General features: G+C 38.7%; 94 protein-coding genes and 1 tRNA gene (1 of these 95 running past the window's edge). 56 read left to right on the forward strand and 39 right to left on the reverse strand.

The window, feature by feature from the left end; genetic code table 11:
- From ACNQO6_RS12325 to ACNQO6_RS12335, 3 genes are all read left to right on the forward strand, one after another.
- On the forward strand, positions 1-6,377 hold a 6,377-nt coding region (locus ACNQO6_RS12325; RefSeq protein WP_440209139.1), incomplete at its 5' end, for a BapA/Bap/LapF family large adhesin.
- Between the two features lie 116 nt (positions 6,378-6,493).
- Entirely contained in the window at positions 6,494-8,158 is a 1,665-nt protein-coding gene (locus ACNQO6_RS12330) for a poly alpha-glucosyltransferase (protein WP_440209140.1), read from the forward strand.
- A gap of 19 nt (positions 8,159-8,177) precedes the next feature.
- Complete coding sequence (locus ACNQO6_RS12335) at positions 8,178-9,905, forward strand: CapA family protein (RefSeq protein WP_440209141.1); 1,728 nt, start codon at positions 8,178-8,180, stop codon at positions 9,903-9,905.
- On the opposite strand, the gene ACNQO6_RS12340 is transcribed toward ACNQO6_RS12335, so the two are convergent.
- Positions 9,902-10,630 carry a metalloprotease gene (locus ACNQO6_RS12340; protein ID WP_440209142.1) on the reverse strand — a complete coding sequence of 243 codons (729 nt, stop codon included), beginning with the start codon at positions 10,628-10,630 and terminating at the stop codon, positions 9,902-9,904. The genes ACNQO6_RS12335 and ACNQO6_RS12340 overlap by 4 nt on opposite strands.
- A 91-nt stretch (positions 10,631-10,721) precedes the next feature.
- On the opposite strand from ACNQO6_RS12340, the gene ACNQO6_RS12345 reads away from it, so the two are divergent.
- Entirely contained in the window at positions 10,722-11,039 is a 318-nt protein-coding gene (locus ACNQO6_RS12345; RefSeq protein ID WP_312050351.1) for an MGMT family protein, read from the forward strand.
- Positions 11,040-11,137: 98 nt separating this feature from the next.
- Entirely contained in the window at positions 11,138-11,650 is a 513-nt protein-coding gene (locus tag ACNQO6_RS12350) for a hypothetical protein (protein WP_440209143.1), read from the forward strand.
- Between the two features lie 66 nt (positions 11,651-11,716).
- Here the strand turns inward: ACNQO6_RS12350 and ACNQO6_RS12355 are convergent, their stop codons facing one another.
- The 6 genes from ACNQO6_RS12355 to carA all read right to left on the reverse strand — a co-directional run bounded on the left by ACNQO6_RS12355 (position 11,717) and on the right by carA (position 18,342).
- Positions 11,717-12,154 (reverse strand): universal stress protein, encoded by a 438-nt coding sequence (locus ACNQO6_RS12355; protein ID WP_005231901.1) that lies wholly within the window; start codon positions 12,152-12,154, stop codon positions 11,717-11,719.
- A 233-nt stretch (positions 12,155-12,387) separates the two neighbouring features.
- Entirely contained in the window at positions 12,388-13,008 is a 621-nt protein-coding gene (locus ACNQO6_RS12360) for a CatB-related O-acetyltransferase (protein ID WP_312050349.1), read from the reverse strand.
- Positions 13,009-13,073: 65 nt separating this feature from the next.
- The gene (locus tag ACNQO6_RS12365) at positions 13,074-13,289 is read right to left on the reverse strand and encodes a hypothetical protein (protein WP_343579953.1); all 216 of its coding nucleotides are present in this window, start codon (positions 13,287-13,289) and stop codon (positions 13,074-13,076) included.
- A gap of 97 nt (positions 13,290-13,386) precedes the next feature.
- Positions 13,387-13,863, reverse strand: a complete 477-nt coding sequence (greA, locus tag ACNQO6_RS12370; protein ID WP_312050347.1) for a transcription elongation factor GreA — start codon at positions 13,861-13,863, stop codon at positions 13,387-13,389.
- 91 nt (positions 13,864-13,954) lie between these two features.
- On the reverse strand, positions 13,955-17,188 hold the full coding sequence (gene carB / locus ACNQO6_RS12375) for a carbamoyl-phosphate synthase large subunit (protein WP_440209144.1): 3,234 nt from the start codon (positions 17,186-17,188) through the stop codon (positions 13,955-13,957).
- A gap of 14 nt (positions 17,189-17,202) precedes the next feature.
- Complete coding sequence (gene carA / locus ACNQO6_RS12380) at positions 17,203-18,342, reverse strand: glutamine-hydrolyzing carbamoyl-phosphate synthase small subunit (RefSeq protein WP_005231896.1); 1,140 nt, start codon at positions 18,340-18,342, stop codon at positions 17,203-17,205.
- Between the two features lie 359 nt (positions 18,343-18,701).
- Between carA and ACNQO6_RS12385 the strand changes: the two genes are divergently transcribed.
- Positions 18,702-19,280, forward strand: coding sequence for a hypothetical protein (locus tag ACNQO6_RS12385; protein WP_343579949.1), 579 nt, complete (start codon positions 18,702-18,704; stop codon positions 19,278-19,280).
- A gap of 57 nt (positions 19,281-19,337) precedes the next feature.
- Here the strand turns inward: ACNQO6_RS12385 and ACNQO6_RS12390 are convergent, their stop codons facing one another.
- Together ACNQO6_RS12390 and yhbY are read right to left on the reverse strand one after the other, a co-directional pair.
- Complete coding sequence (locus ACNQO6_RS12390) at positions 19,338-19,874, reverse strand: DOMON-like domain-containing protein (RefSeq protein ID WP_343579948.1); 537 nt, start codon at positions 19,872-19,874, stop codon at positions 19,338-19,340.
- 5 nt (positions 19,875-19,879) lie between these two features.
- Complete coding sequence (gene yhbY, locus ACNQO6_RS12395) at positions 19,880-20,206, reverse strand: ribosome assembly RNA-binding protein YhbY (RefSeq protein WP_004774823.1); 327 nt, start codon at positions 20,204-20,206, stop codon at positions 19,880-19,882.
- 229 nt (positions 20,207-20,435) lie between these two features.
- On the opposite strand from yhbY, the gene rlmE reads away from it, so the two are divergent.
- The 6 genes from rlmE (at position 20,436) to ACNQO6_RS12425 (ending at position 27,156) form a co-directional block, all read left to right on the forward strand.
- Complete coding sequence (rlmE, locus tag ACNQO6_RS12400; protein WP_005231890.1) at positions 20,436-21,086, forward strand: 23S rRNA (uridine(2552)-2'-O)-methyltransferase RlmE; 651 nt, start codon at positions 20,436-20,438, stop codon at positions 21,084-21,086.
- Positions 21,087-21,222: 136 nt separating this feature from the next.
- Entirely contained in the window at positions 21,223-23,118 is a 1,896-nt protein-coding gene (ftsH, locus tag ACNQO6_RS12405) for an ATP-dependent zinc metalloprotease FtsH (RefSeq protein ID WP_199949850.1), read from the forward strand.
- A 136-nt stretch (positions 23,119-23,254) separates the two neighbouring features.
- Positions 23,255-24,103 carry a dihydropteroate synthase gene (gene folP / locus ACNQO6_RS12410; protein WP_343579947.1) on the forward strand — a complete coding sequence of 283 codons (849 nt, stop codon included), beginning with the start codon at positions 23,255-23,257 and terminating at the stop codon, positions 24,101-24,103.
- A gap of 97 nt (positions 24,104-24,200) precedes the next feature.
- Positions 24,201-24,959: an SIMPL domain-containing protein gene (locus ACNQO6_RS12415; protein WP_199949852.1), complete on the forward strand. Its 759-nt coding sequence runs from the start codon at positions 24,201-24,203 to the stop codon at positions 24,957-24,959.
- 133 nt (positions 24,960-25,092) lie between these two features.
- The gene (locus ACNQO6_RS12420) at positions 25,093-26,733 is read left to right on the forward strand and encodes a vWA domain-containing protein (RefSeq protein WP_440209145.1); all 1,641 of its coding nucleotides are present in this window, start codon (positions 25,093-25,095) and stop codon (positions 26,731-26,733) included.
- 108 nt (positions 26,734-26,841) lie between these two features.
- Positions 26,842-27,156 (forward strand): DUF5713 family protein, encoded by a 315-nt coding sequence (locus ACNQO6_RS12425; RefSeq protein ID WP_440209146.1) that lies wholly within the window; start codon positions 26,842-26,844, stop codon positions 27,154-27,156.
- A gap of 35 nt (positions 27,157-27,191) precedes the next feature.
- Here the strand turns inward: ACNQO6_RS12425 and ACNQO6_RS12430 are convergent, their stop codons facing one another.
- The gene (locus ACNQO6_RS12430; protein ID WP_440209147.1) at positions 27,192-28,790 is read right to left on the reverse strand and encodes an alpha/beta hydrolase family protein; all 1,599 of its coding nucleotides are present in this window, start codon (positions 28,788-28,790) and stop codon (positions 27,192-27,194) included.
- 134 nt (positions 28,791-28,924) lie between these two features.
- On the reverse strand, positions 28,925-29,863 hold the full coding sequence (locus ACNQO6_RS12435; RefSeq protein ID WP_440209148.1) for a DMT family transporter: 939 nt from the start codon (positions 29,861-29,863) through the stop codon (positions 28,925-28,927).
- A gap of 352 nt (positions 29,864-30,215) precedes the next feature.
- Here ACNQO6_RS12435 and pnuC point away from each other — a divergent pair, with 352 nt between their 5' ends.
- Positions 30,216-30,821, forward strand: coding sequence for a nicotinamide riboside transporter PnuC (gene pnuC / locus ACNQO6_RS12440; RefSeq protein ID WP_440209149.1), 606 nt, complete (start codon positions 30,216-30,218; stop codon positions 30,819-30,821).
- A 40-nt stretch (positions 30,822-30,861) separates the two neighbouring features.
- Here pnuC and ACNQO6_RS12445 read toward each other — a convergent pair whose 3' ends face one another.
- Both ACNQO6_RS12445 and ACNQO6_RS12450 read right to left on the reverse strand, forming a co-directional pair.
- Positions 30,862-32,004, reverse strand: coding sequence for a glycerophosphodiester phosphodiesterase (locus ACNQO6_RS12445; protein WP_440209150.1), 1,143 nt, complete (start codon positions 32,002-32,004; stop codon positions 30,862-30,864).
- 171 nt (positions 32,005-32,175) lie between these two features.
- Positions 32,176-33,789 carry a phosphoethanolamine transferase gene (locus ACNQO6_RS12450; protein WP_440209151.1) on the reverse strand — a complete coding sequence of 538 codons (1,614 nt, stop codon included), beginning with the start codon at positions 33,787-33,789 and terminating at the stop codon, positions 32,176-32,178.
- Between the two features lie 369 nt (positions 33,790-34,158).
- On the opposite strand from ACNQO6_RS12450, the gene ACNQO6_RS12455 reads away from it, so the two are divergent.
- The 3 genes from ACNQO6_RS12455 to ACNQO6_RS12465 all read left to right on the forward strand — a co-directional run bounded on the left by ACNQO6_RS12455 (position 34,159) and on the right by ACNQO6_RS12465 (position 39,566).
- Positions 34,159-37,263, forward strand: a complete 3,105-nt coding sequence (locus ACNQO6_RS12455; protein ID WP_440209152.1) for an efflux RND transporter permease subunit — start codon at positions 34,159-34,161, stop codon at positions 37,261-37,263.
- A gap of 293 nt (positions 37,264-37,556) precedes the next feature.
- On the forward strand, positions 37,557-38,894 hold the full coding sequence (gene mgtE, locus ACNQO6_RS12460; RefSeq protein WP_440209153.1) for a magnesium transporter: 1,338 nt from the start codon (positions 37,557-37,559) through the stop codon (positions 38,892-38,894).
- A 78-nt stretch (positions 38,895-38,972) separates the two neighbouring features.
- Entirely contained in the window at positions 38,973-39,566 is a 594-nt protein-coding gene (locus ACNQO6_RS12465; protein WP_440209154.1) for a DUF4112 domain-containing protein, read from the forward strand.
- A gap of 58 nt (positions 39,567-39,624) precedes the next feature.
- Here ACNQO6_RS12465 and htpX read toward each other — a convergent pair whose 3' ends face one another.
- Both htpX and ACNQO6_RS12475 read right to left on the reverse strand, forming a co-directional pair.
- Positions 39,625-40,530: a protease HtpX gene (gene htpX / locus ACNQO6_RS12470; RefSeq protein WP_005231873.1), complete on the reverse strand. Its 906-nt coding sequence runs from the start codon at positions 40,528-40,530 to the stop codon at positions 39,625-39,627.
- Between the two features lie 217 nt (positions 40,531-40,747).
- Positions 40,748-41,617, reverse strand: coding sequence for a lytic transglycosylase domain-containing protein (locus ACNQO6_RS12475; protein WP_440209155.1), 870 nt, complete (start codon positions 41,615-41,617; stop codon positions 40,748-40,750).
- A 497-nt stretch (positions 41,618-42,114) separates the two neighbouring features.
- On the opposite strand from ACNQO6_RS12475, the gene ttcA reads away from it, so the two are divergent.
- Both ttcA and ACNQO6_RS12485 read left to right on the forward strand, forming a co-directional pair.
- On the forward strand, positions 42,115-43,020 hold the full coding sequence (ttcA, locus tag ACNQO6_RS12480) for a tRNA 2-thiocytidine(32) synthetase TtcA (protein ID WP_343579932.1): 906 nt from the start codon (positions 42,115-42,117) through the stop codon (positions 43,018-43,020).
- Between the two features lie 196 nt (positions 43,021-43,216).
- Positions 43,217-43,600 carry an SCP2 sterol-binding domain-containing protein gene (locus ACNQO6_RS12485; protein ID WP_004651955.1) on the forward strand — a complete coding sequence of 128 codons (384 nt, stop codon included), beginning with the start codon at positions 43,217-43,219 and terminating at the stop codon, positions 43,598-43,600.
- A 55-nt stretch (positions 43,601-43,655) separates the two neighbouring features.
- Here ACNQO6_RS12485 and ACNQO6_RS12490 read toward each other — a convergent pair whose 3' ends face one another.
- On the reverse strand, positions 43,656-44,765 hold the full coding sequence (locus ACNQO6_RS12490) for a transglycosylase SLT domain-containing protein (RefSeq protein WP_440209156.1): 1,110 nt from the start codon (positions 44,763-44,765) through the stop codon (positions 43,656-43,658).
- Between the two features lie 375 nt (positions 44,766-45,140).
- On the opposite strand from ACNQO6_RS12490, the gene greB reads away from it, so the two are divergent.
- Positions 45,141-45,629 (forward strand): transcription elongation factor GreB, encoded by a 489-nt coding sequence (gene greB, locus ACNQO6_RS12495; RefSeq protein ID WP_343581797.1) that lies wholly within the window; start codon positions 45,141-45,143, stop codon positions 45,627-45,629.
- Between the two features lie 96 nt (positions 45,630-45,725).
- Positions 45,726-45,815 (forward strand) — tRNA-Ser (locus ACNQO6_RS12500).
- A gap of 234 nt (positions 45,816-46,049) precedes the next feature.
- Here the strand turns inward: ACNQO6_RS12500 and ACNQO6_RS12505 are convergent.
- The 3 genes from ACNQO6_RS12505 to ACNQO6_RS12515 all read right to left on the reverse strand — a co-directional run bounded on the left by ACNQO6_RS12505 (position 46,050) and on the right by ACNQO6_RS12515 (position 48,754).
- Positions 46,050-47,039 carry a hypothetical protein gene (locus tag ACNQO6_RS12505; RefSeq protein ID WP_440209157.1) on the reverse strand — a complete coding sequence of 330 codons (990 nt, stop codon included), beginning with the start codon at positions 47,037-47,039 and terminating at the stop codon, positions 46,050-46,052.
- Entirely contained in the window at positions 47,036-48,199 is a 1,164-nt protein-coding gene (locus tag ACNQO6_RS12510) for a YagK/YfjJ domain-containing protein (protein ID WP_440209158.1), read from the reverse strand. Before ACNQO6_RS12510 ends, ACNQO6_RS12505 begins: the two co-directional genes overlap by 4 nt.
- A gap of 327 nt (positions 48,200-48,526) precedes the next feature.
- Positions 48,527-48,754 (reverse strand): helix-turn-helix transcriptional regulator, encoded by a 228-nt coding sequence (locus tag ACNQO6_RS12515; RefSeq protein ID WP_440209159.1) that lies wholly within the window; start codon positions 48,752-48,754, stop codon positions 48,527-48,529.
- 165 nt (positions 48,755-48,919) lie between these two features.
- Between ACNQO6_RS12515 and ACNQO6_RS12520 the strand changes: the two genes are divergently transcribed.
- Both ACNQO6_RS12520 and ACNQO6_RS12525 read left to right on the forward strand, forming a co-directional pair.
- A complete protein-coding gene (locus tag ACNQO6_RS12520; RefSeq protein WP_440209160.1) occupies positions 48,920-50,269 on the forward strand; it encodes a hypothetical protein in 1,350 nt (449 codons plus the stop codon).
- Positions 50,270-50,989: 720 nt separating this feature from the next.
- Positions 50,990-52,300 (forward strand): hypothetical protein, encoded by a 1,311-nt coding sequence (locus ACNQO6_RS12525; protein ID WP_440209161.1) that lies wholly within the window; start codon positions 50,990-50,992, stop codon positions 52,298-52,300.
- Between the two features lie 101 nt (positions 52,301-52,401).
- Here ACNQO6_RS12525 and ACNQO6_RS12530 read toward each other — a convergent pair whose 3' ends face one another.
- The 3 genes from ACNQO6_RS12530 to ACNQO6_RS12540 all read right to left on the reverse strand — a co-directional run bounded on the left by ACNQO6_RS12530 (position 52,402) and on the right by ACNQO6_RS12540 (position 54,090).
- Positions 52,402-52,926, reverse strand: coding sequence for a hypothetical protein (locus tag ACNQO6_RS12530; protein ID WP_440209162.1), 525 nt, complete (start codon positions 52,924-52,926; stop codon positions 52,402-52,404).
- A gap of 128 nt (positions 52,927-53,054) precedes the next feature.
- Positions 53,055-53,624 (reverse strand): hypothetical protein, encoded by a 570-nt coding sequence (locus ACNQO6_RS12535; protein ID WP_440209163.1) that lies wholly within the window; start codon positions 53,622-53,624, stop codon positions 53,055-53,057.
- Between the two features lie 49 nt (positions 53,625-53,673).
- Positions 53,674-54,090, reverse strand: coding sequence for a hypothetical protein (locus ACNQO6_RS12540; RefSeq protein WP_440209164.1), 417 nt, complete (start codon positions 54,088-54,090; stop codon positions 53,674-53,676).
- 688 nt (positions 54,091-54,778) lie between these two features.
- On the opposite strand from ACNQO6_RS12540, the gene ACNQO6_RS12545 reads away from it, so the two are divergent.
- The 4 genes from ACNQO6_RS12545 to ACNQO6_RS12560 all read left to right on the forward strand — a co-directional run bounded on the left by ACNQO6_RS12545 (position 54,779) and on the right by ACNQO6_RS12560 (position 58,499).
- A complete protein-coding gene (locus ACNQO6_RS12545) occupies positions 54,779-55,012 on the forward strand; it encodes a hypothetical protein (RefSeq protein WP_440209165.1) in 234 nt (77 codons plus the stop codon).
- A 39-nt stretch (positions 55,013-55,051) separates the two neighbouring features.
- Complete coding sequence (locus ACNQO6_RS12550; protein ID WP_440209166.1) at positions 55,052-56,101, forward strand: DUF932 domain-containing protein; 1,050 nt, start codon at positions 55,052-55,054, stop codon at positions 56,099-56,101.
- A gap of 165 nt (positions 56,102-56,266) precedes the next feature.
- Entirely contained in the window at positions 56,267-57,379 is a 1,113-nt protein-coding gene (locus ACNQO6_RS12555; protein ID WP_440209167.1) for a YqaJ viral recombinase family protein, read from the forward strand.
- A 226-nt stretch (positions 57,380-57,605) separates the two neighbouring features.
- Positions 57,606-58,499: a recombination directionality factor gene (locus ACNQO6_RS12560; RefSeq protein WP_440209168.1), complete on the forward strand. Its 894-nt coding sequence runs from the start codon at positions 57,606-57,608 to the stop codon at positions 58,497-58,499.
- A gap of 150 nt (positions 58,500-58,649) precedes the next feature.
- On the opposite strand, the gene ACNQO6_RS12565 is transcribed toward ACNQO6_RS12560, so the two are convergent.
- Both ACNQO6_RS12565 and ACNQO6_RS12570 read right to left on the reverse strand, forming a co-directional pair.
- Positions 58,650-60,017, reverse strand: coding sequence for an FAD-dependent oxidoreductase (locus ACNQO6_RS12565; protein ID WP_440209169.1), 1,368 nt, complete (start codon positions 60,015-60,017; stop codon positions 58,650-58,652).
- An 87-nt stretch (positions 60,018-60,104) separates the two neighbouring features.
- Complete coding sequence (locus ACNQO6_RS12570) at positions 60,105-60,857, reverse strand: hypothetical protein (RefSeq protein WP_440209170.1); 753 nt, start codon at positions 60,855-60,857, stop codon at positions 60,105-60,107.
- An 81-nt stretch (positions 60,858-60,938) separates the two neighbouring features.
- On the opposite strand from ACNQO6_RS12570, the gene ACNQO6_RS12575 reads away from it, so the two are divergent.
- The 3 genes from ACNQO6_RS12575 (at position 60,939) to ACNQO6_RS12585 (ending at position 63,347) form a co-directional block, all read left to right on the forward strand.
- On the forward strand, positions 60,939-61,535 hold the full coding sequence (locus tag ACNQO6_RS12575; protein ID WP_440209171.1) for a TetR/AcrR family transcriptional regulator: 597 nt from the start codon (positions 60,939-60,941) through the stop codon (positions 61,533-61,535).
- Between the two features lie 344 nt (positions 61,536-61,879).
- Positions 61,880-62,752: a phytanoyl-CoA dioxygenase family protein gene (locus tag ACNQO6_RS12580; RefSeq protein ID WP_440209172.1), complete on the forward strand. Its 873-nt coding sequence runs from the start codon at positions 61,880-61,882 to the stop codon at positions 62,750-62,752.
- A gap of 193 nt (positions 62,753-62,945) precedes the next feature.
- A complete protein-coding gene (locus ACNQO6_RS12585; RefSeq protein WP_440209173.1) occupies positions 62,946-63,347 on the forward strand; it encodes a hypothetical protein in 402 nt (133 codons plus the stop codon).
- A gap of 82 nt (positions 63,348-63,429) precedes the next feature.
- Here the strand turns inward: ACNQO6_RS12585 and ACNQO6_RS12590 are convergent, their stop codons facing one another.
- The 4 genes from ACNQO6_RS12590 to ACNQO6_RS12605 all read right to left on the reverse strand — a co-directional run bounded on the left by ACNQO6_RS12590 (position 63,430) and on the right by ACNQO6_RS12605 (position 71,331).
- Complete coding sequence (locus ACNQO6_RS12590) at positions 63,430-65,421, reverse strand: esterase/lipase family protein (RefSeq protein ID WP_440209174.1); 1,992 nt, start codon at positions 65,419-65,421, stop codon at positions 63,430-63,432.
- Between the two features lie 153 nt (positions 65,422-65,574).
- Entirely contained in the window at positions 65,575-66,975 is a 1,401-nt protein-coding gene (gene adeC, locus ACNQO6_RS12595; protein ID WP_440209175.1) for an AdeC/AdeK/OprM family multidrug efflux complex outer membrane factor, read from the reverse strand.
- A 76-nt stretch (positions 66,976-67,051) separates the two neighbouring features.
- Positions 67,052-70,162 carry an AdeB/AdeJ family multidrug efflux RND transporter permease subunit gene (locus ACNQO6_RS12600; RefSeq protein ID WP_440209292.1) on the reverse strand — a complete coding sequence of 1,037 codons (3,111 nt, stop codon included), beginning with the start codon at positions 70,160-70,162 and terminating at the stop codon, positions 67,052-67,054.
- A gap of 2 nt (positions 70,163-70,164) precedes the next feature.
- A complete protein-coding gene (locus ACNQO6_RS12605; RefSeq protein WP_440209176.1) occupies positions 70,165-71,331 on the reverse strand; it encodes an efflux RND transporter periplasmic adaptor subunit in 1,167 nt (388 codons plus the stop codon).
- A gap of 138 nt (positions 71,332-71,469) precedes the next feature.
- Here ACNQO6_RS12605 and adeR point away from each other — a divergent pair, with 138 nt between their 5' ends.
- Positions 71,470-72,204, forward strand: coding sequence for an efflux system response regulator transcription factor AdeR (adeR, locus tag ACNQO6_RS12610; RefSeq protein WP_440209177.1), 735 nt, complete (start codon positions 71,470-71,472; stop codon positions 72,202-72,204).
- A complete protein-coding gene (gene adeS, locus ACNQO6_RS12615; protein WP_440209178.1) occupies positions 72,194-73,264 on the forward strand; it encodes a two-component sensor histidine kinase AdeS in 1,071 nt (356 codons plus the stop codon). The genes adeR and adeS overlap by 11 nt, the downstream gene beginning before the upstream one ends.
- A gap of 60 nt (positions 73,265-73,324) precedes the next feature.
- Here the strand turns inward: adeS and ACNQO6_RS12620 are convergent, their stop codons facing one another.
- Positions 73,325-73,882: a hypothetical protein gene (locus ACNQO6_RS12620; protein WP_440209179.1), complete on the reverse strand. Its 558-nt coding sequence runs from the start codon at positions 73,880-73,882 to the stop codon at positions 73,325-73,327.
- A gap of 139 nt (positions 73,883-74,021) precedes the next feature.
- A complete protein-coding gene (locus tag ACNQO6_RS12625) occupies positions 74,022-74,576 on the reverse strand; it encodes an NAD(P)-binding domain-containing protein (RefSeq protein ID WP_440209180.1) in 555 nt (184 codons plus the stop codon).
- Between the two features lie 368 nt (positions 74,577-74,944).
- Here ACNQO6_RS12625 and ACNQO6_RS12630 point away from each other — a divergent pair, with 368 nt between their 5' ends.
- Both ACNQO6_RS12630 and ACNQO6_RS12635 read left to right on the forward strand, forming a co-directional pair.
- The gene (locus ACNQO6_RS12630; protein WP_440209181.1) at positions 74,945-75,586 is read left to right on the forward strand and encodes a TetR/AcrR family transcriptional regulator; all 642 of its coding nucleotides are present in this window, start codon (positions 74,945-74,947) and stop codon (positions 75,584-75,586) included.
- A 601-nt stretch (positions 75,587-76,187) separates the two neighbouring features.
- Complete coding sequence (locus tag ACNQO6_RS12635; protein ID WP_440209182.1) at positions 76,188-77,045, forward strand: phytanoyl-CoA dioxygenase family protein; 858 nt, start codon at positions 76,188-76,190, stop codon at positions 77,043-77,045.
- Positions 77,046-77,304: 259 nt separating this feature from the next.
- Here ACNQO6_RS12635 and ACNQO6_RS12640 read toward each other — a convergent pair whose 3' ends face one another.
- Positions 77,305-78,225 carry an alpha/beta hydrolase gene (locus ACNQO6_RS12640; RefSeq protein WP_440209183.1) on the reverse strand — a complete coding sequence of 307 codons (921 nt, stop codon included), beginning with the start codon at positions 78,223-78,225 and terminating at the stop codon, positions 77,305-77,307.
- Positions 78,226-78,297: 72 nt separating this feature from the next.
- Entirely contained in the window at positions 78,298-79,830 is a 1,533-nt protein-coding gene (locus tag ACNQO6_RS12645; protein ID WP_440209184.1) for a flavin-containing monooxygenase, read from the reverse strand.
- A gap of 558 nt (positions 79,831-80,388) precedes the next feature.
- Here ACNQO6_RS12645 and ACNQO6_RS12650 point away from each other — a divergent pair.
- The 5 genes from ACNQO6_RS12650 (at position 80,389) to ACNQO6_RS12670 (ending at position 86,777) form a co-directional block, all read left to right on the forward strand.
- Positions 80,389-81,360, forward strand: a complete 972-nt coding sequence (locus tag ACNQO6_RS12650; protein ID WP_440209185.1) for an aminotransferase class IV — start codon at positions 80,389-80,391, stop codon at positions 81,358-81,360.
- A 125-nt stretch (positions 81,361-81,485) separates the two neighbouring features.
- Positions 81,486-82,835 carry an OmpP1/FadL family transporter gene (locus ACNQO6_RS12655; RefSeq protein ID WP_440209186.1) on the forward strand — a complete coding sequence of 450 codons (1,350 nt, stop codon included), beginning with the start codon at positions 81,486-81,488 and terminating at the stop codon, positions 82,833-82,835.
- Positions 82,836-83,022: 187 nt separating this feature from the next.
- On the forward strand, positions 83,023-83,793 hold the full coding sequence (locus tag ACNQO6_RS12660; protein ID WP_440209187.1) for a helix-turn-helix domain-containing protein: 771 nt from the start codon (positions 83,023-83,025) through the stop codon (positions 83,791-83,793).
- 299 nt (positions 83,794-84,092) lie between these two features.
- Positions 84,093-85,208 carry an NAD(P)-dependent alcohol dehydrogenase gene (locus ACNQO6_RS12665; protein ID WP_440209188.1) on the forward strand — a complete coding sequence of 372 codons (1,116 nt, stop codon included), beginning with the start codon at positions 84,093-84,095 and terminating at the stop codon, positions 85,206-85,208.
- Positions 85,209-85,352: 144 nt separating this feature from the next.
- Positions 85,353-86,777, forward strand: coding sequence for an aldehyde dehydrogenase family protein (locus ACNQO6_RS12670; RefSeq protein WP_440209189.1), 1,425 nt, complete (start codon positions 85,353-85,355; stop codon positions 86,775-86,777).
- 90 nt (positions 86,778-86,867) lie between these two features.
- Here ACNQO6_RS12670 and ACNQO6_RS12675 read toward each other — a convergent pair whose 3' ends face one another.
- The 3 genes from ACNQO6_RS12675 to ACNQO6_RS12685 form a co-directional block, all read right to left on the reverse strand.
- Positions 86,868-87,722: an acyl-CoA thioesterase gene (locus ACNQO6_RS12675; protein ID WP_440209190.1), complete on the reverse strand. Its 855-nt coding sequence runs from the start codon at positions 87,720-87,722 to the stop codon at positions 86,868-86,870.
- Positions 87,723-87,794: 72 nt separating this feature from the next.
- Positions 87,795-89,411 carry an AMP-binding protein gene (locus ACNQO6_RS12680; protein WP_440209191.1) on the reverse strand — a complete coding sequence of 539 codons (1,617 nt, stop codon included), beginning with the start codon at positions 89,409-89,411 and terminating at the stop codon, positions 87,795-87,797.
- Between the two features lie 107 nt (positions 89,412-89,518).
- Positions 89,519-90,469, reverse strand: a complete 951-nt coding sequence (locus ACNQO6_RS12685; protein WP_440209192.1) for a LysR family transcriptional regulator — start codon at positions 90,467-90,469, stop codon at positions 89,519-89,521.
- Between the two features lie 81 nt (positions 90,470-90,550).
- On the opposite strand from ACNQO6_RS12685, the gene ACNQO6_RS12690 reads away from it, so the two are divergent.
- The 8 genes from ACNQO6_RS12690 (at position 90,551) to ACNQO6_RS12725 (ending at position 99,262) form a co-directional block, all read left to right on the forward strand.
- On the forward strand, positions 90,551-91,813 hold the full coding sequence (locus tag ACNQO6_RS12690) for an acyl-CoA dehydrogenase family protein (RefSeq protein ID WP_440209193.1): 1,263 nt from the start codon (positions 90,551-90,553) through the stop codon (positions 91,811-91,813).
- A complete protein-coding gene (locus ACNQO6_RS12695) occupies positions 91,813-92,874 on the forward strand; it encodes a phosphotransferase family protein (RefSeq protein ID WP_440209194.1) in 1,062 nt (353 codons plus the stop codon). The genes ACNQO6_RS12690 and ACNQO6_RS12695 overlap by 1 nt, the downstream gene beginning before the upstream one ends.
- Before the next feature lie 15 nt (positions 92,875-92,889).
- Positions 92,890-93,582 carry a histidine phosphatase family protein gene (locus ACNQO6_RS12700; RefSeq protein WP_440209195.1) on the forward strand — a complete coding sequence of 231 codons (693 nt, stop codon included), beginning with the start codon at positions 92,890-92,892 and terminating at the stop codon, positions 93,580-93,582.
- A gap of 93 nt (positions 93,583-93,675) precedes the next feature.
- Positions 93,676-94,440 carry an SDR family oxidoreductase gene (locus ACNQO6_RS12705; RefSeq protein ID WP_440209196.1) on the forward strand — a complete coding sequence of 255 codons (765 nt, stop codon included), beginning with the start codon at positions 93,676-93,678 and terminating at the stop codon, positions 94,438-94,440.
- Between the two features lie 105 nt (positions 94,441-94,545).
- On the forward strand, positions 94,546-95,466 hold the full coding sequence (locus tag ACNQO6_RS12710; RefSeq protein ID WP_440209293.1) for an SDR family NAD(P)-dependent oxidoreductase: 921 nt from the start codon (positions 94,546-94,548) through the stop codon (positions 95,464-95,466).
- Positions 95,459-95,935, forward strand: a complete 477-nt coding sequence (locus ACNQO6_RS12715; RefSeq protein WP_440209197.1) for a MaoC family dehydratase — start codon at positions 95,459-95,461, stop codon at positions 95,933-95,935. The genes ACNQO6_RS12710 and ACNQO6_RS12715 overlap by 8 nt, the downstream gene beginning before the upstream one ends.
- 12 nt (positions 95,936-95,947) lie before the next feature.
- Positions 95,948-97,771 carry an acyl-CoA dehydrogenase gene (locus ACNQO6_RS12720; RefSeq protein WP_440209198.1) on the forward strand — a complete coding sequence of 608 codons (1,824 nt, stop codon included), beginning with the start codon at positions 95,948-95,950 and terminating at the stop codon, positions 97,769-97,771.
- 306 nt (positions 97,772-98,077) lie between these two features.
- Positions 98,078-99,262, forward strand: coding sequence for an acetyl-CoA C-acyltransferase (locus ACNQO6_RS12725; RefSeq protein ID WP_440209199.1), 1,185 nt, complete (start codon positions 98,078-98,080; stop codon positions 99,260-99,262).
- Positions 99,263-99,701: 439 nt separating this feature from the next.
- On the opposite strand, the gene ACNQO6_RS12730 is transcribed toward ACNQO6_RS12725, so the two are convergent.
- From ACNQO6_RS12730 to ACNQO6_RS12745, 4 genes are all read right to left on the reverse strand, one after another.
- Entirely contained in the window at positions 99,702-100,421 is a 720-nt protein-coding gene (locus ACNQO6_RS12730) for a TorF family putative porin (protein ID WP_440209200.1), read from the reverse strand.
- A 107-nt stretch (positions 100,422-100,528) separates the two neighbouring features.
- Complete coding sequence (locus tag ACNQO6_RS12735) at positions 100,529-101,911, reverse strand: MFS transporter (RefSeq protein WP_440209201.1); 1,383 nt, start codon at positions 101,909-101,911, stop codon at positions 100,529-100,531.
- 150 nt (positions 101,912-102,061) lie between these two features.
- Positions 102,062-102,469 (reverse strand): RidA family protein, encoded by a 408-nt coding sequence (locus ACNQO6_RS12740; RefSeq protein WP_440209202.1) that lies wholly within the window; start codon positions 102,467-102,469, stop codon positions 102,062-102,064.
- Between the two features lie 28 nt (positions 102,470-102,497).
- Entirely contained in the window at positions 102,498-103,340 is an 843-nt protein-coding gene (locus tag ACNQO6_RS12745) for a phytanoyl-CoA dioxygenase family protein (protein WP_440209203.1), read from the reverse strand.
- 367 nt (positions 103,341-103,707) lie between these two features.
- On the opposite strand from ACNQO6_RS12745, the gene ACNQO6_RS12750 reads away from it, so the two are divergent.
- The 10 genes from ACNQO6_RS12750 to actP form a co-directional block, all read left to right on the forward strand.
- Positions 103,708-105,510 carry an acyl-CoA dehydrogenase C-terminal domain-containing protein gene (locus ACNQO6_RS12750; RefSeq protein ID WP_440209204.1) on the forward strand — a complete coding sequence of 601 codons (1,803 nt, stop codon included), beginning with the start codon at positions 103,708-103,710 and terminating at the stop codon, positions 105,508-105,510.
- Positions 105,511-105,769: 259 nt separating this feature from the next.
- Positions 105,770-106,759 carry a phosphotransferase family protein gene (locus tag ACNQO6_RS12755; protein ID WP_440209205.1) on the forward strand — a complete coding sequence of 330 codons (990 nt, stop codon included), beginning with the start codon at positions 105,770-105,772 and terminating at the stop codon, positions 106,757-106,759.
- Positions 106,756-107,100, forward strand: coding sequence for a hypothetical protein (locus ACNQO6_RS12760; protein WP_440209206.1), 345 nt, complete (start codon positions 106,756-106,758; stop codon positions 107,098-107,100). The genes ACNQO6_RS12755 and ACNQO6_RS12760 overlap by 4 nt, the downstream gene beginning before the upstream one ends.
- On the forward strand, positions 107,093-107,821 hold the full coding sequence (locus ACNQO6_RS12765) for a histidine phosphatase family protein (RefSeq protein WP_440209207.1): 729 nt from the start codon (positions 107,093-107,095) through the stop codon (positions 107,819-107,821). Before ACNQO6_RS12760 ends, ACNQO6_RS12765 begins: the two co-directional genes overlap by 8 nt.
- Positions 107,818-108,978 (forward strand): acyl-CoA dehydrogenase family protein, encoded by a 1,161-nt coding sequence (locus ACNQO6_RS12770; protein ID WP_440209208.1) that lies wholly within the window; start codon positions 107,818-107,820, stop codon positions 108,976-108,978. Before ACNQO6_RS12765 ends, ACNQO6_RS12770 begins: the two co-directional genes overlap by 4 nt.
- An 18-nt stretch (positions 108,979-108,996) precedes the next feature.
- Positions 108,997-109,764, forward strand: coding sequence for an SDR family NAD(P)-dependent oxidoreductase (locus ACNQO6_RS12775; RefSeq protein WP_440209209.1), 768 nt, complete (start codon positions 108,997-108,999; stop codon positions 109,762-109,764).
- 23 nt (positions 109,765-109,787) lie between these two features.
- Positions 109,788-111,671 carry a sigma 54-interacting transcriptional regulator gene (locus tag ACNQO6_RS12780; protein WP_440209210.1) on the forward strand — a complete coding sequence of 628 codons (1,884 nt, stop codon included), beginning with the start codon at positions 109,788-109,790 and terminating at the stop codon, positions 111,669-111,671.
- Positions 111,672-111,815: 144 nt separating this feature from the next.
- The gene (locus ACNQO6_RS12785) at positions 111,816-113,447 is read left to right on the forward strand and encodes a long-chain-fatty-acid--CoA ligase (protein WP_440209211.1); all 1,632 of its coding nucleotides are present in this window, start codon (positions 111,816-111,818) and stop codon (positions 113,445-113,447) included.
- Positions 113,448-113,474: 27 nt separating this feature from the next.
- Positions 113,475-113,786 (forward strand): DUF485 domain-containing protein, encoded by a 312-nt coding sequence (locus tag ACNQO6_RS12790; protein WP_440209212.1) that lies wholly within the window; start codon positions 113,475-113,477, stop codon positions 113,784-113,786.
- On the forward strand, positions 113,779-115,343 hold the 5' portion of the coding sequence (gene actP, locus ACNQO6_RS12795; RefSeq protein ID WP_440209213.1) for a cation/acetate symporter ActP. 70 nt of this gene lie beyond the right edge of the window; only the first 1,565 of its 1,635 coding nucleotides appear in the window; the start codon lies at positions 113,779-113,781; its stop codon lies off the right edge, out of view. Before ACNQO6_RS12790 ends, actP begins: the two co-directional genes overlap by 8 nt.

The raw sequence follows: 115,343 nt of genomic DNA on the forward strand, positions 1-115,343 counted from the left end.
TCAATGGCGTGACTTACACTGCAACTGTAGATGCAGCGACAGGCAACTGGACAGCCGATGTGGCAGGTAGTGACCTGTTGGCCGATGGCGATAAAACCATTGATGCCACAGCGACCTTCACTGATGCAGCAGGCAACAGCAGCACAATCACTGATACGCAAGTGTATACAGTGGATGTGACTGCGCCGAATGCGCCAGAGATTGATCCGGTCAATGGTACCGATCCAATCACCGGTACGGCAGAACCAGGTTCAACCGTAACTGTGACCTTCCCGGATGGCAGCACCGTTGATGTGGTGACTGATCCGGTAACAGGCGAATGGACTGTACCAAACCCAGGCGGTCTGGTGGATGGTGATACCATCACTGCGATTGCCACCGACCCTGCAGGTAACCCGTCTGTACCAGGTACAGAAACAGTTGATCTCACTCCACCAAATCCAGCGGGTGCAACCCTTGCGATTGATGCGGTGACTGCGGACAACGTGTTGAATGCAGCAGAATCAACAACCACCATCACGGTAACAGGTACCTTAACTGGTATCCCTGCAGATGCAGCCACCACAGTGGTGACTTTAGTCATCAATGGCGTGACTTACACTGCAACTGTAGATGCAGCGACAGGCAACTGGACAGCCGATGTGGCAGGTAGTGACCTGTTGGCGGATATAGACAAGACCATTGCGGCTACAGCCACCTTCACTGATGCTGTAGGCAACAGTAGCAACATCATCGATACTCAAGTCTATACCGTGGATATTACTCCACCAGATAGTGCGACAACGACAGTCACGATTGATCCGATTACAGGTGACAATATTGTTGACTCAATTGAAGCAGGATTGAACCAGACCATCAGTGGTACGGTTACTGGAGAATTTACAGTTGGTGATGCGGTTATTGTCAATGTAAATGGTGTGGATATTAACACCACAGTTCAAGCGGGCGGTGTATGGAGTATCTCCGTAGCCGGTGCAGAGCTGGTTGCAGACGCTGATAAAGTGATTAATGTCACTGTGAAGGCGACAGATGCAGCAGGTAACGTCGGTAATGTCACTGGTGATGTCACTTATACGGTGAACACCGGCACCTTAATTGCTTATGACAACATTGGACATGCAGTACTTAGCCCACAACCGGCATTGGTACAAGATGATGTGAGCTTGGGTAGTACGTCATATCTATTGTTAACTTCATTGGCAGGTATTGATCTTCAACTTGGTGGTAATTCAATCGGCTTTAATGTACAGACTGGGCATGAGGGTACAGTGACCTTCCAATACAGTGGCTTAATTGATGCTGCATTGTTGTCAGACTATAAATTAGTGGTACAAAAATTTAATACCACAACCAATCAGTGGGAATCTATCCACGGCGATAGCGATGCTTCATTGCTTAGCTTGCACTTACTGGGTCTTGGCATCGGTAATGTTCCGGGTGTCGTACTTGAAGGTCTGGAAGCGGGTCAATACCGTGGCTTCCTGACTTACGACGGCTTATTAGGTGTAGGTGTCTTGGGTACCTTGTCTGCAACGATGGATGATTATGACCTATCGATCCCTGGCGGATACGAAGTCGGTAATGCTGAAGGTAACGTGATCCTTGATCCAGATCCAAACGGACAAGTCGATCAAATTACATCGACCACGATTGTCTCTGCTGTGAATGGTCATGCGATTGATGCCGATGGAGAAAGCTTCGATGGTCAATATGGAACGATTACCTTCCATCAAGATGGTAGTTATACCTATGTTCCGTTCGCGAATGGCTCGGGCGTAGGACATACTGATCAATTCACTTATACCTTAACCGACCCGGTCACAGGTGCGACCACACAAGCCAATCTGAATATTGTGTTTGATTCAATCCGTGCTGCGGACAACTTGGTAGAAGTTGAAATCAATCCACAATACCAATTGGTGGGCACAGAAACAGATTCAGCATTCTATGGTGTCTTGTTGAATGTCGGAAATCTGGTCGACTTGCAATTGCTGACTGTGGATACTGTTGATTTCAATGTCGCTGCTGGACAAGAAGGTGTTGCAACCTTTAGCTTCAACAGTCTGATTGGCGCATCGGCACTCGGTAACTACAATGTTGTATTGCAAAAATACAATGAAGTGACTGGTCAATGGGAAGCGGTGAATGGTACAGGTGACCGTTCATTATTGAATCTGACCTTATTAGGTAACACACCAACTGCGCAAATTGCGGGCTTGACCGAAGGCGAATATAGAGCATTCTTGTCCTTCAATGGTCTGGTCGGTGGTGCAGTCGGTGTTACCCTGAACGGTGAGGTTGATCTCTACAACCCTGCGGTGATCACTGGCTACGATGTTGTTGCAGCGCACGGTAACCTGATCTCTGATCCAAATACCAATGGTGCAATCGACATTGCTACACCAAACAGTGTCATCAGTGAAATTAACGGTGTTGCCATCACTGGCTCTCCAACCACGGTGCCAGGAGCTCACGGTACCTTGGTGATCTATCCAAATGGTGACTATACCTATACACCAAATCCTGACAGTGCTGGTTTAGGACAGGTCGATGAATTTACCTATACCTTACGCGATCCGGCATCAGGTACCACTTCACAAGCGACCTTCTATGTTCACCTCGATAGTAAAGTTGTCGATATGAACTGGAATCCAGCGGATCCATCAGAACCTGCAACCGTAACCATTATTGCAGCAGACGATGCCGTGAATGCTGGAATTAGTGCGCAACCGCATCTTATTGAAGATGATCGTGCACTGGGCAGCGCAACTTACCTTGCATTGCTATCGTTGGCAGGTATCAACCTCCAAGCACCTTTACCATTCGTGAACAGCACAGTGAACTTCAATGTGGCGGCGGGTGAGCAAGGTACGGCAACCTTCAAATACAGCAGTCTGATTAATGAAGGCGCATTGGGCGATTACCAACTTGTTGTACAGAAATTCAATACGGTCACAAACCGTTGGGAATCAATTACTGGTAGCAGCGAAGCATCTTTACTTAACCTCAGCGTGTTAGGTATCGGCTTGAATGCAACACCGGGTGTGGTGCTTGAAGGTCTGGAAGAAGGACAATACCGTGCCTTCATGACCTATAACGGTCTATATGGTAAGAGTATCCTAGGCACATTGACAGGTACCATGGATGTCTTTGATCCGACACAAGTGGATTACACTGGTGTTGCAGTAGAAGGCAACGTGATTACCGGTCTAGGTGTAGGTACCAATGCCGACTCAGTCACAGGTTATACCGTGGTTGGTTCTATAACCTTCAACGGGGTAACAACCACGGTCGATCTCACCAATGGTGCAACCATTGTCGGTCAATACGGAACACTGAAAATATTTGCAAATGGCGATTATATCTATACACCGAATAATACCAATGCAAATCTGGGTCTGGTGGATCACTTCACTTATACCTTGTCAGATCCTTTGGGTGGCAACACATCAAGTGCAAGTCTGGACTTCACCATTGGCAACAGTACACCAGTGATTGCTGTAGATGACCTTGCGGTTGCCGAGATTAATCCGGAATATCTGCAAATTGGCAACGATGTTGCGGTAGGCAGTTATTTATATCTGGCCTTAGTCAGCTTAACCGAGAATTTTGACTTCCAGTTGGGTGGACAAGGCGTCGGCTTTACCTTAACCGATAACACCTTAAATGATGTGACGTTCAATTACAGTGCATTAATCGACGCAAGCCTGCTTGCTGACTATGTACTCGTAGTGCAGAAATTTGATACTGCGACCAATCAATGGGTTGCTGTACATGGCACAGGCGAGGCCGATTTACTGAGCCTTGCAGCCTTTGGTGGTAATTCAATCACATTAGATGGTTTAGGTGCAGGTCAATACAGAGCCTTCATGACCTATGCCGGTAGTGGCGTCGGTGTCAGCTTGCTCGGTACGCTTTCTGTTCAGAAAGATGTATTTGATGCAACCAACATTACCGGTTACAGCGTAGAAGCTGCGGAAGGTAATGTGATTCATGACATTGGCCTCAATGGACATGCAGATACCGCATCTGGCTTCAGTAGCATCACCAGCGTTGAATTCAATGGTGTGGCTCATACGGTAAATGCAACAGGTGTCACAACCATTGTCGGTGACTACGGTACATTATCGATTTACGCCAATGGTAATTACAGCTATCAACCAAATGCCAATGCCAGTGGTGTAGGCCAAGTCGATCAGTTTACCTATACCTTGACTGATGGGGTGAATTCATCGCAAGCAACCTTGTACTTCCATATTGATAGTGATGCTGTCGATATGACCTGGAATCCGGCGGATCCGTCACAACCAGCCGATATCGTGACTACACCTGTAGATGCGATTGATGATGTGGTTTCTGCGGGTGTCGATGTTGTTCCACAAGGACAACTGGGTGTTGCGGTAGGTTCTGCGACCTATCTGGTACTGGTTGGCTTGACTGAAAATCTCAACGTTTCACTGTTGGGTACTCCAAGTGTGAAATTCAGCATTGCAGCTGGACATGGTGCGGACGTGACCTTCTCTTACGCACCAACAGTTTCACTGTCATTATTCAATGACTACAAGGTGGTACTGCAAGAAAAAGCAGCAGATGGAACCTGGCATAACATTGATGGTGGTTCAAGTACGGGCTTACTCAACATCGGTTTATTAGGTAGTGGTGGTATTGGTGTAACAGTGCCTGATCTAGGACAGGGCGAATACCGTGCCTTCATGGTCTACACCGGTGTGGGCGTCGGTATCTTGGGTACCATGAGTGTAGTGAAAGATGATTTCGACTATACCGTTGCACCGACCAATACTGCGATTGAGGCAGAAGGCAATGTGTTAACAGGTGATTCAATTACCTTGACCACACAGGTTTCAACAGTCACTTCAGAAGTTGCTGGCGCACCAACTGAAACGATTGGAACCAACACAACCATCGTTGGGGCTTACGGTACCTTGGTGATCTCTGCTAACGGTTCGTATACCTATACACCGAACACCACTGATTTGAGTGCGGTGGGTAAAGTCGATACCTTTACCTATACCATCCGTGATGTACTGACAGGTGCGACGGATACGGCACAATTGCATATTCAAGTCGGTTCACCTGATGCAACTGTGGTTTGGGATACTGCGAACCCAGGCAATGATGGTGTGGTTCAGTTCACTGCAAATGCAGATACTGCAACTGCAACAACTGAATTTAGCAATGCGAAAGATGCACCTGTGGATGTAGCAAGTCCTGATGTCACCATTGGTACAACACCACTGAATCTGACTCAGACAGTTACTTCAAACACCTTCACGGTAGCGAGTGGAACCTTTGCAAATGTTGATCTGGCAGCGGTTTATGCGGCTCAACCATTGGCAAGCCTGTTACCAACCATCAGCTATGTGATTCAACGTAGTACCGATGGCGGTGCAACATGGTCCAATACCATCTATACCGGATCGCAAACTGCCTTGGGTAGTGTTGCCACGATTCAGGCGGGTAGTGTAGCCTTCCAGGACAATGTCGATTATCTGGCAGCGGGTCTATATCGTGTTCAATACACCATGACAGGCTTGTCGGTTGGCGTGACAACGGTTGATACCAGTGTGACGACAACCACTGTACATCTGGATCAATACAGCTCTGACTGGATCAACGGTAACGTGTTATTCGGAGATGATATTGGTGGTGTTGCAGATACAGGCCTTCCAACGCAAGAGGGTTACAAACTTCAGGTGTGGGATAGTGTCGCTGGATCATATGTCGATGCTGTTGGACAAAGTATCAATACCGGTAACGGTATCTTGATCATGCAAGCCAATGGTGCGTATGAATACCGTCCAAACGATACAACTACGACAACTGGCTTATCGACCATTGATAGCATCGATTACAAAGTGATTTCGGCAACTGGCGCTGAGTCGATATCTACACTCGATATCAATTTGACCCATACGGATTACAACCTTGTATTCACCAGTACAGCTGCAAACGATACCTTCACGACAGGTACAGGATCAGATACATTGATCTACCAAATCTTGAACGGTAGTGATGCTGCGACTGGTAATGGTGCAAATACTGGTGGTAACACGACAGGTGCTGCGGGTGGAGATCACTGGACTGACTTTGTAGTGGGTAGTACAGATACAAGTGCAGCAAACTACAATGATCAGGCTGACAAGATCGATGTTCAGCGCTTACTGGATGGTGATCAAAATGCACTGAATATCGGCGATTATCTACGTGTAACCCAAAGTGGTAGTAATACTATTATTGCGATTGACCGTAACGGTACCGGTTTGTTTGGAGCTCATAACTATACGGATCTGGTGACATTAGAGGGCGTCAATACGACATTGAATGAATTGATCAATAACCATCAAATCATTTACTAATCCTCAATCCTTTCTATAAAAAGAGAACCTTCGGGTTCTCTTTTTTCATTTTGAGAAGATCATAAAAAATTGTGCTATCTTGTTTAAAACGCTTAAAAATTCTAACAACTGCATCTATGACGATTACGACGATTTCAGCACTTGAACAACTCAAACATCAACTCAGTGCTTACTTTGAAAAGATTCAGCAACATCTGGGTTTCACCCACACCGTTATTTTCTTGTCCTATGGGGCAAGAACCCAACGTTGCCAGGTCTGGAATACTGCATTGACCGAATTGCAATATGCGCAACAGGCGCTGTTTACTTTTCTGGATACACAATTCAACCAGCAGGGTCAACTGGCAGAATTGTTAAAATTTGATCTGGCCTATAACATCCGAGCAGCATCCTGGCAGCAAATCGAGCAAGACATAAAATGCCAGTTTCATAATAATCACTATCGCAAAGGCATCAGTTTTGATCAGCACTTCCAGACCTGTTTTTTGGAACAGGAACTGTATGGCAAGGCCATCATTCGTGGCTTGAGCTATGACACGCCCAACTTTTTTGATGAAGATAACCTGAATACCAGTATTTCAAAGAAATATCCGCATCAAGAGAGTCCGCTCAAGCTCAGTGAAATCCAGCAGGTCTGGAGCTTTGATAGTCATGCCATATTTTATGAACATGGCCAACTCTTTCCTTTACACAGCCAATTTACTGAACATGGAATTCGCTATTTAACAGATGACAAAAAACAGCATTTCATGCAGATGATTGAGGCCAACGCCCAATTTCTTGAACAGCAGATTCAGACGGATGGACGTTTTATCTATGGTTTTTTTCCAGCCTATGACCGTGACATCCGTAGCTATAACACGGTGCGGCATTGTACTTCGACCTATGCCTTGATTGAGACATTGTCACTTTTCCCACAACAGCACAGAATCGCAAAAATCCAGACAGCCATTGAATATGCCTTAAAACATTTTTATATCGAAAAGCAAAGTGGTCTGGCTTATATGTTAGATGGTGCAGATCTCAGCCAACTGAATGAAATCAAGCTGGGTGCCAATGCCGCTGCAATTCTGATGTTGAGTAAATATCAGGAAATGACAGGGGATGATCATTATCTGAAGTTTGCCCAAGCCTTGGCCAATGGTATTTTGTCGATGGTCAATGCTGCAGGCGAAACCGTACATGTCCTGCATTACCCAGACTATAGCGTGAAAGAAAAGTTCCGCATTATTTATTATGACGGTGAAGCGGCCTTGGCTTTATTACGACTTTATCAGCTACAGGCTGATGAAAAGCTGCTAAGCACGGTCAAGCGCATGTTTGAACGCTTTATCGAACAAAAATATGATCGTTATCATGACCATTGGTTAAGTTACTGTAGTAATGAGCTCACCAAAATTTGTCCAGAAGAAAAATATTTTCAATTTGGGATCAACAATTATCGCAAGCATCTGGTGTTTATCCGCAATCGTAAAACTGCCTATGCCACTTTGCTGGAAATGATGATGGCGGCTTATCAAATGCTGTGCCGGATTCGGGATTTGGGTTTGAATGAGTTGTTTGCAAAAGCACAGTTTGAGGATTTAAAAAAGCTGATTGAGTTTCGTAGCGATTTTCAACGTACCGGATTTTTTTATCCCGAAGTGGCCATGTATATGGCCTGTCCTGAAAAGTGTCTGAATGCCTTTTATGTCCGGCATGACCGCTTCCGTGTCCGTATTGATGATCAGGAACATAATCTTTCCGGTTATGTGGCCTATGTTCAGCATTTTGAAAACTGAATCATGGAGGATGAAACCCATGCGCTCTCCTCAAGAAATCAAGATCATCAGTCGAATCGGCAATGAAAATTTTCAGCATCCGCTTTGGCAGACTGAAATCGCAGGTGATTGTGGTGACTGGATTTTAGTTTATCTGGCTTTGCAAGCTATTGTTGCAGGTCAGATGCAACTTGAGCAGAAGATAGTAATCGAGCAGCCGTTTGAACAGCAGCATCAACAGGGACAGTTACTGAAACAGGGGGCTTCTGTTTTGGTGCTATTACAATATTGGAGTTTTACCCAAAGGCTTGAGCACAAGCAGGCACTTGGCTGTGCTTTGTTTAGCGATTGGCAGCAGGCCCAAATCCAGATGGTGCAGAGTGCCCAGCAGTTTGGATTGCAACTGCCTGATCCAGACCGTCATGTACAGAATACCCTGCAAAATTTATCAGGTCTTGCCCAAGCCATCTTTAACATGCCTGTATCCTTATTGCATACGGTATTTGTCAAAACATTCAAGCTCGCAGGGCAGCAGATTGCACCATTTAGCGCTGTATTGAGCTGTCACCAGCTCGATGCTGTCCTGATTCTCTCAGATCAGCAGCAACATTATTACTTTTCGTATCGCCATGAAAATCAGAGCCTCGGCATTTTTCATCTCTTGGATGATTTGCATCGGATTGACTATCTGCTGCCGTATTATCACTATTTTGAACCCGCTTTATTGCCTGCCAAACAGATTCAGGCAAAAAGTGAATGGATCAATATGATAGGCGATACCTATTTCGGTGAGTTTTATACCCATAAAAGAAAAAACAAGGGCATAGACGATGCGCTACAACGTTATGGCTATGCGCACTCTTTTGAAAAGATCAAACCGTTTTTCCATGAAGATGAGATCAATATTGCCAATTTTGAAGCCGTGTTTAATATTGATCAAGATTCACCATTAACAGATAAAAAAGCCTTTATTCTGGGAGCACAGTCTGAACCGACTCTGGCCGAGTTTAAGTGTGTGCATGTGAATACGCTATGTCTCGCCAATAATCATTTAAAAGACTATGGTACTCCAAGCCTTGTACATACTTTGGCGTTGCTAAATCAAGCTGAGATTAATTTTATCGGGGCGGGGGCTAATCAACAGCAGGCGCATCAGTGCCTGCAAATTCAGGGTGAACAGCAAACAGTTGCCATTTTTAATGGCTATTGGCATCGGCAGACGGCTTATCAAGCGTATGATTTTTATGCATTGGGGCAGAGTGCAGGTGTAGCAAGTCTTAATGCCATTCTATTTGAACAAATCATGCAGTATCGACAGCAATATCCACAGCATAAGATTATTGTGATTTGTCATTGGGGTGTGGATTTTAAAAGTACGCATCCTGAACAGGAACAGCTTGCACAGGTGTTAACCCAGATCGGTGCTGATCTGGTGATTGGTCATGGGGCGCATACCATCCAGCCTATTCAATATATTCAGCATAAACCCGTCATATTCGGAATTGGCAATGGCGTATTTAATAGCAATGGCGAGTTTGAAAAATATCAGGCTTTGCCGTACGGACTGGTGGTTCGAATCAATTTAAAGGCGCAAAGTGTACAGCTTTATCCAATCTTCACGGATAATTTACACAGCTTTTGGCAGCCTTATCCTGTAAATGAAGCACAATTCAAGCAAGCACAGGCTTTTTTAACCGGTCAACTCAATTCGGCAGATTACAGGTTGGGACAAGATCATTTGGGTCGTTATATCCAGCTGAAATTTTAAGGATAACGTTTGTAATTCTCGAGCATGATACTGAGCTGTTCTTGGGTGAAGCCGAGATTACGTAAGCCACCGCTACCGAGTTTACAGTCATAACTGGTCATAATATTGGTTGGTGTGGCTTTGGTCGCTTTCGGAGCACAGACATGGCTTAAGCCAAAAGCATGGCCCATCTCGTGTACACTGGCGGCCTGAATCTGGTAATTTAGGCGTTCCCAGTCAATTAAAATAAAAGGCTGACCCTGGTTTCTAAAGCCCCAACTGGTCACATCGGCATATTTGAGTTTATCGCCGTAGGAATCATAAATAAAAAACAGCACTTCCTTGCTTTTGCGATGGGGAAAACAGGTTTTTACTGCACCAGGAATATTATCGGCAATCAATCCTTTGGGCTGGTTAAGGTGATTGGCAAGATCACATTTTCGTTTACTAAAGTCTTGATAAGAATAGTAGCGATGGAATTTGAACTTAAAGATTTTTTGATTATTTTCATCGACAAAATACTGGTTCAGGATGCCCAGCTCTTTATACATTTGCTTTTTGCTATCAAAGGCTTGGGCTTCAGGACGATTGGTGGTAAAAATAAAACTGACATTGACTACAGGCAAGTCATCTGAAGCACCTGCGTGATATTTATAAGGTGTGATTTTTACAGGTGATTTTTGTGTGGTACAGGATGCACTAAAGACCAGACAGCATACTGTCAGTGCTGTGAGTTTTAACCGCATTGTTGTTCTCTCAAGTCGTAGCATTTTAATTATTGTGTCTAGCGTTTTCGCATGATTTTTATCATCTTAGCAGATTTTTATAGGTTGTATTGTGCAAGATACCAATGAACTACATCGACAAATCTTGGAAGTGATTGCGCTGATTCCATATGGCAAAGTGGCAAGTTATGGACAAATTGCCAAGTTGGCGGGCTTGCCTAAACATGCGCGTTTAGTCGGTTATGTGCTCAAGCATTTAGACAAGCAAAGTGAAATCCCGTGGTATCGTGTTATTAATTCTCAAGGAAAAATCAGTGTAACTCGCATCAATGAGCGCGGTGAAAATGTTCAGCAGATATTATTAGAACAAGAGGGAATCTATTTATTAAATGGTAAGGTCAGTTTAAAAATCTTTGGCTGGCAGCCTTAAAATAATCACCGCTTAGACCCCAATGAATATCTTGAAATTGTTTTACAGTTTATTTACACTTCGATACATAAAATTACATTAGTGTTTTTGGTATTTAAATGAAAAAAATTTCTCTACTTTGTGGGGCTGTTGTTCTCAGTTTATCTGGTTGTGCCAGCATCATTTCGGGTAAAACCCAAACCATGACATTTCAAAGCACACCTGAGTTAAGTGATATTACAATTTTAAATCGTGATGGGAAAAAAATTCATGTGGGTAAAGCGCCAGTTACGGTCAGCTTAAATCGTGGTGCTGGTTTCTTTGTTCCTGAAAGATATACGGTTATTTTTGAAAAAGAAGGTTATGAAAAGAAAGAAATCAAAGTTACTTCGAGTATGAATGGCTGGTATATCGGGAATATTTTATTTGGGGGGATAATTGGCTTGTTAATTATCGATCCTGCGACTGGGGCGATGTATAGCCTAAATACAAAAGAGAGCAATGTTGTTTTAAATGACTTAAAGAAAGAAAATCTTCAAACAAATGCTCAATCATTAACAATTGTTTCCACGAATGTGCTTTCTAAAGAAGTTTTAGAAAAAGCTAAACCTATTGAATTAAAAACTCAATAATTAAAAAATAAAAAAACATGGTGAACCTTTACCATGTTTTTTATTCATCCGGTTATGTTTATATTTCTAGCGAACAATCAAGACTGGAATATGGCTTTCAGCCAAAACTTTCTGTGCCACACTACCCAATACAAACTGTTTAAAGCCTGTACGACCATGTGAGCCCATCACGATCAGGTCTGCACCTAGATTTTGCGCTGCGCCAATAATTTCCTGATGGACGGCAAAGCCTTCTAAGATTTGTGTAGCTACCGTCAGGCCATGCTCTTCAAATTTTTGCTCGGCTTTCGTTAAATTATCCTGAACATAACCACGAACACGTTCAATCAAATCATTGCTTTGACCCATACGGATATAAGCATCTGCCAGATAGGGATCAAGTGCCATGACTTCAACCACAGTCACTTCACTGTCCAAGGCCTTCGCCAGTTGAGCTGCTTCACGAATGACATTCGCAGCAATTTCGGAGTCATCGATCGCCACTAAGATTTTTTGATAAGCCATGTTGTTACTCCTTATACTTATGATTTTGCATTGAATTGAGTCAATAAAATTTGCTTAATATATGAGCTACGGTTCTATTCTAGACCTATTGCGATGAGAATAAAACCTAGCATTTTTATAGGGATAGTTATTATTTATAGCAGTATGGTTAAGCTTGGATATATTTAAGAATAGATGAAATTTCCATAAAAATAAAAGGGGACTATCATCATGATTTATCTATAAAAGCTGGCTTAATTGCACTCAAAGAATTGAATCAGCGCATCCACATCATCCGTCTGCAATTGTTCACGCATGTTTAAAATCTGCTTTTCATCTAAGTCATAAAGCTTTAGAGAAAGTAATTTTTCAATGTCTTGTTCAGAAAAGCGATACTTAATGACTTTGGCTGGGACACCGCCAACAATTGCATAGGGTGGAACATCCTGAGTAACTACAGCACCTGTTGCCACCACAGCACCTTCACCCAGTTTTACCCCTTGCATGATCATGGCACGACTACCAATCCAGCAACCATCTGCAATGACTGTGTCACCTGCAGGCAGAAAGCTACGTGTATCAAAGGGGAAGGTCGAGATCCAGTCAGGACGGTGTAGTTGATTACCACCCATCATAATTACGCATTCCGCGCCGAAGCAGACAAAATTACCAATATAAAGTTGATCAATCGGTTTCTCTGGTGTGGAAGCCTTATCATGGAGATAGCGCACCACACAACGTTCAAAGCCCTGATCCCAATACGCAGAATAATAAGAATAATTGCCCTTGATATGAATGTTGGGGTTTTTCACCGTCTTAGAAATAAACTCGAACTCACACCAGTGTTTAACAGGAGAGTTGATTAATTGATCCATATCTTAACAATAACAAAGAGAAGAAAGCCCAGCTATTATAACGACTAAAGTGAGTACGGTTTTTTTTAATTAGAGAAAAATTTCCACACCCATGTAAACAGGCGTTGAATATGATGAGGAAATAGAAAACCAATAAATGCACAGAGCAAGGTAATTTTTAGAATGATTGCAACGGGACGGGTATTGATATCAAAATAAGGAGCCCACGCTACAGTAATTAAAAGACCCAAAAAAATTCCGGCAAGGCCATATATAAAGGCACTGATCAACCGATCCTGCATTGTGCGATCTCATTTTTATTTTATTCAGAAACAGCATGCCTGAAACAAAAGAACTCTTCAATAAATGAAGAGTTCTTTAGAGACTTAATCGAGAGCGTTAAATATATTCAACACTTACGATTTCGTATTCAACTTCACCTTGCGGTGTTTGAATTTTTACTTCATCGCCTTCATTTTTACCTAAAAGACCACGAGCAATCGGGGAGTTTACTGAGATTTTATTGATTTTAAAATCTGCTTCGTCATCGCCTACAATTTTATAAGTCTTACGTTCTTCAGTATCCAGGTTTTCAATGGTAACAGTTACACCAAATACAACACGACCATTTTGCTCGAGTGTTTTGACATCAATTTCTTGAACTGCACCGAGTTTACCTTCGATATCCTGAATACGGCCTTCACAGAAACCTTGCTGTTCACGCGCAGCATGATATTCAGCATTTTCCTTTAAATCACCGTGCTCACGTGCTTCAGCAATCGCCTGGATAATACGTGGGCGTTCAACTGTCTTGAGCTGTTGTAATTCTTTCTCTAAGGCAACCTTGCCTTCGGGAGTCATAGGATAACGTTGCATTTCAGTCCCTCTAAATTGGTTGGGAAAATACAGGATTAAAAAAAGAAAAAGCCCGCCACCGATAAGGTGACGGGACTTTATCGGTAGAGAATTAACCTACAGTTTGTAAATCTTGCAAGCGGTATACATCCATTGGCAATTTCACAGCAAATGCTTGGCAAACTGCTTCAGCGCCGTTAATTGTCGTGGTGTAGTACACCTTGCCTTGCAGGGCAGCACGACGAATCATGGCAGAATCATACTGAGCTTGTTTGCCTTCAGTTGTGTTGACAATAAGATGAATTTCACCATTTTTCAAGCGGTCAACAATATGTGGGCGACCTTCGGTCACTTTATTGACAGCTTCACATTCAATACCAGCTTCTTTCAATACACGATGTGTACCATTGGTCGCAACAAGTTTGAAACCATAGTCAATTAACTGTTGAGCGATTTTGGCAATGTATTTCTTGTCTGATTCACGAACCGACAAGAAGGCATGCTTCACTTCGCCTTCAGTTGGCAAGCCTGGTAAACGTTCGTTTGAACCCAGTACTGCCTTGTAGAATGCTTCACCAAATGTTTTACCGACACCCATGACTTCGCCTGTCGATTTCATCTCAGGGCCAAGCATTGGATCTACGCCAGGGAATTTAGCGAATGGGAACACCGCTTCTTTCACTGCGAAATGAGTCGGGATGATTTCTGTAGTGAAACCTTGAGATTCAAGGGATTGGCCCGCCATACAACGTGCAGCCACTTTCGCCAGAGAGTCACCGATACATTTCGATACGAATGGAACCGTACGTGATGCACGTGGGTTCACTTCAAGCACGTAAACATCGTCGCCTTTGACTGCGAACTGAACGTTCATCAAGCCGACAACGCCAAGTTCTTTTGCCATCGCAACAGTTTGACGACGCATTTCATCCTGAATTTCTTTTGATAAAGAATAAGGAGGAATCGAACATGCAGAGTCACCAGAGTGAATACCGGCCTGTTCAATATGCTGCATGATACCGCCGATCACCACATCTTTACCGTCAGATACACAGTCAACGTCGACTTCAGTTGCATCATCAAGGAAATGGTCAAGCAGGACAGGTGCTTCATTTGAGGCTTGTACAGCTTCACGCAGGTAACGTTTCAGTTCTTCTTCGTTGTACACGATTTCCATTGCACGGCCACCCAATACATAAGATGGACGAACAACTAACGGATAACCTACTTTAGCCGCTTCAGAAATACCTTCTTCAGCAGATTTTACGATGCTGTTGTTCGGTTGACGAAGCTGTAAACGCTGGATCATTTGCTGGAAACGTTCACGGTCTTCAGCGCGGTCAATCGCGTCTGGAGATGTACCGATAATTGGTGTACCGGCTTCTTCTAAAGCACGCGCCAATTTTAATGGTGTTTGACCACCGTACTGTACGATCACGCCCTTCGGCTTCTCGGTACGTACGATTTCAAGTACATCTTCAAGTGTTACAGGTTCGAAGTATAGACGGTCAGATGTGTCATAGTCGGTAGAAACGGTTTCAGGGTTACAGTTCACCATGATGGTTTCATAACCGTCTTCACGCATAGCTAAAGCAGCGTGTACACAGCAGTAGTCAAACTCGATCCCTTGACCAATACGGTTAGGACCACCACCAATCACCATGATCTTGTCACGGTTTGATGGATTCGCTTCACATTCTTCATCGTAAGTTGAATACATGTAAGCAGTGCCAGATTCAAACTCTGCTGCACAAGTATCAACACGTTTGTAAACTGGATATACACCCAGATTCCAACGGTGTTTACGGAATTGTTTTTGTGAAATGCCCATCAAGTCCGCAATACGCAGGTCAGATAAGCCTTTGCGTTTGAACGAGCGAACATTGTCAGCATTTAAATCACCAAAGCCTAAAGTTTTCACTTGAGCTTCAGTTTTAATGATGTCTTCGATCTGGATCAGGAACCAGCGGTCGATTTTGGTTGCTTCAAATACGTCATCTAAAGAGAAACCGTGACGGAATGCATCCGCAACATACCAGATACGCTCTGGACCCGGGACTTTAAGCTCTTTTAGGATGATGTCTTTGGCATTGGCTGTACCCGCTTCGATTTTTTCATCAAAGCCACTGACGCCAACTTCAAGACCACGAAGTGCTTTTTGTACAGATTCCTGGAAGTTACGACCAATCGCCATCACTTCGCCCACAGATTTCATCTGAGTGGTTAATACAGGCTCAGCTTGTGGGAATTTCTCGAAGTTGAAACGTGGAATCTTGGTCACAACATAGTCAATCGATGGTTCGAAAGATGCTGGAGTTACGCCGCCAGTGATGTCATTTTTCAATTCATCAAGGGTGTAACCCACTGCAAGTTTCGCCGCGATTTTTGCAATCGGGAAACCTGTTGCTTTAGAGGCAAGTGCAGATGAACGTGATACACGTGGGTTCATCTCGATCACAACCATACGGCCGTCTTTCGGATTAATACCGAACTGAACGTTCGAACCACCTGTTTCAACACCAATTTCACGAAGCACTGCAACCGACGCATTACGCATCAATTGATATTCTTTGTCTGTCAATGTTTGCGCAGGCGCAACCGTGATGGAGTCACCGGTGTGAACACCCATTGGATCAAAGTTTTCGATCGCACAGACGATGATACAGTTGTCGTTTTTGTCACGAACAACTTCCATCTCGTATTCTTTCCAGCCAATCAAAGATTCATCAATCAATAATTGATGGGTAGGAGAGAGGTCGAAACCACGTTCACAGATTTCAAGGAATTCTTCGCGGTTATAAGCGATACCACCGCCAGAACCACCCATCGTGAATGATGGACGAATGATGACAGGGAAACCGAAACCGGCTTGAATTGCTAAAGCTTCTTCCATTGTTTCAGCAATGGCAGCTTTTGGACATTCCAGACCAATTTTACGCATCGCGATGTCAAACAGTTTACGATCTTCTGCTTTTTCAATCGCGTCTTTTGATGCGCCAATCAGTTCAACATTATATTTTTCAAGAACGCCGTGCTCATCGAGTGCAAGGGCACAGTTCAATGCAGTTTGACCGCCCATGGTTGGAAGGACTGCATCTGGACGTTCTTTTTCAATGATTTGTGCAACAGTTTGCCAAGTGATTGGCTCAATATACGTTGCATCTGCCATTGAAGGGTCAGTCATAATGGTCGCTGGATTCGAGTTGACCAGAATAACGCGATAACCTTCTTCACGAAGCGCTTTACATGCTTGCGCTCCTGAATAGTCAAACTCACACGCCTGACCAATGACAATAGGACCAGCACCAATAATTAAGATGCTTTTAATATCCGTACGTTTAGGCATTATTCGCTCCTTAATTACTTCTTAGCGGCTTCGATAAGTTCGATGAAATGATCGAACAACGGCGCACAATCATGTGGACCAGGGCTGGCTTCAGGGTGACCCTGGAAGCTGAATGCTGGTTTGTCAGTACGATGAATACCTTGGTTTGTACCATCAAACAGTGAGCGATGTGTCACTTTCAAGTTTGCTGGTAAAGTACTCTCATCGACAGCAAAGCCGTGGTTTTGAGAAGTAATCATCACTGTACCGTTCTCAAGGTTCTGTACAGGATGGTTCGCGCCGTGGTGACCGTGATTCATTTTCATGGTCTTCGCACCTGAAGCAAGCGCTAAAATCTGATGACCTAAACAAATACCGAATACTGGTAGTGTTGTGGTTTCAACAATAGTTTTCACAGCTTCAATCGCATAGTCACATGCTGCCGGGTCACCAGGACCATTTGACAAGAACACGCCATCCGGATTTAAAGCGAGCACTTTTTCAGCAGGTGTTTGTGCAGGAACCACTGTCAATTTACAGCCACGGTCTGCAAGCATACGTAAGATGTTGGTTTTGACACCATAATCGTATGCAACCACATGATATTTTAATTCTGGTTGAGTGAAACCCTGACCTAAAGTCCAAGAACCTTCAGTCCATTCAAAACCCGTCGGATCACAGCATTCTTTCGCAAGATCGAGACCGTTTAAACCGCCGAATTCACGTGCTTTCGCAATAGCTTGTTCTTCTGTAATATTTTCGCCAGCAAGGATACAACCGTTTTGTGCACCTTTGTCACGAAGAATACGTGTCAATTTGCGGGTATCGATATCTGCGATGGCAACCACATTATGTTGCTCTAGGTATTCACTGAGTGATTGTTCAGAACGGAAGTTGCTGTGCAATAAAGGAAGATCGCGGATAATCAAACCATTCGCCCATACCTTATGGATGCGACCTGATTCAACGTCTTCACTATTACAGCCAGTATTTCCAATATGAGGATAAGTCAACGTCACAATTTGTTGTGCGTAGCTTGGGTCGGTCAAAATTTCTTGATAACCAGTCATGGCAGTGTTAAAAACGACTTCACCAGTCGTACTACCCGATGCACCGATAGACGTTCCTTTAAAGATCGTTCCATCTGCGAGGGCTAAAATGGCGGGGGTGCTCAAACCAAAGCTCCTGAACTAAGACCACAAAAATAAGGCTGTAAAAAAGCGAGAAGACATAAAAAAAGGCAGGCTGTCTTAAAAAAACATGCCCCTCCTTCCAGTCTGCTCGCTTGTAACTTAACAGCGCATTATACGCATGAGTGCGTGAAAAGTCTATGTGTTTTTATTTATTAAAATCAGGAATTACACGATTTCTTCTTTAAGACTGTCAGATCGCTGTCTATTGCCAAATCTATCATGTTGATATGATTATCATGAGATATTATGCAAATTGTCTAACAATTTTTTTAGTGTTTAAGAAGTGAGCGTTTTATTCTATACACAGCCAAAATTAACAATCAATAAAGAGGGGAATCCAGATGGCTGAGAATCAAACGACACCGGTTACGGCTGAAGAAGTGAAAGAAGCGATCGTTGAGAAAACAACGAAGGCAAAAGAAGTTGCTGCTGAAAAAACGGCTGAAGTAAAGAGCACTGTGGCTGAGAAAACTGCGAAAGCGAAAGAAGCGGTCGCAGAAAAAACGGCGAAGGCAAAAGAAGTGATTGCTGAAACCCAAGAACAGGCGAAAGAAGTCATCGCTGAAACTCAAGGTCAAGTCAAAGAAGCTTTGGCAGAAACTCAGGAAAAAATTGAGACTGAAGCAAAAGAGTTAAATCAAAATGTTCAAAACCAGTTTGCGCAAATCAAGCAGGATATTTTAGAGCGTATCGAAGTGATTAAAACTCAACTGAATTCATCGCAAGGTAACTTGCTTGAACTGAAAAATGCATTGAAAACTGAGCTGAATGCATTGATTGAAGATTTAAGTAAAGTGAGCAAAGAACTGAAAGATGACATTAGCCAGATTTCAGTAAAGCATAAAGATACCCTAGTCGGTAGTTTTAAGCGCACCAAAGAGCAAGCGGTTGAGGCATGGAACAAGGTTCGTGCCAGCTAATTGCCCATAGAATTAAAAAAAGCGAGAATTTTTCTCGCTTTTTTTATGCTTAACCTATTAAAACTGATGTAACCAGTCGCGCTTATTATGGAAATCGGCCTGAGGGCTACTGTGTTGCATTGCAAAATAATGCATACCTTGAGTGGTATTAAGCACAGCCGTTAAACCGATATAAAGATCACTCCATTTAAGTTGATGCTCGCGCATAAACTGGGAGAAATCCAGACTGACATTCAAGCCATAATGCGTGCGTTGTAAATGATTCAGTTCAATATCATAGGCAGCGACAGGCGGCATATCTTCAGGGAAGCGGTATTCTTCAAATTGATAGACTTGCCAAGCTTGAGAAGGGGAAAGGTTAATTTCTCGGTAGAAATCTTGATCTTTCACGCCTACAAAAATTTCAAAGCACGTCTGTTCCCATAAAAAATCATGACGTGGATGCGCCGTAACCTGATCTGGGTAAATCAAAAATTGATTTGGGTCACGAACCCAAAAACCAACATTCAAGGTTGCTGGTGTTTGTTGCTCAATCGCCCCAACGACCGTAATGGCACTAAAGCGATCAAAAGCGGATAGTTCATAACTCGCCATGCTAATTACTTATTACTTAAGTGAGCAAAACGAACTAAGTTAGACAGGTGCTGGTTTTGTTTCGCTGCTTTTTTATAGAGCAGAACAATCTTACCAATCTTTTGTACCGACTCGGCACCGGTTGCTTCTACAATCGCGTCAATGACGGCACCACGTGCATCACGGTCTTCACCCGCAATTTTCACTTTAATCAACTCGTGGTCGTTTAACGCACGATTTGTTTCTTCAATGACGTTTTCTGTAAGACCTTGGCTACCAATCATTACAACTGGATTAAGTGCATGACCGATTTGACGTAAACGTTTACGTTCATGGATAGATAAAGCCGCCATTAAAAATACCTGATTGGAAAAACGACCTAGTATAACTTGCATCCTGTTTCTAAGATAGATTCAGCAGACAGACACTTCAAACAAATATGTGAAAAATTGCTGAAATAACCAATTGGCGTGATCGGAAAAAATCTGTAAAAGTTCGTGTGAATGAAGTACATCCGTACTGTAATAGGCGGAATTTTCACGTACAATGACTCATCAGAAGTTTTTTGAAATTTAGTGAGTTATGGCGACACGCATTACCAATCAAAAATTGTCTAAAAGCAGTCGTGCATGGATGAGAGAGCATTTAGATGACCCTTTTGTAAAAAAAGCACAAAAGGAAGGTTATCGCGCACGTGCGGCGTATAAGTTACTTGAAATCCAAGAAAAATATAAAATGATCAAGCCCGGTATGACAGTGGTCGACTTGGGTGCGGCGCCAGGCAGTTGGTCTCAGATTGCAGGTAAACTGGTTGGCTCAAACGGTTTGGTGATTGCGTCAGATATTCTGGAAATGGATGCATTACCAGACGTGACCTTCCTGCAAGGCGACTTCCGTGAGGAAGAAGTTTTCGAAAAATTGTTAAATATTTTAAATGGACGTCAAGTAGACGTTGTAATTTCGGATATGGCCCCCAATACATCAGGTAATAGGGCTGTTGATCAACCGCGTCAGATTTACTTATGTGAACTGGCTTTGGATTTTGCTCAGAAAGTTCTCGGACCAAACGGACAGTTTGTTGTTAAAGTGTTCCAAGGTTCAGGATTTGACGAATTCCGCAAACAGGTGGTCGATAGTTTTGATGTATTAAAAACAGCCAAACCTGCGGCATCACGTGCTCGATCAAAAGAGGTTTTTTTGATTGGTCAAGGTCGTAAAAAGGCATTGCAATAAAAGTGTACTTGCCAAGTTGTTAAAAATTGTGCATTTTGTACCTTTTAAGTTTTTTGCAACGCAAATTCATTGCTGTTTTTGTGAAGGTCAGCCAAGATTAGGTATGATCAAATTAGATTGATATGGGAATAAAGCCTTGAGCGATTACTTCAAGAATGCCGTATTGTGGCTCATCATACTCGGTGTTCTGATTTTGATTTTTAGCAACGTCAGTGACCGCAATAAGCCTGCAGCGATGAAATATTCTGATTTCGTTGCAGCGGTGAATGCTGGGCAAATTAAACAAGTCACAATCGACGGTTTAAATATTAATGGTGAAAAAACCAATGGTTCTTCATTTGAGACGGTTCGTCCTCAAGTAGAAGACACTGAGTTGCTACCAAGCTTAAATAAACAGAATGTAGTGGTTGAGGGCACAGCACCGCAACGTCAAGGCATTTTGATGCAACTTCTCATTGCAAGTTTCCCGGTATTACTGATCATCCTGTTATTCATGTTCTTCATGCGTAATATGGGCGGTGGTGCTGGTGGTAAAAACGGTCCTATGAGCTTTGGTAAGTCAAAAGCGAAAATGTTATCTGAAGATCAGATCAAGTTAACATTCAGTGACGTCGCTGGCTGTGATGAAGCAAAACAAGAAGTGGTTGAAATCGTTGATTTCTTAAAAGACCCAGCCAAATTTAAACGCCTTGGTGCAACCATTCCACGTGGTGTACTCATGGTGGGTCCTCCAGGTACGGGTAAAACATTATTGGCGAAAGCCATTGCCGGTGAAGCTAAGGTTCCATTCTTTAGTATCTCGGGTTCTGACTTCGTTGAAATGTTTGTCGGTGTCGGTGCTTCTCGTGTTCGTGACATGTTTGAACAAGCGAAACGCCATGCGCCATGTATCATCTTTATTGATGAGATTGATGCAGTCGGTCGTCATCGTGGTTCGGGTACAGGCGGTGGTCATGATGAGCGTGAACAAACCTTGAACCAGATGCTTGTCGAGATGGACGGTTTTGAAGGCAATGAAGGTGTGATCGTGATTGCTGCGACCAACCGTGTAGACGTATTGGATAAAGCCTTGCTTCGTCCAGGTCGTTTTGACCGTCAAGTGATGGTGGGCTTGCCAGACATTCGTGGTCGTGAGCAGATCCTGAACGTTCACTTGAAGAAACTTCCTTCGGTGACAGGTGTGGATCTTAAAGTGCTTGCACGTGGTACACCGGGCTTCTCGGGTGCGCAATTAGCAAACTTGGTCAATGAAGCTGCATTGTTTGCTGCTCGCCGTAATAAAAACACGGTCGATATGCATGACTTTGAAGATGCCAAAGACAAGATCTATATGGGGCCTGAACGTAAATCGATGGTGATTCGTGAAGAAGAACGTCGTGCTACGGCTTACCATGAAGCAGGGCATGCGATTGTTGCCGAGATGCTACCGGGTACCGACCCTGTGCATAAAGTAACGATCATGCCACGCGGTTGGGCATTAGGTGTGACCTGGCAGTTGCCGGAGCAAGATCAGACTAGTCACTATAAAGACAAGATGTTGAATGAACTTTCAATCTTGTTTGGCGGTCGTATTGCTGAAGAAGTGTTTATTAACCAAATGTCGACAGGTGCATCTAACGACTTTGAACGTGCAACCAAAATGGCGCGTGCAATGGTGACCAAATATGGTATGTCAGATAAGCTTGGTGTCATGGTTTATGAAGATGAAAACCAGAACGGTTTCTTCGGTAATGTCGGTAGTCGTACTATTTCTGAAGCGACTCAGCAAAAGGTTGATGAAGAAGTACGTCGTATTTTGGATGAGCAATATAAAGTTGCACGCGAGATCTTGGAAAATAACAAAGATATCGCACATGCAATGGTGAAAGCGTTGATGGATTGGGAAACAATCGATCGTGACCAGATCCGTGACATCATGGAAGGTCGTGAGCCGCAACCCCCTAAAGTTTATGTTGCTGATAATCCAGTGGCTGCATTTGAACCGCCGAAAGATGGTCCATCTACACCACCACCTTTACCAGCAATGGGCTAATCAAAGATTAGATAAAAAGAGCGGCTTCGGTCGCTCTTTTTTTGTCTGCATTTTGCGCCAAACTGAAAATAAATCAGCAACGCAGCATCAGCTGTGTTGTTAAAATAAGCCTGTTAAAGTGCGAAGAGTTTTGATAATGCAGTTGATGCCATTACCCCAAAGTCAATTATCCTGTGGTCGTTTTCGATTAGACCTTTCACAACCTCAGGTGATGGGAATCTTGAATGTGACCCCGGATTCGTTTAGTGATGGGGGGCAGCATCATCAGAAAGATCAGGCGATTCAACATGCTTTACAGATGATTGAAGATGGGGCAAGCATTATTGATATTGGGGGCGAATCTACCCGCCCCAATGCATCACCTGTGGCGCTGGAGGAAGAACTTCGCCGTGTGATTCCTGTCGTTGAAGCATTATCCAAATATGATGTGATCATGTCGATTGATACCAGTCAGCCTGAAGTCATGCATGCTGCCGTCCAAGCCGGTGCGCATATCTGGAATGATGTACGTGCCTTAACTCGCCCTCAAGCCTTAGAAACTGCAGCCGAGTTAAATATTCCTGTGGTGTTGATGCATATGCGGGGTGAACCCACCAATATGAATCAGCTGGATCAGTATGATGATGTGACTGAAGAGGTCATTCAGGAATTACAACAACGTCTGGATCAGGCCATTGCGGTTGGCGTTAAGCCGGAAAATATTATTATCGATCCTGGTTTTGGTTTTGCCAAAAATGCCCAGCAAAATTTCCAATTGCTCAATGAATTCTGGAAACTAAACCGAATGGGCTATCCAATTTTATCGGGCTTGTCACGGAAACGTTTTATTGGTGAAGCTTTAAATGGTGTCCCAGCCCAAGAACGTGCGGTGGGGAGTGTGACAGGACATCTTTTAAGTATTCAGCAAGGGGCAAGTATTGTTCGGGCACACGATGTTAAAGCCACGAGCGATGCGATCAAGGTCTGGAAAATGATGCAGGCTTAAAAGTGGCTGAGATGTCAGTAGAGCTTCAGGGCTCTATTGACTTGCTTGGCCAGATTACATATAACAAGATTATAAAATAAGCAAAGTGATATTAAAAATGGAAAATAAAACAATTACATATAAAAGTTTATGGGTGTTTGCACTCATTTTAAGTCTTGGATTCATTATTTCTGCAGGGGTTATGGGCTATGCCCTGAAACAGTTTAATAGCACTAAAAATTCAATTACAGTCAAGGGCCTGGCTGAAAAACCGATTCAGGCTGATTCAGCACGTTGGGAGATTCATCTCCAAAGTAGCCATACATCGGACACGATTCCACAGGCCTATCAATTACTTGATCAGCAAATGAAAGCCTTACAGGCGTTCTTTGTAGAACATGGTTTTAAAGCGGCGGATATGCAACTCGGAAATAAAAGTTCACAACCCTATTATGAAGAAGTGAATCTGGGGGAGGGGCGAATCAATCGAGAGTTTAAAGGCTATACCGCTTTACAGAATTTGGTGATTAATAGCCGCGATATCAAGAAGATTGAACAGGCTGCCAAAGATGCATATCTACTGGATGAAAAGGGCATTGCGATTGAGCAGAAACCTGAATATTTGGTATCAAATTTAGAAGAAATCAAAATGTCGCTGATTGCCAATGCCACCAAAAATGCCTATAGCCGCGCCAACGAGTTTGCCAAAGTGGGTGGTGTAAAGGTCGGAATGATGCGTTCTGCCAGTCAAGGGGCATTTTATATCTTGCCAGAAAGTGGCTCGGATGATGATAGTGATTATGGCGGTGCTTATGACAAGGCCACCATTAATAAAATTGCCCGTGTGGTGGTGACCATCAATTATGCGATTGATTAGGATAACGGTTTAGCTGATTGATCAGCCATGCTGGAAAAATACATTCGAATACGGTGTATCTTTCTTTTTTTGCATACAATTCTTTGTATCGTGACTGTATTTGAAAAAATGAAATAAATTGGGGAAGTGAATAATGCATCAATCAACAAAAATTTTAACCCTGAGTTTGCTTAGTTGCATGATCATGGCATGCAGTACACCTGTTAAACAGTACGATCAGGTTGCAGTTGAAACTGCGATGCCTGTCGCACCCTCACCAATGAGTCAGTCCAATCAGGGATTGATTAAAGCACGCAAGATGATCGCACCAGCATCTTATATTGCCGTGATGCCAACCATGGAAAGACCGCGCTTGGAGCAGAACACTGAAAAATATCAAAATAATGAAGTCAATCCAGTACATCGTGTTGCGGATCAAGCTGTTTCAACGTTTAGTATTGATGTAGATACAGGTAGTTATAGCAATACCCGTCGTTTTTTAAATGATGGGCGATTACCGCCTATTGATGCCGTTCGTGCCGAGGAGATGATTAATTATTTTGATTATCAGTACCCGCAGCCAAATAGCATTCATCCTTTTTCTGTCACCGCCGAAACCGTTGATTCACCATGGAAACAAAATGCCAAGCTGATCAAGATTGGCATTCAGGCCAAAGACCTGAGCACCAAACAACTGCCACCTGCCAATCTGGTCTTTTTGGTCGATGTCTCCGGCAGTATGGATGCAGCTGACAAACTGCCTCTGGTAAAACAGACTTTGCGTTTACTCACCGAGCAACTTCGAGCACAGGATAAGGTTACCATCATTACTTATGCGAGCGGTGAAAAACTGGTACTGGAACCGACCGCAGGCAATCAAAAAGACAAGATCCTGGCCGTGATTAATGCCTTGCAGGCAGGCGGGGCAACCGCAGGTGAACAAGCCATCCAGTTGGCCTATCAGCAGGCTGAAAAAGCGTTTGTGAAAAATGGCATTAACCGTATTCTGCTGGCGACAGATGGGGACTTTAATGTCGGTATTACCGATTTTAGTACCTTGAAAGGCATGGTGGCAGAGAAACGTAAAAGCGGTATTTCATTAACGACATTAGGTTTTGGTACTGGGAATTACAATGAGCAGTTAATGGAGCAGCTGGCGGATGCAGGCGATGGCAATTACAGCTATATTGATAATAAAAATGAAGCAAAAAAAGTGGTACAGCGTCAGCTTTCATCGACCCTTGCAACTGTTGCTCAGGATGTCAAAATTCAGGTCGAATTTAATCCTGCAACGGTGAAAGAATATCGTTTGGTCGGTTATGAAAACCGGATGTTGAAGCAGGAAGATTTTAACAATGACCAGGTCGATGCTGGGGATATTGGAGCGGGACATAATGTCACCGCGATTTATGAAATCATTCCAGTGGGTCAACAAGGCTGGCTCAATGATTCACGTTATCAGGCCGCGGCAAAAACTGACACAGCCAAAAAGTCAGAATATGCTTTTGTAAACTTGCGCTATAAATTACCAAATCAAGAGAAAAGTATTTTATTGAGTCAAGCGGTGAAGGCGGAAAGCAGACCTTTGGTTCAAGCCAATAACGATACCCGTTTTGCGATTGCTGTGGCCTCTTATGCCCAGCAGTTAAAAGGTGGACAGTACAATGGCGCAATGGGATGGGATCAGATTATTCAGCTTGCACAGCAATCAGCGCAACCCGATCCTTATCAAATGCGGGAAGAGTTTGTGGAGCTTGCAAAGATTGCCAAAAGCTTAAGTGCTAAAAAAGAGTAAACATGATTAAAAAAAAGCGGTCGGAAAACCGCTTTTTTTATGTCTAAATATCGTGATTTTGGTTAGATTATGTTATAAGCATGGCGTTTTATTGGCATATTATTTTTTATGTTCGAAGATTTACTCCTCCCCATGTTTGACGATGAATATTATCCCGATATTCTCGTGGCTGAAGTCAGGCAGCACATTCTCCAGTTCTCAAAAAAAGTGAGCCGTAGCGGTTTGTCTGAAACGGAAATCTATCGTTTTGCGCATCAGACCATGATCGCAATTAACGAAATGAAGCCGCAATTTGAAGACCTGGATTCCAGTTTAGATGACACTGCCGCAGATTATATTGCTGAAGCCATGATGATGGTGGTGCAAGAGGTCGGTTATCTGGATATCGAAATGGAAGAATTGATTGCCAATCGAGAGTGGTAGGATTCACTCTCGCTGGTTTTTTATAAAAATAAATATTATTTCGAAGCGCTCTCACCCCAAAATTTAGGTAAAACAATGTGCCCTGAAATCCATGCTTCAATTTTAGGCTGTTTTATTTTTTGATAGTAGATGCTCTGTGTATTGATGAGTAAGCCCAGTGTATCGCCTTGATTCAATCGCCCATTCATACTTGGCAATTCAATGGTTAAATGCGGTTCATCCAGCTGGGTTATGCCTTGGGTAATCTGGTCATAAGTTAGTTTCCTACCGACATTGAACGGCGCAGTCTGATCATTTAAAACCTCATATTTCCCTGTGATTTTGGATTTAATCGCAACAGAGATAAATAAGGTCGGATCTACTTTAGATGGTGTTTCTACCTGTAACGACAGCCGTGGGGCACCCGTGATATAACTGCGTTGGGTGGCGGTATGGATAGGAACAAAGACCGCTTGAGTTGCAGTCGGTGCGATCCGGGTTTTATTCAGATGATAGGACTGAGTTGGATTCAGGTCATTTAAGCTCGTGACAGGACTTTGATCCACACATAACTCCGGTAAGTTGATCGCTGGCGTTTGGTCCTTGAGCTTCTGGTTGAACCAGTCCAAGATGGTATCTTGCAGATTATATTTTTGCTGGTTGCCACAACTCACAGTTTTGCCAATATACCAGAAGGGCGTGTTGCCGCGAGGCGAATGCTGGGCAAAAGGCTGTAAATGTCCGCCCTGTACTCCAAACAAATGGACGTCATGCTGAGCATGCTGAATACATTGGGCTGCTTTTACTCCTTCATTAAAGGGAAACAAGATATCTCTAAAACCCTGAATAATCAGTGCATCCGCTTGAGGTGCCTGTGCATGGTCACAAAACCAGCTGGCTTGATGAGTTTTTAAAAAATCATAGGTGGAGGTTTTCAGTTGACCTTGTTGCGTTTCAAGATAGGCCTGTTTTAATTCGGGATCAAACTTATTCCAGTTCCACCAATCGCCAATCAGGTTGAGAAAACCGATCCAGTTACTTTTGGGTACTCCATTTGGCGCAAGGCTATTGACGATGTCATACCAGGTTGTGATGGGAACGATAGCCTGTAAACGGGGATCACGCGCGGAAGCGATGTATTGTACGCCACCTGCATAAGACTCACCGATCATGCCTGTTCGCACGCCATGTTGATTTGTTGCCAGTTGCGGCAGGTTTTTTTCTGCCCAGTTCATCAGGGTGATGACGTCTTGAGCTTCTTTCTCTGGATCAGTCAGGCGGATTTTTCCTTGGCTATCACCGTGACCACGCTGGTCATAACTCACGACCCAGTAGCCCTTCTGCCAGGCCGTTTTCGCGACTTGTCCGGTAGGTAACAGGAAACCATACAAACTCAGTTCCGGACGTTTCATCCGGGAGAGACCAAAGCCATGCGTATGTAAAATTAAAGGCGCAGTCTGGCCTAGTTTTAAATGCGGTTGATACACCGTAAAGGCCAGTACAGTTCCATCAGGTGCCGTTGTTTTCGCCTGATAATAGCGCTGTTTTAGCTCGATGCTTTTGCCTTTAACCGATGTTGATTGCGAAGTGGCATGTACACACCCTTGCAACACAAACAACAAACCGAAGCAGAGCCAGAAGACGTAAGAACGCATAGATTATTTCATCCTTGAACAAATCTTTGAGAAATCACGAGGTGATCGGGATAGTTTACTGTGGCTTGTTGGCCGATACTATTATTGACAGGTCCTGTTGACTGACCTGTCAGTTTTAAAACCTTATCTATACCTTATTTTCTACGGTAAGCGTAAAGAAATAAGCCGAAGCATAGAAAAATAAGTCCAATGATCAGATGTGAGCTTAATGCTTCATTGTTAAACCATATTCCCCAGCCAGTCGCAAGGACGGGTGTTAATATGGTAATCAGCATGACCGTGGTCGGGTTCAGTTTCTGGATCAGGTGGAAGTAACAAATCATGGCCAGCACTGACGAAAATAATGCGCTATATAACAAGGCCAGACCTGTTTGCAGGCTTGGCAACTGGGTCGGTGCTTGGCTGAGGAAAAAGGGTAATAAACACAGGTAGCCGAACCACGAAACAAGCGTTGAGCCTGTGGTTTGAATAATGGGATGGATCCCGGCACCAATTTGTGCAACGGCAAACATGGAAAATACGTACAGCAGCACTGCAATAATTTCATAGATGACCCCAAGCCTATCTAGCTGGAGGTGCGTTGCGCCAAGACCTAAGGTGAGCGAAAGTCCGAAAACTGCCAGGATGAGTCCATACCATTGGCGTTTTAAAAAGTGTTCGCGTTTGAGGATAAACACGGCAATCAGTCCCGACCATAACGGTGCGGTCCCATAAATAATCGAGATCATGCCGGAAGAGACGCGGGTTGCACCCATATAACAAAATGTCATGGAGCCGAACAGCCCAAGCGCACCGGCACAATAACTGAGTATGGCAGTCTTGTTGATGGTCAGTTTCAAGCGAAAATAAAGCAGGCACAGTAAGGCCAGTGGAATGGCGATACTGAATCGCAAGAATAATCCCCAAGCCCAGTGAATTTCATGTACTGTCCAGACCGCAGCTAAAGGTGTAAATGACCAGATCAGTACCACGGCGATGAATTGACCGACTGTAGCAAGGCGAGGGGAAACAGGGGCTACAGCCGGTTGTAGCTGTGGTATGGAGAGAGCATTCTTTTCGGGCAACTGGGTCATGACATGATTCCTGTAATAACAACGGTGAAATTAAGACAATAAAAAAGGTCGCTCATGAGGCGACCTGTGGATTCAACTGATGTTTAAAGTTTCATCATCTGAAATATATCAAGTCCCCTCGCGGTAACGCGTAGACACGTCGCCATGCCGCATAGACAGAAATGTCATGCGCAATCGCATTTGGACGTGAACAGGAAGCTTGAGGGTTCAACATATAAAAAATTCGAAACTGATTCTGATCTTTTATAGCATAGGGGATGTTTGAAAAATAGCCATTTTCTCAAATGAAGATAAAAATATAGATAAAGTAAATCAACAATTGGGCATTGCTAAAATTGCAGATTTTTCCATAATGTTGCCAACAAATTCTGAAAGAAGTTTGCTCTTGTCTGCCTTTGAAATTTTTGCGGTCGTGATCAGTCTGATTGGTGTGACCTTAACCATTCGACGCAACATGTGGTGCTGGTGGTTTAATTTTCTGGCGTGCAGTTTATACGCCTATTTTTTCTTTGGCCTCCGCTTATATGGTGAAACACTGCTGCAATTTTTCTTTATTGCGATGAATGTGTATGGATTCTATTACTGGCTGAAAGGCAAACGACAGGACCATGAGATCCGGATTGAACCGATTGCCAAAACTCGGGTATTGGCGCAAATGGGGATGGCCGTTCTTTTTGGTCTGCTGTTTGGCTTGATTCTTAAACATTTTACTGATGCTGCGGTACCGATGCTGGATTCGCAATTGGTGGCATTCAGCTTATTGGCAACCTACTGGACCAGTCGAAAGCATATTGCCACGTGGATTCTGTGGATTTTTGTCAATATCATCTATGTGGGCATGTTTATCTACAAAGAAGTTTTCCTGACCGCAGGGCTCTATGCCGCCTTTGTTGGGCTGGCTGCTTATGGCTGGTGGCAATGGCAACAGGTCAAGCAAAAACAGCATAGCCATGCATAAATAAGGGCAGCTCAAACTGCCCTTAAATTTGAAACAAGACTTATTTTGCCGTGGCTTGATAACTTTGTACTGCCTGACGCCCCAATGCTGGATCATCGGTAAAGATACCATCTACACCTGCTTTGAAATAAAGCTGCATTTCCTTGATTGAACCTGCGGCACAACGTTCCGCTTCTTTGGCTTTACCTGCGCTACATTTTAAGCTGGCTGGCAGGAAGTTATTTTCAGGCCGGAAGGTATATGGATGCACCTTTAGACCCGCCTGATGGGCATCTTTAACAAAGGAGGTGGTTTCCGTCATGTCGTCATTTTTAAAGACATAGACTTTCCATGGGCCGACGCCATTGGCATATTTTGCAACCTCTTTAAGACCGCTCGCCGTGGCTAAATCTGCATAGGTTTTCGGATTGTTTTCAGCTACATAATCAGCAGGTTTGGTATCGGGCGCATCATAAAGCTGGATCAGTTGGGCATGTTTGACACTTTTGTGCAGATCAAGCTGGTTCTTTAAGTATTTCAAATTGCCGACTTCAAAAGACTGTAAATAGATTGGTGCAATATCGCGGGTGTATTGATATTGAGATAAGGTTTTCAGCAGGCTATCTTCCATGGCAAGATTCTGCTTCTGGAAATAGGTAGGATGTTTGGTTTCGATATAAAGACCGATGATTTTGCCAGTTTTCTTATAATGTGCTTCGGCCAATTCGATAATTTGCGCTAAGGTCGGAATTGGATAGAGATCATTGTATTTTTGATTGTCTGGTCGATATTGGGGAATGCGCTCACGTGCTTTCAGTTGTTGTAATTCGTTTAAAGTAAAGTCTTCAGTAAACCAACCTTGCAAAGTCACGCCATCAATCACCTTGGTTTTTTTACGATCGGCAAATTGTGGCAAGGTCGAAACATTGGTGGTGCCGCCAATTTCATTTTCATGACGAGCGACCAGAACGCCATCCTGAGTTGAAACCAGATCCGGCTCAATAAAGTCGGCGCCGTCGTCAATCGCCTTTTGATACGATGCAAGCGTGTGTTCTGGGCGAAGTGCACTGGCTCCTCGATGTCCCACCACCAGAATTTTTGGACCCTGATTATTCGGTTGTTTGATATTGTTTTGATCATTGTTGTCATCATTGCAACCAGCAAGGCTGATCAGGCTCAGACAAAGAACTGCTTTTTTAAACATAGATAAGCTCATGTGTTTTTTATTCAAGCCGCTAGTTTGAGCGTTGAAGTTATCAAACACATGACAGGGAGATGATGGTTTTATGAAAATATCGAGAATTTTAAAAAGCAGCCATACTCATAAAAATCCAGTGAAAAGCAGCCCTCCGTACTGGATTAAAGCAACATATGATTACAAGTTGTTTTTCCAGTAAGGCCAGTTAGCTTCCGGTGTGAAATGATAATTATCATCTAGCCAATAGGTTTGAGAGGGCGAGGATTTGTCCTTGAGCCCCATAATCCGCATCAGATTATTATCCAGTTCAGCCGTATTCAAGATTTTTTCTTTATCTACGCCTGTGCTGTGTAAGCGATCTGACCACATGATCACAGGCACTTGATAACCCGCTTGGGTATTGGGACTATGACCGGCATAATCAATTTCATGTCCGACTTCATTGCCATGATCGGAAACCACGGTAAACGATCTAAAATCAGGTACTGCATCTGCTCTTAAATCATTTAGGAATTTACTGAGCAGAGAATCTTCATATAAGACCGCATTATCATAATCGTTGCGCAATGAACGAATCCACGGATCAATGTCCCGATTTTTGAGATCGGTTTCGACAGCATCATTACTATTACTCGTGAAACGATTAAATGCCGCTGGATAGCGTTCTTTATAGTTTGGATGAGCACCGATCAGGTGGAGAATAATCAGTTTTTTCGGTTCAGGATCTGCTAGTGCCAGTTGATAATCTGGAATGAGTGATTCATCTAGAGAAGTACTACTCCGACCCGAGCGTTTATTTTTATAGACTGCTTTATCGGCATAAGAACCGAATAACGAAGATAAGTAAGTATCGTCCTGATTACTGAGCCAGTAAATTTTATATCCCGCTGCCCGTGCATAGGCCAATATACTTTCAGGTGAATATTGATCATGTTCTGAAGCTGGGCTTTCGGTTAACAGAACGCGTAATGCATTGATTGTAGACGGTGAAGGAGAGAAAGCATGACAAAACACCTTGATGTCATCAAGCTGTTTTGTCAGTTCAGGCGTGGTATTCCGTGGGTAGCCGCAGATCCCCAGATTTAAACTGGTTAGACTTTCTGAGAGGACCAGTACATGCGTCTGCTTGCCTTTTGCCTGTTCTGTTAGTACCAGATTCTGCCTTGCACTTTTGTCCCATTGCAAATGGACATTTTTGTGCTGTTTAATTCGATCTTTAAAGTCTTGAATTTTAGCCTGATAGTCAGTCCAGAATACAATCGGATGTACCTTGCGTGACGGTTTCATCAGATAACTGGTGGTGGCCAGCAAGATTAGAAAAATGATACAGCCCCGATAAATTCGGCTGTGCCAGAGTCGGCTAAAATGAATCGGTTTAACCAGTTTAAACACGGTAATACTATATAAGATGACCAAGGCGAATAGGCCGGCTGCCACAGTGAGCATGGTCGCGAGATGAAGCTGGAAAAACTCTAGACTCTCTTGGCGATTAGTATTGGCAAGCGCCTCAATAATGAAATAGGCCTCATTATCACTATTGAATAACAGCCAGGTGCTTGACCGTAATAGCGCATCTAACCAGGCCAAAAACCACCAGATAATCGCAAGGATGTACCAATAGATTTTCTGCCGTGTAATCGCCAGATAAATAAATAGCACACCGGGCAATGATAAACAGCCAAGTCTTAAACCATCAGATAAATTACCGACTGCAATCAGTAAGCCGCCTGTGATCAAGGCGGGTAGCAAGATCAACAGCAGAATATTCAAGTTTTTTAAGCTGGCCTTCATATATGCCTAATACAGTATGGGGAGGGGAGATAAACTAAGCGTGCTAATATCTGTTTAAGTCAGCAAAGTGTCAATTCAAAATTGTGATGTATATGATTATAAAGTAAATTAATTTTTTTTTGATTTTGCCAGCGTGTTGCAGTATGAAAGATTTAAGCAGGAAAAAATAAGAGGCCAGGGAAAAATGTGCTTAAATAAGTAGCATTTAAATCACATAAACTCCATGTTTTCTCCTTAAATTAAGTTTAACTAAAAAGTTATGTTAATGAAAGTTGATTTGAATGCAAGAGTGAGCAATCATTGAACAATTATGTTGTAGTAAAAATATCCTATTAAATATTGACTGTTTCACCAAGGAAATGAACAGCCATGTTATCTAAATTTTTTATTCACCGCCCTATTTTTGCAACTGTTTTAGCAATGATTGTCATGGCGGTGGGGCTGTTTTCGATTTTAACTTTACCGGTTGAACGTTATCCGGATATTGCACCTCCTCGAATTACCGTTGCGGCTAACTATAGTGGTGCAGATGCGCAAGCAGTGGAAGATAGTGTAACCCAGGTGCTGGAACAACAAATTAAGGGCATTGATCATTTACTCTATTTCAACTCCAGCAGTGATGCCAGTGGTAATAGCCGTATCAGTTTGTTCTTCGAACAGGGTACCGATCCTGATCAGGCGCAGGTTCAGGTCCAAAATGCAATTAATGGGGCAATCAATCGTTTACCTGAGGATGTACAACGGCAAGGCGTCAACGTCCGTAAATCATTAAGTGATTCCTTTATGGTGATTGGTCTGGGCGACAAGTCCGGCCGATCGACCAATCTGGATATTTCCGATTATCTGACTAACAATTTTGAATTAAATCTCAGCCGGATTGAAGGGATTGGTGAAGTCAGTGTCTTTGGTTCGCAATATGCCATGCGCATCTGGTTAGATCCGCAACGACTTGAACGCTATCAGCTTCAAGTGAGTGATGTCCGTTCTGCAATTGAAAACCAGAATACACAAGTGGCTGCTGGTGCGATTGGAGATTTACCAGCAGCGAGAGATCAATATCTGAATGCCAAAGTTACTTCAGGATCATTATTACGCACCCCCGAACAGTTTGAAAATATTATCGTGAAAGCCAATGCTGACGGCAGTTTTGTTTATTTAAAGGATGTCGCCCGAGTGGAGGTGGGTGCTGAAAACTATCAGGTCTTTAACCGCTTAAATGGTTATCCTGCTTCGGGGCTGTCCTTGTCACTCACGGTTGGTGCGAACGTGATGCAAGTGGCCGATGCAGTGTATAAAGAAGTTGAACGTTTAGAGAAGTCCTTGCCGGAAGGCTATTTTGTGGTGTATCCACGGGATGATACCCCATTTGTAAAAGAGTCGATGTCACAGGTGGTATCTACCCTGATCGAAGCGATTGGTCTGGTGGTACTGGTGATGTTCATCTTCCTGCAAAACTGGCGTGCCACCTTGATCCCCGCAATCACCGTTCCTGTGGTGATCCTGGGAACCTTTGCGGTACTGGCTGTGTTAGGCATGAGTATTAATACCCTGACCTTATTTGCCATGGTGCTGGCGATTGGATTGCTGGTTGATGATGCGATTGTGGTGGTTGAGAATGTTGAACGTCTCATGCACGAACAACAACTCAGTGCCAAACAGGCGTCGATTCAATCGATGCAGGAAATCAGTGGGGCCTTGGTCGGCATCACTTTGGTCCTGACCGCCGTTTTTATTCCGATGTCCTTTTTTAGTGGTGCGACAGGCATTATTTATCGACAGTTCTCCATTACCCTCGTAGTTGCGATGGGGCTGTCCTTACTGGTGGCTTTGATTCTGACCCCGGCTTTATGTGCCATTTTGCTTAAACCGCAATACAAACAAGCAGGTTGGGCAGTCAAGTTTAATCAGGGACTCGACTCGATTAAAACACGCTATTTGAATGTGTCTAACAAGGTGATCAGTTTAAAAAGCCTTTCCCTGATTGGCATTGCTCTCCTGATTGGGATTTTTGCCTGGGTTTATCGCGAATTGCCTAGCAGCTTTCTACCTCAGGAAGATCAGGGCCTATTAGGAGTACAATTCCGTTTACCGGAAGGCACACCGATGAGCAAAACTGAAGAAGTTGGCAAACAGATTTCCGATTATTTTCTGGAACATGAGAAGGCCAATTTAACTGGCGTGATGGTAATTCATGGGCGCAATTTTTCAGGAACTGGACAAAATCTTGGGCAGGCCTTTGTTTCTCTTAAACATTGGGATGATCGAAAAGGTGTGGAAAACAGTGCCCAGCAAATTCGCGCGCGAGCAATGAAATATTTTTCCAAGAATAATCAGGCCCGTATTATGGTGTTAATGCCTTCGGTGATTCGCGGATTAGGTAACTCGGATAAGATTGATTTCTGGTTACAGGATACCCGGGGACTCGGCCAAAAAAGCTTGCTGGATTCTTTTAAGAGCTTACAGCAACAGGGTAATGCACTGGATTCGGTCGAAAATCTGGATAAAAAGGGCAATGATGATCAGGCGGTACTGAATATCAAAATTGACTATAAAGCGGCGATGATACATGGGCTTAACGTCAGCGAGATCAATCGCACCTTATCGACCGCCTGGAGTGGCAGTTATATCAATGATTTTATTGATCGTGGCCGGATCAAGCGCGTGTATTTACAAGGTGATGCACCCTATCGCTCTAAACCGGAAGACCTCAATTACTGGTATGTGAAGAATGCCAATGGACAAATGGTACCATTTTCGCAATTTAGCCAGATTGATTGGCAGGGCGCACCGCCAATGCTGGAACGCTTTATGGGCTATCCAGCAATCAGTCTAGAAGCGGATGCCGCGAGTGGCTTTAGTAGCGGACAAGGAATGCAGGCCATTCAGGGACTGGTCGATAAAATGCCTGATGTTGGGCTGGCCTGGAGTGGACTGTCTTATCAGGAACAGAAATCCAGTAATCAGGCGATCTGGCTGTATCTCATTTCGATTGCCTTTATTTTCCTCTGCCTTGCAGCCCTATATGAAAGCTGGTCAATTCCTTCGGTGGTGATGGCTGCGATTCCTTTAGGGGTCGGCGGAACGATTTTATTCAGTTACCTGTTCGGATTCGCCAACGATATTTATTTCCAGATTGCTTTGCTTACCACCATTGGCTTGTCCTGTAAAAATGCCATTTTAATGGTTGAGTTTGCAGCCAGCCTGCAACAACAGGGCCAAACCGCACTGCACGCCGCATTACATGCAGCAGGATTGCGTTTACGCCCAATCTTGATGACTTCTATTGCTTTTGGTGCAGGGGTTATTCCCCTGATGTTTTCAAGTGGAGCAGGTGCTTTAAGCAGACAAGCCATTGGTTATAGTGTGTTTGGCGGTGTGGTATTCGGGACCATTCTGGTACTGATCTTCATTCCGTTTATGTATGTTTTGGTAAGAACAGTATTCAAGCCTAAACAGAATGTTGAACCTGCTTAATGACATTGTTTTACATCAGCATAAAAATGAACAATTGCTGGCTCAACATGAGACAGCAATTGTTCATTTTTGTTGAGTAAGTTGAGAATATTAAAAAAAATTTGTAGTATTGCCGTGCCGTATAAACGGTCTAATGAGGTTTGATTGCCTAAATGGACACGCAGAGTTGTAATTTTTCCCAGATTACACATTTTTATATTCATCAAAATCTGCATGAAGCTTTCTATTTAGCAGTAAATCAATAGGCTGCTTGTAGTTCTTCATTGCAGAACATTTGTAGTGAAGAGGCTAACATGAGCTACAATAATTTTTTATATTTACTAAGCGACGCACTTAAAAATAAGCATATTGAACTTGCACTCGCATCCGTACAGACCTTTCGGGCTGTGGATCTTGCCGATGTTTTGACCCAGCTCTCTGTAGAGCAAAGCCAATTGCTGCTCACCCACTTACCCGAGCGTGCCTACGTTTTCTCCTATCTTCCTCCCCATGAACAGGTCAAACTGGCCAAAGCGATGCCTAGACATATTCTGGCTGAAATTATTGGAGAGATGTCTTCGGATAAGCGCGCCGATGTGTTTAAGTGTCTGGATCAGGAGCAGCAGAATGCGTTACTGCCTGCCTTAGCACAGGCTGAAAGGGAAGATATTCGCCAGCTTTCTGCTTATCTGGAAGGAACAGCGGGGGCAATCATGAGTTCTGAATACGCCACGCTCAAACCTGATATCACAGTGAAAGATGCGATTAAAATGTTGCGTCTGGAAGCACCCGATACTGAAACCATCTATTTTGCTTATGTGCTGGATCAGGCGCGAAAAATCCTGGGCGTTTTATCCCTGAAACAATTAATTCTGGCGGCTGAAGAACAGAATATTAATGAGTTGATGGAAACCAACGTCCTGACCGCGTATGTCGATACCGATCAGGATGAGGTCGCCAAAACCATTGCCCGTTATGATCTATTGGCATTGCCGATTATTGACCACCATGACATGATGGTCGGGATCGTGACCTATGATGATGCGATGGATGTTGCTAGTGAAGAGGCCACCGAAGATTTCTTAAAAGTCGGAGCCGTGGATGCATCGTCCAAACTCAGCATTAAATCTGCACCAATTCTGCAGCTCTACCAGAAACGGGTGTTCTGGCTGGTTTTCTTGGTATTCGGAAGTCTATTGTCTGGGATCGGAATTGCGCATTATGAAGATGTAATTGCGCAGAATCTGGTGCTGGTCTTCTTCTTGCCATTGCTGGTAGGCAGTGGCGGGAATGCGGGTTCGCAATCTTCAACACTAATGGTCCGTGCTTTGGCGACAGGAGATGTTCAGTTTAAAGACTGGTTCTCGCTACTGGGGCGGGAAAGTCTGGTGGCCCTGTGCCTGGGTGGTACCATGGCGGTGGCTGTTTCGCTACTGGGCTATTTCCGTGGTGACGAAATGGTGGCCCTAGTCCTGGCCTTAAGTATGATGGGGATTGTATTGATGGGCTGTCTGATCGGGATGAGTTTGCCTTTTATTTTAAATAAGGCCGGGCTTGATCCTGCCAGTGCATCCGCACCGCTGGTTACTTCGATTTGTGATGCCACCGGGGTGATCGTTTATTTATTTATCGCCTCCATGATTTTATTCTAGGCTGTAATCATAATTGTACCGACAAAACCTAAAAACTACTTTATTCTCAAGGATAAACATCGTTTTTAGGTTGAGCGGATGACTGATTACCCAGAACAAAAAAAACTAACTCAGCAGCAAGCGATTGCGGTCGAGCGTGATTTGGCCAAATTTGCCAATACTATGGACAGCTTGGTTCGCATACCGTTTACCAAGCAGGGTGTTGGTGCGGATGCTGCACTCAGCACAATTCCATTTGCCGGAGATATTGCCGGTTTTATTCTGACCTTATATGCCTTTAAAAAAGCCAGAGAAGTCGGTGTACCGCAACATAAGCTCAAAGGTGTGGTGAAACTGGCGATTATGGATATGCTGGTTGGCTTCGTACCGATTGTCGGCACTGTATTTGACGTATTCATCCGCCCCAGCCGCAAGACGCTCGAGATCGTGCATGAGCATATTCGTGAAGAGTATCAGGTCCACAGCGATATTCATGTGGTGCATCCATTCCTGCATGAGTCACTTGAGCAAAAACAGAAAACTTCTGCCTTCTGGCGTAATCCGGTGGTGAGCTGGATCTGGTTGCGCATTCCTGATCTATTGGGCATCGCAGTGGTGATGTTACTGGTGCTGGCAGTATGGGCAGGCTTTAGTTATCTGTGGCAATTTTATCAATCTTTCCAGACACACTAGATTGTTAAATAAAAATAAAGCCTCCATGGTGGAGGCTTTATGGTTGATCTGATACTGATTATTGAACATTTAATTGCTGTAATGCAGCAACACGTTGTTCAATGGTTGGGTGGGTCTGGAATAAAGCCGCTAAGCTAAAGCCTTGTTCCTTACCTTCCGCAATTGCAAATGCTTTCATTTCTTTCGGCATTTGATCTGGCATTTCTGACTCTGCTTGTAAGCGAAGAAGTGCAGAAATCATGGCCTGTTTACCTGCTAAACGTGCGCCAGCTTCGTCTGCGCGATATTCACGTTGACGAGAGAACCACATCACGATGGCAGAGGCCAAAATACCGAATACGATGTCGAGTACAATCGTAATGGCAAAATAGGCAAGACCTGGTGCTTCACCATCTTCACGACCAAATACATTACGGTCAATGAAGTCACCGGCAATACGTGCAAAGAACATCACAAAGGCGTTGACCACACCTTGGATGAGTGCAAGCGTCACCATGTCGCCATTGGCAACGTGACCGATTTCGTGCGCCAGTACAGCACGAAGTTCATCTTTGTTCATACGCTCGAGTAGGCCGGTTGAAACGGCAACCAAAGCATCATTTTTATTCCAACCTGTCGCAAATGCATTGGATTGGTAAGAAGGGAAAATACCCACTTCAGGCATGTTAATACCTGCACGTTGGGATAATTGCGCCACTTCTTGTAATAACCAAGCTTCTGCTTGACTACGGGGTGCATTTGGGTCAATTAATTCTGTCCCAGTGGTTTTTTTAGCCATCCACTTTGACATGAACAGGGAAATAATCGAACCCACCATACCAAAGACAAAACAGACGACCAATAGGTTGCCTAGATTCAAGCCACCCGCGCCATGGTAACTACCGACACCGAAGAGTGACAAGATAATGCCAGCTACAACCAGTACCGCGAGGTTGGTTAGCAAGAACAAACCAATCCGCATCATTGAGAAAACCCTCTTATAAAGAAAAAGTGATCTGATTTATAAATTATAAATCATAACGCTAATATGCAGGGCGATCCCTAAAAATTCAAGAAAAAAATGGGCGTAGATACATTTAGCCAATAAAATTATGAACTGGCTGTGAAACAGGGACTTAAAAGCTATTTTGTATAAAAAATAGCAAGAAAAATCATGCCATGAGAATACACAGCTTGAATGGTCAGTTACTTAGACGGATTCGGGCTGTTGCAGTGGCATTGGCGGTGGTATAGGTTCCCGATGGTGCATCGGTAAAGGTTCCATCTGCAAGGGTAATGATCTGACGGTTATATTGTTTAGGCGCTGGGGGTGCTTCGGCAATATTATTTGATGATGAGGTGTAATTTGCAGATTGTGCCAATACCTGAGTATTGCTGCTAGTGGATTCTGTAAATGAGCCTAAGCCTGAAGCATAAAGGTTTTGGTAACGACTGGTGACACGACGGACATAGTCCTGTGTTTCACGAAATGGCGGAATGCCGCCGTATTTGTCGACATTGCCTTCACCTGCATTATAGGCAGCAATCGCCAATTGGGTATTACCGTTAAACCGTTTCAGTAACCAGCTTAGGTACTTTGCACCGCCAAAAATGTTTTGTTGCGGATCATAGGCATTACTGACATTAAAGCGGCGCGCTGTTGCTGGCATAAGCTGCATGAGTCCCTGGGCACCCACAGGGGAGCGAGCCTTGATATTAAAGCCTGACTCGGTATGCATGACCGCTTTAATCAAGCCCTCCGAGATCCCGTGCTGTTGAGCAGCCTGACGGATCAACTGGTCAAATGCATTTTTATTACGGCTATAGCTCGGTAGTACAGAAGCTTCACTTGCTCCCCAGTTACTATAGCTATGAATATTACTGTCAGGATAATAAGTGGCTTTCACGACTTTTAAATGACTATATTCTGCTTTCTTCTTATTGGTGAGTAGCGTTGTTCCATTATCATCTTTAAATTGATAAATGGTCTGCCCAGCATAACTTGATGCTGTACCATTAAAAAAACCGATTGTTCCCAAGCAAACAGCAAAAAAATAAGTTGTTTTGTTCATCGTTATAATATTCGCGAAAGGATGAGCATAAGTTTCATGTGGCAGTTTAACAAAAAAATGCATAAAAAGAACTTTTGCTACAATTTTTTTATTTTTGACTGTTAGACAAAAATCAAGTCAATTTGTGCGAATGTTCAGCAAAAAAAATTAAAATATTTTTTTTAAAAACTAAGTCTTGACTTATATAAGTTGTTGATTTTATTTTAATAAAATGATTGGTTAAAAAATGATCAATTTAATGCGAAGCCTTATTTTAAGATAAAGGCAGTTTGTCAATAGCTAAGAAATCCACAAATTTATCCACAGCTTTTGTGGACAACTGTGGAAAAGTTTGAAATATAAGCGATCTGGGCCAATTTGACATTTTGTGATCACAATTTTACCAGTATGAAACTGAAATATGACGATTGAAAGAAATTGAAAAATTCTTTAGATGCGCAATTTTCTGGAATGAGATAAAATTGCGCGGTATTTTTGTTTATGAGTAAATCACGTCTATGTACGCGCCAGTGGAGTCCAACCAAGGATTTAATTTCAAGCCAGAGCTTCCGACAAGTTCGGCGTATTATCGCCTGTTGAAAAAACTTCGTCGTCAGGTTGGACATGCAATTCGTGATTACAACATGATCGAAGAGGGTGACAAGGTCATGGTCTGTGTGTCTGGCGGTAAAGACAGCTATACCATGCTTGATATCCTGTTGCAATTCAAGCGTATTGCGCCAATCAACTTTGATGTGGTTGCCGTCAATCTGGATCAGAAACAGCCTGGTTTCCCTGAAGATGTCTTGCCTCGTTATATGGAAGAGAACAATATTCCATATTACATTCTGGAAAAAGATACCTATACCATTACCAAGCGTTTAACCCCTGAAGGCAAGACCTACTGCGCGGTATGCTCACGTTTACGCCGTGGCTCACTCTATGGCTTTGCTCAGGAGATTGGAGCGACTAAAGTTGCGTTGGGCCACCATCGTGATGACATCATGGCGACCTTCTTTTTGAATTTATTCCATGGTGGCAGTTTAAAAGCGATGCCGCCAAAGCTTCTCTCTTCAGATAAGAAGAATATTCTAATCCGTCCTTTGGCTTATGTCGAAGAGAAGGACATTATCAAGTATGCTGAATTACGCCACTTCCCAATCATTCCATGTAATTTGTGTGGTTCTCAAGAAAACTTACAACGCGCCATTATCAATGACATGTTACGTGAATGGGACAAACAGCATCCGAAGCGTTTGCACAGCATTTTCGGTGCCTTACAGAATGTTTCTCCATCACAACTGGCAGACCGTGAGTTATTCGACTTTGAAGCTTTAGATGGTCAACGCGAGTTTGATATGAAAGATCCAGAAGAGATGAAGAACCGTCTTGATGTGGTGAACCTGAGTTTTGCAGCAGAGTAAAGTGTAAAACTTTTTGAAAAGGTACTTGTTAAGTACCTTTTTTTTATAAAAAATTTAAAAATTGAATCCCGCGTACAAAAAATCATAGCCTAAAATAAAAATTACATGCTATAACAGGGCACAAGCAAATTGCTTCATGAGATGCCGTCTGGATAGATGGCACAAGAAATTGAACAAATACATTTGAGGAATAATCATGGCTGCATTTTTAACTGATGATTGGTTTGCAACTGTTGAAAAACTTACTGCTGAAGCTGGTGATTTAAACTTGCCACCTGCGCTTGCGAATTTAGCGATTAACTTGGTTGTAACTGATGCAGCGGGTAATACAGAGTTAGCTTTAGATGCGGGTAAAATCCAGAAAGGTTTATCTTCAAATGCGAAAACAACTTTGAACATGGATGCTGAAACTTTACGTAAAGTATTCCTTGAGTTCGATATGGCTGCTGCAATGCAAGCATTCATGACTGGTAAAATCAAGGTTCAAGGTGATATGTCTCAGCTTATGGCTTTACAAACAGCGAAGCCAAGCCAAGAGCAAAAAGATTTATTCAAGAAAGTACTTGAGCAAACAGCTTAAACTCTTTCCAAATAAAAAAGCTTACCCTGAGGTAAGCTTTTTTATTGCCTGAAATTTAGACATCAATACGACTATTGGTTTTGATGTGTTCTAAATAGGTGCGAATGCGCGTGACATATTGTAGCGCTTGCTTATAGCGACCATTACGTGCCTGATTGCGTTGCAAGTGATCATACAGGTTGACCCATTGATTCGGATCTTTGCCTTGGGCACGGATACGCTTCTGGATCTGGCTGACAGCGCCAGGCCCCATGTTATAAGCGACCAAGGCATACCAGTTGCGGTCCGGATAAGGTACATTCGAAAACTGGTCCAGCATCAGATCAAAATATTTGGCACCGCCCTGAATACTCTGGACCGGATCAGAACGATTACTCACACCCATGGCTTGAGCTGTGCTATTGGTCAGCATCATTAAACCACGAACACCAGTGGGAGAGACTGAGGTCGGTTTAAGATAAGATTCCTGATAGCCAATTGCAGCGAGTAAGTGCCAGTCTAAATTATATCTAGAAGCACTTTGTTTAAAGCTGGCCTTATAAATCGGCAAGCGTTGTTTCAGATCTTTCTGAATCGTAGACCAAGATTCTGGTTTAACTACATTCCGATTATAAAATGAAGCGAGCTGTTGGGTGGTACCAGTCTGTTTACTCTGACAGACATAACCACTCGCTGTTAGGGTGAGTGGATCATCCGCCTGTTTAAATACCCAGTTTAACTCAGGATTTAAACCATTTTTGCTCAGGCTGGTCTGATCGCCGCAGCTGGCTGAAAAGGAAACCAGCTGTTTGTTCTCAATTGCAGCAAGGCTTGCTGTGGTCATGGCAAGATTGGCCTTGCCCTGAGCGACCCATTTCAATGCAGTGGCATTGTCAGGAACCGTTTTAAAATCAAGTTTTACATTAAGACTTTGTGCATAATTACGCGCAAGATCATAACCAAAACCATGTAAAAATTGACCGTCATTAAATACTGTGGTTGGGCTTTCAACTGCAACGACAGTAAGGACATTGGTGGTTACAACAGAGTTGTATTGATGCGATTTTTCTGCATTCAAGCTGTTGAAAGGTAAAACCGCAATAGTTAAAGCTAATGCTTGAAACGGGAGCGTGGAAGATAAAGAGTTAAGGCTAGGCCTAGACCCAGAACTTGAATTACTGTGCATGTTGTCTCCGCTACAGGTAATTTATGCCCTAAAAGTTCAGCAATACACTGCCTTAACTTTTAAAAGTTGATAAATTCAATAAGGGGTGGGCAAATCATGAACGTCATTCAAAATGACATTGATTAAAGGAAATAAAGACGCAAATGTTTCACAACATTTATAAGGCGTACAAAAAATAGACAAAAACAAACTTAGGCGCGCATATTAAGCGTCAAAAATGTGATTGTCAAATTTTGGATTAAAAAAATATGAGAATTACATCACAAACACATGATTTCGAAAAAGAATAAAATTTATACACTTTAGTCGTGGCGAAATAAGGAATACAATGCAAAAACTTGTAAGTGGAATGTTGTTTTAACGTATTTTAAGCCTATGAAATCGAATTTAATCACGCGTACTGGTCATGATTTACTGGTTGCCGAACTCAAGAAACTTTGGCATGACGAACGTCCGGAAATTACTAAAAAAGTGAATTGGGCTGCAAGCTTGGGGGATCGCTCAGAGAATGCCGATTACCAGTACAATAAACAGCTACTCCGGAAAATAGACCGCCGTGTCCGATATTTAGGCAAACGTCTGGAAGAATTAAAAATTGTAGATTATGTGCCTGAGCAGGAAGGCAAGGTCTACTTTGGCGCTTGGGTGGAAATCGAAAATGATGCCGGCGAACGAAAAAATTTGAGAATTGTCGGGGTGGATGAAATCTATGATCATCATCCTCAACATATTTCGATTGAATCACCGATGGCGCGTGCATTGCTCAGTAAACAGGTCGATGATGAGGTAGAAGTACACACACCACTGGGTAAAAAAGTGTGGTATATCAACTCAATTCGTTATGAAAAGCCTGAAAACTCGTAAAAATACAGCTTGTTGATTTTATTTTGAGCATTTGATGCAGGTTTTTAAATAAAAGATTTGCCAAGTTGAATTTTTATTTATATGATAGCCGCCATTGGAAGCGTGGCAGAGCGGTTTAATGCACCGGTCTTGAAAACCGACGAGGGTGTGAGTCCTCCGTGAGTTCGAATCTCACCGCTTCCGCCAAATATGTAAATAAGCCCTTGTTTTTACAAGGGCTTATTTTTTATATGTAGTTTTACCCCTCAACCTACCCCACATAAAAATTCGGATTAGATTAAACCATTTAGGTACATTTCGGATGAGACTGGAAAGGGGACTGAATAAGTTTAATCTCACCAGAAGTATTACAACTATTTTTGAAGTATAAAAAAGCCCAATAATAATTATTGGGCTTTTAACGTTCCTAAGGGAATTTCCCTAGTACATGATGTACTCAAATCTTGGTGATATCACTTTAGATTGGTAATAGTAATATCTCAAAGGATAGAGCATATTGTTAAATATTACTTTCCACTCGGCTAAGTTTGTGCCTTGAAAGTTATCACGTTCAATTTTCCGAGTAAGTGTTAATACTTGTGATAAGTCTAATTGAATGGTTAGTTGACTCTCTGTGTCGAAAGTATGCGATAAAAGGTTTTGATCTTGGGGTTGTTGCAACAAATGCTGTTCATCGTGATAAACCAGTATATTCAGGTAATACTGACCATGCAACGACCTTTGGATACGCCACTGGATACAAAGCAACTTGTCCTGATTCAGTTGCTGAAGCTCATTAATCAATTTACTTTTAAGCTGAATAGCTTGTTTCTCAAGCTCCTTGAGCTGTAAGTGTTCAATATTACCTGTAGAGGTAAAGAAAAAAGAAAGCCTGGTTAGGTTTAGATTGGTGTGTCGAGTAAGTAATTGGCTAACAATACGTGAGTTTTCCCGAGTTTGGCTTGAGTTGAGCTCTTTGCGTTTCTTAACATCATTCTCAGCCTCGCTACTAGCCGAATAGCCACGTACCTCATTCCAAAGTTGCTTTAAGATAGAGTTTATTGGTTCTTTATTAGGGTCTTGATTGATATTTAAAATATCAAACCAACTGTACTGTTGCATGATCTGCTTAGTTTTGACGAAAAGAAACAGTGCATCTTTACCTGTTACCAATTCATTCGGTAATGTGTCGAGCTGTAGAGCATAGCCATTACTAAGTAAATCATTTGTCATTCTAAAAACTCGATCTAACTCTATCAGGGCTGGGGTAGGTGTTAATACCTCACCTCGAAGTTGAAATGGCTTAGAGCTTTTTAAGCTCATTTGGTGACTTGTTGCACTTAACTGTTCAAGCCATCTCATTGTTGGCAAATGATGTTGCCCACCAATTAAATCCATATTATTTAGTTGTACCAATCGCTCAAAACTCATGGTGTGCTCCTCAATTGTTTTTTCTTAACTACAACGGCAAGACTGGTTGATGGTTTAGGTAGGTTTTTGAAATCACGTGGGCGACCAACTGGACTCGCTTTAGAAGGCAATTGACTGGTTCCGAACACGCGTAAATTAGGTTTAAGAAGACGCTTATCAATTAAGAATTGATCTTGTTTGCAGATGTACACTAAAACTTGATCAAGATTGTCATAGAAGGTTTGATCGTTGTGACGAGCCATGCCAATCGCTAAGTTGCGGTATTTGATCTTGTCTCTGTGACAGTTGAAGTAATAGCCTTTGTTTAAAGTAAGTTCTGCCCAGTGTTGACCAATCACCTCAGCATAGTGAGAGTCATTTTGGAACTTATTTCCATCCATAAAAAACATACAGTGGTAGTGGTAGCCTTTCTTTTGACCAAACTCTAACTTCCAGATATAACCAACAATGTTGGGTAAAGTAGGATCATGATGAAAGCGTTTTAGAAATTGCGAGACGTAAGCTTTCATTTCCTCAAAGGTTGAATTGTCCTGTATAGCCGCTTTCCAGCATAAGTCGATACGTAGTACCAGTAACTTACTAAACTTGGCTCTGAGACACTCTACAAGCTTAGAGGAGCGTTCATATTGGTGCTTCGTTCGCTCAAGACGAGCCGTGATAGATGCTTTAAACTCTGGCGTATTAACTAGTTTAGAAATTTCATGAGTTAAAGCATTTTTAAGCTCAACGGTTGTTTTATTCGATTTAAGTTGACCAGATTCCTCGTCATAATGAGGAAATCGCCTATTCGGCTGAGAATTCCATAGGGAATAGATATCCTCATCGTATATGAAAGGTACAACAGCATTTTGAACAGCCTTTATAAAGACTTTTATGTGTTCACATTCAAAGTTAGAATCAGCTAGATCTGGCAAAGCATAAGGATGCTTTAAAAATAGTTCTAAAGTCTTATCGTAGACTCTAATGTATTTACCATCATCATCTAATTTATACAGGTATTGAATAGATTGATTGTGTATATGACTGACTGCTCTTATACAGGCAAAAGAGGAATCAATTAGTTTATTCTCAACAAGTTCATAAGTATCATTACTTTGTACCATCGAAAGTTCTATCTGATTGACTGGGCTATCATGATCAATTGTTAAATGGGTTTCCATATAGATAACTCACAAGAATTAGTAGGTTATGTTCTTTAATTTGTGATGTAATTGAATAACCCTTTACTGATCTATAGGAATGATGAGTAGTGGTATTCCACTCTCTAGGAACAATAGATAAGAAGACTGAATAGTGATTAAACTAACAGTATTTCTTATCTAAGCATTTAATTCATATAGATATTGTTAGTGGGTATTAATTAAATTAAAAAACCTAAATTCACTTTCATAAGACGTAGTCCTCCTACAAGGGCAATTGAAGAAATTGCCCTTCGTGATTTACAGGGAGAGGAGAGCTATTAAGAGATGAAAGTTATGCCGATAGAATTAATGACAAGGTAGGTTCTGTAGCCATCGCTCTACCTCATGTTCAACCCAAGCAACACTATTCATGCCAAGCTTACGAGGCTTAGGAAAATTAGGATCATGACGCTTAGACTTATGGTCTAGCTTGTCATAGATAGTTGATCGACTGATCTGACATTTACTAATGACATCACGTAGTTTTAACATACGCACGGTTTCTGTTTGGCTTTGACTATTTTGCATAAACATTCCTATCTAAGGGCTCATTTTATTAGGTGGTATGATTAGAGACTATTCTTCGCGTAAGATGAACAGAAACTTGATTACGTGAAATAAAGTTAAGGTTTTTCAATGATATATAAAGATATTTTGAGTAATATTATTCGTTTAGTTGTAGTGTATTCATGTGAACGGATGAAGATTTTAAATAAATATCCTGATGTTAATAGAGGATTAATATTTTTAAATGAAGAGGTTGTAAAGCCTAGAATTCATCAGTTTTTAATGACATATAACCAAAATCTTTCAATGGTGATTTGTCAAAATCCAGAAGTAAATGAGCTATTCGATGATTGGGATGAAGAAAAAATAAATTACGAATTTTTGCACTATTTTTGGGATTTTATCCAAGAACAGCCTGTTGCTTATAATTCAGCTTTATTGAAGCAGTGCAATTTAAATGAGGAAATGGTTACTTCATTTTTAAAAAAATTAAGTAACGAAGTAAAGTCCGTTAGAAGAGACTATCCACTTTTAGATGAATACTATGAGTTTAGTGAACAGTTTTCCATATCCTCACTTTTATCAAATAGTGACTTAAATCAACTGATATTTCTTTATTATAGAATTTTATATGAACTTGAGACAAAAACACCATTACTAAGCGGAAGAGAGGTGAATAAAGTTTTTCTAAAGCTTATCAAGCTATTGCCTTACTATTCTCCATTTACAAGAAAATACCTTACTAATTTTTCAAGGAAGCCACATCACCTTACATTAACTATGCCTTTAAGTTTTTCCTCAGGAATGCTACTTGATACATTATTTCACTTTTTTTTCCAACTCATTCAAGAGCTATTCTATACTGGCTTTTTTAACATAGATTTAGAGTCTGAAAAAAATGACTTAGATTTAGAATCTGAGAAAAAGAAAATAGAATTGCAAATAAAAAAAATTAATGCGGAATTTGAGCTTAAGAAAGATGATTTTGACTTAGAATTTGAAAAAAAGAAAATAGAGTTACAGATTAGAATGAAGGATATAAGACAAAAGTTATCAACAGGAAAAGAACTTAAGTTACGGCAAATTGATCGTTTTAGTGAAGTTACACGTATCATGAGTGAACTTTTTAAAAGCTTACCTAATGAACAACTGAAAGCTTATAAAACTACTACATCGAAATCATTAGACTCAATTTTATTTAGTATACTCTTTGTGCGATGTGAGTCGCAATTTGAAAATGATATCCTTTATGAAGATGTTTACAATGTATCTTTTTTAAAAGATTTTTATGAGATTGCTCCAAGTCTAATTGAAAATAATGAAAAAAAGAAAGCTCAACATCTGTACAAAGCCTTTTTTAAATTTATCAAGTTAGGATTTGAGAACCAGGGTTTTAAGGTCGATATTAAAACTGAAGGAGCTATTGATAAATGGAAATTGGTTATTTCTTTCGGTAAAGACATTTTTAGAGAACTGAGCGGTAACGATATAAGAGGATATCTAAGACAGCAAAAATCAAATAATGTCTTTAATTATGAATAACTAAGAGTAACTTTCACATAGCATTTTGAGGAGTGGAAATGGCAGTAATTTTTAACTTTTTGAAGGATGGTTTGACTGTATATTTGTAGATGGATATACCCATTAAAGCAGGGGAAGAAGATATTCTCCTGCTCTATTAGGATACTTGTATTTAAGGCTTAGAATGGCTGAATTGAATAGAAGGGAGAAAACGGATTGTCATGGCTGTCTATTGCTGATCCAGAATGGGCACAAACATCAAAATGATTTTGGTATTGCTTTACAGTTTAGGAGTTGCTGGTTACAGATTACTTCTCAAAAGGGCTATTGTTTTATTTCAAACTCACCTGAGTATAAGCAGAGGTGTTTAAAACAAAGGTAAGTTTGGCATTGGTAAAATTCATTGGGCTCAGCTACAGCAGCAGGTACAGAATGCGATTGAAGCTGCTACGTATTTGGTGAATCCTGAGAAAGATAACCAGTATATGCGAGCTAAGGTACAAGAGATGCGTAGCTTCGGTAAAGGGCAATATTGGATTGCTAAACGTACAGGGGTGACCTCTGTTTTAGTCAAGTAAAAGCATTTCAAAAAAGATGTTAAAGATAGGAAGTGTATTACTATAATAAACACCCTATATAAAATCATTCGTTTAATGACGTTATTGAATTTATAAATTTTAAAATTGTATCTAATAAGTATATAGTTATAGAATTCTCATAAAAAAATTATGGAGTTATAAAATGGGTGTTAAAGATATTTTAAAAAGGGGAATGGATGAAAAAGACAAAAATGAATTAGTTCGACTACTTTCTCAAATTAAAAATATTAATGAAAGTCTCATAGCTAAGTATGAACTGAGAGCTGATCTAATTCAGCTTGTAGACAAGAGACAGGGAGCTGCTCGGGTAGTTAAAGAAGAAATTGATACTCTGCGAAAAGAGATTGAAGAGCTTAACGGGCTAAAACATAATTTAATTATTGAAATTGATGAATTATTAAAGTTTAAGAATAATATTGAAGAACTAAAACTCTTATTAGAAACTAACACATCTAATGGAGAACTTTTAATTGAAAAAGTTAAAAGCCTGCTAACTGTAGAAAAATATGAAGAATGGTTAGAGCAATCTAAGATTTTAAATAATGTATTTGAAGATATTTATGTAGCTGTTGATGATAGTGGAGTATCAAAAGCAGAAGTCATCCAAAGTACTTATGATAAAGCAGAAGAGTTAAATAAATATCTATTTGAGAAAGATGAAAAAGTGGAAGTGGATGGTGTCGCAACAACAAGAGAGTTCCTACTACGTAGAAGTTATAAATTAATAGATGATTATCATAAAAAACTATTTATATCTTTACAAGATGAAGGCGGCAATGAAATACCGTCTATCAAAGCTCAAATTGATAAAAAGCAAACAGAACTTGAAGCTTTCTATACAAAGATTTTTGGTGATAAAAATGCTCAAAAAAATAGTCTTGCAGACGTGTTAGATGAACGATTAAAGCAGCTTAAACTTGTGGAAGAGGAAGCAAGAAATGTTATGAATATGAGTAGTACAGCCGGATTAGCTGGAGGTTTTTTTGAAAAAGCAAAAGAAGCAAAAATTAACAAATGGGGAAGTCTGGCTGTATTTTCTGCTTCTTTAATTTTATTGGCTATATTTAATTTTAAACATATTAATTGGGATAACTTAGATTCAATTACATTGCAATCCATAGCGATTAGGTTGATGTTAAATATCCCATTATTGTGGTTGGCTACTGTTGCAAATATAAATTTGAATAAATATAGCCGTTTGGAACAAGAATATGGTCATAAGGAAGCTTTAGCAAAATCTTATGAAAAATATAGAGATGAGATATCTAAATTACCTCAACTAGATAGTGATGTTGATGATTCAGTCATGGCTACCCTTCATGCGGATTTGATAAAATTAAACTTGGAAGCATTCAAGAAAAATCCAACTGATGATATGGATAAAGCTAAAGCTAACTTTTTGGGTGATAGATTTTTCAATATTAGGGAAAAAATCGAAAAAACTAGTGATTGATTCTATTGAATAAATATTTTGTTTAATATTATTATTTTAATCAATGTCGTTCTAGCACACTGAGTTCTAGAACGATTTCTATACTTCATATTTTTATTAATTTAACCAATCTTATAAGCATAAGTCCCATTCACTGTACTGATACTTACTTCTCGAATGTACTCGACCTTACATCGTGGATAGGCTAAAGCTACTGATCCATAGCGCATATTCTGGTAGTCGTACATGCGTGTGATACCGCAGCTTCCTCGATTGATTTGAATACCAGTAATTGTAGTGGGTTGGTCATTGAGGGAAATGATGTCAACTTTGTCAATATAGCCTGTCATCGTTCCTTGTGATTCAGCACGATATACACGGATATCAAATTGTTCTTGTGGCTGTTCATGAGATAAAGTTTCAATCATCTCATTGGCCTCTGGGTTTAGCTCTGGTTCAGATGATATTGGTATTTCATCATTTTGTGTTTGCTCACTTAAATCTGTTTGCATGATTTTCTGAGTATCTGGATCAAGTTCAGATACTTCAGTTTGAATTGGTTTTTTTGCTGTATCTTGTGTTGGACTACAAGCAGTAAGCGTTCCGATTGAGAAAATAAAAGGGAGCATGAATTTAGTGAATGACATGCTTTTCTCCTAGAAGTTCACCTCTGTTCTTACTCATTTGGGTTTTTGAATATTTTGCGCTGATTCAATAATGGGATGAGCTTAAACAGAGAATAGGTTTTTAATGGCTTGTGTTTGTTATAAAGCAATCATTCTTCAGTAAGGGCTTGATAAGTCAGTTTGCCATGCGTGGTATACAGATAAACTTCTTTAATTTCTTCAGCAGTACAGTCCTTTAAAACAAGTTTAAAGACATCTCCGTAATAAGACACATTTGGAAATTTAGTTGTATATGGTTCTACACCAACGACTTTACAGTTCGGATTATCCATTTCAACCTTATCAATGACATCGTTCACTTCAGAGACAACTTTTAAACGAGTGGTGTCATAAATAGTTTGTGTGACCACAATAAAGTTTGGAGGAGAACCAACGGGGCGGAACTTAACTTCTACAGCTTCACTTGGTAGCAGTTCGCGCTTAAGTTGAGGTGAGGGAATATCAGTATTATCTGCATCTGTATAAATACTGTCTGGATCATAACGATCATGGGCAATGGCAGCAGCTTCGGCTTCCTGCTCTTTCAATTGCAGCTTGGAATCATCTTGGATAGGTGTATTAGTTGATTCGCTTGAAACATCTGGCGAAGATGGCTCCGGTGTCTTATGGCAGGCTGTTAGCGTCGCTAAAATGGTAGCCGTAATGAAGATCTGTTTCATGACAGAGTTTCCTTCTAATTCGAGAATGGATGACACAAAGATTGCCTAGTTACTGAGAACCAAACTGGGTACGTTGGACGTACTTCAGAACAGCTATACCTTTGATGTACAACCATCTGTCATTAATATTCTCGGCATGGTAATCAAAGACCTGATAAGCAAAGTCATCAATATCAATTAACCTCTGTTCCTTTAAATCCTTACCTTCTCGAATAAGGGCATTTAGATCGCTGCTATAGATGTAATAACGTAATCGATCATCTTTAGGGATAATTTGCCATTCTCTGCTGATTGCCACAAAAGCATTGCAATTTACATTGCCTTCGCAACGTTTAATTGTGGGTGCAGACGAGGGTTCATTAATGAGTGCCATGACTTTATTCATATCAGCATGACAAAGTGAGGTGATGGATAAGCTGGCTGCGACAGCACTGTATTGTAAAAATGCTTTGATTCGGTTGTTCATTAAATTAAATCCTGATTATTGTTGTTTATTGATTTTTAGAACGTGCAGACAGACGGGATTGCTACATTTCAGGCATGGCAGTACATCAATGACTTAAATTTCATTGAAAAATTAGAAAAGTAAATGCCTGATCAGCAACAAAGGTGCTGTGATGCAAATTGCTTTAATCTGTTAAATGATCTGTCTTTAGAGGTAACGGACCATGGCAAAAAATTAAAGGTGTGGAAAGCTTAGAAATATAAAAAACAGTCATGATTGACTCCTATATGCATTAGAAGTTCTACCACATCACTGCTAAATAATGGTGGCAGAACGAAAAGGGGTTAGCAGACTGGGCATATAGAACCAGCACGCGCGAACGCGTCCCCCTCCCGTTCTACCGCAAAGGGGGACGAGAAGGTTTCACATAGGACTTACCCTCAGAAAGAATAAGTCTGATGCGCTATATACCACGGCCTGCTAAAACCGACTGACCATGTGGGTCAGCAAGCCCATCATAATCATAACGTTTTCATAGGTCAATTCGATTTGTGCCGATGTTTAGTACAACTCAGTAAAAATTGAACAGGCATACGATTCCAAATTATTTCAAATACATATTACTGAAATGAAGTAACGCCAAGCATTGAACGTAGGTTCTTTGTCTCAACGTTTTAAATACTCATTTCTAAACCCTTGGAGAACGTCCATGTCGTATTTGGATACAGAAGAAGAACCGTATAGCCCTCGCTTTAGAGAACCTCAAACACCGCAACTCAGCCTTGCAAGTGCTCCTACAACTTTGGCGATATTGGGTATGAACCTTGCCAAGTCGATGGGTTTTTCACCGATGTTGGGTGGGGTAGCAGGCGCAGCCTTAGGTGGAGTGATTCTGGTATTGGCAGATCAAACCCGATCTAGCATTAGCACACATAAATACTGAGCAATACACAATTATCAGCAAAATTAAAGGACATATCTTATGGCACATTTAGTTGAAACAATGGCATTTGTAGGACAAACTCCTTGGCATGGCTTGGGTAATCAACTGACACCAAACCAACCGTTAGAGGTGTGGGCACAGCAGGCAGGCATGGACTGGCGGATTGAAAGCTCAGATGTCAGTTACATGGCACAGAACCATCGAGGACAGAGCATTATCATGCCTTTTGAGGAACAGCGAGTTTTATACCGTTCCGATACCCATGCGCCTTTATCTGTGGTCAGCCAACGCTTTCAGGAAGTCCAGCCGATGGAAATTCTGGAATTCTATCGAGACCTTACTGAACAATCGGGTTTTGAACTGGAGACCGCGGGGGTACTTAAAGGTGGTAAAAAGTTCTGGGCATTGGCGAAGACTGGACAGACCTCAGCACTCAAGGGTAAGGATGTCAGCAATGGCTATATTTTATTGGCGACTGCCTGTGACGGCACATTGGCAACCACGGCTCAATTCACCAGTATACGTGTAGTGTGTAATAACACTTTAGCGATCGCTTTACGTGGACAGCAAGGGAATACGGGTGTGGTCAAGGTTCCGCATAGCACACGATTTGATGCAGATAAAGTGAAACAGCAACTTGGTATCTCAGTTCGTGCATGGGATGAACACATGTATGAAATGAAACAACTGAGTCAGCGTAAAGTGACTCAACAAGAAGCAGCCGCTTATTTTGATGCAGTGTTTAACAATACCAGTATGAGCATGGCTGAGCAGGATGAAAGCATTATTCAGTTCTATCGAAATGCTGCTATGCCGAATCATGCCAACTCATCTCGATCAGACAATAAAACTGAACCGAATGGACGAGCCATGTCAAAAGTCATGACCATGTTTAACGGACACGGGCGTGGGGCAGAGCTAAGTTCAGCCAAAGATACAGCGTATGGATTATTATGCTCGATCACCGAATTCTGTGACCATGAACGTCGTGCTATGAGTGCAGATCATCGTCTGGACTCTGCATGGTTCGGTATGGGAGCAGCTATTAAACAACGAGGACTTGATCAGGCATTAAAAATGGTGGCTTAAACCAAGGCATCTATTCAGTTTGAATTAAGCTTAACGTCCTAATCTAAAACTACGGTAACAACCGTAGCAAGCAAAGCAATACCCTTTTGGCCACATCCTCAGATGTGGCTTTTTTTATGCCCGAAATTCAGCTTTTACGATTTTACTGATACAGGAATATTCTCTATGAATAGTCATACCCAAATTCAGAACACCCTAAACCATCCACCTTTACAACCTTATCCCATCAAGATTGAAACTGAATATAAGATTGAGGTGGGCACACGAACCAAGAAAACACCAAAGAAAACCAGTCAACTACCCGCAGCCAAACGTCTTGCCAATACCAAAAAGCTGAATTACCAACAATGGTTGGAAGTCCGTAAGCAGGGCATTGGTAGCAGTGATGCAGCAACGGCATGTGGCCTAAATCCCTATATGTCGATGCTGGAATTATGGATGATCAAGACCGGACGCATGCAACAAAACATCGAAGATGAAAGTGCAGGTTATGCCCCTTTATATTGGGGGAAGCAGCTTGAACCGTTAGTGGCCCAATACTACAGCATGCATACCAATCACAAAGTCCGTCGCGTTAATGCCGTACTTCAGCACCCAGATGAAGACAAGCATTTTATGCTCGCAAACTTAGACTATGCCGTGGTAGGTCATGAAGAAGTCCAGATATTGGAGTGTAAAACAGTAGGTGAATATGGTGCAAAACTATGGCGGGACGGTGTACCGCTGTATGTTTTATGTCAGGTACAACATCAACTGGCAGTCACAGGCAAACAGGCAGCGCATATCTGTGCTCTGATCTGTGGACATGAAACCCGGATCTTTAAGGTCACCCGCAGTGAAACGGTAATCAAATACATCATCGATGCAGAGCGTTACTTCTGGGAATGTGTAGAAAAGGATATTCCACCTGACGTCGATGCATCTGAGTCAGCAGCCAAAGCCTTACAGCTTTTATATCCTGAACATATCCCCCTGAGTACTACTGATCTATCTGAGGATGTCACAGCTAATCAGTACTTTGAGCAGCTATTGCAACAACGTCATTTGCTGGAGCAACACCAAAGCAGTTTTGATCAGTTGAAGCATCAAATCCAGATCAAGATGCAGGATTCAGAACGAGCTATATTTAAGGCAGGTTCAGTCACTTGGAAGAAATCGAAAGATTCGGTCAGCTTAGACAGTAAAGCCTTACTGCAACAGCATCCAGAGTTTTTACAACAGTTCCCGCAAAACAAACAGGGCACACGTCGATTCCAGATTTATACAGACGCTGTTTAATCCAACCGAATTAGCCTAAGCAAATCCTTTCGAACTTCCACATCACTTTTCCAAATCCCATTTCATCAAAAAAGCGCAAAACAGCCCCCGTCGTCAGTAAGTACCGTGAAGTACTTACTGACGACTAAATGGACTGTTCTGCGCTGAATTTATGCATTTAAAACATGTTTGCTTCTTACACATATCAAAGGGGCATTCGTTAAAAATTACTGCAGAGGAAAACAACATGATTAAAGGTTTAGCAATCACACCACCCGTATTAGGACGTATCAGTATTGGCAAGATCGTTGAGAAAAATGGCAAGCGTATGCCTGAAAAGGATGATCAATTTACCATTACCAGCCAAATCCAGAATAAGGATGGTTGGGTGAAGCATCCACTCGATGAACAATTACGTGCCAAGGCACAAAACCAGAAACTTAGAACTATTCCGGTAAGGATGATCTTTAATGATCCTGAACTGAATCTACGAGCTGAGTACACCTTATTTGACCGACAAACTGGTCGACCGATCTGCACAGGAAATGGAGATACCTGTCAGCGACTTGGACAGAACGGAGTTGAACAAGACTCATGTCCATCACCTGATTTATGTCCTTTGGCCCAAGGTGGACAGTGTAAGCCTTACGGCAGACTGTACGTCAACTTAGATGAGTCGGATGAGTTGGGTACATTCATCTTTAGAACTACTGGCTTTAACAGCATCCGTACTTTGGCAGCAAGGCTTCGCTACTATCATGCCGCTTCAGGTGACCTACTTTCATGCCTGCCATTGCAACTCACTTTAAGAGGTAAGAGCACCACTCAAAGTTACCGCACGCCAATCTACTACGTGGATCTGACCTTACAGGATGGTACTAATCTCAAAGAAGCCATTATTTCAGCCAAGCAAATTAATGATACGAGTAAAGCGGCAGGATTTTATCAGGAGGCCTTGGATCATGTTGCTCGGCAAGGTTATGGCAACGCAAGTTTTGAAGTGGGAGGTGAAGAGGGGCTAGAAATCGTTGAAGAGTTTTATACAGATGAATCGAAGTTAGATCAGCAGCAAACTCATGATCTGTCCCATGCTCAGAGCATTCAGAAAGGATTACAACAGTCGGTTCAGGCTTTGATTTAAAGAATCCCCCTTGTACTTAGTGTACAAGGGGGATTCTATTCATTTGATTTTTTTATTTAATAGTTAGTTTTGATCTAGCAACTTATAGATTGAAAAGACATCTTGACCAAGAACGGAGTGTTCTTATTAAGGTATTTTATCTTTTAACATTTATCTCAACATATTTGTTGAATGCGCCTTACGATCTGTACGTCTATCAAGCAAAGAAGCTGCCATGAAAGCAGATTTTAAAGCACACCATTGGAAGGGTTCAGGCAGTGTGGATGGAGTCTTATGCTGGAAAGCTTTGAATAATTCACTTTCAGTGCCCATAATTCTCTCAGCAAGTAGTTGCCCGACATACGAGTGAGTAGCAAGTCCATGACCTGAACAACCTGCTATGTGGAAGATGTTTTCATGTAGATTACTTGTACCTACTACAGGAAGGGCATCATACGCTACGCTAACATATCCACTCCAGCAGTGTTTAATATTGAGATCTTTTAGGGTTGGATGACGTTCACGAAGAGTACGTACTAAAGCCGTGTAAGCATCATTGTCCGGTACATTAGGGGTCTTTGAACCATAGACATAATTCAATTTCTTAACAGTTAATACCATCGTATTGTGTGCGGTTAGACGATGACTTTCCATGATGAAATGCGGTGTTATGATGCCCTCTCTTCCTTTCCATCCAAGTGATGATAATTGCTTCGCGGATAACGGTTGAGTTTCAATTGCTGATACTCTTATGGGTGCAACTTTATCACGTAAGAGCCCTAACTGTGGCGTAAAAGCATTAGTAGCCAAAACCATGATTGGTGCGCTGGCACTTCCACGAGGTGTTTTACAGGTAATGATTGGACCTTCACTGTAGGAAAGTAAGGGGGTTTTTTCGTATAATTTTACACCCGCTTTAAGTGCTGCTTGACGTAAACCACTTATGTATTTTCCAGGATTTAATGTGCCTCCACGTTGCTCGCTACCGAAGAGGAAGGCGTTTGGAATTCCTCGGGCGCGCATTTCATTTTGATCTACAAAACGAGTAGTTGAGCCTAATTCTTGACCAATTTCCATACTCCGACGCAACCACTTCTCTTGCGAAGGAACCACGGCAGCACGAATGATACCGGAAGGAGTGTAGTCACAATTGATATCTAATTCAACCAGTCGTCTCTCTACATATTCAACCGCTTCATCGTAGAAGCGGATAAACTTCCTAGCATGCTCTATACCGACACGCTTTACGAACATCTCAAACTCAATTCCCATACTTCCAAGCAGATAGCCTGCATTACGCCCACTAGCACCAAAACCACCGAATTCCTGCTCAAGTACTATAACTTTTGCACCACGTGCAGTCAGCTCGAGGGCTGTTGATAAGCCTGCAAAACCTGCTCCAACTACAATCACATCTGCATTAACAGAACTTTCCAGTTCTGGCTGTAGATTATTAGGCTGTTCTATCCATCCGCCGAGAAGGCGAAATGGTAAAGAGCTTGGATTATAGTTAGACGACTCTTTATCTATAGAGCTCATTTCCGATTCCTTTTTAGGACTTCGCTTTAGAAGTACTGTATTAATTATAAAAAATTATTTGAAACAGTTGAAATATACGTGTGATGTCTAACCAGCTAAAATGTAGGATTGTCTAGATGGGCTTTGGGCACGGGCCAATGCATCATAAGCGTAATATAATTGGATTCCAGCATAAGACCAGGTAGTCAAGGCCCAAGTCATAAAAATCATATGATTATGGTCACCTGGGATAGGAAAGAAGTCATATACGATTGCTACTGCTAGGCTCATTACTGCTGTAATCGCTGTGGCAAACGCATGCATATTTTCTCCAACACGTACTAATCGGAAGACAAAATAAGTAAGATAGATTGCAAAAATTGTCCACATCACGACATAAAAATAAGGGCGTATATCGTTAAAGAAATCACCGAAAAAGATCACGGAAGTGCCAGCAAATGCAGCTGCAAATAGAGTAACCTCCTTGAGTGCTGATGGCTTGTAATTATGGGTAAGAGCCATTAAACCAAGTGTGGTGATAATTGGCATACCGAAACTACGAGAGAATGAATCAAGAAACATCGTAATTGAATAATTAATATTCCAGCCAGTTAGCATGTAGGAAACAAGGTTAGATGCAGAAATAGCAACAATCCACCATTCTATTCCGAGGAGATAATTATTTTTCTTAATAAATTTAGCGCCATAGATCCATCCTGAAAGTGCAAGCACAATACAGGCGATAAGCCCACAGATATCTACAATTTCCATAATAGCTACCTGTACCATTTCACTATTAGTTAATATTTTTGTTGTGGCAGCTTCCATTTCGCTCCCTACACCAACTCCTAAAACTTTCATAATATGACTTCCTTTAATTAATTGACTGTCATGATAGTAAAATAATATAATACGTTTAATTAGTAAACAGGTTTTTAAATTGTGTCTAGCATGGAAAATAGGGTAGGTAGGCCGAGCAAGGCTCATGAAAGGTCTTACGAAATTCTTCAAGCTGCTGTTTCGGTTGTTGCACGGGAGGGGTTGGAAGGGATTACTTTTGCGAAAGTTGCAAAAGCTTCAGATATGCAACGTACTTTAGTACATCATTATTTTTCTTCCCGTGTAGAGTTGGTGAATGCTTTTATCGAGCACTACATTGGAGAAATGGGCACGGAAATTATTCATCGTTTTAGTGGAAAGCCCCTGAGCGAACGAATTGTCATGGTATTCACTCCTGAGATTTATCGTAGTCATGAAGATTTAATTGTTTGGTTTGAGTTAGTCGCTCAAAGTGGAAGAAATCCTTTTATACAGCAGATGCTCCATGATCTTTGGACAAAGCATTGGCTTCCAGATTTAGAAAATCAATTAGCACAAGAGTATCCAAAGGCGGATCAAGAAATTATTAGTTCTACAGCCTTCGTTCTGGTTTGCTTATTTGAAGCTTATTGGGGGTTTAGTATACAAGGCGTTACTGATCAGCAGAGACAAAAGCAAATGGAACGAACAGCATTACAAATTTTGAATGCATTACAATAAAACTATTTAATTTTATTCACTTCTATTGAAAAGGACACGTTTTACCTTAATAGTAAATACTTTTTTTAAATAGTGTTATCTTAATTAATATTTATATATATTACAGTGACTTGTTTTTATGTTAAGAAATAGAATTGAAGTTTGAATAATCATAAATTTTAATAATAATATTATAAATCAATTATTTATTTTTAATTTTATCATTAATTTTCTAAAATTTATAAAAACTATATCTAGTATGGATATTTTTCTGATTTTAACTGTAGTTTAGGTTTTTGTTGAAATGTTAAGCTATATAAAATATAGTTTAACTCGGCAAGATTGAAATGACTAAGGAGAGTTAGATGTCTATGCAATTAAAACGAGTAAATAAAAATATTGATTTACAAACAATTTTTAAAATTTTAGAAGAAGATGGAGCTATTGTTGTTGAAGGTTTTTCAAGTCCTGATCAAGTCAAACAAATGAATTTAGATTTTGATCAACCAGTCATTGATACTGGCCCAGGTTCAAAAAAAGGCAAGGGATACGAGCAAATACAACAATTTCATGGATATCAAACCACTCGAGTTAATAACTTGGTTACACATAGTAAAACTTTTAGAGAACAAGTATTAAATGATGATTTGATACATAGCCTTGGAGAATATTTCTTTAGAAAAGAGAGTGGTGATTGGTGGTTAATGGCAACACAACTAATTCAAATTGGTCCGGGTAATTTAGCTCAAAAGTTACATAGAGACTTGGAGAATTTTCCAGCTTTTATTAAAATGGGTAAAAGCGGTCCATGTGTAGCTGCTAATTGTATGATTGCTTTAACTGACTTTACTGAAGAGAATGGAGCTACTCGTATAATTCCTGGGAGTCATAAATGGGATAATTTTGAAATGTCAGAAGATGAACGTTTCAGACATGAAGATACTATTCCTGCCTTAATGAAAGCTGGTGATATGCTGATTTGGGATGGAAAAGTTGTTCATTCGGGAGGAGAAAATAAAACAAATTCTGAATATCGTAGAGGAATAGCAATACCACTGACTCCTGCTTACTTTACTCCAGAAGAAACATATGCATTTTCAATTGATATAGAAATTGTTAAAACATTACCAGCACGAGTTCAAAAAATGATAGGATTTAGATCAGTATTTCCATCAAGTGGTAGTGGACTTTGGCAACATAATTTTGAAAAATTAGAAGACTATTTAGGTTTAAATTAAAAAATATTAAAGCTTTATTCAGATTAAAAAATAAATTAGGGTGGAGTATGACTTATAAAGAAGTAGGCTACCCATTTTATATGCTAAGAATGAAAAGAGAGAGGTTTATTTTAGAAAAAATATATACTAAATATATTTAGCTAAATTGGTTATTTTAAATATGATTAAAGATTAAGGCTTTACAATACTATATATGAAAAAATCAGACCTTGATAAGAATACAATTTTTATTAAATTATTGTTTAAATCTTCCTCCGAAGTTACCCAGGATGAAGTCGAGTACTATAGGAAATATCCTGACCAAATTGACCAAGTTACGGCTCCTCTAAATATCCATAAAATTTTCTTATGGGCAGGTGCATTTTTAGGTGTAATTGTAGTTGCTCTAGCTAAGTTTCTTAAATTTTCCGGAATCTTAGATTCTCTACCAGAAGGCGTTTTAGAATTTGTTATAGATATTATTTACGAAAGTGGAATCGCTTTAATTGGAGCCGCAGTTACCGCATTTATGCTTGGGGTCTTATTAAATAAACAACAAGAAAATGCGATGAAATGGCGAGAGGAAATCCGAAGAAGAATTAGAGAAAATCAGTAGCTGAGGGGTAAATAAGCTAAAGAGATCTATCTTTAGCTTATAAATTGATTTTTATAATTTTATGTATCTATTTTCAAGTTTTTTACAAACCATGATCTTGTAAATGCTGATGTAAGATGTTCCGAAGCTCTAAAATAGTTTCAGGTTTTAACTGAATAGAATGTCCTCCTTTAACTATTTTTTCAGATTTAGCCCCATCTAAATGAGCACTTTTAAATGGAACGATACCGTCAGTCATGACATCAGGATTATCACTTTTGGTGATATTTCCCATGATGGAATGAAAAATTAAGCCCTGTTTAGGAGTTATATCTGCTGTAAGCTTCATAAATTCAGACTTTTTACTAAGATCACTTGGCCCATTCTGTAGAGCATTATTATTAAGTGTAGTAATGAAATCTTTAAGATCAGCATCTTCACTGGTGAGTTTGTCAGCTAGGGTGGTTAAAAATGCTGTAGGCAATCGAATAATTTTGCGTGCAGTTAAGGTAAACCAACGATCAGCATAGTTTGTACCTCGGTGTGGAGCAGCAAGAAAAATTACACGGTCAAAGTTATTAATAGGTTCCATTTTCAGTCTTTCACCAATCACAGGATGCTTTCTCATACGTGCTTGCTGATAACTACTCATCATTGGTAATGCTTCTTTTGAAATGTCTGCATCACTCACTAATAGGCGACTTATGATTCCACCCATGCTATGGCCAATAAGAACAGCGTTTTGAGCAGCCGTATCTGTATTGTCGAGTGAGTTAAAAGCCTGTTTTAAAAGTGCGTAAACTTGGAAACGGCTCTCTAAAATAGGCATATTTGTTGAATAGAATATTTGCCATACTTGATAGTGATCACGTAGTGAAGAATCTCCCATAATGTCATTTGTTACAGCAACCCATGCTTCTGGACTACTTGCGAGACCATGTATCAATACAATGATTTTTTTATCAGGGTTATAAGGTTCAAGCATATATAAGTGTGGCATGATTAAGGATTGATCATGATTTATTAGGGTTAAGTAGGCTGAAGCTCCTAAATTATTTTCAGCTAACCATAAACCAAATGGAGCAGAGAAATTTGCTGCCAGAGAGTATTTTTTTCCAGCTAAGCTAATATTTTCGGTGTTATAGGGATCATATATTTTTATTTCAAAATTTGGATCATGTAATATGTCTTTAATATTTGCATTTTCTTTTTTAGGTTGGGCGATAAGCGTGGATGCTAGGTAGCGAGCTTTATGAATATTAGGATTTATGCCGTCTGGGTAATTATGATTTAGCGGGTCGAGTATATATTTGGATTCATTTTTATTATGATGCTTGGTAGGGGATAATACTGCAACGAAATCTGATCCAAAGCCATCTCGGCGATTAATGGTCCTTAAACCAGAAAAGTTCATGTTATAACTAGAAGTAAATTTTTCTAAATCTCTGTCTTTTAGTCGTGGATAAGAGTCTGCATCAATGGTGTATATACTTTTACCAATATGAATTGTTGGAGGAATAGTTTGTGATGGATATCTAATACTATATACATTAACTAATTGATTTAAAGCCTGATTATAAAAGTCTCTGATCTGAACTTGGCGGTTATCAAAAATACGATCTTGCGGTTGTCTATTGGTTGTAAATAAGTATGCATAACTATAACGAATACTTTTATCTAATGCCTCAAGCTCTAAATCTAAACAGTCTTTAATTTTTTGTTCTTCATCATTTATTATATTTTTTTTTGCTTTGCAGTCATAACTTTTTGAAAGAGCTAGTGCTTTTGATAGGTATAGCTCACTTGCAGTCGATAACAGTTGCTCATCTTGAAGTTGCGGGAATTTCTGTAAACTTGTAATACATTCTGATGGAGATTCCACACAAGTTTTTACTTCCATCCCATATATATAAAGCGTATTGAGGCTTGCAGCACTTAGTTTTTTCTGGGTAAGAATACTGTTACGTTCGTTGGAAATAGTAGTATTCAGCGTTTGCTTTTTTAAACTTACAACTTGGCAACCACTTACAAAGACTGTGCTGAATAGAAAAATCAAAGATAGACTTTGATTCAGTTTAAATAAAGGCTTTTTCATAGATTATTCTCTTAAGTAAGAATTGGCTTAATTTCAATAAAAGCAAAAAGCTAATTGAAAATAATTTCTTAAGTTTGGGTGAGCGAGACTTCTGAATTCAAACGCTAAAGCCGTATATGCTTAGCGTTTAGATTCAATTTAAAAGAAGCCAATCTACTTTCTTTTATTTAATCCCCCACCTAGTGCCTTGTAGAGTTCTATTTGATTATTCAGCTTTGTCTGTTCGAGCATAAGTAGTCCCTGTTGAGCAGCATAAGCAGAGCGTTGAGCATCTAGAACGGTCAAATAACTATCAATTCCCGCTCTAAAACGAGCTGTAGATAATTTATAGGTTGTATCTGTTGCAGAGACTAGGCGTTGTTGAGCATTTAAACGTTCATCAATATGTGCATGAGCGGCAAGAGCATCATTAACTTCTCTAAAGGCTGATTGAATGGCTTTTTCATAGTCAGCGACAGCAATGGTTTGATCTGTTTCAGAGATTTTGATATTGGCCTTTCTTGTGCCCCAATCAAAAATTGGAAGATCAATACTAGGCCCGATTGACCAAGAGAATCCACCTGATTTGAATAAGTCTTTAAGCTCTGTAGATGCATATCCGGCAGAGCCTGTTAGGCTAATAGTAGGGAACATTCTTGCTTTAGCCGCTCCAATATTTGCTCCTGCTGCATTGAGTTGATATTCGGCAGCTTTAAGATCTGGACGGTTATTTAATAAATCACTTGGTAGGCCAGTTGTAAAATTGGTCTCGGAAGTAATGTTTTTAACAGCATTATTAGGGAGTAAATTTTGCGGAATAGTTTGTCCAGCTAACAAATTCAGTAAATTTTGTGCTTGTGATACTTGTGTCTTATAGGCTGCAACGTCATTTCTAGCTGTTTCAACGGAGATCTGTGCTTGGCGGAAAGGTATTTCACTATCAATCCCCACATCAAAACGCTTTTTATTCAAATTAAACGAATCAAGCTGGGCTTTTAATGTACGCTCAGCAAGACTTAAATTTGCCTTTGCAAATGCATAGTTTAACCAGGCTTGGCTAACTTGACTCACCAAACTAATTTGGGTTGCTTCTCTTGCACTTTGAGTTGCAAAATAATTATTTAATGCGACGTCTTTTAAACTCTTAACACGTCCCCAGAAATCTAACTCGTATGCTGTTACTCCTAAACCTACTTGGAAAGTAGAATAGGGGTTATTGGGATTGATTGATGGGTTGACCTCACGCAGAGCACTACCAGTTGCGCCAATCATCGGTAATTGATCATTTTTAGTAATCTGATATTGCTGCTGTGCACGTTGGATATTTAATGTTGCCGTACGCAAATCACGATTGTTATTCAAGCTTATCTCTATCACTTGTAGCAAACGAGGATCTGAAAAGAATTCTTTATAACCCTGATCTGCAATCGAGTTACCTGTTACTGTTTGGGTAAAGTTTTGAGGAATATCTGATTTAATGAAAGGTTTTGGCTCTTGCAGATTCATACAAGCTGTCAATGAAATCGAAAGAGTAGAAATCAGGATTGCACGAGTGATTATGGTCGATTTAGGCATAGTGTTCTCCAAATAATAAAAAGTTTAGACATGAGAACAACAGAGGAAATATTTTTATTTCCTCTGTGTTTTTCGTTTAAGTTGTCGTTTTTTGTTTCGAAGAAAACAGTTTTTCGACTGCACCCAAGATGAAAATAAAGAATACTGGGACGAAGAAGATCGCAAGAATAGTTGCCGAAATCATACCGCCAAATACACCTGTACCTAAGGCATGTTGTGTTTCTGAACTAGCGCCTGATGCAATAACTAATGGAATTACACCACACGTGAAAGCGAGTGAAGTCATTAGAATTGGACGTAGACGGAGCTTAGCAGCTGCAACGGTTGCTTCAATTAAGCTCATTCCTTCTTCTTTGAGCATCTTGGCAAATTCAACAATCAAAATCGCATTCTTGGCAGAAAGACCAATAATAGTAATCAGACCGATTTTAAAGAAGACATCATTCATCATGCCTCTAGACATGATGGCAACAATTGCGCCAAAGATACCTAGTGGTACAACTAACATTACAGAAAGGGGAATAGACCAACTTTCATAAAGTGCTGCCAATACCAAGAAAATAACTAACATTGACAATCCGAGAAGAAAAGCCATTTGTGATTCAGATTGTTTTTCCTGTAATGAGATACCAGTCCATTCATAACCAATACCTTTAGGTAATTTAGCAATCAGATTTTCCATTTCTCGCATTGCATCACCAGAGGATGTGTCGAAGTTTGGAATACCAGCAATACTTAATGATGGTCGTCCGTTGTAACGGTTATATTGCTGTGGTGCTTTACTCCATTGTGGCGTTACTACCTCAGATAAAGAAACTAACTGGCCGCTTGATCCTGTAACTTTAAGATTAAGAATATCTTCAAGTTGCATACGAGATTTAGCATCGACTTGAACAATGACTTGTTGCATACGGCCTTGATTAGGGAAGTCATTGATGTACATTGATCCCATGGAGGTGGAAATAATGTCAGATACATCTGCAAAATTCACACCGAGAGCATTCAATTTATCTCGGTCGATTTTTAAGCTAACGCTATTACCATCTGGTAATCCTTCAGACCAAACCATGTAAAACTTTTTATTTTTTGATGCCATTTCAAGAAGCTGTTCTTTGGCTTTAATGAGTGCAGGCATACCTAAATTAGCTTTATCTTGTAGGCGAAGACTGAAACCTGAATAAGTTCCCAATTCATCAATAGGTGGAGGAAGAATAGACATTGCACTGCCTTCATTACTCTTCGCCATTGCTGTATTAAGAGCGTTAACATGGGCAGAAGACGACTCTGTTCTTTCTTTAAAGTCTTTTAAGGTTGTAAATGCGACACCAACGTTTTGCCCAGACCCACCAAAGCCCCAGCCCAATACAGAAATATTACTTTTTACATCTGATTTTTCATTCAAATGTCCTTCAAAAGTTTGAACAATATTTTGGGTTCTTTCTCGTGTTGCATCGGACGGAAGTTGGAAGGTTGTTAGGAACCAACCTTGATCTTCTTCAGGCATAAATGCTGTTGGCCAATATTTCATCCCAGCAAAAGTAATGACAGTAATTACAACAAAGAGCACCATCATTGGGATAGTATGTTTAATGACTTTAAGTAAAATTAATTCATATTTTTTGGTAACTTTATCAAAACTACGGTCAAACCATGCAAAGAAACCTTTCTTTTGATGATGCCCATCGATAGGTTTTAACATGGTAGCACATAGCGCTGGAGTCAAAATCAGTGCTAAAAGTGCCGAGAATAAAATTGAAACAGACATGGTCACAGTAAATTGTCGATAGATAATACCGACTGAACCGCTGGCAAAAGCCATTGGTAAGAAAACTGCTGACAGTACTAATGTAATACCAATAATTGGACTGGTAATTTCTTTCATGGCTTTTGAGGTTGCCTCTTTAGGAGATAGACCCTCGGTAGCCATAATTCGTTCTACGTTTTCTACAACAACAATTGCATCATCTACAATAATCCCGATGGCGAGCACCATACCAAACATGGTGAGTACGTTTACCGAATATCCGGCAAGTAACATGATGGTAAATGTACCCAATAATGCGATAGGAGCTACAATCGCTGGAATAAGGGTATAGCGTACATTGTGTAAAAATAAATACATCACAATGAAAACCAAAACCATGGCTTCAAGTAATGTATGAATTACTTTTTCGATTGAAATTTTAACGAAAGGAGCAGTGTCATATGGGATATCTAATTGCATGCCATCTGGTAAGTTAGCTTTTAACTCCTCAACTTTTGCCTTTACTCCTTCAGCTGTTTTAACTGCATTTGCTCCAGGGCTTAGCTGGATTGCTGCTGCTGTTGCTGGTTTACCATTCTGTAGAATTGCAAAGTTATAGGCTTGAGAACCCATTTCAACTTTGGCAACGTCTGATAATTTTATTGAGCTTCCGCTAATTTTACTCTTAAGGCTAATGTTATTAAATTGTTCAACACTATTTAATTGTCCTTGAGCCGATAGTGGTATGGTGATTAATTGCCCTTTTTCTGCAGGCACATCTCCTAGACGGCCAGGTGCAATCTCCACATTATTATTACGTATGGCATTGTTTACATCACTGATAGAAAGTCCATAAGAAACCAGTTTATTTGGGTCAACCCAAATGCGCATTGCTTTTTCAGCACCAAAAGACTGTACTTTACCTACACCTTCAACACGTTTAAGTTCTTCAACGGCATTTCTTACTAAGTAATCACTTAAATCAACTTCAGAGTATTTTCCATTGGGTGAGTTTAAACTAACAAGCATTAAGAAGCCTGACGAAGATGCCTCAACCAGTAAGCCTTGTTGTCGGACGATCTGAGGTAAACGTGCTTCTACAGTTTTAATTTTATTTTGTACATCAACCTGTGCCATATCAACATCTGTACCAGGCTTAAAGGTTGCTGTAATTTGAGTTACACCAGAGGTATCTGTTGTCGCGCTGTAATAAAGTAAGTTTTTTACACCGGACATTTCTCTTTCAATAAGAGTTACGACACTATCATTAATCGCTTTAGGAGTTGCGCCTGGGTATACCGCCGTGATTACAACTTGTGGAGGAGCTACACTAGGAAAGCGTGCAATTGGTAATTTTGGAATACTAAGTACCCCAAATAAAATAATAAAGATCGCAATCACCCACGCAAAAATAGGGCGGCGAATGAAGAATTGTGACATCATCATTAGGCTCCTTGTGCTGTAGGTGCTTTATTGGGAGAAGATGGAGCTTTCCATGGAGTAACTTCTAATTTCATATTTGGTTGAATACGGTCAATCCCTTCTACAACAACTTTATCGCCTGTATTTAAGCCGTGATTTACAATATAAAATTGTTCATGTTGTTGTCCTAATTCGATTTGACGTAATTCAGCAGAACCTTTTGCGGTTACAACATAAACTTGTGGATGACCGCTTACGTCATATTGGATTGCTTGTTCTGGGATAAGTAAAGCATTGGGAACAGATGAGCGACTGAGCTTTACACGTACATACATGCCGGGTAGAAGTTTTCTATTCTTATTATCAACCTGGATACGAATAGTTACGTCGCCAGTTTCAGGATCAACATTAATATCCTCAAACAACATTTTTGCTGTAACGTTATAAGGTTGACCTTGGTTATTTAAGATTTGAACAACTTCATTTTGGTTGGCAGATAGCTTTCCTGTTTGAAGCGCTGCCTGAAGTTTCTCATAGGCTGTAACTGATTGTTTGACATCAACATAAACTTTGTCAATTTGTTGGACAACAGCTAAAGGCTTCATATCCCCTTGACCAACAAGAGCCCCTTCAGTGATAAAAGATTGTCCAATACGACCAGAAATTGGAGAACGTACAGTTGCATATTGTAGATTGATATTCTGGCGGGTCAGGGTAGCTTTCATTTGTGCTACATCTGCTAGCGCCTGATGATATTGAGCTTGAGCATTACTAAATTCTTGCTTACTGATAGCATTGGTTGGTAAGAGCTGCTGAAAACGGTCAAGTTGTATTTTTAAACGTTCAACTTCTGACTCTGCTTTTTTTAATGCAGCTTGGTTGGTAGCGACATCTGCTTGAAACATATCGGAATTGATTTTATATAAAGCTTGACCTGAACTAACTTCACTGCCTTGCTTAAATAATACTTTTTCAATAATTCCACCTACTTGAGGGCGTATTTCGGCCGTGCGGAAGGCTTGCACACGAGCTGGGAGATTCTCACTGAAATCAACAGATTGTGCCTGTATATTTAAAACGCTTACTTTTGCAGGCGGCACTTCTGCCTGTGCTGTTTCCTCTGAGCCACCGCAGCCTTGTAAGATGAGCCCAATGGATAAAAATAATGGAAGTAATAGATGCTTATGCATGTGACCAAACCTATATAGTCCTAGATGATCACATTATTTTTTAGATGTGTGTACTAATCGTTGATAAAGTATGGATAAAGTGTGGAGATGTAAAAAAAACTAGCTACAATGAGAAATAAAATTTATCGGGTTAAAACTATGTTTGATAGCTCATTTACTTTTGACTGTAATGATAAGGTTATTCTTGTGGTAGAGGATGAGTATGACATTGGTGACATCATTGAACACTATTTAAAGCGTGAAGGGATGCGTGTTATACGAGCGATGAATGGGAAACAGGCTTTAGAAATTCTAGCGTCACAAACGATTGATTTATTATTACTTGATATCAAGCTACCTGAATTAAACGGTTGGGATGTACTGAAAAAACTGCGTCAGAAGAGTAATGAACCACCTGTAATTATGTTAACTGCACTTGATCAGGACATTGATAAGGTAATGGCCTTAAGGATGGGGGCAGATGATTTTGTTGTTAAACCCTTTAATCCAAATGAAGTTGTCGCTCGGGTACTCGCTGTTTTGAGAAGAACAATACAAACTCAGCAAGTTAAAAATACGCATATACGCTATAAAAATATTGAAATTCAAAAAGATACTCATAGTGTATATGTTGATTCTAATGGTAGTTCATCTATTCTGAATCTAACACTAACTGAATATAAAATTTTGGTTTTGATGGTCGAGCATCCCCACAAAGTTTTTACACGTAGTGAATTAATGAACCAGTGTATGCCAGATGGAAATGCTTTAGAAAGAACTCTGGATAGTCATGTGAGTAAGCTTAGAAAAAAACTTGAAGAACAAGGTCTAACGCAAATTCTTTTTAATATTCGAGGAGTAGGTTATCGCCTAGACAAACCTTATGAAAAATAAATATGGCATTAGCAAACAGCTTATTATTACATTAAGTATTCTAAATTTTAGTATTACTGTTTTAACTTTAATTTTTGGATATTCAATTTACACCATAGCACTCAAGACAAAAATTGTTACTTGGGAGATGATGTCTACAAGTTGGCCATCTCTTCAAGTAATTGATTGGATTTGGTATTTTTTGGTTCTATCAATGGGTTTTGTTCTATCTATTTTTTTGGGAATGCATCTTGCCCGTAGATTTGTTACTCCAATTGAATCGATTGCCATAGCAACAAGAAAAATTAGTCAAGGAGATTTGGGTACCCGAGTTATAGAGCCCAATAATTGTTCAAGTGAGATTTCCGAGCTGATTAATAATTTTAATGATATGGCCCAAAAGCTAGAACTATCAATTAATAACGCGCATGTATGGAATGCTGCTATTGCTCATGAACTTAGAACTCCTATAACTATTCTCCAAGGACGCCTACAAGGAATAGTAGATGAAGTATTTGAGCCCACACCAAATTTGATGAAAAGCTTGTTAGCCCAAGTTGAAGGCTTGTCTTATTTAGTTGAAGATTTAAGGACTCTAAGTTTAATGGAGAATCAGCAACTTAAACTAAATATTGAAGCAACAGATTTTACAGATAGTATTAAAAAAATATTATTATTTTTCAATGAGAAATTAAAAGCATCTAATCTGAATATTCAGACAGAAATATCCAATGATATTGTCAACTGTGATGTGAGGCGAATGGAACAGGTTTTAATAGCTCTAATTGATAATGCAGTGAGATATGCAAATGCTGGGACACTTAAAATTAAGTCTTACGTGGATCAAAGAGAGTGGATATTAAAAATTGAAGATGAAGGTCCAGGTATACCAATCGAATACCAATCTGAGCTGTTTAAACCTTTCTTTCGTGTCGAAGAATCAAGAAATAAGGAATTTGGAGGGACTGGATTAGGCTTAGCTGTAGTACATGCAATTGTTTTAGCTCATGAAGGAGAAATTCAATATGAAAATAATGAACAAAAAAGTATTTTCACTATAAAGATAAATAATCAGTTTTAAATGTGATTAGATCAGCAATTTATAATGCTTTTATAAATTGCTGTGTAGTGGTTTTTTAAATTATTTTCTCTCAAAGCGATGTAATAAATTTACTGAAATAAAAGCTAAATCTAATGAAGATATTTTAGCAGTTACAGATAAATCTTGGCTGCTTCGAAAAGAATCTAAATCTTTCCATTTATGACTTCCTAATAATATTTCTACATTTAAAGATTCATTATCATCAAAACTTGTAATACATTGAATTGAAGATACTAATAAGCCATCATTTTTTTCTTTTGAGCTAAATCGTTCTAGAAGAGTAGCGAATTTTTCTGAAAGTTTAGTAGGGCGTTTGTGATAATTAATGGGAATGTAAGAATTACATAAAGACTCAATAGTATTTATTAAATCTAATTGTCTTTTGCTTAATATTGTTTTATTTGACAATATTTTATTTGTGTTGCAGGTGGGGCCATTATGATTTTTAAAGATATTGTTATTTTTGAAATATTTGAGTTGTTCAATATCCCAGAAGTCTTTTATTAATAAAAAACCATCGTTTTTTAACGAGAAATAAAAAATTTTAGGGTATGAGTTTAGAGAAAATTCTGTAAAATGCTTTAAAATAATTTCCATTAAGTTTCCTGAATAGAATTGTACATTAATATCAGCTGGGTTTAAAATTTTTAACTGTTCAAAACCTGGATAAATGTGGGTGGAGTAGTAGCTGGTATAAGTTGATATATTATAATCTTAATCTAAAAAAGCATAAACTTTATATCTTGCTTTTTTTAGAATCGATATATGTGTTAGTTTGCATATCATCGACTATATTGATTTTATCTGGTAAAGAATCTATATAGTCATAATTGGGCGATATTTTGTTAATAATATTAATGACACTTTTCCACATTTCAGGGTGTCCTAAACATCTCAGTTTTGCCTGTTTAGTACCAATTTGTTTTGGTAAATTATCAATTACAGCGTTAAAAGAAGTTCCATTTTTACTTTTGATTAATTTTTGAAGGTATTGAGCCTCATTACAAGATAAAGTAGTGCAGTTGATAATTTTTTTATTACTAAGATCACTAACATCTTCTAATATTTTTAATATTGTCTTAAATTGATCAACTAAAATTATAACAATTTCACAATACTCCAAAAGTTCTGGAACAGTTTTTAAGGTATTAACTTTATGTAAATTTGGGCCAACATAAAGTTTCGGAGTTCTATTCCAGATATTAATATAATAACTCGTAGAAAGAGTCTTAATAAAAGCTTCTCCCATACGACCCACACCTATAATTCCTATTCTCTTGTCTTGCTTCATCTATAGTTCCTTCTACTAAGGTGGTTAATTTTCTGTATGGAGCATCTGATCTTGAAAAGAGTACCCCACGAACACATGTAACTAGAAGTTTCATAAGTAGTTGTGTATTTATAATATAGTTTTTTGGAAAAAACAAAAAATTATTTTTTTAAATTATTCTTATACAACAAATACTTAATATTTTTTGAGATTTAATAATTGTAAGATAATCTATATTTGATATAGTTTAGTGGGTTTGAGACTCAAAGTAGGAATAGTTATGATTGTGTAGGCTAATGTAGCGAAAACTAAAATTAACCTTTAAAATATTTGTATTAACAATATGTTAAACTAAAGATGGTTTAGATAAGTGTAGGTGGAAAGTATACGTGACTAATATACGCAAGCAGCGATCTAGAGCACCTCAACAAAGACAAATTGAAAGAACGAATCAAATTTTGGATTGTATGGAAGCTTTGCTAAAGGAAAAGGAAATAAATGATATTAATTTGGCTGAAATTTCTGAGCTAACAGGAATAGCTCTACCTTCTATTTATTATCATTTTCCAAATAAAAACAGTATATTAGTTGCTCTTACAGAGCGTGTACATGAGGTTTGGAGAGAGAATATACGCTCAAAAATTAGTTCAGATATTGGGTCATGGCAAGAATTAATTCGTCAATTTATATTTATTGGTGCAAACCATCTCAAAGAAAATTCTTATGTTTCTAAGCTTATTTTAAGTAGTAATTCTCCAGCTGAAACTAAAGAAGTTGATTCAAATCAATGTGCTAATTTAGCCATCACAATAATGGATACTTTAGATAAGCATTTTGAAGGTCTTAATAAGTCTCGGTATACAGAAAAAATGATTATCGCAGTTTATATTTTAGATGGAATCTGGAAAAATGCTTTTTTTCAATATGGTGTAGTTCCTGATGAAGTTGTAAGAGAGTCTCAAAAAGCTCTTATTGCATACTTACGGTGTTATTTCCCAGAAGAATTAGAACAGAGAGATCTCAAGGTTTAATCATTAAACCTTTACAAATTTAAGATGCACTACTGAAAATATTGTTATTTTAAGAACATACCCTAGAAGAACTTAACTTAGTTGCTATAGGGTTTAGGCTTATTGACTGTAGCTATGCATTCTTTTGTTAGTCTAATTTTTACTGTCAATAAAAAAACATACTTATCTAAATAGTTCTATCAATAAAAAAATTCTAAAAAAAGTTATGCAATAACATCTATATCTGTTTTATGACAATACAAATAGAATTTGTCCGCATTTTTACAAAAAATTATATCTAAACTATTCAATAGCTTATGGTTTTTTTGTTGGCGCATGTAACGGCCTCGAATTTTAAATATCCTCGCAAGTTACAAAGACTATCAAAAAGACGATGACTTGTGTAAAAAAAAGTTTTAAAACCATAATTGTTTTGGTATATTTGGTTTAAATAAGCGTTTTTTGAGTTTAAAACCATATTAAAGCTATACTGAATATAGTTTATTGGGTGTTTTGATGTTGCAGTGCTGATGAACATACGCTACTACATTTTAAAAGAACGTTTATGTTGAGCATTTGAAAAAATGTCTATTTATTAACTGGTTATAGATAGGGACGTTGTATGTCATTAATGAAACTTAGCAAAGATACAGGTATCGATGAAATAGTCTCTACCATCATGAGAGATGGTGGGGTTATCATTGAAAGTTTTTTCGATAAAGAATTTACACAGGATATTAATCAAGAATTATCTAGACAATTAGATAGCATTCCAGATGGAGAAGATGAATATTTTGCAGGTACTAAAACTCGAAGAATGAGTCGCTTATTCTCTCGTTTACCTCAAATGCCAGCTTTAGCTTTAAATCCAGTATTCTTTGAAACAGCAAAATCGATTCTTCAAAAACCTTTACATTTTTGGAGTGGTGAAAACAGAGTAGAGCTTATCCCAGACATTCAAATTGGCATGACTCAGGCTATTCAAATTTGGCCTGGCCAAAAAGCACAACCTCTTCACCGTGATGATGCAGTATGGATGTGGCAGCATCCAATATATGGACGCGAAGCACGAGTACAAATTATGTTTGCAGTTACTGATTTCACTGAAGAGAATGGTGCTACAAAAGTAATTCCAAAGAGTCATTTATGGGATGATCAAAGAGGTCCTCAAATCGAGGAAACTGTTTCTGCAGAAATGAAAGCTGGTGATGCTTTAATCTGGATTGGATCAACATATCATGGAGGGGGAGAAAATGTTAGTGACAAACCTCGAATTGGTTTAACAATGTCTTATGATTTAGCTTTCTTAAGACAAGAAGAAAATCACTATCTTTCAATGACTCCTGAATCAATGAGTAAATTTCCAGATGAGCTGAAAGGTTTATTAGGTTGGAATATGAGTAGTACATTTGTAGGTTTTGTAGAGCATGAGGGAAGAATGATGAATCCCCTTGATTTATTAAATGCTCAAAAAAACTAAAATATATATTTAAAATAGCCAGATAGAGCATAAATCAATATGCTTTATTTGGTTTTTTAATTTATTATTACTAACATCTTTTTTTATAAAAAAAATATTTGGTTCTGTTGTGATCATAATTTTAAATTTTTTAAGTTCTTTTTGGAAGAGTAAATACTATTGGGTAGCTAGTATTAGTTAATCTGATGAATTTATCTGTGTTAATAAAAATAAAATATGCAATTCAAAATTTTATTTTTTAAATTGCATAAAACTTATTTTAATTAAATTTTTTCTTGGGTGAACTCAAATATTTCTCTAGAAATTTAATTTGATCATTAAGTAATTCTTCCTGCCATGGTGTATTGTAAAAGTCAAAATGATCAATAGGATACTCAAGTAATTCGGAAGGCCCCTTAATTAATTTGGCTGTTTTACGTGCAGCATCAGGCGGGGCAATTTGATCATTCGTACCCACTTGTATGAGGATAGGGCATTTCACACGATGAGCATATGTGATTGGTCGATTTTGTGCTACTTCTAAGGCAGCGCGCGCGCAGACTTCATTGCGCCAAGTAGGACCCGCCATTAATTTATAGTTTTCTTCTGCTCCAGGTGTACTAATCATTGCTGCTGTTCCAGGCTGCCCGACTATTGGAATAATATGAGGTTTCCGTAGCATAATTGCTCTAAATTGATCTTTTAAGCCATGCGAAATAGCGGTAGTTAGTTGCTTGAAACCGCCATATTGAAAGACTTGAAATAGAGCTGCTAGACCATCTGTTGCAGGATTCATGGAAATTACTACTGAGATTTTTTCGTCTTGTGCTGCAATAGTAATAACATGACCCCCAGAATATGAAGTACCCCAAAGTGCAATTCGACTACGATCTACGTAAGGTAAGTTTCGAACTATTCTAATAGCAGCTTGATAGTCTTCTCTTTGGGACTTATAAGAGACATTTTGTCTTGGATACCCGCCAGATTCACCAAAACCACGATAATCGAAGATGAATGTATCAAAACCAGCTTTATTTAATGGTTCTGCAAAACTTAATAAACCGGTATCTTTAGTGCCCCCAAAACCGTTTGCCATAACAATGCAAGGACGACCCCGTGAATTCATGTGTTTATCTGTTGTAGCAGGTATATACCATGCTGAGCAGGTAATTCCTTTACTCGTAAATTTGATATTTTCCATAATGTTTTGCCTTATGAATATTTAGCCCCTTATTAGAATTAAATAAGAGGCTAAAATTTTATTAAAGATTTATTAAGCGTGTTTTTTTACGTCGTTAGACGGCGCCGAGGCTACTACGGTTAATTTTTTCTTTGGTGAGACATGAGAAAAGTGTAATTCCTTATCAAATACGGGACCTTTCTCAAGTCTCTTAATATCAAACTCATAGTCTTGCTGTAAGGTCCATGGGCCTTCAGTGCCTGCTTTGGGAAACAGTGAAATACTTCTTTGAATGTAACCTGAGTTCATATCAACAAATGGAATACGTTTCATATTTTTGTTACTGATAACAGGAGTGAAAATCTCAAATTTGTTTTCATCCATATAATTTAAAAGTCTACAAAAATGCTTCCAGATGAGATCAATTTTTAATGTCCATGCAAGATTTGTATAACCAAAAGCAAATGCAAAATTAGGTACATCTGACAACATCATTGATTTATAGATAGTAGTATCTGGGTAGTTTATAGCTTTATTATCCACAGACATTTGAATTCGGCTAAAAGGTATAGCATTTAAACCTGTAGCAGTAATAATAATATCAGCTTTTAATAATTTTCCAGATTTCAACAAAATACCTTCTTTGGTAAATTGTTCGATATGATCTGTTACAACAGAAGCTTTTCCTGAAGAAATTGCCTTAAACATATCACCGTCTGGTACAACACATAGACGTTCATCCCATGGATTATACTTAGGCGAAAAATGAGTTGATACGTCAAATTCCTTAGGAAGTTTTCGTCGTACGTCTCCAATCAATAATTGGCGCATAAAACCTGGAAATTGACGACTTAACTTATATACGGCTCTTGTTAAAGTAATGTTTTTACGTCTAATAAGATCAAAAGCACGCTGCGAAGGTAGAATTTTATTTAAGGTATTAGCAATTGGATCTTCACTTGGGACTGCCATGACATAGCTAGGTGATCTTTGAAGCATGGTGATATGCTCAACATCTTTAGCCATCGCAGGCATCAATGTTACTGCAGTGGCACCACTACCAATAACAATTACTTTTTTATTTTTATAATTTAAATTTTCGGGCCAATGTTGAGGATGAATAATTTGCCCCTCAAATTCTTCAACTCCTTTGAAATCAGGTGTATAACCAGAGTTGTAATCATAATAACCTGTGCTCATAATTAAGAATTTCGAGCGAAAAGTTGAGATATTTTCTTGATTTTTTTGTTTAACTTTAACTATCCAAATTCCCTCAGTAGAAGAGAATTCTGCACTTGTAACATAATGGCCAAGGCAAATATGAGGCTTAATCTCATTTTCTGAAATTGTTTCCTGCAGATAATCGCAAATCATTCTTGCGCTACCAAAAGTTCGTTTATTTTTCCATGGCTTAAAGCCAAAAGCAAAAGATTGCATATCTGAGTCTGAGCGAATACCTGGGTAACGAAATAAACTCCAAGTACCTCCGATTTCTTCACGCCCTTCTAATAACTTAAACGTTGAATGAGGTCTAAATTTCTTTAAATGATAGGCTGCGCTGATACCTGCAATCCCTGCACCGATAATTAAAACATCAGTAATAGCAGTTTGATCTGATGAACTCATATCTTTTTCCTCTTTGCATAACTTCAGTAAATTGAGCATCATTTAGATTTTCTGAGATGTTGATATTTAATCTTCATTCTTCCTTGATCCTGATGAACAAAAGCCTAATTCAGATACGCCTATTCAGGCTTTAAACTGCTTGGAGTAAATGAAAAAAGACCTATTTTTATTATTAAATTACCAATTACATAGCGTCAATCATTCAAGATAATTACTGAACTACTTAGTTCTAACAAGGTGTTGTTAAACTTAAGTTTATGAAAAATATTATAAATAATTTATTTTAAAAAAATATTTTTATTAAGTTATTGATAATGTTGATTTATTTTTATTTTTATTTTTTTCTAGTAGAATTAATTATATATACTTGTTTTTAATTAATTTTTTTAAAAAAAAAAGAAATATCAGCAAACAATTTCAGATCGGGATGAAATTTTTTGTAACATTAAACTATATTGGTTATTGGTTAGTATTCATTTTTAATAAAAATATTGCTTTTTTTATTTTGTTAAGCAATATTAGATATGGTTTAAACGTGTTGTACAAAAGGAAGTTGTAATGGTTATACAAGTTGAAAAAATCATGGCTGAACATGAACTGCATCAGCGTGCAAAACATGAAGAGCAATATTCTTATGGAAGTGCATTCTGTCATGGGCAATATGTGCCAATCCAAGAAGCCTCTGTCCCTTTAATGGATGCAGGTTTTTTACATGCTGATGCTGCATATGATGTTGTAACTGTATCTAGAGGATCATTCTTTCGTTTAGATGATCATTTGGATCGTATGGAAGCATCATGTCAAAAATTCTTCCTCGAGAATCCATATAGCCGTGAAGAGGTTAAAGAAATTCTTACAAACCTAGTTAAATTAACAGGTTTTAAAGATGCTTATGTTTGGTGGGCTGTAACGCGAGGTCCATTAAGTAGCGCAAGTAGAAAGAATCCTGTATTGCAACAAAATGCAATGTTTGCTTTTGTTTCTCCATATTTCTTTCAAGCAGATGATGAGCGCAGAACAAACGGATTAGAAGTATTAATTAGTAAACACTACAATCGTATTTCTGAAAAAGCTGTAGATCCAACAGCCAAAAATTTCCATTGGATGGATATGAAACTTGGTCTTTACGAGGCACGCAGTCAAGACAAAGATTGGGTCGTTTTAACTGATGGAAATGGCTATTTAACGGAAGCTGCAGGTGCCAATATTTTTGCCATAAAAAATAATGAAATCTATACGCCGGATTCTGGATGTTTAGAAGGTATTACTCGAAGAACTGTCATTGAATTAGCTAATGAACTAGGCGTTAAAACGCATATTACAAAAGTTAAAGCAGAAGAACTTCTTGAAGCTGATGAAGCATTCACGTCAAGTTCTGCTGGTGGTGTTATGCCAATCCAAACAGTTGATGATGTGAGATTACCAATTTCACCAAATGATCAGAACTCTCTAGCAGCTAAACTTCATGACCTATATTGGACAAAACGTTGGGATGGTTGGTTAGCAACTAATATCAACTATGAGTCTTAATATTTCTTTAGATTAATAAACAAGTTAAGTCAATTTTGAATAAATAGGCTTAACTTGTAAGTAATTAAAAATGCTACGAATTGGCTAGTGAACAAAAATTAAAAATCAAGGATTAAGGATTAATAATGGAAAAAACTGTAAACAAGGAACGTGCTAAGTTACGGTCTCATATACAAATAGTGAAAGATACTATTGAAAATAACCGGAAGAAATATTTTTTCGCTGAAAAAAGTCAGTTCAAATTTGGCCCAATTATATTTAGCGTAGTAGGTGTTTTTTTTAATAGTTATAGTCATGCTTCAGCTCTTGAACAGTCGGGCCAGTCGATATTGCCCTTTTTAGAGAATGGTAATTATGCAGAAGTAAATGCTTTTGCTATTGATCCTTCTGTTTCTGGTGAAGTTCATGATCGTCCGGATCTTGTTCAGCCGAATCAAAGCCGTCATACTGGTAATATTGGGCAAGCTAATCAGTTCTACACAGCTGCATTAAAGTTGCAACTAACGGATCAAATCAACTTTGGTATACTTTATGATCAGCCTTTCGCTGCAAAAACAGCCTATCCAGTTCTCCCTAATAATAGCTATTCTGATGGTGTAAGCGGTGAGGGCACATCCGTAAATGTAAAAAGCCAAAATTTGAGTTTTATATTAGGTTATTTACCTATTAAAAACTTTCAGGTGTATGGTGGGCCCGTTTATCAAAGTGTAGAAGGTAATGTCTCTTTCAGAGGAATGGCTTATACGGAAGCTTTCAATGGATACAATGCTAATTTTAAAGAAAAAGGTGGTCTTGGTTGGCTAATAGGAGGAAGTTATCAAATTCCTGAGATCGCGCTTAAAGCGGCTGTAACTTATCGTTCTAAAATTAAATATGATTTTCAAGTAGATGAAAATATTTTTGGTGAACCCCTACAATACACTGCACCTTCAAAAACTAAAATTGAAACTCCTCAATCATTAAATATAGATTTTCAAACAGGGATTGCTGAAAAGACACTTGCCTATATGAATCTTAGATGGGTGAATTGGAAAAAATTTAATATTCGTCCAACGCAATACGATACACTTACAGCAATTTATATGGATACATTAACAGGTGGGGCATATAAACAAGGCATTGATTTGGATTCCTATCAAAAAGATCAATATAGTGTAACTTTGGGATTGGGACAACAGCTAACAGACCGGTGGAGTATTGGCTCTGATATTGGTTGGGATTCTGGATCAGGTACCCCTGCATCAACACTTGGACCCGTGAAAGGTTTTTGGTCTTTTGGGCTTGGCGCTCAATATAATCCAACACCTAATTATTTTATTGCTGCTGGCGTAAAATATTTTTGGCTAGGTGATACTAAAGCTGAAGGTGGCGGTTACTTTTTACCAATCGAAGGTATTAAAGATTTTTCAGAGCAGGCCGAGTTTAAAAATAATCACGCAATTGCGTATGCTTTAAAGTTTGGATACCGCTTTTAAGCTATCTATAGCTATTTTTTGATATTTATGAGCTGCGAGGCAGATTAACTTATTTTTCTGCCTTGGTTTATTATAATTTATATTGTTTCTTATAAAAATAATTAATTAAATCAATGGATTGTGATTTTTAAAGGATCTAATGAAATATATTTTTTAAATATTTTTCATAATTATTAGGAATAAAGGAATGAAAAGTGAAACTGCTATATTAACAAATAAGATTGCTCATATTCTATTAAGTTTGAGTAGCTCTAAAAATGGAATGCGTTTAAAAGAATTAGTTCTTGAAACGGGTATTGCTCATGCCTCTACACATCGGATATTAAATGATTTAATCAAAGTTGGATTTGTTCAACAGTTAGATAATAAGATATATCAGCTTGGTCCAGAATTGTTTACTTTAGGATTAAGTGCACCTATCCCTATTCTAGATTTAAATAACTTAGAAAAATTTGCTCAAGAATTGGCTGACGAATGTGGTAATTTAGTTTGTATTGGATTAAAACAATTTAATGGGGTACGGTATATCTCTGTCTGTAAGGGAGGTAATCCTATTATTCCTTATATTATAAATAAAGGGGATTTGAAACCTTTTACAGCGACTTTTTCTGGTTTAGCGCTTTTAGCTTATTTGAAAGAAGGAGATCAAAGAAACTGGATTCAAAAACCACAATTAGAAGCTCCTGTAGAATGGATTTTAGCAAATCATCTTAATTTTAAAAAAACTATACCTAATTTGATAGATAAAATGAAAAAAGATAATTATATATATGCTCAAAATTTAGTATATCCAAATGTTAGTGGAATTACGACTGTTATCCCTACTAAAAATGCTGAAATACCTTACATGACACTTTCTATTTCAGCTGTTAATGACAAGCTTCAGCCAGAAAAGGCAGATGAATTGATACCAAAATTAATAAGAACTGCAAATAAAATGTCTAAATTAATATATTAATTTTCATTTGGCGTAAGTGTTAATAGAGATAATATTATTATGTTTTGAATTTTTGATAAGGTGAGTAGTTGTTGGTACCCTAATTAGCTCCATTTTTAATTTTTAAGTTGTAATTAATATTTTTTTGACTAAATTTTTTGAGATCCATAGAGTGGACTTAAAATAAGTTCAAATTATGAGGTTTGGTGTTAAAGTTCTATTACTAATAAATTTGGTTGAGTAACGTTTATATATTTTTAATGAACTGTTATTTGGTCGTTAGTTGTTAATAATAATCAAGTCTTAAAAGGAGTTATAAGATGAAAATTAGAGCAGCTGTAGTTAAATTAGTTAATGAACCATATACGATAGACACACTTGAACTTGCCGAACCACTAGATGATGAAGTACAAGTCAAGATTGTTGCCTCAGGAATTTGTCATTCTGATGATGCTGTAAGATTAGGACACGCTGCCTATGAATTTCCAGGTGTATTAGGACATGAAGGTGCTGGTATTGTGGAAAAAGTAGGAAAGAATATTAAAAATTTTAAAGTCGGTGATCATGTTGTTTTAGCTTATGCGTACTGCAAGCAGTGTAATCATTGCATGCATGGATTGCCTGCAGCATGTACAGATTGGATGAAGTTAAATTGGGGTAAACATCGCGATGATGGTTCAGCTCCATTTAAAAAAGAAGATGGTACAGAGGTCAATAATTTCTTCTTCCAATCATCTTTTGCGACTCATACAAATGTTAAAGAAACTAACTTAATTGCAGTTCCTAAAGAAGCAGATCTTCGCTTACTTGGTCCTTTAGGATGCGGTTTATTGACAGGTTCAGGTACAGTTCTTAATGGTTTGAAGCCAACAACTGGTTCTTCAATTGCAATTTTTGGTACTGGTGCGGTAGGTTTAGCCGCAATGATGACTGCTAAAATTATGGGTTGCTCAACAATTATTGCGGTTGATATCCATGATTCGAGACTGAGTCTGGCTGAAGAGTTAGGGGCGACTCATGTAATTAATAGCAAATCTGTTGACGCTGTAGAAAAAATTAAAGAAATTACCAAAGGGGTCGGTGTTAACTATTCAATCGATACCACAGGAATATCTGAAGTTATGAAAGCATCTATTGATGCATTAGCAATTAAAGGGGTAGCTGCACCAGTTGCTGTGACCAACAAGGACCTTACCGTGAATACATTAGCAGATCTTGTTGTATATAGCCGAAAGATTATTGGTGTAGTTATGGGAGAAGGGATTCCACAAATTAGTATTCCACAATTATTAGAATTTCATGCCCAAGGAAAATTTCCTTATGAGAAATTAATAAAATTTTATGATTTTGAAGATATTAATACAGCATCTTCTGATTCATTAAGTGGGAAAACAATTAAACCTGTTTTAATTATTGATCATAGTTATTCTGTATAGTTTAAATTAATGATAAGCAAGTGGATTATAGTTCTTAATTTAAAATTATTTATAGCTTATATGTTTGTTGATAATATATGTTTGTAAATTACATATTAAATCTAATAAGTTTCAAGGAAAATAACTCTTAAAATAGGAGAGGTTATGCGTAAATATACAGGATTTTACATTGATGGTAACTGGTTAGATGGTCAAGGCACATCTAATATTGAAGTAATTAATCCATCGACTAGTGAAGTTGCTGGTATTATTTCTGATGGTACTGAAAAACAAGTTAATAATGCAGTAAAAGCTGCAAAACATGCATTTATCAGTTTTTCACAAACCTCAGTAAATGAGAGGCTTGAACTTCTAAAAGCAATTGCTAATGAATATAAGAAGCGTGAAGCTGAAATAGCGGCTGCGATTAGCGAAGAAATGGGCGCCCCGGATTGGCTTGCTAGTCAATATCAAGCAGCGATGGGATTGGCTCATTTAAATACTACGATTGAAGCACTGTCAAAGTTTCCTTTTGAAGAGCAAAAAGGTACTACTCGTATATTAAGAGAGCCAATAGGAGTCTGTGGGTTTATCACTCCTTGGAATTGGCCTATCAATCAAGTGGTTGTAAAGGTTTTACCGGCTCTTGCTACAGGCTGCACTATGGTATTGAAACCAGCTGCTCAAACTCCATTTTCTGCATGGCTCCTAACAGAGATTATTGATAAAGCTGGTGTACCTGCAGGTGTCTTTAATCTAGTAAACGGGCATGGTGGTAAAGTGGGTTCTGCTTTATCACGTCATCCAGATATAGACATGATTAGCTTTACAGGCTCTACTGGCGCAGGAATTTCTGTGGCTGTAGATGCGGCTCCTACTGTGAAACGTGTTCATCAGGAGTTGGGCGGGAAATCTGCGAATATTATATTAGATGACGCTGATATCGTTCAGGCTGTAGATAATGGTGTTAAAGCAATTATGATGAATACAGGCCAGACATGTACTGCTCCAACTAGAATGCTTATTCATGAATCAAAATATGAAGCAGCTGTGGAACAAGCCCGCATAACGGCAGAAAGTATTACTGTAGGTGTCCCATCTAGTAATTGTTATATGGGACCACTTTCATCTAAAAAACAATTTGATACTGTTCAAAAATATATTCAAATTGGTATTGATGAAGGTGCCGAAATTATTGCCGGCGGTCTAGGTTCACCTAAAGGGTTAGAAGAAGGTTTTTTTGCTAAACCGACTATTTTTGCGAATGTAACTAATTCTATGAGAATTGCTCGGGAAGAGATCTTTGGGCCAGTACTCGTGATGATTCGTTATTCTAATGAGGATGAGGCGATTGCAATTGCTAATGACTCTCCCTTTGGTTTGGCCGGTTATGTCCAAAGTAGTTCAATAGAGCATGCCCGTAAAGTCGCATCGAAAATTCGGGCAGGACAAATTTATTTGAATTATGCTCCGTTAGATTTTGCCGCACCGTTTGGGGGATATAAACAGTCTGGAAATGGTCGAGAATGGGGGGAGCAAGCGTTGTATGAATTTGTTGAAATAAAGTCAGTAGTGGGCTTTGGTGAATAAAATAAAAAAATAGGGCCTTTAAAGCCCTATTTTTTTCTGGAAAAGTAGTTTTATGATAAGAAAGACTTTTGTATAGATCACTAATAATACTTAAATTTTTCGTAGTAAGCACTCTTGAACTGTGCTGCAGACGAGCCTATTGTTTTGCCATACTTTTCCGTAGTTTAAGCTTCTTGCCTGTGAACTTATATTTGTACTTAAATCATAAAGAGACCATTCATCAACTCTGAAGTTATGATGAAAAAAAATAATATGATCTAAGCTTATAGCTTTAATATTATTATCAAAGTAGCTAATTCCATTATTTAAAAGAGAAATGGAGAGTAAATTATAATCTGAATAATAGGCCATAATAGCTTGATGTAAAGTAACAGAGTCTATTTTTAACGTTAATTTGTCATAAGTCCTAAAATATTCAGCATAAGAAGAGGACTTAATTTTTGTTTTACAACCTAAAAATTGAGTTGGTTTAATTTCTAATTGAAAAGGGCGTATAAATATTGATTTATAGTTATCTGGTACTTGTTCAATAACTTGTAACTTATGGTACTGCTCTGGTTGTAAGGAATCTGGGGGCGGGTAAACTGGAGGAGAAATCTGGAACTCAGGGCCCTGTTCAAAATATGAAAAAGAGATGAGCGCGATAAAAATTAACTGTCCATTTTGTAAAGCTTTTACTTCTCTGCGGCTAAAAATCGAGCCATCTTGTAGGTCAGATACTTGATAAAGAATAGGAATATCTGTTCTGCCAGCTCGTATAAAATATGCATGTAATGAATGTGCTGGGCGATCTGTTGTTTTTGCTGCAGCGACTAAGGATTGAGCTAAAAGTTGTCCACCAAATAAATGTGAACCAAATACTTGCGTACAATTTCCTTGGAATATTAAAGAATCGATTTCTTTTAACTCAAGTAAATAAAGGAGATCCTGAGTAAGGATGTTCATTATCTCTGTCCTTTAAAAAATAAAAAGAGACAAATTTTTTTAAATATGTCTCTATAAATGATCGACTTAATCTTATCTCAACTCTTTACGTAAAATTTTGCCTACATTTGATTTAGGTAATTCACTTAAAAATTCAATATATTTAGGTTGCTTATACGCTGTTAATTTATCTGAAATAAATCTAAAAATGTCATTTTCAGTCAAATCATTTTCTTTTTTTACAATGAATAGCTTTGGTACTTCTCCACTTTTTTCATCGGTGACACCAATCGCTGCTACTTCAAGAACTTTAGGATGCCTACTAACAACTTCTTCTATTTCATTAGGATAAACATTAAAGCCAGATACTAAAATCATATCTTTTTTACGATCCACAATTTTTATGAAACCATCTGAATCCATTACACCTATATCCCCAGTACGGAAAAATCCGTTTTGCGTCATCACGCTCGCTGTTTCTTCTGGACGGTTCCAATATCCCTTCATTACTTGGGGACCTTTAATCGCAATTTCTCCCTCTTTGTTTAATGGGACCTCTTGCCCATTATCGTCAAGAATAGCAACTTCAGTGGATGGCAAAGGTATGCCTATTTTTCCATTAAATCCTTTAATAGTCGGTGGGTTAATAGTGACGACCGGTGAAGTTTCAGATAAACCGTAACCTTCTAGTAGAGGTTTATTTGTTAGTTCAAACCAAGCTTTTGCAGTTGATGGCAATGTGGACATTCCTCCACTAGAAGATAACTTTAAGTGGCTAAAATCTACCATTTTAATATTTTCATGGTTGACTAAAGCATTTGTTAATGTATTTACAGAAGGGAATAATACAGGCGGATGCTTAATCATTTCATCTATGAGGCTTGCAGTTTCTTTAGGATTTAAGATTAGTACACAAGCAAAACCTACGTATTGAGAAATCATTGAAAGTTGAAAAGCGAAGATATGATAAAGTGGCAAAGCACATATCATATTTTGATGATCTTGCTTGCCTGTAAGCAGGACTGGACCATAGACCGCATCATTTTGTAGTAGATTGGCGACTAGATTGCGATGTGTTAATTCGGCTCCTTTAGAAACACCAGTTGTACCACCTGTGTATTGTAATACAGCAGTATCATTCAAATTTAGTTTTGGCTTCTTATAACAACATGCTGGATATCTTAATCCTCTATTGAAAGAATTTAATTTATCTTGACTAGTGTCTGCAAATGGTACAGTTAAAGAGTCTGCTATATTAACTAAGAATAAATGTTTAACAAAAGTATGCGATGCTATTCGCTGAAATATATCTTTTAAGTTTTCCAATAGAATGAGAGCTTCTGCTCCTGAGTCTTTGAGTTGATGCTCAAGTTCTCTTGGAGTATACAACGGGTTAATATTTACTAGAATCAAACCAGCCCGTAAGATACCCATAACTGATATTGGATATTGTAAAACATTCGGTAGCATAACTGCGACGCGAGTGCCTTTTTTAAGTCCTAATGACTGGAGAAAGGCAGCAAATCGTAAAGATAAATTATCTACCTGTTGGTAGGTCAATTTTTTATCTTTAAAAATATAAGCCGTTTTATTTGAGAATTTTTTTTCATTTCGTTCAAAAATCTCGATCATTGAGCTATTTATTGTTGGCAGTGTAATTTCATCTGGTATGCCAAATTTTTCATATGTTTGGTGCCATGTTTTAGTCAATTTCTTATCCCTATCTTCCTTGTATTATTAAGAGATTAAGGGTTTTTAATAAATGAATAAAATGAATTAAATAAATATTAAACCATGCATAAAACTAATTTTAGTCTCTATGGTCTGACTGTTTTTTGTAGAGTACTTATAATTTCTATTAACTGTGTTTTACACCACATGATTTCTTGTTCTTTAGATTTTTCTTCATCCCAATAAAGATTCATTTCGTATCCTTCAATTTTCGCTGGTATTGCATGGATATTTACATCGGGATAATTTTTTTTATGGTAGGAAGCCTGTGTGTAAGATATTGTAAGAAGGTATTCTGTTTGAGCTAGCATACTAATAGCTGTTTGATATTGTTGACAGCGAAGTTTAATCGATCTCTTAAATCCTTGTTTTGATAGTATAAAATCTTCAAATACTCTTCCTGTTGGTCGAGCAGACACCGTAATATGTTTAGCATCTAAATAATTTTCTAGAGTTAACCCGGATTTTAAAATTGGGTGTTCTTTATGGCACATAATAACTAATTTATCTTTTAAACAAGTTTGTTGTGCAATACCTTCTTCGATGGAATGATTGACGTCTATTGAAAAATCAATTCTTCCTGAGACTAGCTCTTGACGTAAATTTTTTCGATCAATCCGAACACTATTAATTACTAATTCTTTATTAAATTTAGAAAAATGTTGAGTAATTAAAGGAAGTAATATAGGTTCAAACTCATCAATCATTGCAATAGTTATTTTTTTTAAATCCCTTTCTGGCTGAAAATCTAGAGTACTTTTTATTGCTTCATTTATTAGAGATAGGGATTGTTCAATATTTGGCCAAATTCGCTTCGCTAATATGGTCGGCATTACACCATGACCATCTCTAATAAATAAAGGGTCATTAAAATGTTCACGAAGTCGAGCAAGAGCATGGCTTACCGCAGGTTGGCTTAAGAACAATTGCTCACTAGCACGTGTTAAGTTTTTTTCTTTGTAAATTGTAGCAAACACTCTGAACAAGTTCAGATCAATACGTGCGAGTGAAGCTACCTTTTTATTATCTTCATGCATGATTTACTATTAAATTAATTCATTTTATTCATTATACGCTTTTAGGTACGCTTATCAAATACAAAAACAGAGTTAAAGATAATGGATTTTGAAATTAGCGCAAAAGGTAAAGCGTATTTAGAAAAAACTAAACAATTTATGGAAAATGAAATCATTCCAATTGAAGATGACTTCTGGAAAGAAGTACATCGTACTTGTGATCCTGCAGATTGGACAACATGGAAATGGCCAGCAGCTTTAGAGGTTCTTAAAGGTAAAGCTAAATCTGCTGGATTATGGAATATGTTTTTGCCTGATGAAAAGTTTGGGGCTGGATTAAGCATTCAAGAATATGCACATATTGCAGAACAAACTGGACGTAGCTTTTTAGCACCAATGGTTTTTAATTGTAATGCACCTGATACTGGAAATATGGAACTTCTATGGAAATATGGTAGCGAAGAACAAAAAAAACAATGGTTACTACCATTGTTAAATGGTGAGATTCGTTCTGTATTTTGCATGACTGAACCAGGTGTCGCCTCGAGTGATGCAACTAATATGCAAGCTACAGCAATAATAGAAGGAAATGAAATTGTTTTAAACGGTCGTAAATGGTGGTCATCAGGTTTAGGTGATCCTAATACTAAGTTGTTAATTTTTATGGCTCATACACCTGATTCATCAAAAAGTCGCCATCAACAACATTCTATGGTTCTTGTCCCTGTTAATACTTCAGGAATAAAAATTGAAAGAATGTTACCGATTTTTGGTGATATCGATGCGCCCCATGGACATGGAGAAGTGAGTTTTACAAATGTTCGTGTACCTATTGAGAATTTTATTGGTGGTCCCGGTGAAGGGTTTGCAATAGCACAAGGACGTTTAGGACCAGGACGAATTCATCATTGTATGCGATGTGTGGGAGCAGCAGAACGTGCATTAGAGTTGATGATTGATCGAGGAATGACTCGTACCGCTTTTGGTCAACCTATCTTGGAATTAGGTGGCAATAAGGAAAAAGTTGCAGATGCGCGGATAGCAATTGCTCAAGCACGTCTAATGACCCTGTATGCAGCTTGGAAAATGGATACAGTAGGGAATGTTGCTGCAATGACTGAGATTTCAGCAATTAAAGTAATCGCGCCGAACATGATGCAACAAGTTATTGATATGGCAATACAAATGCATGGAGCAATGGGCGTATCAGACGATACACCTCTAGCGAGATTTATGGGAATTGCTCGTTCATTAAGATTAGCTGATGGTCCTGATGAAGTACATAAGCGCGTGATTACAAAAATTGAGCTTAAAAAGAGAGGATTTGGACGTAAGTATCACTCATTAGAAGGAAAGATTGCTTAATGAGTACTATCGATGTAGGTGGAGCTATTCGCCGAGGTGAGGAACTAGACATTAAATCGGTTGACCAGTGGTTGACGGAACAGGGAATTGTTCTAAAAGGTATGCCACAAGTTACCCAGTACTCAGGTGGCGCTTCTAATTGGACATATCGTATTCGTTACGATAATCGAGATTTAATTTTACGACGTCCACCAGCGGGAACTAAAGCAAAATCTGCACATGATATGAATCGTGAGTATAAAGTTCAGAAATCACTTAAGCCTTTATACCCGTTAGTTCCAGATATGGTTGCGTTATGTACTGATGAGACCGTTATCGGTTGTGACTTTTATGTCATGGATCGAATTGAAGGAGTAATTACTAGGGCTAATCTTCCTGAAAATCTAAATTTGACGCCTGAACAAATGCGTCAATTATGTATTAATTCAATAGATGCTTTAATTACACTTCATAACGTTCCTTTTAAAGGATCCGACCTAGAGGCATTAGGTAAAGGTGAAGGATATTGCCGTAGACAAGTAGAAGGATGGATACGACGTTTCGATCAGGCGAAAACACCAGATGTTGCAAGTTTTAAGAGCGTACAAACCTGGTTGTTAAATCATATACCTGAGGATGTGAAGACTTGTGTTATTCATAATGATTGGCGTCTTGATAACGTTATTTTAGATCCCGATTCCCCTACAACTCTTATTGGAGTATTAGATTGGGAAATGGCGACCTTAGGAGATCCTTTAATGGATTTGGGTTGTGCATTAGCGTATTGGATACAAGATGATGATAGCGTTTTATTGAGAACTTTGAGACGACAGCCTACCCATTTATTTGGAATGCTCACTCGTCAGGAAGTTGTTAAATACTATCTACAAAAGACAGGACTACAGACAGATAACTGGAATTTTTACGAAGTTTTCGGTTTGTTTCGTTTAGCCGTAATTTGCCAGCAGATTTATTATCGTTATTACCATAAAGAAACACAAAATCCTGATTTTAAAGAGTTTGGTCGTTTTGTCGAAGCTCTATTTGTTCGCTGTATGCAATTGACTTGGCAATCGAAATAGCAAAAGGAGATATCTGTGGCTTTAATTACCTTTGTAAGGCATGGACAAGCTTCATGGGGTACTGACAATTATGATCAGCTATCTATAAAAGGGGCTGAACAAGCTAGGGTTTTAGGTAAAGTTTTTGATGATCAGGCTAAATCTTTCGACAATGCATGGAGCGGAGAAATGATTAGACATCAAGAAACTGCACAACACTGTTTAGCAGAGATGCATTCTTCTCTAATTGTTCTTCCACATAAAGGGTTGAATGAATTTGATCATGAACAAGTTTTATTAAATTTGGACAAGAAAAAATATCCAACTAAAGCTGAAATTCTAGAAGTAATTAAAAGCTCATCTCATCCTATAAAAACCATGGGAGTCATGTTTGGTGAGGCTGTAAGCCGCTGGCAAAGTGGCCAATATGATGCTGACTATAGTGAAACATGGAAGGAATTTCAGAACAGATGTGTCAGTGCTTTTACAGATATTGTGAATAGTTCAAAAGGAAAAAATGTCGTTGTTTTTAGTTCAGGAGGCGTGATTTCCGTAATTATACAATCACTGCTAGGTTTAACTGATCGAGCTACTTTTGAGTTGAATTGGTCAATGGTGAATTGCGGTATCACACAAATTCTAAGTGACAGTAAACGCCACAGCATTTTAAGTCTAAACGAGCACCAGCATTTCCGTGAATATGGTGTAAATTTATTAACTTGGCATTAATTTACTTAACTGAAATATAAAGGTTTATGTTTTCTAAGAATAGAAAATTTTATTAGGGCACATAAAAGAAAAGGGAAATAGGAGTATAAAAGCATGGCTAGGAATCTTTTTGATTTAACAGGAAAAATAGCGCTGGTAACTGGAGCCAGTCGAGGCATTGGTGAAGAAATTGCTAAGTTATTAGCAGAACAAGGTGCTTATGTCATCGTTTCAAGCCGAAAAATTGAAGACTGTAAAGTTGTTGCAGAAGAAATTATTGCCTTGGGTGGAAAGGCTGAAGCATTTGCATGTCATGTTGGGAAAATGGAGGATATCTCTTCTATTTTTGAACATATTCGTAATAAACATGGCCGCTTAGATATTCTTGTAAATAATGCAGCAGCAAATCCATATTTTGGTCATGTTTTAGATACAGATTTAGCAGCCTATAACAAAACGGTAGAAGTGAATATTCGTGGTTATTTCTTCATGTCTATTGAGGCAGGGAAATTGATGAAGTCACAAGGTGGCGGTGCAATTGTAAATACTGCATCAGTAAATGGTTTACAGCCGGGTGATAAGCAAGGCATCTATTCAATTACGAAAGCTGCTGTCATCAATATGACTAAAACTTTTGCAAAAGAATGTGGCCCATTAGGTATAAGAGTTAATGCTTTGGTTCCAGGTTTTACTAAAACTAAGTTTGCGGGTGCCTTATTCAATGATACTGAATTATATGAAAAGTTAATGGCAGATATTCCTTTACGTCGCCATGCTGAACCACGGGAAATGGCTGGAACGGTACTATATTTAGTTTCGGATGCAGCAAGCTATACCAATGGCGAGTGTATTGTCGTAGATGGTGGATACACTATTTAAAAATTAAAGTAGCTATATTTTTACGAATTACATCAACTATTCATCTATTCCAATTCTGATAGTGGATAAACTGTAAATATCACCGATAACTATTTTAAGGAAGAAATTATGATTGATTTGAAAAATCGAGTTGCGATTGTGACAGGAGCTGGTGCAGGTCTTGGAAGAGAACATGCTTTATTGTTAGCTCGTCTAGGTGCAAAAGTAGTAGTGAATGATTTAGGAAGTGATGTCAATGGAAATGGCGGATCAACAAATGCAGCTCAATCAGTCGTTGATGAAATTGTAAGTACCGGTGGAGAAGCATTTGCAAATGGTGCCTCAGTTACTGAGGCTTCTCAAGTAGAAGCAATGGTAAAAGAAACGATTGAGCGTTGGGGGCGAGTAGATATTTTAATTAATAATGCCGGAATTCTGCGTGATAAAACCTTTACCAAAATGTCTTTAGATGATTTCCGTACGGTGGTAGAAGTGCATTTAATGGGAGCGGTAAATTGTACTAAAGCGGTTTGGGAAATTATGCGAGAACAAAAATATGGTCGCATAGTAATGACCACATCATCATCAGGCTTGTATGGAAATTTTGGTCAGTCTAATTATAGTGCTGCCAAAATGGCATTAGTAGGCTTAATGCAAACATTAGCGCTTGAAGGTGAAAAATATAATATTCGTGTTAATTGCCTAGCCCCAACTGCAGCGACTCGTATGCTGGAAGGTTTATTGCCTGAAGAGTCATTAAAAGCACTTGCACCTAGCACGGTGAGTCCCGCCGCTGCTGTACTCGTGAGTGAAGATGCACCAACCAGAATGATTCTCTGTGCTGGAGCGGGAAGTTTTGAAGCAGCACATATCACAATGACTCAAGGTATTCATATTGGTAATGGGGAACAGACAGCACATACATTATTAGAGCGATTAGATGAAGTTTCAAATCGTACAGCTGAAATTGTCCCTATGTCTGGCTTTGTTCAAGGTGAACTAGAGTTGAATAAAGCTGGCTTAAAAGTAGGGGAAGAAAATGGGTGAAGCACTTTCAAATAAATCACCGATTTCAATTGCTCAACTTTTTGAACTGGAAAATGAAGTACTTGGAGTCTCTGGTTGGATTACGATTGATCAGGCGTCAATTAATGCCTTTGCGGATGTGACACGTGACTGGCAATATATTCACGTAGATGAAGAAGCAGCAAGCCAAAGTCCATTTGGAGGCACCATTGCCCATGGATTTTTTACGCTATCTTTATTATCTGCTATGGCAGCAGAAGCTATGCCGCAGATTAAAGAATTAACCAGTTCTATAAATTATGGAATGAATAGCTTGCGTTTTATTAATCCCGTACATAGTGGAAAACGAGTGCGTGGACATTTCTTACTAAAATCAATAAAAGAAAAATCTCATGGTCGATATCAAATGGTCCTAGATGTAACTGTTGAGATTGAGAATGAAACTAAACCAGCCCTTATAGCAGAATGGTTATCACTTCTAATTTTATAGTAGGTATCTTTCATGGTAGATGAGCTTATTCTGTCTCGAAACGACTTAGATTTTATTTTATTCGACTGGTTAAAAGTAGATCAATTAAATCAGCGAACATGTTTTTCAGGCCAAGATCGTTTTGACTATACGTCAGTTTTAAATGTTTATGAAAGTTTAGCAACTGATTTATTCGCGCCGCACAATAAGAAAAACGATAGTAATGAACCTTCTTTTGATGGAGAAACTGTTAAGGTAAATCCAGAGGTGGGAGTAGCATTACGGGAATTTTCTATAGCGGGTTTAATGAATGCTGCATTCCCGGCAGAATGGGGTGGAATGAATCTTCCAACTACAGTTGAACGGGCAGGTATGGCGTACCTCTTAGGAGCAAATGCAGGTACCGCAGCTTATGCTTTTTTAACGATTGGAAATGCTAACCTTTTAATGGCTTATGGTGAAAAAGACCTAATCACACCTTACATAACTGCGATGGCAGAGGGTAAATGTTTTGGAACAATGTGCTTATCAGAACCCCAAGCAGGTTCTAGTTTAGCTGATATCCGGACACGTGCTGTATCTAATGGAGATGGTAGATATCGCCTATTCGGAAACAAAATGTGGATTTCCGGAGGAGATCATGAAATCTCTGACAATATTTTACATTTGGTTCTAGCTAAAATACCTGATGAAAATGGCCAAATTCCAGCAGGTGTAAAAGGTATTTCTTTATTTGCTGTTCCTCGAAAACTACTTGATGAGAGTGGACGGCCAGGGGAAAGAAATGACGTTGTACTGGCGGGAATAAATCACAAAATGGGTTATCGAGGTACTGTTAATTGTGTTTTAAATTTGGGGGAAGGTAAGTTTACTCCTGAAGGAAAATCAGGGGCTTTAGGGCATATAATAGGCGAACCTGGAAAAGGGCTAGCTTATATGTTTCATATGATGAACGAAGCCCGTATTTCTGTAGGATTGTCAGCTGCAGCATTAGGATATACAGGTTATCTGCATGCTCTTGATTATGCTAGAACGCGATTACAAGGACGTCCAAGAAGTGATAGAGATATAAACTCACCTCAAGTACCCCTTATAAAACATGCTGATGTTCGCAGAATGTTATTAGCGCAGAAGTCATATGTGTCAGGGGCTTTAGCATTATGTTTATATGCAGCACGACTAGTAGATGATAGTAAATCACTTGAAGATAAAGAAGAACGCGATAAGATCAACGTCTTATTAGATTTATTAACGCCTGTTGTAAAAAGCTGGTCTTCTCAATGGGGACTTGTAGCAAACGATTTAGCTATTCAGGTTCATGGCGGATATGGTTATACCCGTGAATACAATGTGGAACAGTTCTATAGAGATAACCGACTAAATCCAATTCACGAGGGAACATTTGGTATTCAGGCTTTAGATTTATTGGGTCGTAAAACTCGTATCAATGATGGACTATCTGTGAAACTGTTGGATGAGAAGATTTCTGAAACCATTAAGCAAGCGCTATCGATAGATAAATTACAGAGCCATGCAAATAAATTAGATCAGGCATGGAAAGAAATCCTTCGAGTGACTAAAAGCTTGCACAGTCTAGAAGATTTAGAAGTGCAATTAGCAAATGCCGCAAACTACTTAGAGGCATTTGGGCATTTAGTCGTAGGTTGGTTATGGTTAGATCAAGCTATCACAATTTATAAAACTATTGAGACATCATCAAGCAGCGATTTCTTAAACGGAAAACTTGCAGTTTGTGATTACTTTTTTGGCTGGGAAATGCCAAAAATATCCAGTTGGTTGGCAGTACTGGATCCAGTGGAAACCACTCCTCTGAATATGCCTGAGCAATGGTTTTAAGGATGCATTGATATTCATAGCTCTATATAGGTGACGTATTTTTTGAGAATACAATATGACTTCTAATCGAAGCCCATTCTAGATGATGAAGTCATCATTGTTCCCATAAATATTCCTATTTCTAATTAATTGTAGAGTTCGTAAACATATAAGTTTCGTCATAAAACGAGGCAATGGATTTGCATTGCCTAAAATTTATAAAAGACCTATAGGTTAGAACTACTTATGTACAGCTAAAGATCATTACTCCTTAATTCCATTGCAATATTTTTATCTATTTCATTTTTACAAGTACAAGGAAGCCCCATGATTGATGCAGTAATTGTTTCGACAGCTCGTACACCGATTGGTAAGGCATATCGAGGTGCTTTTAATGCGACTCATTCACCTACAATGTTAGGTCATGCAATTAAACATGCAGTGGAAAGAGCAGGTATTGAACCAGACCGTATTGAAGATGCTGTAATTGGTTCGGTTTTAAATGCTGGTACAGCAGGAAATAACATCGCTCGAAATGGTTTATTCGCTGCTGGTTTACCAGCGGTAATTGGTGCTCAGACCATCGACCGTCAGTGTGCATCCGGTTTAATGGCGATCGCTACCGCAGCGAAACAAATCATGTATGACGGTATGCAAACTGTTATTGCTGGAGGACAGGAAAATATTTCTGCTGTACAAAGCCGTTATATGGAATGGGTGCAGGCTGCTATGGATCCTAACGTCCTTGCTAATCAACCAACTGCTTACATGCCAATGTTAGAAACAGCAGAGTTCGTTTCAAAGAAATATGGGATTTCTAGAGAAGTACAAGATCAATATGCCTTAGAGTCTCAATTGCGTACAGCCCGAGCACAGGCAGCAGGCTTATTTGATAATGAGATTGTCCCAATTAGCACTCAAATGATGATAATGGACAAAGCTACAGGAACATCTTCACTTAAAAAAATAACTTTGAGTCAAGATGAAGGGAATCGACCGAGTACTACATTAGAGTCATTAAATAATTTATCTCCAGTTATTGATGGTGGGGTAATCACCGCTGGAAATGCCAGCCAATTATCAGATGGAGCAAGTGCTTGCGTGATAATGAATGGAAAATTAGTTGAACAATTAGGAATTGAAGCTTTAGGTATTTATCGTGGAATGACGGTCGTTGGAAACGCACCTGAAGAAATGGGTATTGGTCCTATTTATGCAATTCCAAAACTACTTAAACAGCATGGTCTTTCAATAAATGATATTGGTTTATGGGAACTTAATGAGGCATTTGCTTGTCAGGTATTGTATTGTCGAGACAAGCTAGGAATTGATCCAAGTAAATACAATGTAAATGGTGGAAGTATTTCAATAGGCCATCCATATGGAATGACAGGATCCCGACTGGTTGGACATGCTTTACTTGAAGGTAAACGCCGTGGTGTGAAGTATGTCGTCGTTTCGATGTGTATTGGTGGGGGTATGGGCGCTGCGGGGTTATTTGAAGTCGTATAATACTAAAAATATTACTGTTTGCATCAGTAAATATTATGATGCAAACAGTGTTTATAATTAATCCATAAAACAATGTAATTAATGAATTTTTTTTAAAATAAAAATTTAGCTGATACTTTATTTAACTAAAAATGTCTATTAAAATTAAAGTAAATTTTATATATATTTACTCTATGTATTGCAACTGGTTGATCTTTATAAAAATAAATGTGCATTAATTGTTGAGATATTATTCGATATGAGTGTAATATTTTTTGAGTGGTGTAAAATAAATTTATAGGTTTTTGGGATGATGTATGGTTTTTTTGGGGGTTGTATTGTTGATTTTTTAGAAAAATTTGAGTAACTGAGTTTGTAATATTTTATATTAATTTTTTGTAATTAATTAAAGTAAAAGGTAGCGATGGGAAGATTTTATAAAAAACCTTCCCATTTTAAATTAAAAAGTTTTTTTAATTCCAAATACTACAGTAGATGAACATTTATCTCCATATGCCATAATTTGTGTACATTCTGAGTTTGTTAAATCACTATCAACATAAGCTAATGTATAGCTAATATCATTATATTTTTTACCTAGCTCAAATTTACGCACACTATAGTTATTTCGAATATCACCATCTTCATTCTTTAATTGTATTCCTACATCATTGTAGCCATAGCGCATATCAAGCCACACATTATTAGGGAAATTATACTTATATCCTATATAGCGATATTGAGCATTTGAATTTTTTCCCCAGTCATAAAAATAATTAAAAAAAGCGCCATAAGCAGTAGCGCTTATAAACCATTCAGTAACATTGCCATCAGCCCAATTCGGATATATTGTTTGGCCTAAAGAGGAGTAAATATATACCTTTTCGTTAAAAGGATAAAAATAGCCCGCTGTATAAGCTATTTCATATTTTGCTGGGACAACTACTACATCATAATTAGATATTTGTGCCGAAATGTCCCATCCTGATTTATGGGCCAGTGACACTAATCCTTGTACTACAGGTTTACCATCACTTAAATCAAAACCAGAACGACGATATTCAGACATAGCTGTAGTTGTAAAATTTAAATTTAAATCCTTATTAATTTCAATGGCATGTACTAGAGATGAATTTACTACACAGGTTAATAAAATAACTGAAATTTTCTTGTTTAACATGATTTTTTCCTTAAATATCATGAAATTAAGTTGAGTTTTCCTGGCTTGCGATTATAAGTCGCAAGATTCTTTAAACTATTTATTTGGTTAATAAAACTATGTTTCGCTTATTTTTTACTATTGACTACTTCAAGAGAACGGTTAGTTGTGAGAGGACCATATAACATTACTGGAATAGCAAAAAAAATATACAAGGCAGCGGCTGCAAACATTACTCCCTGTATTCCACCATGTGTAAATAACCATGCACCTAATAATCCAGAAATTGCTCCCCCAAATCTTCCAATTGAGATAATAATTCCACTTCCTAATGCTCTTAACTTTGTAGGTATTGCCTCAGGAATATATGTATAATATCCACTTACGATGATGCCTGTAAGTATACAAGCTACACCACCTGCAGCTATTAACTCCCAAGTTGTATTTGATATTCCTAAGATAATTAATGGAACTGTAGTTAATGCTGACATTGCTAAAATTAGTGATTTACGTTCAAAACGGTCAAGAATATACATTGTTATAAATGGAGTTACACAATAAATAACATTCCATAAGAAGAAAATATAATAAGCCTTTTCCTCAGAATATTTTAAACCATAGACAAAAGAATAAACTGCCCAATTTCCAAATAAATAGTATGCTAAAGTTGATCCGAAATAACCTATTCCTACAATAATTATTGTAGAAATAACAGCTTTGTTTTTAAATAAATCAGAAAGAGTAGATTCTTTATAATTTTCTATAGCTGAAATATTTGGTGTCATTAATATTTTGTTTTTTGATATGGCTTTGCTTTCAAATTTTTTAATTAAAGCTTCAGCTTGTGGTAATTTTTTTCTAGCAATATACCATCGAACAGACTCAGGCATATAAAATCGCATAAAAGGAGCTATAATAAAACCAATACTTCCCACATAAAAAAGATGACGCCAAGCATTAGCCCCACTATTTGGTAAATAAAATAGTGCTAAAGCGGATGCTGCTACAGCAGAAAATGCGAAGCCGATTGTTACAACTGACATAAAACGACCACGAGTATTACTTGGAAACATTTCAGACACATATACGAGTAATACTGAGGTTGCTGCTTGTACTCCAACTCCTGTAATTGTTCTTGAAAACAACATCATTTCATAGTTATTTGAAATAGCCGTTAAAAGTGATCCGAATGAATAAAGAATTGTAGCCCACACCATGATAGATCGGCGTCCAAATTTATCAGATAACCTCCCACCAATAAGGGCTCCAATAATCATACCAACGAAAAACATACTGCCTATAAGGCCGATTTGTTCAGTACTGTAATTTGTATGGGACTTAATAGTTGGAGAGGCATAAGCAAAAATTGCATTATCGTAATATTCCAACATAAGATTGATGGCAAGCAATAATGCCCAGAAATAATGCATCCCCATAACTGGTAAACGATTTAAACGGGCAAGAAGTTGAGCACCACTACCGTTATCATTTATTGAATCTGAATTACTCATATTAAAACTCCATTTATTAATATGTAATCTATTCCATTGATTTATAAGATACTAATCTTTAATACATCCATAATTTATTAAGGATATTTGGTTAGGTATATTTTTATGAAAATCAATATTTAAAGTTAATTAAAACTGAAAATATTAAAATCATTCTTCTCCACAGCCAATCACCGCTACTACGCGTATTTCAATTTTAAATTCCGGTCGAGCAAGTTGAGAGACTCCTATACTTGTCCAAGCAGGATAATTCTCTGGCAAATACTTATTTTTTACGGACATAAATTCAGCAATTTCTCCTTTTTGATCTGTATGGAATGTGATGATTTCCACGATGTCACTCATTTTTGCACCAGCAGCATTGAGCACTTCTTTTATATTCTCAAAAGCCTGCTGGGCTTGTTTCTCCATGGATGGTTCTAGAACACCAGTTTCAAGATTCTCGCCAACACATCCGGAAACCCAAATCATATTGCCTACACGTACTGCAGCTGAGAAATGATAAGTATCGTAATGTCGCTCTTTTCGTGGTCCAGGGTTAATTAGTTGTTTTCTCATTTTTTCTTCCATTTAACATTTTGTTTCTTTAGGCAATTTTTTGAAAAATAGGTGATCTAAACAGATCACCTTCATTAAGTTTGTCCATTTCTTCTCTAAAAAGAAAACCATTACGCGCATGACTTGGATTTGAAGTAGGTAGACAACGGAATGTTGCGTCGTCACCAAAGAAACGTAAGACTAAGGTGTGCCTAGTTGGACATTCTTCATCGACTGGAGCTCCACCATGTAATGCTCTTGGATGAAGAATAACAACGTCTTTGGGTCTTATAGCCCATGACAAAACATCATAAGCATTTGGATCTTTTGCTAATTCTTCATCAATATGCGGTAAACGAGGATATGTACCATCTCCCCATAATGGATCTGTGGGATCATCAGGATTTTTGAAACTTGAACCATCATATTGAATACCATTGTGGGATCCACGAATGACTTCTAAACAATTTCTCTTAGGTAGAGATTGAAAAGTGATCCAAGCATTACCCCAATGTTTCCCAGCCCAAGGGAGGTTTGCTGTATCTTGATGCCAAGGGCCTCTTCCGCTTTTACCATTTTCTTTTGCAAATATTTCTTCCGCAAAATACCAAACATTTTCAGATCCCCAGAGCTCTTGAAAAATCTTTCCAAAAGGTAACGTTTTCACTAATTCATCTAATTTATTTTTAGATAATGGGTTTGCGTTATCGATATGAGTCTGAAGTTTGGTACCATCTAAGTCACGAAAATTACTTGGTCCTGGATGAGCCATATTCCATTTAAATATTTCGTAGCAGTTTGAGAATTCCTTGTCAGTCAGGCAATTCTCAAAAAGGAAAGCTCCATCATTGCGGAAAGCTTCTATCTGTTTTTTTGTAGGCTTAATTTCCATATCATATTCCTTTACATTTGTAATAACTAAAATAATTAATATCCAAATTCTTTGATTAATTTTTAAATAATCATATATTACAATGGTTTGTGGTTAATTGGTCTCTAGTGATTCCATGTCTTTATGATTCTTATTTAACCTCGGTTATGGCTATCTTTTGAGCTTAACCAATTTTTAAAAATGAATAAAATGAATAAAATAAATGGTTAACTATGCACACTAGTTATTTTTCTTCTTTCTTTTTTGTCTATATTTTCTTCCCCCAGATCTACTGTTTCGTATTACGGAATAATTTTTTACGATTTAATCAGTGCAGAACTTGGTTTGGAAAATAGATATCAAATTGAAAAATTAGGGAAGAATTAATATGGCAATGTATAGAGCTCCACTTCGTGACATTAATTTTGTGCTAAGTGATCTACTAAATTTTGAATTCTTATATGCTCAGTATCCTCAATCAAAAGAAAAAATGACCTCGGAAATAGTAGGGCAATATTTAGAAGTAGCATCTGAATTTTGTGAAAAGGAGTTGTATCCTTTAAATCAAATAGGTGATCAACAAGGCTGTAAGCTTCAAAATGGCGTTGTTACTACGCCAGATGGCTTTAAAGAAGCTTATAAGAAGTATGTAGAATTAGGTTTTCCTTCTCTGACTGGCAAAGAAATTTATGGGGGACAACAATTACCAGGTTTATTATGGTTAGTAATTTCAGAAATTTTAACCTCGACTAATTGGGCTTGGGGTATGTATTCAGGTTTATCCCATGGTGCCATGGCTACTATCGAAAATCATGGAACAGAAGAACAAAAAAGAAAATTTTTAACTCCTTTGATTTCGGGAATCTGGACAGGAACTATGTGTCTTACTGAATCACACGCTGGTTCAGATTTAGGCCAAATTCGAACCAAAGCTGTTCCAAACAATGATGGAAGTTATGCAATTACAGGAGAAAAAATATTTATTTCAGCTGGTGATCATGATTTGTCTGAAAATATTATTCACATCGTATTAGCCCGTTTACCGAATGCTCCAAGTGGCACCAAGGGTATATCATTATTTATTGTGCCAAAATTTAATTTAGATGCTGACGGAAATATTGATAGTCGTAATGGAGTAGTTTGTAGTGCGTTAGAACATAAAATGGGTATACATGGAAATGCCACATGTGTATTAAATTTTGAAAATGCAAAAGGTTTTTTAATTGGCCCTGAAAATCGTGGTTTGAATTGTATGTTTACCTTCATGAATTCAGCACGAATTTTTACTGCTGTACAAGGTTTAGCTGCTTCTGAAGCTTCTTATCAAGGTGCATTAGCTTATGCTAAAGATCGTTTAGCAATGCGTTCATTATCTGGTCCTAAATTTCCAGCTCTACCTGCCGATCCAATCATTGAACATCCTGCTGTACGAAACATGTTATTAACACAAAAAGTTTTTGCGGAAGGATCTCGAGCATTAGCTTATTATTTATCAACTTATGTGGATATTGCAGAGTTAACTACAGATGAATTAGAGAAAAAAGCTGCAGAAGATAAATTAGCCTTGCTTACTCCTATTGCAAAAGCATTTATGACAGAGTTGGGGGTAGAGTCAGCCAAACATGGAATGCAGATTTATGGCGGACATGGTTATATTTCTGAACATGGTATGGAACAAATTGCTCGAGATGTTCGTATTTCAACCTTATATGAGGGTACTACAGAAATTCAGGCAATTGATCTATTAATGCGAAAAGTAATTGGCTCAAAGGGAAGCTTATTAGTATCGTTAACTAATGAAATTCAAACTTTTATAAAAGAAAATATTGGAAAAGATGTTACAGAACCTATGTTATCTAAGTTAGATCTCTTAGTTAAAGAGTGGCTTGATTTATCTAAGTATATTCAAAATAAAGTTCCAAATAAACTTGATGAGGTTGGTGCAATTGCCGTCGACTATCTATACTTTTCTGGCTATGTTGTTTTTGCTTATTTGTGGGCGAAAATGGCAATTATAGCTCAAAATAAAATTGCTCAAGGAGTTATGGATGATTTCTATTCTGCCAAAATTTCTACGGCACAGTTTTATTTTGATAGAGTTCTACCTCGGACCTTAACTCACTCAACATTAATCATGTCAAATACAGAATCCTTATTTAAATTAGAGTCCCAATCATTTAAATTTGATTAATTAATTAAAGGTAGCTGTCGATAATTTTTTATCGACAGCTATTTTATTGTGAGAATTATCCTTAGCTAATACCTGATTTCCCTAATTTTTTTATACATAAAATTTTTCTATTCATACTAAAACTTAAATAATTAAATATTTCAAATATGAAATTAATTTCATATTTGAAACAATGTTTGATTTTTAAGTAATTGATTTTTAATGTAATAATAGTGGCATGTAATTTGCTCTAAAGATAAGTAGCTACAAGGAGTGAATAATGAATGCGAAGCATATAATGCAATTGAATGGAATATTGCAGCAGAATCTAGGGCTAATCCCTCATGAAATTCAGTTAAAAAAAATGAGTGGCGGGGCTATCCAAGAAAATTGGCTGGTTCAGTCTGAAGATTTTACATTAGTACTGCGTAAAAATGCTGAGTCTAGTGTAGAGGCCAGTTCAGATCGTGAGCAAGAATTTTTACTTTTAGATCGGTTATATCACTTCGGCATTAAAGTGCCAGAGCCACTTTATTTTGAGAAGTCACCTAACTTTTTAAATAGTGATTTCTTCATTATGAAAAAAATTGATGGTGTAGCAGAAGGCCATAAATTAGTCCGAATTACAGAAGAAGAAAAACGTAAAAAGATTACTCAAGACATTGGTAAGCAACTTGCCTTAATTCACGCCATTCAATCAGATGAAGTAATAGAGAAACTACTTCCTAAGCCAGATAAAGATCAGTATTTGGAAAATAAGCTTACAGGTTTTCTAGAACAATTGGATCACTTGAAAAGACAACGTCCGATCCTTGAGTACGCTATTCAATGGATGTTTAACAATCTTCCAAAAGTTGATGATTTGGTATTAGTCCATGGTGATTACCGCATCGGTAACATCATGATTAATGATGATCAAATTTCAGGAATCTTAGATTGGGAATTCACTCAATGGGGAGATCGAAGAGAAGACTTCGGATGGTTTACTTCTAAATGTTGGCGTTTTGGACAAGATGAAAACATAGCTGGGGGAATCGGTTCATATAAGGACTTTGCGAAGGCCTATGCTGAAATTTCCGATATCTATATCCCTGAATTTGAAATGAAGTTTTGGCATGTATTGTCTCATGTTCGATGGGCAATCATTGCGATGCAGCAGTCTGACCGAAACAACGAGATGGAAACTCCATCACTCGAATTAGCTCTAACGGAGTTTTTAGTTCCCCGCCTTGAGAACAATATTCTGGAAATATTGGGAGAAAAAGAATGAGTGAGCAAAAGATAATTGACCTGATTAAAGCCAGCCAAGCTGTCATTAAGAATGAGCTTTTACCCCTATCTAGCAGTCAGAAATATAACTTGCTAATGCTCATGAGAAGCTTGGAAATTTTGCAGGCTTATATTTTGCAAAAGGATATTTCTATATTGCATCGTTCAGGCATTGTGCAAGATTATTTTTCTTTTCCAATTAAAGATGTTGATGAGGCAATTCAATTGTTTATTAGCGATATCCGTGAAGGTAAACACTCGGATCAAACATTTGAGATATTAAAAGCACTTAATTCGGAAGACTTAAAAATTACTGAACCAAAGGCAGCACAACATGGATAAATATCGGCTACGAATTTATTTGGTTCGGCATGGGCACGTTTCATATTTTGATGCAGATAAGAACCCGATTAATCCTAAGTTCGCGCAATTATCCGAACGAGGAATCGAGCAAATACAACAAATGGCTCATCAACTACAAGATGTGAATTTTGAAAAAATTTATTCATCGACCATGCCACGTTCGATTCAGACAGCCGAAATTTTGAAGCGCTATCAAAACCAGCATAAAGACATTCAGTCATTCGATGATATTCGAGAAATAAGAGCGGGACGTTTAAGAGAAATTTCGTTGGATCGTGCTGAACTGGAAATAAAAAAGGCCTATCAGTTCCATAAAAATAACCTTGAATTATTTGTACAAGGCGAAAGTTGGGCTCTCTTTATGACTCGTGTACTGACATGGTTTGAAAACATGATTTTAACAGCGGACAAAGACCAGAACATCCTGATTTCTTCACACGATATTGTAAATCGAATACTCATTAATTGGGTATATGGACATGACTTCAAAGATGTTTATTCGCAGGAACAAGATTATGGCTGCTTAAATATTCTTGATCTAACGATTGAAAACCAAAAGGTAATAAGCAAACGAATCAAGCTTCAAAATTTCACGCCGTACAATCTGATTAAAAATGAGCTATTTAATAGCGCTATGGATGATGTGTATGAAACTTATATCGCGACTCAAGGCTTTAAATTAAAGGAACTCAGCTCATGATTACACTATCTAATGAATTATTAGAACTACAACAGAAAGTGAGAGAATTTATTCAACAAGAGGTGATTCCATTAGAAAGTGATCCTCGTCAAGATAGCCATGGGCCTAGTGAAACTTTACGCCAAGAATTAGTGAGTCGCGCGCGTCGTTGGGGGCTATTAACTCCCCATGCAAGTCAAGAAATGGGAGGTCTAGGCTGGTCGCATCTGCAAAAGGCTGTAGCTTTCGAAGAAGCAGGGTATTCTGCTTTAGGTCCAATCGCTTTAAATATTCATGCACCAGATGAAGGAAACATTCATCTTTTAGATGCTGTGGCGAATGATGCACAAAAAGAAAGATGGTTAAGAAAACTGGTAGCTGGAGAAATTAGATCGTGCTTTGCCATGACGGAGCCGGCACCGGGTGCTGGCTCGGATCCATCCATGCTTCAAACAACAGCAACTGAAGATGGCGATGACTATATTATTAATGGCCGTAAATGGTTAATTACAGGAGCCGATGGAGCGAGCGTTGTGATTATTATGGCAAAAATGCAAGATGGCTCTGCCTCAATGTTCCTCACAGACACAAACGTTGAAGGCTTTATATTAGAAAAAAATATGAATGCTATGGACTCATGCTTTTCTGGTGGACACGGCATTTTACGCTTTGAAAACTTACGTATACCTAAAGAAAATGTGTTGGGTGAAATTGGTAAAGGCTTTAAATATGCTCAAGTTCGTCTTGCACCAGCACGTTTAACACATTGTATGAGATGGTTAGGGCAAGCAAGGAGAGCACATGATATTGCTACCCAATACGCGCGTGAACGCCAATCTTTTGGTAAAAGATTAGGAGACCACCAAGGCGTTGGTTTTATGCTTGCCGACAATGAAATGGATATTTTAACGACTCGATTAGCCGTTCACTATTGTGCGCAGGTTTTAGACTTGGGTGAGAAAGGAAATTATGAGTCGAGCCTAGTTAAGGTGATCAGCTCTGAAGGTATCTGGCGTGTGGTAGACCGATCAGTTCAGATTTTAGGTGGACAGGCCATGACAGATGAATCAGTAGTCTGCAAGATTTTTAAAGATGCACGTGGTTTCAGAATTTATGATGGCGCGAATGAAGTTCACCGCATGAGCATAGCCAAAAAACTATTAGGGAAGCAGGCATAATAAAATAGGGATAAGAGAATGAATATTTTTGATGTAAAAGATAAATATATTTTAATTACGGGTGCTTCAAGTGGTTTGGGGCATCACATAGCTGAATTATTTGCAAAAGAAGGCGCGAATATTGTTATTTGTGCCAGACGATTAGAGCGATTGAAAGAATTAGAATCGCATATAAAAAATGAATTTGGAGTGAAAGTTCATACCTTTGCGTTAGATGTAAATGATCGTTCCGCTGTGAAAGATATGCTTAGTTCTTTAGAAACAGAAGGAGTCACAGTAGATGTACTAATTAATAATGCTGGGGTGAGTGATACCAAGCGTTTCTTAGACTATAACGATGAGGATTGGGATAAGATTGTAGATACTAACCTTAAAGCCCCTTGGCAATGTGCACAAGAAGTTGTGCAGCATATGATTAAAGCTGAACGTAAAGGGTCTATTATCAATATCACATCAATTCTATCTCAGTCTACCAACCTTGGTGTTAGCCCATACTGTGCATCGAAGGCTGGCTTACGTCATTTAACAGAAGTTATGGCAGTAGAGCTGGCTAGATTTGGTATAAATGTAAATGCCATCGCACCAGGCTATATGATTACTGAGATTAATGAAGAATATTTAACTGGCGAAACTGGACAACAGCTTTTAAAGAAAATTCCAACAAGGAAGTTTGTAGAATTTGATGACTTAAATGGGCCTTTACTTTTACTTGCTTCTCAAGCAGGTCAAGGCATAACAGGTATCGAAATTAAAGTCGATGGCGGCCATAGCGCTGCGCCTATATAAAACGCTTTTTAATGGAGTAAAAAATGCTTAATCGAAAACCAATTAATATTTTGGTCACTTATATTAAAAAACCTAATATTAATGGTTTTCGATCTTTGGTTGAGCAGGCGATTAGTGAAGTAGAGTCGAACGAAATAGATTTGGTGGAATGCCATATTTCAGATGTGCAAGATGTTGCTCAAAGCTTAGTAGAAAATGGCTGTCAGATTCTTCTATGTACGGGAGCGACCGCGAGTTTTCTACAGAAGAAATTAAATATTGATATTCAGGTCATTCGAACTGGTACTTTTGATGTCATTCAAGCCATATCAAACTTAAAACAATATAAGCGAATTGCTTTGGTGGGTAATACGTCCACAGTTGACCTTGAGAACTACTCTGATATTTTTGCTTTAGATATACAACAGTTTAACTATGACTCATATTTAGATGCCAAGAAAACAATTCACTTAATTAAAAATCAAGGTTTTGATGCCATTATTGGTTCGCCTGTTGCAGTAGAGTTAGCTCTGAATGAAAACCTAGTCGGACATTTGGCCATTAGTGTGCCATCTTTAAAAGACCTGCTGCAAAATGCCTTACGTACTCTTGAAAAGATTCGTAGAGAACAGTATTCAACCTTACGTTTGACTGAGATTTTTAATCACTTAAATGAAGGCATTTGTTTTATCACTAAGCAAAAAAAGATTTCTTTAATAAATAACTCAATGAGTTCGTTACTTGAAAAAGACTCTTCAGACGTTTTAAACAAATCAGCATTAGAAATTTTTGAAGGTTTAAACTTTGATATAGACCAAGAAAACAGTCATCAACTCGTTCAATTTAAAAATTTAAAACTTGCTGTATATATTTCCAAACTAAAAAATGACTATATAGATGGCTATATCTTAAGAGTGCAGGAATTAAACGCATTAGAGCAGTCTAATAGTCAGTTTAGAAAGGTTTCATCAAAGAATTTTAATACAAGATATACCTTTGATCAGATTTTGACGCAAAATCCAAATTTTCAACAAATTATCAAGTTATCCAAAGCATATGCAAAAACGGATAGTACCATTCTCATTACTGGTGAAAGTGGTACAGGTAAAGAAGTTTTAGCACAAAGTATTCATAATCATAGCATCCGTTATAAAGCACCATTTGTTGCAATCAACTGTGCTTCTTTTCCAGAAAGCTTGTTAGAAAGCGAACTATTTGGTTATGAAGAAGGTGCCTTTACTGGAGCGAAGAAAAATGGGCGTATTGGTCTCATTGAAGCGGCACATACAGGTACACTTTTTTTAGATGAAATTGGTGATATGCCATTACATCTACAAACTAGATTTTTACGAGTTCTACAAGAAAGACAAATTAACCGCTTAGGTTCAGTGGTGAGTCATCATTTAGATATACGTGTGATTGCTGCAACTCATGCGAACTTAGAAGAGTTAGTACGAAATGGGAGCTTTCGGGCAGATCTTTACTATCGTTTAAATATTTTAAGAGTGTATACGCCGTCTTTAAAAGAGCGAAAAGAAGATATCTTGTATTTAGCAAATTCCTTTCTAGAGAAATATAGAAAAACACTGGATGATTTGCCGAATATTTTACAGAAGGCTTTTTTACACTATTCTTGGCCGGGCAATATCCGCGAACTTGAAAATATTGTTGAAAGAATCAATGTGCTGTTACAGCTTGATCATGAAATTTTAACTCCAGAATTTTTAAAGCAACAGTTACCCGAGCTATTTCAATCTCAAAATCACCACACGGCGCAACCTTTATTAAAAGAGGTAAAGGTTAATCAAGAGTTGAGTTTGATTGAGCAAACACTTGCAGAAGTAGATGGTGATTTAGACCTTGCTGCACAAAAACTTGGAATTAGTCGAACGACTTTATGGCGTAGAATGAAACTCATAAATAATTAATTTCAAAACTGAAATTTTTTCAAAAAAGAAAAACCATAAATTAAAGTAACTCATTGAAAATAATAATAAAAATATTTGGCATTATAGTTGCATTGACTCATATAAGCATCTGAATCAGTTGCTAAATTGTGTGAGGAAATAAGAATGACGAATGGATTAATGATGCATTGTAATTTAAACATTACTTCAATAATGCAGCATGCTTTGACAGTTTACGCAGATCAAGAAATTGTGACTTTGAAAGCAGATGGGATAACGAAACACCGATATACATATAAAGATGCTTTCGAACGTGTAGCTCAGTTTGCCAATGCGCTAGACCGATTAAATATAAGTTCTGATGCTAGAGTCGGGACAATGGCCTGGAACTCATATCAGCATTTTGAATTGCATTATGCTATTCCATGTACGGGAAGAATTTACCATACAATTAACTCTAAATTGGCGCCTGAACAGCTCATTCAAATTATCAATTCTGCTCAAGATGAAGTGCTCATTATAGAACCAGATTGTTTGGCATTAGTTGATTCTATTTATAACAATATAAAGTCAGGCATTAAACATTTTATTGTGCTTGGTGATCCGAATAAAAACCTAAAAGCACAATTTGATTTCGTCTTTTATGAAGAACTCATTGCTCTAGAGCAGTCTTATTATGATTGGCCAGATATCCCGGAAGAACGTGCAAGTGGTCTTTGCTATACATCAGGCACAACAGGTGACCCTAAAGGCGTTCTTTACTCACATCGTAGTACCGTATTACATGCATTAATACTCGCTATGCCAAATGCGATTGGATTAACGCATGCTAGCTGTATCATGCCTTTGGTTCCGCTTTATCATATTAGTGCATGGGGAATGCCATTTAATGCGGTTTTATCGGGAGCAAAAATCGTTTGGCCTCATTCATTTGCGGGGCAAACTGAGAAAATTTTTAATCTGATCCAATCAGAACACGTCGATATTTCTATGGCGGTTCCGACCATCTGGAATGCTTTTAAAAATTATCTTGAAGACCACCATATTTCATCAGTCAGTTTAAAACGAGCAATATCTGGTGGTTCAGCTGCGCCATATTCGCTGATTGAGTCTTTGAGCCATTATGGAGTTTCTGTTGAAAATGCTTGGGGAATGACTGAAACCAGCTCAATGGCAGTCTGTAATCGTTTAGATCAAATCAAAAATAATGTCGAAACTCAATCGATTAAATGCGGTAAACCTATCTTCGGTATTCAAATGAGATTGCGTGATGAAAATCATCAATTGCTTCCTCACGATGGTGTGCATGAAGGCATTTTAGAAATACGTGGCCATACAATTGCCAAGCAATATATCAATCAAACCAAAGCAGTAGAAGAGGACAAATGGTTTGATACAGGAGATATCGCATGCATAGATGAATATGGATATATGCATATTACAGACCGTGCCAAAGATATGATCAAGTCAGGAGGAGAGTGGGTCAGTAGTGTTGAAGTTGAAAATGCAGCGATGGGATATGAAAAAGTTGCAGAAGCCGCTGTTATTGCCGCCAATCATCCGAAATGGGGAGAACGCCCACTTTTAATATTGGTGCCAAAGTCTCCACAAGAAAAAATTGAACATTCTGAAATTGTAGTTTTTCTATCATCCAAATTACATAAATGGGCCATTCCTTCAGCAACCATATTGGTTAAAGAAATACCGCATACACCCACTGGAAAAATCAGTAAAAAAATATTGAGAGAACGTTATCACGACTATTTTACCAATAGTGCTTTTGCTGAATGTAAATAATAATCAACATAAAAAAGGACTTTTTATATGAACTATCCTCAGGAAGCAAATATCGTTTTAGATATGAAATTTAAAAAAATGGTAAAGCAGAGAAATCGATTCGCCGTTTTTCTAAGTTTAATTGTACTCAGCATTTACTTTATTTTTATAGGAACCGCCACTTTTCGCCCTGAATTGCTGGCAATGCCACTAGAGGCAAGCAAAATCACAATTGGTTTACCGATTGCTGGAATAGTCATTGTATCGAGCTGGGTCATAACGGGTTTATATATATTTATTACAAATCAATATTTTGACAAACAAAAAGAAAAACTAAGAAAGGAATATCATTATGAATAAATATATTACTTTTACACTTCTGACTTTAATCAGTCCTGCTGTTTGGGCTGCCCAAACTGAGCCAAGAAATTGGACCGCAATTATCATGTTTGCGTGCGTAGTCGGCCTTTCATTATTTATTACTTTTAAAGCTGCAAAGAAAACAGTATCGAAAGAAGATTTCTATACAGCAGGTAATGCCATTTCAGCAAAGCAAAATGGTTTAGCGATTGCCGGAGACTATATGTCGGCTTCAACCTTACTTGGTATTTCCAGTATGGTTTTCTTCAAAGGTTATGATGGTTTTATCTATGTGACGGGCTTTTTTGTTTGCTGGCCGATTTTAACTTTCTTAATGGCCGAAAGACTAAGAAACCTTGGCAAATATACTTTTGCAGATATTGTTTCGTATCGATTAGATCCGCAGCGCACCCGTATTTTGGCAACGTGTGGTTCACTTATTGTTGTATGTTGCTATTTAATTTTGCAAATGGTGGGGGCTGGTCAGCTTATTAAATTACTGTTTGGTCTAGATTATAAAATTGCCGTCATGTTGGTCGGTTGTCTAATGCTGGTGTATGTTATTTTTGGAGGAATGCTTGCAACCACATGGATACAAATAGTTAAAGCTATTCTTTTGCTATTTGGTGGAACAGTTCTAGTATTTCTGGCATTTAAAGCGTTTGGTTTTAGTTTAAATAATATGGCTGAGGCTGCTGTTAATGCACATAAATTAGGACAAAAGGTCTTAGAACCGGGTCCAATGCTATCCAATCCGATTAATACACTCTCTATGTCTATTGGATTGATCTTTGGTTTAGCAGGTTTACCACATATTCTGATGCGCTTTTTTACGGTTCCAAATGCTGCTGAAGCACGCCGTTCAGTCTTTTATGCATCTGGTTATATTGGTTACTTCTTTATTGTGGTTTGTATTTTAGGTTTAGCTTCCATCGCCATAGTAGGCACTAATCCTCATTATTTTGTAGATGGGCAATTAGGCAGAGATTTAATTGGCGGCAGTAACATGGTTGCGATGCATCTAGCAAAGGCCCTTGGTGGAAATTTATTGCTAGGTTTCTTATCCGCTGTAGCATTTGCAACGATTTTAGCTGTAGTAGCTGGTTTGGCACTTGCTGGAGCTTCTGCTATTTCCCATGATTTATTTCAAAAAGTCATTAAGAAAGGCAAGGCAACTGAAAAACAGGAAATGGTTGTATCTCGACTTTCTGTGGTGGTTCTTGGTGTGATTGCCATAGCATGTGGAATCTTATTTGAAAAAATGAACATCGCTTTTTTAATGGGACTTACATTTGGTATTGCTGCTTCCGCTAACTTTCCTGTACTTATTCTTTCTATGTATTGGAAAGATTTAACCACCCGCGGTGCCATATTTGGTGGGTTTGTCGGAATCATTTCGGCAATTACCTTTGTGGTTTTATCACCAACAGTTTGGGTTGGTGTACTAGGCCATGAAAAAGCAATATTCCCATTTGATAACCCTGCTTTGTTTTCTATGCCACTCGCATTTTTGGTAAGTATCGTTGTTTCTTTGATGGATCATAGTGAGCGAGCTGA

The sequence above is a fragment of the Acinetobacter calcoaceticus genome (genome assembly GCF_051947995.1).
Classification (GTDB): Bacteria; Pseudomonadota; Gammaproteobacteria; order Pseudomonadales; family Moraxellaceae; genus Acinetobacter.

What these genes read in the sequence shown, in the direction of transcription:
- ACNQO6_RS12330 (WP_440209140.1), top strand. Translation starts at nt 6,494, where the DNA reads ATGACGATTACGACGATTTCAGCACTTGAACAACTCAAACATCAACTC.
- ACNQO6_RS12335 (WP_440209141.1), top strand. Translation starts at nt 8,178, where the DNA reads ATGCGCTCTCCTCAAGAAATCAAGATCATCAGTCGAATCGGCAATGAA.
- ACNQO6_RS12340 (WP_440209142.1), bottom strand. Translation starts at nt 10,630, where the DNA reads ATGCGGTTAAAACTCACAGCACTGACAGTATGCTGTCTGGTCTTTAGT.
- ACNQO6_RS12350 (WP_440209143.1), top strand. Translation starts at nt 11,138, where the DNA reads ATGAAAAAAATTTCTCTACTTTGTGGGGCTGTTGTTCTCAGTTTATCT.
- ACNQO6_RS12355 (WP_005231901.1), bottom strand. Translation starts at nt 12,154, where the DNA reads ATGGCTTATCAAAAAATCTTAGTGGCGATCGATGACTCCGAAATTGCT.
- ACNQO6_RS12360 (WP_312050349.1), bottom strand. Translation starts at nt 13,008, where the DNA reads ATGGATCAATTAATCAACTCTCCTGTTAAACACTGGTGTGAGTTCGAG.
- ACNQO6_RS12365 (WP_343579953.1), bottom strand. Translation starts at nt 13,289, where the DNA reads ATGCAGGATCGGTTGATCAGTGCCTTTATATATGGCCTTGCCGGAATT.
- greA (WP_312050347.1), bottom strand. Translation starts at nt 13,863, where the DNA reads ATGCAACGTTATCCTATGACTCCCGAAGGCAAGGTTGCCTTAGAGAAA.
- carB (WP_440209144.1), bottom strand. Translation starts at nt 17,188, where the DNA reads ATGCCTAAACGTACGGATATTAAAAGCATCTTAATTATTGGTGCTGGT.
- ACNQO6_RS12385 (WP_343579949.1), top strand. Translation starts at nt 18,702, where the DNA reads ATGGCTGAGAATCAAACGACACCGGTTACGGCTGAAGAAGTGAAAGAA.
- ACNQO6_RS12390 (WP_343579948.1), bottom strand. Translation starts at nt 19,874, where the DNA reads ATGGCGAGTTATGAACTATCCGCTTTTGATCGCTTTAGTGCCATTACG.
- yhbY (WP_004774823.1), bottom strand. Translation starts at nt 20,206, where the DNA reads ATGGCGGCTTTATCTATCCATGAACGTAAACGTTTACGTCAAATCGGT.
- rlmE (WP_005231890.1), top strand. Translation starts at nt 20,436, where the DNA reads ATGGCGACACGCATTACCAATCAAAAATTGTCTAAAAGCAGTCGTGCA.
- folP (WP_343579947.1), top strand. Translation starts at nt 23,255, where the DNA reads ATGCAGTTGATGCCATTACCCCAAAGTCAATTATCCTGTGGTCGTTTT.
- ACNQO6_RS12415 (WP_199949852.1), top strand. Translation starts at nt 24,201, where the DNA reads ATGGAAAATAAAACAATTACATATAAAAGTTTATGGGTGTTTGCACTC.
- ACNQO6_RS12420 (WP_440209145.1), top strand. Translation starts at nt 25,093, where the DNA reads ATGCATCAATCAACAAAAATTTTAACCCTGAGTTTGCTTAGTTGCATG.
- ACNQO6_RS12425 (WP_440209146.1), top strand. Translation starts at nt 26,842, where the DNA reads ATGTTCGAAGATTTACTCCTCCCCATGTTTGACGATGAATATTATCCC.
- ACNQO6_RS12430 (WP_440209147.1), bottom strand. Translation starts at nt 28,790, where the DNA reads ATGCGTTCTTACGTCTTCTGGCTCTGCTTCGGTTTGTTGTTTGTGTTG.
- ACNQO6_RS12435 (WP_440209148.1), bottom strand. Translation starts at nt 29,863, where the DNA reads ATGACCCAGTTGCCCGAAAAGAATGCTCTCTCCATACCACAGCTACAA.
- pnuC (WP_440209149.1), top strand. Translation starts at nt 30,216, where the DNA reads ATGTTGCCAACAAATTCTGAAAGAAGTTTGCTCTTGTCTGCCTTTGAA.
- ACNQO6_RS12445 (WP_440209150.1), bottom strand. Translation starts at nt 32,004, where the DNA reads ATGTTTAAAAAAGCAGTTCTTTGTCTGAGCCTGATCAGCCTTGCTGGT.
- ACNQO6_RS12450 (WP_440209151.1), bottom strand. Translation starts at nt 33,789, where the DNA reads ATGAAGGCCAGCTTAAAAAACTTGAATATTCTGCTGTTGATCTTGCTA.
- ACNQO6_RS12455 (WP_440209152.1), top strand. Translation starts at nt 34,159, where the DNA reads ATGTTATCTAAATTTTTTATTCACCGCCCTATTTTTGCAACTGTTTTA.
- mgtE (WP_440209153.1), top strand. Translation starts at nt 37,557, where the DNA reads ATGAGCTACAATAATTTTTTATATTTACTAAGCGACGCACTTAAAAAT.
- ACNQO6_RS12465 (WP_440209154.1), top strand. Translation starts at nt 38,973, where the DNA reads ATGACTGATTACCCAGAACAAAAAAAACTAACTCAGCAGCAAGCGATT.
- htpX (WP_005231873.1), bottom strand. Translation starts at nt 40,530, where the DNA reads ATGATGCGGATTGGTTTGTTCTTGCTAACCAACCTCGCGGTACTGGTT.
- ACNQO6_RS12475 (WP_440209155.1), bottom strand. Translation starts at nt 41,617, where the DNA reads ATGAACAAAACAACTTATTTTTTTGCTGTTTGCTTGGGAACAATCGGT.
- ttcA (WP_343579932.1), top strand. Translation starts at nt 42,115, where the DNA reads ATGTACGCGCCAGTGGAGTCCAACCAAGGATTTAATTTCAAGCCAGAG.
- ACNQO6_RS12485 (WP_004651955.1), top strand. Translation starts at nt 43,217, where the DNA reads ATGGCTGCATTTTTAACTGATGATTGGTTTGCAACTGTTGAAAAACTT.
- ACNQO6_RS12490 (WP_440209156.1), bottom strand. Translation starts at nt 44,765, where the DNA reads ATGCACAGTAATTCAAGTTCTGGGTCTAGGCCTAGCCTTAACTCTTTA.
- greB (WP_343581797.1), top strand. Translation starts at nt 45,141, where the DNA reads ATGAAATCGAATTTAATCACGCGTACTGGTCATGATTTACTGGTTGCC.
- ACNQO6_RS12505 (WP_440209157.1), bottom strand. Translation starts at nt 47,039, where the DNA reads ATGAGTTTTGAGCGATTGGTACAACTAAATAATATGGATTTAATTGGT.
- ACNQO6_RS12510 (WP_440209158.1), bottom strand. Translation starts at nt 48,199, where the DNA reads ATGGAAACCCATTTAACAATTGATCATGATAGCCCAGTCAATCAGATA.
- ACNQO6_RS12515 (WP_440209159.1), bottom strand. Translation starts at nt 48,754, where the DNA reads ATGTTTATGCAAAATAGTCAAAGCCAAACAGAAACCGTGCGTATGTTA.
- ACNQO6_RS12520 (WP_440209160.1), top strand. Translation starts at nt 48,920, where the DNA reads ATGAAGATTTTAAATAAATATCCTGATGTTAATAGAGGATTAATATTT.
- ACNQO6_RS12525 (WP_440209161.1), top strand. Translation starts at nt 50,990, where the DNA reads ATGGGTGTTAAAGATATTTTAAAAAGGGGAATGGATGAAAAAGACAAA.
- ACNQO6_RS12530 (WP_440209162.1), bottom strand. Translation starts at nt 52,926, where the DNA reads ATGTCATTCACTAAATTCATGCTCCCTTTTATTTTCTCAATCGGAACG.
- ACNQO6_RS12535 (WP_440209163.1), bottom strand. Translation starts at nt 53,624, where the DNA reads ATGAAACAGATCTTCATTACGGCTACCATTTTAGCGACGCTAACAGCC.
- ACNQO6_RS12540 (WP_440209164.1), bottom strand. Translation starts at nt 54,090, where the DNA reads ATGAACAACCGAATCAAAGCATTTTTACAATACAGTGCTGTCGCAGCC.
- ACNQO6_RS12545 (WP_440209165.1), top strand. Translation starts at nt 54,779, where the DNA reads ATGTCGTATTTGGATACAGAAGAAGAACCGTATAGCCCTCGCTTTAGA.
- ACNQO6_RS12550 (WP_440209166.1), top strand. Translation starts at nt 55,052, where the DNA reads ATGGCACATTTAGTTGAAACAATGGCATTTGTAGGACAAACTCCTTGG.
- ACNQO6_RS12555 (WP_440209167.1), top strand. Translation starts at nt 56,267, where the DNA reads ATGAATAGTCATACCCAAATTCAGAACACCCTAAACCATCCACCTTTA.
- ACNQO6_RS12560 (WP_440209168.1), top strand. Translation starts at nt 57,606, where the DNA reads ATGATTAAAGGTTTAGCAATCACACCACCCGTATTAGGACGTATCAGT.
- ACNQO6_RS12565 (WP_440209169.1), bottom strand. Translation starts at nt 60,017, where the DNA reads ATGAGCTCTATAGATAAAGAGTCGTCTAACTATAATCCAAGCTCTTTA.
- ACNQO6_RS12570 (WP_440209170.1), bottom strand. Translation starts at nt 60,857, where the DNA reads ATGAAAGTTTTAGGAGTTGGTGTAGGGAGCGAAATGGAAGCTGCCACA.
- ACNQO6_RS12580 (WP_440209172.1), top strand. Translation starts at nt 61,880, where the DNA reads ATGTCTATGCAATTAAAACGAGTAAATAAAAATATTGATTTACAAACA.
- ACNQO6_RS12585 (WP_440209173.1), top strand. Translation starts at nt 62,946, where the DNA reads ATGAAAAAATCAGACCTTGATAAGAATACAATTTTTATTAAATTATTG.
- ACNQO6_RS12590 (WP_440209174.1), bottom strand. Translation starts at nt 65,421, where the DNA reads ATGAAAAAGCCTTTATTTAAACTGAATCAAAGTCTATCTTTGATTTTT.
- adeC (WP_440209175.1), bottom strand. Translation starts at nt 66,975, where the DNA reads ATGCCTAAATCGACCATAATCACTCGTGCAATCCTGATTTCTACTCTT.
- ACNQO6_RS12600 (WP_440209292.1), bottom strand. Translation starts at nt 70,162, where the DNA reads ATGATGTCACAATTCTTCATTCGCCGCCCTATTTTTGCGTGGGTGATT.
- ACNQO6_RS12605 (WP_440209176.1), bottom strand. Translation starts at nt 71,331, where the DNA reads ATGCATAAGCATCTATTACTTCCATTATTTTTATCCATTGGGCTCATC.
- adeR (WP_440209177.1), top strand. Translation starts at nt 71,470, where the DNA reads ATGTTTGATAGCTCATTTACTTTTGACTGTAATGATAAGGTTATTCTT.
- adeS (WP_440209178.1), top strand. Translation starts at nt 72,194, where the DNA reads ATGAAAAATAAATATGGCATTAGCAAACAGCTTATTATTACATTAAGT.
- ACNQO6_RS12620 (WP_440209179.1), bottom strand. Translation starts at nt 73,882, where the DNA reads ATGGAAATTATTTTAAAGCATTTTACAGAATTTTCTCTAAACTCATAC.
- ACNQO6_RS12625 (WP_440209180.1), bottom strand. Translation starts at nt 74,576, where the DNA reads ATGAAGCAAGACAAGAGAATAGGAATTATAGGTGTGGGTCGTATGGGA.
- ACNQO6_RS12635 (WP_440209182.1), top strand. Translation starts at nt 76,188, where the DNA reads ATGTCATTAATGAAACTTAGCAAAGATACAGGTATCGATGAAATAGTC.
- ACNQO6_RS12640 (WP_440209183.1), bottom strand. Translation starts at nt 78,225, where the DNA reads ATGGAAAATATCAAATTTACGAGTAAAGGAATTACCTGCTCAGCATGG.
- ACNQO6_RS12645 (WP_440209184.1), bottom strand. Translation starts at nt 79,830, where the DNA reads ATGAGTTCATCAGATCAAACTGCTATTACTGATGTTTTAATTATCGGT.
- ACNQO6_RS12650 (WP_440209185.1), top strand. Translation starts at nt 80,389, where the DNA reads ATGGTTATACAAGTTGAAAAAATCATGGCTGAACATGAACTGCATCAG.
- ACNQO6_RS12655 (WP_440209186.1), top strand. Translation starts at nt 81,486, where the DNA reads ATGGAAAAAACTGTAAACAAGGAACGTGCTAAGTTACGGTCTCATATA.
- ACNQO6_RS12660 (WP_440209187.1), top strand. Translation starts at nt 83,023, where the DNA reads ATGAAAAGTGAAACTGCTATATTAACAAATAAGATTGCTCATATTCTA.
- ACNQO6_RS12665 (WP_440209188.1), top strand. Translation starts at nt 84,093, where the DNA reads ATGAAAATTAGAGCAGCTGTAGTTAAATTAGTTAATGAACCATATACG.
- ACNQO6_RS12670 (WP_440209189.1), top strand. Translation starts at nt 85,353, where the DNA reads ATGCGTAAATATACAGGATTTTACATTGATGGTAACTGGTTAGATGGT.
- ACNQO6_RS12675 (WP_440209190.1), bottom strand. Translation starts at nt 87,722, where the DNA reads ATGAACATCCTTACTCAGGATCTCCTTTATTTACTTGAGTTAAAAGAA.
- ACNQO6_RS12685 (WP_440209192.1), bottom strand. Translation starts at nt 90,469, where the DNA reads ATGCATGAAGATAATAAAAAGGTAGCTTCACTCGCACGTATTGATCTG.
- ACNQO6_RS12690 (WP_440209193.1), top strand. Translation starts at nt 90,551, where the DNA reads ATGGATTTTGAAATTAGCGCAAAAGGTAAAGCGTATTTAGAAAAAACT.
- ACNQO6_RS12695 (WP_440209194.1), top strand. Translation starts at nt 91,813, where the DNA reads ATGAGTACTATCGATGTAGGTGGAGCTATTCGCCGAGGTGAGGAACTA.
- ACNQO6_RS12705 (WP_440209196.1), top strand. Translation starts at nt 93,676, where the DNA reads ATGGCTAGGAATCTTTTTGATTTAACAGGAAAAATAGCGCTGGTAACT.
- ACNQO6_RS12715 (WP_440209197.1), top strand. Translation starts at nt 95,459, where the DNA reads ATGGGTGAAGCACTTTCAAATAAATCACCGATTTCAATTGCTCAACTT.
- ACNQO6_RS12720 (WP_440209198.1), top strand. Translation starts at nt 95,948, where the DNA reads ATGGTAGATGAGCTTATTCTGTCTCGAAACGACTTAGATTTTATTTTA.
- ACNQO6_RS12725 (WP_440209199.1), top strand. Translation starts at nt 98,078, where the DNA reads ATGATTGATGCAGTAATTGTTTCGACAGCTCGTACACCGATTGGTAAG.
- ACNQO6_RS12730 (WP_440209200.1), bottom strand. Translation starts at nt 100,421, where the DNA reads ATGTTAAACAAGAAAATTTCAGTTATTTTATTAACCTGTGTAGTAAAT.
- ACNQO6_RS12735 (WP_440209201.1), bottom strand. Translation starts at nt 101,911, where the DNA reads ATGAGTAATTCAGATTCAATAAATGATAACGGTAGTGGTGCTCAACTT.
- ACNQO6_RS12740 (WP_440209202.1), bottom strand. Translation starts at nt 102,469, where the DNA reads ATGAGAAAACAACTAATTAACCCTGGACCACGAAAAGAGCGACATTAC.
- ACNQO6_RS12745 (WP_440209203.1), bottom strand. Translation starts at nt 103,340, where the DNA reads ATGGAAATTAAGCCTACAAAAAAACAGATAGAAGCTTTCCGCAATGAT.
- ACNQO6_RS12750 (WP_440209204.1), top strand. Translation starts at nt 103,708, where the DNA reads ATGGCAATGTATAGAGCTCCACTTCGTGACATTAATTTTGTGCTAAGT.
- ACNQO6_RS12755 (WP_440209205.1), top strand. Translation starts at nt 105,770, where the DNA reads ATGAATGCGAAGCATATAATGCAATTGAATGGAATATTGCAGCAGAAT.
- ACNQO6_RS12760 (WP_440209206.1), top strand. Translation starts at nt 106,756, where the DNA reads ATGAGTGAGCAAAAGATAATTGACCTGATTAAAGCCAGCCAAGCTGTC.
- ACNQO6_RS12765 (WP_440209207.1), top strand. Translation starts at nt 107,093, where the DNA reads ATGGATAAATATCGGCTACGAATTTATTTGGTTCGGCATGGGCACGTT.
- ACNQO6_RS12770 (WP_440209208.1), top strand. Translation starts at nt 107,818, where the DNA reads ATGATTACACTATCTAATGAATTATTAGAACTACAACAGAAAGTGAGA.
- ACNQO6_RS12775 (WP_440209209.1), top strand. Translation starts at nt 108,997, where the DNA reads ATGAATATTTTTGATGTAAAAGATAAATATATTTTAATTACGGGTGCT.
- ACNQO6_RS12780 (WP_440209210.1), top strand. Translation starts at nt 109,788, where the DNA reads ATGCTTAATCGAAAACCAATTAATATTTTGGTCACTTATATTAAAAAA.
- ACNQO6_RS12785 (WP_440209211.1), top strand. Translation starts at nt 111,816, where the DNA reads ATGACGAATGGATTAATGATGCATTGTAATTTAAACATTACTTCAATA.
- ACNQO6_RS12790 (WP_440209212.1), top strand. Translation starts at nt 113,475, where the DNA reads ATGAACTATCCTCAGGAAGCAAATATCGTTTTAGATATGAAATTTAAA.